Here is a 115,343-nt window from a genome sequence, read left to right on the forward strand (position 1 = left end):
CACCGCAAGCTCGCCGCTTAACATCCATCCCCTGACGAGGCCCGCACTCCGCTAATTTACGCCGCGAGTCGTGCCAAATGTTCTGACGACGGACAGAGATGCAAAGACGGCTTGAAGATCGGCTTGTTCGTTTTCCCGAAGTTGAACTGGTTTTCTCGAAAACCGGTACCGCAGAAGTGGCGAGCGACCCCATGCCCCCGAATATCTCCGATGCCTTCGTCATGCTTCGTCCGCGGGACGAATGGCCAGACCCCTCCAAGAACAAAGAAGAGCTTATCTCAGAGATTGAGGAGGATCTGGAAGGGCTGATCGGCAACCTGTACGAATTTACCCAACCTATCGAAATGCGCTTCAACGAATTGATTGCAGGAAGCCGCAGCGACCTTGCCGTCAAGATTTATGGAAACGATTTGGCGCAATTGACGACCGCAGCCGATGATGTCGCCGATGTTATGCGTGATGTCGAGGGTGCGGCAGACGTTCGCGTTCAACAGGTTAGCGGCTTTCCCACGCTCGACATCGCTTTTGATCGCCCGACCATCGCGCGATACGGACTGACTGTCGAGGAGGTGGCCCAATCGGTGGCGATCGCGCTTGGGGGACGGCCTGCTGGCCTCGTGTTCGAAGGCGATCGCCGGTTCGACGTCGTTGTGCGGCTGCAAGATGCCACCCGAAACGATTTCGACCAGCTCGGGGCTCTCCCGATCGTCCTTGAAAACGGTGTCACCGTTCCGCTGCGCACGCTGGCCGATTTTCAGGTGGTCGACGGCCTCGCGGAGGTCCGCCGCGAACAAGGGCGTCGGCTCGTGATCGTATCAGCCAATGTGCGCGAACGTGACCTCGGGTCGTTTGTTGAGGAAGCACAGGCCGGTGTCGCGGCCCAAGTTGATCTGCCGCCCGCATCTTTCATCGAATGGGGTGGCCAGTATCAAAACCTGCAAGAAGCACAGGCACGGTTAGCTATAGTTGTCCCTGTCTGCTTCGCCCTCGTTCTGCTCCTCCTGTTCATGGCGCTCGGCGGCTGGGTTCCGGCGCTTGCGGTATTCAGCGCCATACCCATGGCCCTCGCTGGCGGCGTCTTCGCACTGGCTTTGAGAGGCATGCCGTTTTCGGTGTCGGCCGCGGTCGGCTTCATCGCCCTGTCGGGCGTGGCGGTGCTCAATGGCCTCGTCATGATGACCGCCATCCGCCAGCGTCTGGAAAAGGGGATGCCGCTGGATGAAGCCATCGCCGATGGCGCGCTTGCGCGTCTGCGACCGGTGCTGATGACCGCACTGGTGGCCTCGCTCGGCTTCGTGCCGATGGCGATCGCCACCGGAACAGGCGCGGAAGTGCAGCGTCCATTGGCTACGGTGGTTATAGGCGGACTGATTACCGCAACTGCGCTGACTCTGTTCGTTCTGCCTGCAATCGCACGTCTCGTCCTGCACCGTTCGGATGACGAGCGCAGCTGGCGCGAGAAATGGTGGGACCGTTTGCGACGCAACGTAACGCGCGAAGAGCGGCGGGAATTAAAAGATGTGACATGACCGGAATGAGTTGGAGATGTCAAATGTTGAAAATTGCAGAAGACAAGCCGTCGTTCAGACTTCGAGCCCACGCAAATTCTCGAAGTTTCGACCACAACAGTCTTATGAGCCGGTCCATGCCGGTCGCTGCCAAAGCTTGGTGTCGCAGTGGAGGAAGTATCACATGAGCGGCGATGCAGAACTTGAGCTCGACACAGACGATAGGCGGCATACGCTTTGGATTGTCCTCTGGCTCAATGTGGCGATCGCTATAGGTTTTTTCGTTGTCGGCTATTTCGCTGATTCCAACGCATTGCTTGCAAATGGCCTGGACAATTCGTCAGACGCGATCGTCTATTTATTAAGCCTGCTGGCGTTAACCCGTTCTCGAACCTGGAAGCGCGGCGCCGCGCGCTTTTCCGGTATCATGCTCCTCATCTTCGCTGGCGGCGTCATCGCCGATGCCATTCGGCGCTTCCTCGAAGGCTCTGATCCCGGCGGTGTGATGATGATGGTGATGGCGGCGGTGGCAGGTGTGGTGAATTTGGTTTGCCTGCGAATGCTCCAGAACATGAAAAAGAAGGACGTCAATTTACGCGCTGCCACGACCTTTAGCTTCAACGATTTCATCTCTAACGGTGGGATCATCATTGCGGGCATCATCGTCATGCTTACCGGCGCGAACTGGCCCGATCTTGTCGTGGGCGTCGCCGTTGCGGGTATCGCGCTTTACGGCGGCATCGACATTTTGCGAGATGCGCATAAGGATCGCCATGACGAAGAGGGTACCGAGCACCGCAAGGGCGACGAATTTGGCAGATAACCGGCCAAGATGGTTATATTTGCGACGCGTTTGACATCCGGCTGCGAACCCTTGGTTATCTACATTGCTGATGCAGTCGGAACCCAAGCCTCCGCTATAAGAGGCGACGCCGGACAGAAATCTCAGAACGGGATAGCTTCTACGCCCCACAGGTGGCCGACATGCGCGGAACTAACACTCGGAATGCCTCGTTTCCTCCATTGAAAGCTCGATTACGAATGAGGAGATAAGCCATGAAAGCCCAAGATGTAATGACAGCTAACCCCGCATGCTGCAGTCCATCGAGCACCGTGCAAGAGGCAGCTTCATTGATGGTCGATAATGATTGCGGCGAAATCCCCGTTGTCGATGATTCCGGTGCGTTGGTGGGCGTGGTGACCGACAGGGACATCGCCTGCCGCTGTGTTGCCAAAGGCAATTCCTCCGACCAACGCGTTGAGGAGGTGATGACATCATCACCTGTTACTGTCACCGCCGATGCAAGCGTCGACGAATGCTGCACCAAGATGGAAGACAATCAGGTTCGGCGGCTTCCGGTGGTCGATGACGAAGGCAAATGCTGCGGCATCGTTGCGCAGGCCGATATCGCCAGAAGCGCAGCTGAGAAGGAAACGGGTGACCTCGTGCGCGAGGTATCCGAAGCTAGTTCGGAGCCAGCTTCGGCGGGATGCTGCTAGTCGCAAAAGACTATTTATTTTACGCGCTTAAAGCGGACGGGGCGATCTGATCGGTCCCCGTCCGCAATCGCTCGTTACTTGCCAATCGCCTCGCCCCCGACTATCTCGGGCCGGTGAAGTTCATTCGTACCTTGACCTTGATCCTTTTTGGCTTCGGACTCTTTGTCCAGGTTGGAGCGAATGCGGCAGCCCTTCCTCAGATCGAGGCGGCGGAGATGAGCGATTGTGCCGAGATGGCCGATAGCGATACATCCACCGATCCGGCAGGACCATGTTCCAGCATGACGCTCGATTGCGTGATTGCCATGAATTGCCTGCCGCCTCTGGCTCTGTCGAATGCGACTGAAATGGAGGGTGCGCCCCTTCGTTTGGTACCGAGCTACCTTGTTTCTGCGGCCCCGTGGTTTGAAACAGATTCACCGCGACCGGAATCGCCTCCTCCAAAACCAATCCTCACCGTCTAGTTTTTCCTGGAGGCGCGCTGCGCCTTTTGCGAGACTGACGAACGATGCAGCCGCACGAACCGGTCTTCGCCGGTGCGGCATGCTATGTCGTCAGCTCGCTCTGCACGAGTGAGATTTATGAACTGGCGAATTGGTTGGGTGCCGTTATCGGCCCTGCTGGTCGCGCAGGCTGCCCAAGCGCAGTCGGTCGGCTATGAAGAAACCCTTGCGGCGGCGCGGGCGGAACAGCCCATGCTTGAAGCGGGCGCTTTGCGCATTCAGGCGAGGCGCGATGCCGCGGACGCAGCGGACGAATTGCCCGATCCTCGCGTTCGTGCAGGCGTGATGAACTTGCCGGTCACCGGACCTGCGGCATTTGATCCGTATGCGCAATTACCGACGCAGCTCGCGGTGGGCATCGAGCAGGAAATTCCCAATCTTGCCAGGCGGCGAGCACGATACGGCCTTGCCGGATCCGAAATCGGTATTGCCGAAGCCCGTCTTGGCTTGTCCGAACGTTCCATCCTCGCCGAGGCGGGGACGGCTTGGATTGGCCTGTATTATGCCCAGCAGCGCCTCGCTCTTGCGCGCGACTCTCTGGACGGCTTGAGGGACTTCGTTCCGGTCGCCGTCAGTGCCGTCGCTTCGGGATCGGCTCGACCTGCCGAAAGTCTCGCGATCCGGCGCGAGCTTCTCGAAATCGAGGATGCCATTACCCGGATCGAGGCCGCGCGCGCAGCCGCGCGTGCCCGGCTGCAGCGCTATATCGCCGGAAGCGAGCCCGTCGCTGCGGGGGGCGCTCCCCTAGTTACCGTGGACCCGGAAGGGCTTCGGTTCGCGTTGGAGGCCAATCCGGAATTGCGTCTGGCGGATGCCGAGCAGCGACGAGCCGAGGCTGCAGCCGATTTGGCACGCGCTGAAAAGCGGCCTGATTTCGGTGTTAGTGTGACTTATGGCCACCGTAATCCCGATTTTGGCAGTGTCGTATCGGTCATGGGATGGGTCACTCTGCCAATCTTTACCGACAGGCGGCAGAATCCGCGCATCGCGGCGGCCGAAGCAGACGCTGCTGCCGCCTCGGCCGTGCGCGCCGACCGTCTGAGGGCGATCAGGGCCCGGTTCGAAGCCGATTTGGCTGCGTGGCGCAGCGCACTGCAGCAATGGGAACGTGCGCGTGACCAGCTTCTCCCGCTGGCGCGGGATCGTGCGCAGCTCGAAACCGCCAGCTTCGCTGCTGGCCGCGCCGGTCTGGTCGATGTGATCGCGGCCAAATCTGCGCTGGCATTGCTTGAACTCGAGATCCTCGAACGCGAACAGATGGCTGTCGAAGCCGCTGCAATTCTACGTCTTACTTATGGGGAGGACAGGCCATGAAAGCCGTGTTCGAACGTCTTTCGCCGCGCCAGCGTTCTTATGCAGCGGCGGCGGGTATAGCCCTGATCAGCCTGGGGGCTGGCTACGGTCTGTCGATGCTCGGCGGCGGCAGCGATGGCGGTGACGCCGCTGCCGATGCCGGCTGCGAAGAAGTGCTCTACTGGTACGATCCGATGGTGCCGGATCAGCGGTTCGACGAACCCGGGAAATCCCCGTTCATGGACATGCAGCTGGTTCCCAAATGCGCTGGTGGCGATGCGCAGGCTGGCGAAGGGGTCAGCATCGATTCCGGAATGGTCCAGAACTTCGGGGTTCGCACTGCCGAGGCCGAATACGGCGTGCTGGAACCGGAAACAACGGTGACCGGCACGCTTGCCTATAATGGCAGCGAGGTAGCGATCGTCCAGCCACGCGCGGGCGGCTATGTTCAGCGAACATACGGCCACGCCCCGCAGGATCTGATCGCAAGAGGCGCGCCGATCGTCGATTTGCTGGTGCCTGAATGGGGCGGCGCCCAACAGGAATTTCTTGCCGTGGCGGCCACCGGCGACGCGGCGCTTACCAGTGCTGCCCGGCAGCGCCTGCGACTGCTCGGGATGCCGGAAGGCGTGATCTCCTCGGTTGCTCGAAGCGGCAGACCGCAATCGACGATCACCGTCACCGCGCCGCAATCGGGCGCGATTACCTCGCTCGGTGTAAGGCCGGGCATGACCGTCATGGCGGGGCAAAGCCTCGCCGAAATCAGCGGCTACAGCCCGATCTGGCTCGAGGCCGCCGTGCCCGAGGCCCTTGCGGGAAGCGCCCGCGTGGGACAGCCGGTAAGCGCGACGCTCACCGCTTTTCCTGGCGAGCGATTTGCAGGGCGGATCATTGCCATCCTGCCGAGTGCGCAGGACGCAAGCCGGACGATTACCGTGCGCGCGGCGATGCCCAACCCCGGCCTTCGCCTGAAACCGGGCATGTTTGCGCAGGTCACGATCGCTCCTGAACGGCGTGAAGCATTGCTCATCCCGTCGGAGGCCGTGATCCGCACCGGCGAACGCACGCTAGTTATGATTACGCAGGAGGCCGGAGGATATCGCCCTGCCGAAGTCCGGGTCGGGCGAGAATCAGGCGGTCGGACCGAAGTTCTCGCGGGGCTCGCGGCAGGCGAGCAGGTCGTTACCTCCGGCCAATTCCTGCTCGATTCCGAAGCCAGCCTTGCGGGTATCGATGTGCGTCCCATCGACGATGCACCGACGGCTGCCGGTGAAGAAGGCGCACAGGCGCAGGCGGATGCGGACGAGCCGCGCACCTATCGGGCCACCGGCACGATCGAACGCATCACTGCCCGCAGCATCACCTTGCGGCACGGGCCGGTCAAAGCTCTGGAATGGCCAGCCATGACGATGGGTTTTGCCACTGAAGGTCCGGCTCAGGTTCGCGGTTTTCAAAGCGGCGACCGGGTAACCTTTACCTTCGTTCAGGCGAGCACCGGTCCGCGCATCGTCTCGATCCGGAAGACCGGCCAATGATTGCGCGGATCATTGACAGTTCGATCGCCAACCGCCTGTTCGTGGTTCTGGCGGCGATCGGCCTGGCTCTCGCCGGCTTCTGGGCAGTGCGGACCACCCCTGTCGATGCGCTTCCCGATTTGTCCGACGTGCAGGTGGTTATCCGCTCCAACTATGCCGGGCAGGCCCCGCGTATCGTGGAGGATCAGGTTACCTATCCACTGGCGACGACCATGCTCTCGGTGCCGGGAGCAAAGACCGTGCGCGGTTATTCGTTTTTCGGCGATAGCTATGTCTACGTAATCTTCGAGGACGGGACCGATCTCTACTGGGCGCGCTCGCGCGTGCTCGAATATCTCAACCAGGTCCAGAACCGCTTGCCTGACGGCGTCGAGAGTACGCTTGGCCCCGACGCAACCGGTGTGGGATGGATTTACGAGTATGCCCTGGTTGACCGCAACGGGGGTCACGACCTTGCAGGGCTGCGAAGCCTGCAGGACTGGTTTCTGCGTTACGAACTGAAGACCATTCCGGGCATCGCCGAAGTCGCCAGCGTGGGGGGCATGGTCAAGCAGTATCAGATCGTCCTCGATCCTTACCGCATGGCCTCGCTCGGCGTGACTCACGCCGAAGTGGTCAAGGCGGTCCAGGCCGGCAATCAGGAGGCGGGCGGATCCATCGTCGAGATGGGCGAAGCGGAATTCATGGTGCGTTCGTCAGGCTATCTAGGCAGCCTCGATGATTTCCGCGCGATCCCTCTGCGGGCCGAAGCGGGGGGTGTCCCGGTGACGCTTGGCGATGTGGCCAATCTACAGATCGGCCCCGAACTGCGCCGCGGTATCGCCGAACTGAACGGCCAGGGCGAAGTCGCGGGCGGCATCGTTATTCTGCGGCAAGGGGCCGACGCGCGCGGTGCGATCGAGGCGGTGGAGGCGAAGCTGGAACAGTTGAAGGCGAGCCTGCCCGACGGGGTCGAGATCGTCACCACCTATGACCGTTCGCAACTGATCGACGCGTCGGTCGATAACCTCACCACCAAACTGATCGAGGAATTCATCGTCGTCGCGCTCGTGTGCCTGTTGTTCCTGTGGCACGCCCGCTCTGCGCTGGTCGCCGTGGTCACCTTGCCGCTGGGCGTTCTGGCAGCCTTTCTCGTGATGCGCTTCCAGGGCGTGAACGCCAACATCATGTCGCTCGGGGGCATTGCCATCGCGATCGGCGCGATGGTCGATGCGGCGGTGGTGATGATCGAGAACGCGCACAAACACATCGAGCGCTGGACCGAGGACAATCCCGATACGGTCATGTCGGCTAACGAGCGCTGGCGGATCGTCGCGGACGCATCGAAGGAGGTCGGCCCGGCGCTGTTTTTCAGTCTGCTGATCATTACCCTGTCCTTCCTGCCTGTCTTCACCTTGCAGGCGCAGGAGGGGCGGCTCTTCGCTCCGCTGGCCTTTACCAAGACATATGCGATGGCGGCGGCGGCGATCCTGTCGGTCACGCTGGTTCCAGTGCTGATGGGATGGCTGATCCGGGGCAAGATCCCGCGGGAAGACAGCAATCCGATCAACAAGGCGCTGACCCGTGCCTATCAGCCGGGGCTCGACTCGGTAATGCGGCGTCCGAAAGCGACGCTGGTCATTGCCGGACTGCTCTTCGCGACGACGTTGGTGCCCTTCACGCGGCTGGGCGGCGAATTCCTGCCTCCGCTCGATGAGGGCGATCTGCTCTACATGCCGAGCGCGCTTCCCGGGCTTTCGCCGGGTGAGGCATCGGCACTGCTTCAGCGGACCGACCGCCTGATCAAGACCGTTCCCGAAGTCGACACCGTTTTCGGCAAGGCCGGCCGCGCTGACACCGCCACCGATCCCGCGCCGCTGACGATGTTTGAGACGACGATCAGCTTCAAGCCGCGCGAGGAATGGCGCGAGGGGATGACGCCCGACAAGCTGGTCGAGGAACTCGACCGGGTGGTCCGGGTCCCGGGCCTCGCCAATGTCTGGGTGCCCCCGATCCGCAACCGCATCGACATGCTCGCGACAGGCATCAAAAGCCCGATCGGGGTCAAGGTCTCAGGCGAGGATCTGGGCGAGATCGAACGCGTGGCGCTTCAGGTCGAACAGATTGCCAAACAGGTACCAGGTGTCAGTTCGGCGCTCGCTGAAAGACTTTCGGGCGGGCGCTACGTCGATGTCGATATCAATCGCCTGGAAGCGGCCCGCTACGGGCTCAACATCGCCGACGTGCAACAGATCGTCTCGGGTGCGATCGGCGGTGCCAATGTCGGGCTCACGGTCGAGGGGCTGGCACGCTATCCGGTCAACGTGCGCTATCCGCGCGAGATTCGCGACAGCGTCGATGAGCTGCGCAACCTTCCGGTTCTGACCCCTGCGGGACAGCAGATCACGCTTGGCACAGTGGCGGATGTCCGCGTGACCAGCGGTCCGCCCATGCTCAAGAGCGAGCAGGGCAGGCCGACCAGCTATGTCTATGTCGACGTGCGCGGGCGCGATCTCACCTCGGTGGTGGGCGATTTGCAGGAAGCAATCGGAGCCGAGGTCGATCTGCCCGCCGGCGTCAGCCTGTCCTATGCTGGGCAGTTCGAATATTTGACCCGCGCCTACGAGCGGTTGCAGATCCTCGTGCCGGCGACGCTGGCGATCATTTTCCTGCTACTTTACCTGATCTTCCGCCGCTTCGACGAGGCGCTGCTGATCATGGGCACGCTGCCATTCGCGCTGACTGGCGGGTTCTGGCTGCTCTACCTTATGGGATACAACCAATCCGTCGCCACCGCCGTCGGGTTCATTGCGCTGGCAGGCGTGTCAGCGGAGTTCGGCGTGGTCATGCTGATCTACCTCAAGGCCGCACTCGAGCGGCGCGGCGCCAATCCGGACGCGACCGACGTGAGCGAAGCCATTCGCGAAGGCGCGTTGCTGCGGGTCCGGCCCAAAGCGATGACGGTTGCGGTCATTCTTGCCGGCCTGTTTCCGATCCTGATCGGAACGGGTGCGGGCTCGGAAGTGATGAGCCGGATCGCCGCACCGATGATCGGCGGGATGATCACCGCTCCGCTGCTGTCAATGTTCCTTCTTCCCGCCGCATACCTCTTGTTGCGGCGCCCCCGGATCGAAAGGCCGACCCAACCCCAAGGAGACGAAGAATGCGTAGTGCAACCCTCATGACGATGCTCGCCGCCACACTGGTGCTTGCCGCATGCGATGCGAGCGAGGAAACCGGCACCATGCCCATGGCAAGCGAGGACATGCCGATGATGCAGTCCGGCGAAGCCGGGCGTACCGCGAGCGCCGAAGGCACGATCACTGCCATCGACGCGGATGCCGGTACCATCACGGTCGATCACGGAGCGGTCCCGGCTGTCGACTGGCCTGCCATGACGATGGCGTTCGAGGCCGGGGAAGCGCTGCGCGGTGAACTCGCAGTGGGCGATGCGGTGACTTTCGAGTTCCGGACAAGCAATGCCGGTAACGAGATCATCTCGGTAACCGAGCGGTGAACGAAGCGACTTTCAGTCCGTTGAGGTATCGAATGGTTGAAAACCAGGCCCGTGCCGCCGCCATTCTTGAAAATCGATTGGCAGGCCGGGCAGAGCCCCCCGCGCCGCAATCGGTGTTCCGCCGAGCCTGACGCCTTGCCGCTCATGTCTCGACGCGAAACGCATGCGTTTGGACCCATAAGGAGTAGAAATGATGCCGAGGAACCTAGACACACCCTCTCGCCGGCTTCGCGCCGGATTTACCGCTCTGTCGCTGAGCATTCTCGCCGCATGCACCAGCGCTGTGCAGGCCGCGCCTTACGTGATGTTCCGCGATCCCCAGTGCGGATGCTGCGAGGAATGGGCCAAGCACGTCCGCGCCGAACTCGGTTACGAGGTCGCCGTGCGTGAAGACCGGCCGATGGCCGAGGTCAAGGCGGAGGCAGGCGTCCCCGGCACTCTTCGATCCTGCCACACGATGGAAATCGAGGGTTATGTCATCGAGGGCCATGTTCCGGCCCGCGAGATCGAGCGGCTGATCAAGGAGCGGCCCGAGGGCGTGCGCGGCCTCGCCGTTGCCGGAATGCCGCTGGGTTCCCCCGGCATGGAAGCGGGAGGCCGGTCGCAGCCCTTCGAAGTCGTCGCCTTCGGACCCGGCGGCGCGAAGGTCTACGCCGCCTATCCATGAATTCTCGAGAGGAGATTGCCATGCCGCAAGCGGACGATGAACATGCAATAGGCGCAGTCGCGACGCCGGGTACCGCGGTCGATCCGGTCTGCGGGATGGAGGTCGAGATCGAAGGTGCGGCACACGTGGCCGAGCACGAGGGCACGCGCCATTACTTCTGTTCGGGGCGCTGCCACGACAAGTTTCTAGCCGATCCCGATCTCTACCTCTCGGGCCGGCACCTGGATGCCGTCGAGGATGTGCGCGAAGGGACGATCTACACCTGTCCGATGCATCCGGAGATCCGCCAGCCAGGACCGGGATCGTGCCCTATCTGTGGCATGGCGCTCGAACCCGAGACGATCAGCCTCGATGAAGGTCCCGATCCCGAACTCGTCGACATGCGCCGCCGGTTCTGGGTCAGCGCGCTCCTGACCCTGCCGCTGTTCATTTATGCGATGGGGGACATGGTGCCCGGAATCGGTTTTGACCGTCTGATCGCGCCGGAATCGGCGCAATGGGCCCAGTTGCTGCTCGCAAGTCCGGTTGTGCTGTGGGGTGCCTGGCCGTTCTTCGTGCGCGCCTGGCAATCGCTCCGGACGCGCAATCTCAACATGTTCACGCTGATCGGCTTCGGCGTCGCCATCGCCTATCTCTTCAGCCTCGTCGCCACTCTCGCTCCCGACATGTTCCCCGAGGCGTTCCGCGATCACTCGGGGCGCGTGGGCGTTTATTACGAGGCGGCGGCCGTGATAACCACGCTGGTCCTGCTCGGCCAGGTGCTCGAACTGAAGGCGCGCGGGTCGACGTCCAGCGCCTTGCGGGCGCTGCTCGAGCTTGCGCCCCCAACCGCGGTCAAGATCTTCGGCGGCGGTGATGAACGCGAGGTGCCGCTCGACCAGCTGGTCACCGGCGACCGGCTTCGGGTGCGGCCCGGCGACAAGGTGCCGGTCGATGGCGAGATCGAGGAAGGGGCGAGCGCAGTCGATGAATCGATGATCAGCGGCGAACCTTTGCCGGTTGCCAAGAAGGCCGGAGATCCCGTGATTGGCGGAACGGTCAATCAGACCGGCGGCTTCGTCATGCGCGCTACCAATGTCGGCAAGGACACGATGCTGTCCAAGATCGTGCAGATGGTGGCGGCGGCTCAGCGCAGCCGAGCGCCGATACAAAGGCTGGCCGATCAGGTCGCGGGCTGGTTTGTGCCGGTTGTCATCGGCATCGCTGCGGTCACGTTCGCGGTCTGGGCTTTCTGGGGGCCGGCACCTGCGCTCGCCTATGCTTTGGTCAACGCGATCGCCGTGCTCATCATCGCCTGCCCCTGCGCCCTGGGGCTTGCCACTCCAATGTCGATCATGACCGGTACGGGCAAGGGCGCGCAGCATGGCATCCTGATCCGCAATGCCGAGGCTCTCGAAACGCTCGAGAAGATCGACACGCTGGTGGTCGACAAGACAGGCACGTTGACGATGGGCAAACCCGACCTGGTTGCCGTGACCCCGATGGCCGGGATCGACGAAGCCGAGTTTCTGTCCGCCGTGGCCGCGGTTGAAATGGGCAGCGAGCATCCGCTGGCGCACGCGATCGTCGAAGGTGCGCGAGGCCGCGGCATATCGCCTGCCAGCGCCACCGCGCTCTCGTCGACGACCGGCGAAGGCGTGGAAGCGACGGTCGGCGAGCGGCGGGTCGCGATCGGCAACGAGAAGCTGATGCAAAGCGTTGGCATCACCGATGAGGACTGGCTAGCCTCCGCCCGGGATGGCCGCGAGCAGGGCCGCACCGTGATGTTCGTGGCGTTTGATGGGCAGCCGGCGGGGCTCCTCGCCGTCGCCGATCCGATCAAGCCTACGAGCGCCAGTGCCATTGCGGCGCTTCACCAGCGCGGAATCCGCGTCGTGATGCTGACCGGTGACAGCCGGGCGACGGCCGAAGCGGTGGCGCGCGAAATGGGCATCGATGAAGTGCACGCCAATGTCTCGCCGGAGGACAAGCACCGGCGGATCGAGGAGCTCAAGGCGGAAGGCCGCCGGGTTGCCATGGCAGGAGACGGCATAAACGACGCGCCCGCGCTGGCGGCCGCCGATGTCGGGATTGCCATGGGAACAGGCACCGATGTAGCAATCGAAAGCGCCGGGGTGACGCTGGTTCGCGGAGACCTCACCGGCGTGGTCCAGGCGATCGTGCTGTCACGTGCGACGATGCGCAATATCCGGCAAAATCTGTTCTTCGCCTTCGCCTACAACACGCTCGGTATTCCGGTTGCTGCAGGTGTGCTGTTTCCCTTTACCGGCTTACTGCTGAACCCGATGATCGCTGCGGCGGCGATGAGCCTCTCCTCGGTATCAGTGATCGGCAACGCGCTGCGTCTGCGTCGTCTGCGATTGTCGGCGTCGCAGACCAGCTCGCCTGAGGAAAGCGTTTGGTGAAGCTCGATAGTCCCGAAAGCTAGCTGGCGATTTCCTGTCACCTAATCGCGTTTCTTTGAAGGATGCTGCAGATGCCGTTCTACTCCATGGACGAGCTCTCTGCATGGCAGATCGTCGTCAGTTGCAACTTCGCTTCTCTCGGGGACGCGGGCCTCATTGTTTTCGCCTATGTTATCGCATCCCTGGCGGCGAACGGTTGCTATTGGCTACGCAGCCCGAAGCAACGTTCGCTGACGGTCTTTCTGGGAACCGGGCAAATTGTCCCGTTTGCTCTAAAATTTGTCGCGTTACGGGTACCGTGGGGTTGGAACTATCCCGAGCGGATGCTCATATTGTTGGGGATCGGAGTGATCCTTCCGATCATGTGGGGGGTCGTCCCGCTGCTCGCGGTTGGCCTCACGGCCTGCTCTTTGCGTGAACCGCCTGTCGATCAATGAATATAGATGAAAGAAGATTGTATGGCAAAACGCAGATCGAAAGGTGAACACTACGGAAATTACATCCGCTTCAGGTAATGATCGGCACGTCTACTGTCTTCATATTCGGACTGATGTACCTCAACGCCGATCACATTTTCCGGAGCGACGCGCGCTTCTGGAAGGCGTTTGTTCTCGGCGCTGCGATGATGGCAGTGATGGATTGGATTCCACTTGGCGAGAATCGCTTCGATGTCCGCTTTCGGGAAATTGGTGTGAGCGGGTGAACGACCAAAATGGGGGCGCAAAGCGGTCATCCTAGGAATGAAAAGGTTGTGTCCTCCCCTGCCCTAAAGTCGGCCACCTCTGTTCGAATCCTCAGGCGGGACTCGAACTCACCTTAAATAAATGGGATCTTTCCGACCAATCCCGTTACGGAAGGGCTGGAGCACGCCGTTGCACTAGCGTGAGAATCCGGCTGTGAGCCACCGATCGCAGCTGGGGGCATCGCCTGATTTCGCACTGCCCGAGGATACCCCCAAAATACCCCCATAAAGGCTCCGGCTTCAAGCGAACACATGCGGACGTATACGGCTCCAAGCGGATTGGCGTGGTAGCACAACTGCTATTGAAAACAGCAATTCGAGTCGGAAATCCGGACCCATGCGAACACAAGCGAACCTATGTGGAAGCTATTTCCTGGTAGCGGAGGAGGGATCCACCAATCTCGCTTAAGCATCTGTTAAAACGTCATTTCTCTTTCAGCTTCGCCAAGAATACCCCCTGTGATACCCCCACCTTGGGACCTTTGCGATGAGCGGAAATTCGATCGCGGCAAACCGTTCGACTTATCCCGAGCGGTGAGCATTCACTGCGCAACTTGGCGTATGTCGCAGGCAGCATAGCTCCCACTCACGACACCTGAGATCCAATCCAGATCACTCTGCCGACGACATTGATCGCCTTTCGCTGAACACCGTTCCAGCTTGGATAGGCGGGATGGTCGGTCAGGACAGAAATACGATTTTTGGTTGGGTCCAGAGCGATCCGCCTGACGAACGTCTCTGACGATCCCCGGACAGCGTAGAGCCCGTCTTGAAGGGCATCGTGAGAGCGCAGCCTTTGGATTATGACTTCGTCGCCATTCTGCAGGGTCGGCTGCATAGCCTCACCAGCAATGGGTAAGATCGCCAAACCTGCAGGCCTGTTGCATAGGCGTCTTAGCCAGGCTTCATCGACGATCCGAGATCGTTCCTGTGCGATTTCCAAGCCCTTGGCCTCAATTACCGGCACAGTGATGACCGAACGTCGCGGAGTTGAAGGGCTCTCTTTTCCCCCGAGCAGTTTGGCAGGAACATCGAAATGCAGAGCCAGCTGAGCGATGTCGCTTTGATCGAGACGCGCGGGCGTGCCGCGCTTGATGTATTGCTGGATATAGGCGGTGTTTCGGCCAAGTAGACGCGAAACCGCAGCGTACGTCTCTTCCCGCTCGCGGATCAAATCATCAAGCGCTTGCCTTGGGGTCATCCTATCCACTCCTAGCATATCCTATTCCACTATCACGCCAGAGCGGACAATTCCTACTCGGCGAGTTGCGCGGGCCAACCTAAGTTGGGCTTTCTGGATAGGTTTCGAAGGAGGCGCTGGTTGGTTTATCAGCACTACTGGGTGGGGCTCGATGCGGGGCATCTCGAAACAGCCGTTTGCCTCATCGACGCAGAGGGCGGGATCCTCTTTGAAGCGATATGCGAAACGAAATCCGGTCCCATCAGAGATATTCTGCGGAGCTTTGGCGTCGAGGCAGCGCAGTGCCTCACGATCGAGGCCGGCAATGGCACCCAGATGGTTCGAGAACTGCGTTCATACGGATTTCCTGTTCAGGTGGTCGATGTACGCAAATCGAGCAAGTTCCTGGCAATCAGGCGACAGAAAACAGATGTCCACGATGCTCGAGGGCTCGCAGAGCTCGGGCGGCTCGCTCGATCGATGGGGTCGCAGGTTTTCGTGAAGCCGATGGAACATCAGAATATCCGAACCCTGATCAATGTTCGGAGAACTATGCTGAAGAACCGCGCCAGGACAGATGCGCTCATCCAATCAATTTTCAGGTTATACGGCGGGAACGTGAAACTCCTGAACGGAAGGGGTGCGCTAGCCGCCGAGGTGAACGACCAGGTGCGGAAAATGCGACAGCACGGGCTTGAGATCGGGGTCAATCTGCAACCGCTCGTCGAGATTGCCGAAGCTCTGAGAGAGCAGATCTCCATTCTTGACCGGCAGATGCGCGACATCGCATCGAACAATCCTACATGTCGCAATTTCCAAACGATCCCCGGCGTCGGAGCTGTGATCGCGCTTTCGTTCTACAGTGCCATCGGCGATCCATATCGATTTGAGCGGAGCCGTGACGTTGGAGCATACTTGGGCCTGACCCCAACCCTATATCAGTCAGGCGCCACTTCACGCCGGGGACGTATCAGTCGGCACGGGAACAAGCTGACACGGATGCACCTGATTACCGCTGCCACCGTGCTACTTTGCAGGATTGAGATCGAAAGCCGTCTCCGCACTTGGGGTCTCGAGCTGGCCCAGCGGGTTGGGTTCCTGAAAGCGCGCGTTGCCGTGGCCAGGAAGCTTGCGGTGATCATGCTCGGAATGTGGAAATCAGGTTCGCCTTTTCGCCCAGACGGCACCTCTTCGCTGTTCCTCCAGCAGGAGGAGGCAGGCTTGGACCCCGTTCTGATTTCTGGGACGCAGATCTCGTTGTAGGTAGTTGGGTCAAGCCTGCCGTCAATCGCAGCGTTAACTTCAGACAACGGCTCATAATGTCGCAAACTTGCAGCATTATCCCCTGAAACAGCGTTACGGTGTCAAAATTGACACATTAAGGGCGGACGGAGTGGCACGAGACTGTAAGGTCACGCTCGGGATCACGGATCTGAAACTCAACCAACTGGCAATTTCCATGCGGCTAATCGAAAGATAGACGCGTTAAATCTAAGATCGATTGGCGGTTTCACCAAGTCTGCTGCGTCGTACGATCCGGAGGGCTCCTTTCAGCAGTACATACGGGATTGCGGACGTTCGCTAGGGAAAAAACGTCGTGTCGGTTTCGCGCGCGATTATCGCCGCTCGCGGCCGTTTTTAGCGTGCCCAAAGGCTGCCGACGATAAAGAAAATTGGACTCGCGGTGACAGACGAGTGGCCGCCGCCGACTAGTTTTGTTCAGCTGTCTTTGATCAGGGTGCTATGTCTGCGCTTGCCGTGTGCGCGTGGGGATGTCAGCATCAAGATCGATTTGAAAAGGCGATAATACTATTTAAGTCATCTCCAAGATCCGTCGACCGTTGAGTGGTCGACGTCTGGTCAGGACTGAGAAATTTGAAGACTTGCAGCGCATCGCCTTCGTTGGATTCGGTGGTGTCAAAAAAAGGGGGAAGTGTGGTGCAGTATCGCACGTCGACGGGACTATGCGGCAAGCCAAATTCGACTCGCACGGTTAGCCCACGGCCCGGTGCCAAGTGATTGCTCGCAGTCGCAATCGCCGGGCTGGGGTAAACAATCATGTCGGCCATGCTACGGGCAACACGCGTGTTGACGTCGAACGCATTAGAGCAGTTCCGATCGCCGCGGTCGCGGCCGAGCTGGGATTTCGGCTGAACCGGCGTGGCGGCGGACTGTGCCGATTGCCCGGCCACGAAGACCGCAGGCCGTCCTTCACGCTACGACAAAGCTCTAACAGCTTTCAATGCTTCGCCTGCGGCGGTGGCGGTTCCGTAATTGACCTCGTCATGACGATGGAGGGCCTGTCCTTTCTGCAGGCCTGTCGTTGGCTATCCGAGCGCTATCTTGGCGAACGCGACACGAGAACACTTTCGCGCAATCGCGCGTCAGCGAGCCACCTTGCGGCTCCCCGTTCGACAAAGGCGGCAACACCGACGACCGCGCCTGACCCCGAACTCTATAGCTGGATTCTCGACCGGTCGCCGCTTTGTTCGGATGGCGTCGCCTATCTAACCGCGCGCGGCTTCAGTGCCGCGACATTGCAGGCCTTTCGAATCGGGCAAATTGGCGATCGCGCGCCGTTGAGACGTGCCGCCGTTGACCATTTTGGCGAACAACGATTGCGCCGCTGCGGGCTGCTGCGCGATGGTCGCTGGGGAGCTGAGCTGGTCTTTCCCACGCGCTACCTGCTGTTTCCGTTTCTGGTCGCCGGAGTAGTTACCTATCTCCAGGCACGCCGACCTGACGCGCAATCCGACTATCGCTGGTTTTGTCCAGCGGGCTTGCTGCCGCCGGCTTACAACGTCGACGCGCTCGACGGCGATCAGGCCAACATTCTCATTTGTGAAGGCGTGACGGACACGCTCTCGGCATTCGAGATGGGGCACACGGCGATCGGTGTTATCGGCGCGAGCGCTCGCCTTGAACAACAGATTATCGCGCGGCTCCGCGGCCGTAATGTCGTGCTGGTGGGCGACCGTGACGCCGCCGGCCGAGCATTCGCGCGCGACACTGTTCGCCTGCTCAGCCAGCGGGGCATTACCGCAATTTCCCGCTCGCTGCCCGCCGACATTGATGATCTCAACGATCTCCTTCGACAGCAGAAGGGGCTCGTCCAATGACTCCGCATGAGCTCCTGCAGCTTCCCGAGACATTGCTCTGGGCGTGGCGCAAGGTGCGCCGCTGCTACCAAATCGCCGATAGTCTCTACGATCAGGCCGAGCTCGCCGCGTTTGATCTGAATCTGGAGGCCGAGTTGGAGTCGATCCGGCAAGACTTCGCAGCAGCGCGCTGGAGAGGGCGGCCGCTACGGCTGATTCCCCAGCCGAAAAAGCCTGATAAGCTTGGCAATCCGCGTCTTCGTCAATATTTCGAGCTGGCTGTCCGTGACCAGGTCGCTTGGGCTGCGGTCGCGACGGTGCTCGGGCCCGAGCTCGATCGAAAGATGCCGGCGTGGAGTTATGGAAATCGGCTTTACCGCGCCGCATGGTATGAGGACGAAGCCGCCGAGCAAGGATCGCCACAACTAAATATCGGGCCATATCGACATGCGAGCGGCCATCTTTACCGTCATTTCAAGCATAGCTGGCCGCTCTACCGTCGTCATTTGTCGCTGACAGCACGCCGCATGGTTGCTGCCCCTATCGACCTAACTGAACTCGACCATGGCGAACGCCGCGCTCTCGATCAGGCGGAAGGGCTGGTATATCTCGATGCGCAACACTGGACGCGTGAAGCTCCGCCCGGTGACACTCTCTATGCCGCGTCACTCGACCTGAAGAAATTCTATCCGTCGGTTCGGGTCGAGGCGATCCTGCGTGGCTTTACGAGCCATGTCCAAGGATTTGCGACCGATCCGGCGTTAACGTCGCTGGTTACGCAGATGTTGCGGTTTGAGGTAGACGACAACGGTTTGAATGCCGAGATGCGCGCGGCGGTCGAACCGCCCGTTTCGGCTGGTCACTATAACGGCATTCCGACCGGACTGTTCGTTGGCGGCTTCTTGGCCAATGTGGCCATGCTATCGCTCGATCTGAAAGTCGACACGCTTCTCCGCGAAAATAGGGGTATCGCGCATTTCCGGTTCGTCGACGATCACGCGGTGCTCGCCTATGACTTTGAAGAGCTGTGCAACTGGATCTCAGACTTCGCCGGGCTGCTCGAAGCCTTTGACATCGGCGCGGCCATCGAGCCCGACAAGTATGTTCCGCCCGAGCTCAAATACATTCTCGATCCCGAGACGCTGAAAGACGAGGAGGATACCGAGCGCCCACTTGAACGGGGCGAAGCGCTGATCAGTCGCGCCGCAAAGGCAGCTGCGATCAACGGGCGCAAGCCGACCGAGCTGATGACGCGCACGCTCGCCCAGGTATCGATGCTCGCGGCGACCGATTTCGATCTATTGACCGACGCGGGGCGCAGTCAACGTCTTGAGCAACTCGAATGGCTGTTGTTGGCGAACATCCCGGAGCAAGAAATCCGAGGCGACACACGGATGGCCTTTGCGGCCGCGCGAATCGCGCTTCTTACGCCCGCGCTTTTCCGGCCAGATGAGCAGCTGCTTGATGCGCATCGTACGATGCAATCCTACAAAGCGAAGAAGCAATTAAGCGAGACCGAGACGGAGATTGTCGCCGGACTCCAACAAACCATTGTCGATCTCGAAAACAGCGAACGCGCGGACTGGGAGGCCCTGCTCAAGCGCCACTTCGGCCTACTCTTCGAAGCCTTTACCGCGCACCCCGACAAGGCGCGCCTTTTCATTCGGCTGATCGACTTCTGCCGGGCAACGGGGCATGAAGGATTCGGACGCCTGTCTGTGTGGATGGGTGAGCACGCCAACGGCCAATACTCCCTGCTGCAAACTTATCTTGGCACCTTAGCGCTCCAGCGGCTTGCCCGGCATATCCTGAGCGCTAGCGCCGATCTCACGCGAAGCCATCTCCTGCACCGTGAGCGGAGCGCAGCATTCAATTTTATCGACAACCTGCTGCGCGCTGACCTAGATCGCTTCCTGCCTGTTGGTCTGGCGGACGCTCCGCTTCAGCGCTTCGAACGCGATGCTAGGAATGCGCTTGTCGCAGCGCTTGTGTTAGGAGCATTTGAAGTTGAGACGCCCCATCCGGGTTTGGCAGCTGCGATGCGCAAGCGGGCGAGCTCGATCCTCTCTTCGACGCCCGACCCTAGCACGCTCGCCTTGGTGACGAACCACTCGATTGGCACGTGGTATCACTGGCTGCTGAGCTCGACACGCGCCCACCGAGACGCGCCACCGCCATATTGGCAGCAAATCGCCGACGCACATCGCGAAAACGATCTTCATGATACGATCAGTCTGCGGCGTTATCCTGCTCTGCTGCCGGACTACGTTTGGACCGCGATGAACTCGGACACAACACGGCTCGCCTTGGACGATGCGGGATGGCTGCTGGAAGCGGCCCGCGCGAACCCGATCTCTTTCCAACGGCTCGACACGACACTTCCGGTCGTTGCTGTCGTGGAGGCGAGACTAGCGGTTCCCGAAACAGGCATGACCTTGTTCGAATGGGTTGAGACGGTCCGCGACCTGCACGCATCCGATCCTCGCCGGTCGGAATGGACGGCGCTCGAAATTGTCCGCCAGGTCGTTGATCACTTCTTGAAGCCCGACAGTGCCGACCTCTTCGCGATTCCCGAACTCGACGCGCTCGACCGACTCCATCCAGAGAGTATCATAATATCGCCAGCATGGCGTGATGTCCCCGACCACGTCAAAATCAACGGAAACATGACTTGGGAAGGCTGGCGCAAAGTCACTAGAGAACATCCAGTGCGGCTCATCGAAACGGGTCTTGAGGATTACCGCTATCGGGAAAATTTGAAGGAAAAGGATCGACAATGGCCGAGACGCCTTCGGCCGATCGGACAGCTATTGTGGGGGCTGCTGCGCTGCAGCTTCCAACTCCCAACCGCCTGGAATATCCGCGGACAAGAACGAGGGCTCATCGAAATCGTCGCAGGGGATCTTGAACGGCTGCCGATCTCATCCTTCACGCTGTCGCTCCTCCGCGCTTGCCTGCTCCCGCGATCGGTCGAGACGAGCTTCCTGATCGATTTCCCTGCCCTATTCGGCAATGAGGCGGGCCTTGCGTCCGACGACACGCAGTTCGATCGCCCGATCAAAAGCCCTGAGGCACTCGCGGCACTGCTAGGCCACGCGCAAGCCGTCCTCGTTAAAAGCCAGATGACGGTACTCGAATACCGACCCCGACAACTCATTCCGGTGCGCCTCGAAGATATCACCAAAATGGACGATGGGATCGACCCTAAGATCGAGGAACTGCTATGAGTGCCTTGCCCGCATCCGTGCTTGAAGCAAAGCTCAAGCTCGGCATAATCCAGACTTCGCTCGACCCTTTCGCCGCTTGGGCCGCGAGTTCGGCAATCCCAAAAATTTCGCAATGCGAGGAGGAGCGCGCGATCACCGAGATCCGAGCGCACTTCGCGGCCTTCCATCAAGAAAAACCGCCCCCGGATATCATCGTTTTGCCCGAGCTCGCGGTTCCGACTGGTTTCGAGGGCAAGCTGAAGACGATGGCGGCCAAGATGGAATCAGTCGTGATTGCCGGGTTCGACTATCGCGCCGACGTGCAACCCGGGCACGTCCATAACGACGCGCTGATGATCGTGCCCAAGCGGTGGCGAGGTAAGACAATCGGCGCAAAGACGATCGCGCGCCGGATCGGCAAGACCTATCCGGCACCGGCCGAGAAGGCTAAGCTCGACGCCATTCCGTGCTCGTTCGTGGAAGACCCCGCAGTCTGGCTAATCGATGGCGGAGCGATCGGGACGTTCGGCGTGATGGTCTGTTACGATTTTCTCGATCTCGAGCGGATAACTATGTACCGCGGCAGGGTCCAACACCTCTTCATCCTTGCGCTCAACCAGGACGCCACTTCGTTCCGCCATGTCGCCGAGGCAGTTGCCAGGATGGTCTTTTGCAACGTGATCATCTGCAATTGCGGATATTTCGGCGGCTCGCTTGCCGTTTCCCCCTATCGTCTCCCTGAGCATCGCACGATCTATAATCATGCCGGTGCTAAATTGGCGACGAGCCAGATCATCGAGCTTCCGGTCGGGGACCTAAGCCTGCACCAGAGCAAGTCACCGACCAATGACGACGGGAAGACCTTCAAGAGCTTGCCGCCCGGCTACACATTCTCAGTAGAGCTGTTCGAACATTCGGCAAAGATTGAAAAATGAAGTCGCTGTGGCAACGCCTCACCGGTCGTCTCGAGCGAGACGACCGGAGACAAGCTTCAAGTGTGAACGCCGAAGATGGCGAGGTGCTCGCTCGACGGCTCGAGCTGCTCGCGGGCTATCGAGTGTTGCGGGCACTTGATCACGATGTCGGTGTCGAGCGCCTACCTTGCGCTGCGGCGGGCGAACGCGTCGCGGCGGTGATCGATTGCGAGACGACCGGTCTCGATGTCGCGGCCGACCGCATGATCGAATTCGCTGCTCAACGTTTCCTGTTTGGGCCGGACGGGCGTGTTCGCGCGGTCGAGCGCGTGCAATCCTGGCGGGAGGATCCCGGTCGACCTTTGCCCGAGCGCCTTGTGCGTTTAACCGGCCTTACCGACGCCGACCTTCATGCTCACCACTTTGATGACGCGGCGATCGTCGCGCTTCTTGAAAGCGTTGATCTTATTATCGCCCATAACGCTGCGTTCGACCGTCCCTTCGTCGAGCATCGCTTTCCGAAGCTTTCAGCGTGCGCTTGGGCATGCAGCCTGTCCCAGCTCGACTGGCTCGAATTAGGCTACGACGGACGAGCGCTCGGCCATCTGCTCCTACAAAGCGGGCATTTCTTTGAAGGCCATCGCGCTGCGCAGGACGTTGTCGCGCTCACCACGCTGTTATCTCTCGAGCGGGACGATGGTCGGACGATTCTCTGGCACATGCTTGAACGCTGCGAACGCGACACATTCCGCGTCGAAGCAGTTGCAGCCCCATATGACGCCAAGGACCTGCTCAAAAGACGAGGATATCGATGGGATGCTAGCGCTCGCTATTGGTGGCGCGAAGTCGATGAGGACATGGTGGGAGCGGAATGTGATTGGCTAGATCGCCATGTCTATCGCGGTCGCGGCAAGCCCTCGCTGCGTCGGATAACAGCGCGCGATCGCTTTCGGCACAGCAAGTGAGCGGGACTTCCCGGCAACGATCGAATGTCAGCTTGAGTTACCAGCCGGCCCAACAACGGTCAGTCGGCACTCAGCTCCATTCTGACCATTCTAAGAACGTGAATGTACTGCTGCTTTCGATCAGTCGATCACGGCCAGCGAATGTCGGCTATGCTTGCGCTCTCTGTCAGCGACGGATTGGTTAGTCTGGCCGTCCTAAGTCAGGCACGCTAACGTGGCGGCCCCACAAAGCAGTCTCTCGACACCTCATTCTTGCGATGCTTCGCAACCATCCGAGCGGCCAGGCCCAAACTTCGCACGGCAATCCAATAATGATCAACTTCCGCCTTTCGCTATTTCACAAATCCATTGATCGATTTCCGCCTCGACCCAAACCGCGCACTTGGGTCCGAGCGAGCGCGACTTGGGGAAGCGCCCTTCGCTCATCCGCTGATAGATAGCCGAACGACGCAGGCCGACCCGGTCGATGACTTCGGGCAGCCGCAAGAGCCGGGGCGGCGAGGGGACTTGCGGAGATGCTTGATCTGCGCTCGCGCTGTCCTCGGACAACTGGGGATGTGCATTCATGATCGCTCCTGTCGGGTCAATTTCTCGGTCCCCTCCGAGGTGAATTGGATCAGCGCGGCAGCGCCATCGAAATGTCGCGGTTGGCAAAATCATCAATGTGCTTGGCAAGCATACGGGCGACGAGCTGCGAAGTGCCGTTCGCCCACCGGGGCCGCAAATCTTCGACGCGTCGCCCAAGCGTGCGTTCAAGCTGACCTGGCAAGGCCGTGAAGAAGTCCTCAAGAAACTCTCCCATTTCGCTGCGCATCCATTCGCAGGCGAGATCCTCCTGACCAGCCAACGCGAGGATCATGCTGGCGCGGGGAAAGGCGCCGCAGACATCGAGAACGCGCGCGGCTTCATCAACTCCTATCGGCCGATCGCCGCGCATCACACGAAGCAACGTCTCGCGGTGGATCCCGACTTCTCGAGCGATCTGGTGCTTGGGCTTGTCAGACGACTCGATTGCATGGGCAAGAATGTGCGCGAGGCTGGTGTTGGGCTCGCCTCGGAATGGCGCGGGTTGGTGCATCGACAAAAACTCCAACGATGAGGAACTGAGTCGTAGCCATATCGCGCGTGATCCATGTAGGAAAATGAAAAGAACATTCGAAGAACATCTCGTTTCTAGGCGAATCATCCCCTAGACCCGAGTCGCCGCCAATCACCGCCACGCATGTCGGGATTCGTCGACGCTAAATACGAGATAAGCCGCTGTTTCTGCGTATTATCGTCGACGCCGACCAATTGATGCGTCCATATCCGTCCGCCGCTTCAGCCCCAGCGTCAATCCGACTTTCCTACATCGATTTCCTAGATGCATGTGGAACACACAGCGAACGAAAGAACGCTGGGTTCACCCCTCCAGATGGAGCTCCATATGCAGTCTCTCACCCTCCCCCGGCGTTCCGGCGCCATCAATCAGAACCCCTCGAAGTTCGGGCGGGTCATGACCTTCGCGGTACCGCTTGCCGTCGCAGCACTGGCCGCCAGCGCCGCCTACGCTGGCGCCGACACGACCTTCACCCCTGCCCTCACGAAATTCACCGATTTCCTCGAAGGCTCGGGCGGCAAGATCATCACCGTCCTCAGCCTTGCAGGTGGCCTCATCGGTCTCGCATCGGGCCGGTTCTCGCTCGGACAGGTCGCTGTTCCGGTCGGTGTCGGCATCGGCGTGGGTACGGGTGTTCCGATCGTCACCTCGGTCGTCACCGCGGTCATCTGACGCATCGGACGGGAAGGCGCGTCGCCATGGCAGACCCATATATCATCCCGCGTCGGCTCGACGATCCGGAGCTTATCGGCTTCTGGACCATCGACGAGTTCGCCGGGATGCTCATCCCCTTCACCTGGGGGATCCTCAGCCAGCATATCTTTATCGGCATCATCGTTGCCTTCGGCGCCTGGTTCGCGCTGCGAAAGGCAAAAGCAGGACGCGCCAGCTCCTGGGTAGCCCATGCCGCCTATTGGTATCTGCCGGCCGGATTGCTGGGCCTGAAATCGACGCCGCCTTCCCACTGCCGCCTGCTTGCCGGTTGAGGGGAGATATCCATGTTTGCCGACATTTCACACGAGCGTCAGCAGTCGCTGCTGCGCCAGCGCAACCTCTTTGCGCTCACCAGCGCCGGACTTGGCATTGCGCTCGTCGTAGCGGTCAGCCTTGCTGCCACCCGCGACCGCGAAGTCGTGCTCCTGCCAACGCTCCCTAAGCAGCTCACCGTCAGCAGCGCGGGAGTCGAGGCCGACTATCTCGAACTCGTGACCCGCGATGCCGCGCTCGTTCTCCTCAATCGCAGCCCCGAGGGTCTCGACTACTGGATGAACGAGATCCTGAAGCTCGCCGATCCGGCAAGCTACGGACAGCTAAAGGCCGATCTCGTCCGGATCGTCGAAGAGCAGCGGGGTTCGGACGTCACCCAAGCCTTCGTCATCCGCTCGATGACCGTCGACCCCAAGGGGCTGACGTCCGACGTGACTGGGACGCTAAAGACCTTTGTCGGTGCCCAGGTCATCGCGAGCGACGAGCGCCGTTTCCGCTTCAACTGGACCTACCGGGGCCTGCGTCTCGCGCTGTCAGGCTTCAGCCAGTTGCCCACCAAAGACCCAACGAAGGAGGCCCAGTGATGGCTTACCGACGCAAGACGCGCGCGCGGAGCCTGGCTCTTTGCGCCAGCACCATGCTCGCATTTTCAGGAAGCGGCGCTCAGGCCGCCGATCAGTTCAAACAGGCTGCAGATGGAGCAAGCATCGAATGCGCCGTGTCGGCCCGCGAGCTGACGCGCTTCGCGCTCGTCGACGACCAGTTTGCCAGCGTCTCGAAGATCTCGACCGGCACGCCCTACAACGACTTTGCGGTCACCAACGAACCGCTGCGCGGCGACATCTACGTGTCGGTGCCCGAGACCTATGCGGCGCGGTCGATCAGCTTCTTCGCCACGACCAAGAAGGGCTTCGTCTACAAGGTTTCCTGCCAGGTCGAGCCTGTCCCGGCAATGCAGGTCTTCATCACCAACCCGGCTATCGCGACAAACAAGGCATCTGGCTGGGAAAGCGAAACGCCGCTGGAGACGAGCGCGGTGCGGCTGATCCAGGCCATGGCCAATGACCGGACGGTCGATGGCTTCGAAGTCAGGCAATCCTCAGCCCTTCCGGCACGGGTCGGCGATCTCGAAATCCAGCTCATCGCCGTTTACCGCGGCAGCGCGCTCGCCGGAAAGGTCATCCGCCTGGCGAACCGTGGCCGCAAGCCGCTGACGCTTGCCGAAGCGGATCTCGCCTCCTCCCAGACACTCGCAATCTCGATCGCCCAGCCCACTCTCAAATCGGGAGAAAGCACGGTCGCCTTCATCGTCGGTTCGAACGGAGGGTTGGGTCATGACTGATGCTCCCTCGACATCAACGCCGATACAGGCCGATCCGGCATCGCCGTCGCCAGTAACCAGCCTCAACGCGAAGACCGCGCGGCGGCAGAAGCTTCTGCTTGGCTCGTTGGGCGCACTCGCGCTTGTCGGCGGCAGCTGGTTCATCCTGGGCGGGGACGATAGCGCGAAGAGCGATGATCCCACCGCCGCGCAGACCATCGACACGGCAGGGCTCATCAATCGCGACCTCTCGCAGCGCGAGTTCGTCGCGACTTACGGCAACCGTCTCGATGCCGTGACCCGCGAGCAGAAGGCCATGAAGGACGCGAGCCTCCCGCGCGAGGAAATCGAATCCCAGCTGGCCGCACTCAAGGCGGAAAACCAGGCCATGCGAGTCGACGGCCAGGCCGCAATCGATGCGATCTCGGCTGAGAACGCGGATCTCAAGTCGCGCCTCGCCAGCCAGGCCGCCCCGGCAGCCGCAAGCCTACCACCACCGGCCTATGGCCCGCAGGCGGGTGGCTACGATGCGCGCGGTCGACCGGTTCAGCCTGCCCCTGCGGGTTCTGCGCTGGGCGCAAGCGAAACCGGCCTGCCCGGTCCCGGTGAAGTCAAACTCATGAGCTTCACCGCCGACAAGGCAGGAGCCAGCGGACTGCGGGCGGCTCGCCCGGAAGCGCCGCCGGTGGTGGTCGAGGACTCGCCGGACTATCTCCCGCCCAATTCCTATGCTCCTGCCAAGGTCATCGTCGGCGTCGATGCGTCGGCGGGTGTCGCAAGCCAGACCGATCCGCTTCCCGTGGTGCTGCGCATTACCGGTCCGGCGCGATCGGTCATGCAGAACGGCAAGGTTCTGACCACGCGGCTTCAGGGCTGCATCGTCAATGGCGCAGCGCGCGGCGATCTCTCGTCCGAGAAGGTTTATGTGAAGCTGGCGCGGATGACCTGCGACCAGCCCGGCGGGCGCGTCGCGGTGAGCGAGGTCAAAGGCTTCATCAGCTTTGCTGGAAAATCGGGCGTGCGTGGCCGTGTCGTCAGCCGCGAGGGCAGCCTTGTCAGCCAGGCTCTGCTTGCCGGGATTGTCGGCGGGTTCGGGCGCGGCTTTTCGGCGAACGCCAACAGCGTCTTCTCCGGCGTCACGACCAATGCCGATGGCACCCGCTCGAAGCTCTCTGCCGGCGACATCCTCGGCGGTGGGCTCGGCCAGGGCGCTGCCGATGCCGCCGATACGGTCAGCAAATATCTGATCGAGCGCGCCGAACAATACCAACCCGTCGTCGAGATGCCGACCGGCATCGATGTCGAGATCGTCTTCCTCGACGGCGTCTACGTGAGGAACTCCCAATGACCCCTGCCGCAAACGATCCAACCCCCACCAAGCCGCGGCGCTGGCTGCGACCGGTGGCGACCGTTGCTGCCGTCGTCGCCCTGTCAGCCGCAACCGGTTGGGGCGTGGCCAGCCTCGCTTCCCCGGCCCAGGCTCCCGACACGGCCAAGGTGCGCGCCGCACTTAAGCTGCGTCTCCCGAAGACGCCGATCGATGCGATTACCTGCGATGGCCTTGGCGGCCTGTGCGAAGTCGCCTCGAAATCGACGCTGTTCTACGTCGATCGCGCGGCCAAATATCTGGTGATCGGGCGCATCTACGACATGGAGGCGCGGCAAGACCTGACGGCAGCCCGTCTCCTCGCACTCAACCCAGACTTGCTGGCTGCTGGTGCTGCACGGCGGAGCAATGCCAACGAAGATAGCCAGCCCGCCCCGCGCGCCACCCCGCAGAAGGTATCGCTCGCCGGCCTGCCCGCGAACGGCGCGATCACCTGGGGACCAGCCAACGGCCCCAAGGTCGTCGTTTTCTCCGATTTCCACTGCGGCTACTGCAAGAAGCTCGAAGCCGAACTGAAGGCGATCGGCGCGCGCGTCGAGGAGCGGCCCATTTCGATCTTCGGGGCCGACAGCCGCCGCGATGCCGAACGGGTGCTGTGCTCGCCGCGCCCCGAGCTGTCCCTGCATATGGCCTATTCGGGTCTCGCCCTCGCCAATCCAAAGCCCTGTGACACCAGCGGGCTCGATGCCAACGAAGCCTTTGCCAAGGCCCATGGCTTCAACGGAACGCCGGTGGTCGTACGCCCGTCGGACGGCGCGATCCTTGAAGGATATCGCCCGGCTTCCGTGCTCCGTGAATTCCTCAAGCCCGCGAAAGCGGTCGCCCTCGCTCCGGCCAAGAAAGGATAATCGTCATGGGATTTTCCCACCGTATTCTCGCCTCTGCCTGCCTTGCCGTGCTGACCAGCGGCTGCGCCACCTTCGGCACCAATATCGAAGGCGATTTCACCTGTCGTGCCCCCAAGGGCGACTGCGCACCCAGCCAGGTGATCGATGCGCGCGCGACCAGGGATTTGTCCGCGACCGGACCGGTCCAGGATAGGCTGCGTCCGCCTGTTTCCGTCGCGTCCGGCGATCAGGGCCGCACCTCCGAACGGACGCTCAGGATCGTCTTTCCGGCGCACATCGATGAGACCGGAACGCTGCACGACGATGCGGTCGCCTGGGCGGTCGTCGAAAATCCGCGCTGGGCCGCAGAACTGCGCCGCAAGGCAGGCGAGGATACCGCCCCGCCGCTGATGCGGCAGCTCAGGCGCCAGCTAAAGGCCGCGCAGGCCAAGAGCGATCTCCTGAACGAAACCACGGCCCTTCCCCCGGCCGAACAGCCTGAAGCCGAGACGTTCGATCTCGGACAACCCTTTCAGCCTTTGTCCTCGCTTGAGGACATCCCCTCTGCCTCGCCGCTGGTCCTCCCCTCCACGGCGCGCGAGGCGGTTGCCGGTGCGAGCGCACCGGCGGTCGAGGGGTTCGACATGGCGCAGCCCCCGCATGATCGAACCCCTCGGCCCTCTGCCGACAAGGCCCCGCTGATCTTCCCGACCATCGAGGCGATCGAGGCCGCCAAGAACGCCGCCAAGGCACAGAAGGAGCCCAAGTGATGGCCGAGAAACTCAAGACGATCGTTGACAGGCTCCTCACCGGTCTTCTGGGCGATGCCGAGCACGCTGAACATGACCGGCCTGCCCTGATGCTCGATCTGCTGTCGGACTGGCTTCCTTACCGGGTCTACGATCCGGCGAGCCGGCTCTATTTCAACGCGCGCTCGAAAGGCTTCGTGCTTTCAGTCACTCCCCTGATCGGGGCGGACGAACGCACCGGCGAGATCCTCGGGTCATTCTTTTCCGAGGGACTTCCGGCAGGCGCCTGTCTCCAGGTCCTGCATCTTGCCTCTCCGCGCATCAGCCGGATCGTCGCACCCTGGTTTGCGCCGCGCTATGTCCAGGGCGGCGTCTACGAGGCGATTGCCCGTCACCGCGCACATCGGCTCTACGGCCTCGTCTGGGAATCGGGTTCGCAGGACGCGCCCTTTCACGCCCGGCACCATCAGGTCATCGTCTCGGTCGGCGTGCCTGCCGCCAAGGCGGTCAGCAACGAAGATCTCAAGCAGACCCGCGACGGCCTCATCGCCATGCTGAAGTCGCTCAATCTGGGCGTTGCCGAAGTCGAACCACAGCAACTGATCGCCATCATCGACGACCTGACTTCGCCGACCACCGCGCCGCAAGACGATGCCGTGCCCTATAATCCGAACGACGCGATCGCGGCCCAGGCGATCCGGCACGATATCGAGCTCGTCATCCACGAAGACCGGATGCGGCTCGTCACCGAGCGGTTTCGTGCGACGGGCAAGATCGAAGACGGCGTTCCCGAGATCGGCACGGTCTACCCCGATGCCTTCGACGTGCGGCATTTTTCCTCGCGCAACATGCCCCAGCGCTGGGCGCCGTGGGAATGCGCGCGGCTCATTGGCGACATGTTCACCGACAAGCTGCGCTTCCCCTGCCCGGCCGCGACGATGCTGTGCCTCGTCTATCCCGACCAGGAAGCCGCTTCGGCCAAGGCCGGCTTCAAGTTCATGCGTACGACGAGCCTTGCTGGAACGCGCAGTGCGCGTTTTCTGCCCCGCATCGGCGAGCAGGCGGCAGAGTGGCAGCATGTGCAATCCGAGCTGCAGGAAGGCCGACGTTTGGTGCGGGTCTTCTATGGCCTGACGACCTACTCCCCGCTCGGCCGCGGGGACCGCGACGAACGCGCGATCAAGTCGATCTACAAGGCGGCGGGCTGGGATCTTGCCGATGAGCGATACCTGCAGATCCAGGGGCTGCTCGCGGCCATGCCGATGACGCTGGCCGATGGGCTTGGTGCGGACATGGAGCGCCTCAAGCGCTTCAAGACCGTGCTCTCGACGACAGCGGCCAATATCGCTCCCATGCAGGGCGAGTATCTCGGCAGCGTCCATCCGCACCTGCTGTTCGTCGGCCGGCGCGGCCAGCCCTTCTTCTGGTCGCCGTTCGAGAACGATGCTGGCAACCACAATGTCGCGATCTGCGGCAAGTCGGGATCGGGGAAGTCTGTGCTGCTGCAGGAAATGTGCGCGGCGCTTCGGGGTGCGGGCGCGCAGGTCGTGGTCATCGACGACGGACGCAGCTTCGAGCATTCGGTGAAGCTGCAAGGCGGCCGGTTCGTCGAGTTCACGATGAAGGCGGGCTTCTGCCTCAATCCGTTCTCGATGATCGATGGCGAGCGCGCGGCCGAAGACGAGGATTACCGGCTCGACTGCTTCGGCATGGTCAAGGCGATCGTCGGCCAGATGGCGCGGCACAGCGCAAAGCTTAACGACACCGAGCGCGGCCTGATCGATCGGGCGGTCAACATGGTCTGGAGCGAACGGGGCGTCGATGCCTCGATCACCGGCGTCGGCGAAGCACTGACCGGTCTCGGCAATGAAGCCGCGAGCGATCTCGCCACCGCGCTTGCGCCATACATGGCCGGCGGCACCTATGGCGCCTTCTTCGAAGGCCAGGCAAGCCTCGATCTCGACACCGATTTCACCGTCTTCGAGATGTCGGACCTTGCCGCCCGCGAGGAACTGCGCAGCGTCGTACTCTCGGCGATCATGTTCATGACCAGCCAGGCCATGACCCGCAGCCCGCGCTCGGTGAGGAAGCTGCTGCTGATCGATGAGGCGTGGTCGATGCTCAAGGGCGGCTCGATGGGCGAGTTCGTCGAAACCTATGCCCGCACCTGCCGCAAATATGGCGGGGCGCTGGCAACTGCGACGCAGTCACTCAACGACTATTACAAGTCCGACGGCGCGACCGCTGCGCTCGAAAACAGCGACTGGATGCTGATCCTCCAGCAGAAGCCCGAGACGATCGCCGATTTCAAGGCGTCGAAGCGCCTCGACATGGACGATCGCACCGAGACCCTGATCCGCAGCCTGAAGCGTTCGGGGAGCGACTATTCGGAAGTCTTCATCAAGGGCCCGGAGACCGAAGCCATCGGCCGGCTCGTCCTCGACGACTATTCGGCGACGCTGTTCTCAAGCTCGCCCCAGACCTTTGCCGCGATCGATGCCGAAATCGCGCGCGGCCACCAGCTTGCCGACGCGATCGAACGGATCGCCTTTGCCAATCGAACCTGACTTCTCCCTCCATCCAAGGACACCCAAAACCGATGCCACTCCATCTCGTCACGCCTATCGACCGGGCCCAGGACGCCCGTGCCGACAGCGACAGCCTCGAATTGCCGGACAAGGGCTGGCGGTCTCATGCCGCCGACCTTTGCTACATCGTGCTTCGCGGCAGCACCTTCCTCGCCTCGAGCTACCTCATGGCGCTCGGGCTCCCGCTGCTCTTCTTCCTTCTGATTTCCGGCGGAGATGCCGGGGTCTTCTTCGCCCATCTCGCCAATATTTCGGACCGCTTTCTCGGCGCCGAGCAAGGCCGCCAGATCGGCTTCCTCGACGAGTTCAAGTTCGTGCTCATCGGTGTCGCAACGCTCGTCGTGGTCTGGCGCCTGCCGCGCTTCATCAACGATCTCGAGCGCGAGCTTTCGGGAGAAAAGCTGTGAAGAACATATTGGCAACAGAGTCCCTGCGCGGCCGCATGGGTGCGGTGAACTGGACCGCCGTCGCGCTCGGGTTGAGCATGGTCGGCTCGGCGCTCTGGGGTGTCTGGGCTACCGACAAGCTTCTCGCGCTCGACAAGCGCGAAGTGGTGACCGTGCAACTGAGCCGCATCATGGGCGACTTCATCGAAGCCGAGGCGCGCGCGGGAAGACCGCCAGAAGAAACCAAGATGCGCGTCCAGGCCTATCTCCAGGCGGTCGAAGCCTCGGTCGAACATCTGGGCCGCGAGGGCCGCACGGTCCTTGTCGCCGAAGCGGTGGTGGCTGGCAGCACGCCCGATCTCACCGAAGCCGTGCGCGCCGATGTCGCGCGCCGCGTGGGAGCCATTCCCGATGCGCGCCGCTGATCTTGTCCTCCACTCGCCAACCGGGCGGCGCCTCGCGCTGTGGGCAGGGCTTGGCGCGGCAACGCTCGCGCTCACCTCGCTCGCCGCCTTCTCGAAGGACCATGCGCTGATGATCAACGCCAGTCCGAGCCTGCCTTACTGGGCGATCTGGCTCGATCGGGGCGCGCTGCCGCAGCGCGGCGAGATCATCCTGTTCGATCCGCCCGCTTCACCGCTGCTCGAAAGGCACTTCGGCAAGAAGCCCAAGCCGTTCGGCAAAAAGGTGAGCGGAATGCCCGGCGACATCGTGACCGAGAAGGAGCGCAGCTTCTTCGTAAATGGCCGCAAGGTTGCGGTAGCCAAGCGCGCAAGCCGTTTCGGCGAGCCGCTGGCTCTCGGTCCGACGGGCGTGGTGCCTCAAGGCTGCTATTTCGTCACCACCGCGCACAAGGACGGTTTCGACAGCCGCTATGCGGCGATCGGGTGGATCTGCGCCAGGCGCATTCTCGGGGTCGGGAGGCCGATCCTGTGACACCGCTGCGCGCCGCCCCATTCCTCGTAGTTGCTCTTCTGATGGCCGCGCCGGCAAGCGCCCGCGACTACGGCCAGCAAGGCACGGTCTGGTCCGTGATCGAGCCTGACCTGCTCGAGCAAATCCATGCGCGTCTCACCCATCTCGAGAAGACCGGCGAGACGGCCAAGCTCAACGAGGAGCTGAAGCGGCGCACGATCGCGCGCGTCAACCGCCCTGAGCCAGTCGCGGGGATCAATGCCGCGGCGGCGGCGCGTAGCTGGCGGTTTGATCCGACGATCAGCGTGGAGCGCGACATTGCCGACGACAAGGGCCGGGTGATCGTCGCCGCCGGAACTCGGGTTAATCCGCTCGACACCGTACCGCTGCGTGTGCCGCTGGTTTTCCTCGACGGCGATGATCCCGAGCAGCTTGCCTGGGCAACCCGGCGCTATGCCAGCACCAAGGCCAAACTCATCCTCATTCGCGGCGCGCCGCTTGAACTGATGAAGGCCCGCCAGCGCCGCTTCTATTTCGACCAGGGCGGCAACCTCGTGAAGCATTTCGGCATCCAAGCCGTGCCCGCAACCGTCGAGCAGCAGGGCCGCGTGCTCATCGTCACCGAGCAGCCGGTTCGCCCCAAGGAGCGCGCATCGTCATGAGCATAAAAAATCGTCTTCTCACACGGATATGCTGCGCGCTCCTTGCATGCAGTCTCAGCCTTGCTGCGGCTTCGCCAGCGCAGGCTTCTGCCGGTCCGGGCCGCTGCACAGGCAAGTTCGTCAATCCGATCACGGACATCTGCTGGTCGTGCCTGTTTCCGATCTCGGTTGGCGGTCTGAAGATCTGGCCGTCGAGCCGTCCCGATACGAGCAACCCGACGCTTCCCGTTTGCCTCTGCGGTTTGCGGCCGGGCATTGCCATGGGCTTCTGGGAGCCCGTGCGGCTTGCCGACGTCAGCATGAAGCCCTGGTGCTTCGTCAATCTCGGCGGGATGAAACTCGATCCCGGCTTCGACATCGGGTTCAAGTCGATGGCGGGACCCTCGGCGGTGGGCGGGGCGACGCAGTACAATTCGCAGTGGCATGTCCATTGGTATGCCTATCCGCTGATCTACTGGATGGAGATCGTCGCCGATTTCCTGTGCCTGGAATCGGGCTCGGTCGACATTCTCTACATCACCGAGATCGATCCGCTCTGGCAGGACAGCGAACTCACCGCGATCATCAATCCCGAAGCGGTTCTCTTCGCCAATCCGCTCGCGCTTGCGGCCTGTGCGGCTGACTGCGTTGCTGCGACGGCCAAGCTCCCGACCGACGAACTTTTCTGGTGTGCGGGATGCCAGGGAAGCATGTATCCTTTGAACGGCAATGTCTCGGCGACGATTGGGCACGTCCAGGCATCGCGGCTCGCCCTCGCCCGCTTCTCCTATAAGCTCCACCGCGAACTCGTGGCCTGGGGCACGATGGGCAGCAAGGGGCTCTGCGGCAAGTATCTGATGCCGGTGCTGAGGAAGCAGCAATACCGCTTCCAGGCCACCAATCCCAATCCGCAGACCAAGGGCCGCTACGCCTGCGCGCCCATTGGCGCATCCACAACCTTCATGTCGGCAGGCCAGGTCTATCCCGCCATCGGCGAGGACATGGGCTATCTGGTCTGGCGCAAACGGAACTGCTGCGCGTTATGAAAATACTCCCTCATCTCCTTGTAATCGCGTCGATCACTGGCGCCGCCGCTATGGCGGGAGCCGCAGCGCAGACGAGCGAGCCGGAGCTCGATCTCGAAGCGATACGCGCCCGCGCCAAGGTCGAGGCGGGCGAAGCCGATGCGCTTGCGGCCAGTGCCCGCGCGCGCGCCGAAGCGGTCCTTAGCCAAGCCAATGCCAGCGCCGCCGAAGCCCAGGCGCACGGCAAGCGCTACACCGAGCAGGCGGCAAGATCCGCGCGGCCAGAAAGCGAGGACGTCTTCGACTTCGACAAGATGGTGGCCGACGCGGGCACCATGGCCAGCGAGGGCTTGGGTGAAGCACCCCGCTTCATTGCCTTCGCTTCGCTCTCGATGCCGCCGGCAGCCTTGCGCGCCATGGCGGACGACGTCGCCCGCGCAGGCGGTGTGGTCGTGCTTCGCGGGCTGCCAGGGGGCAGCGCCAAGACCCTGACTGCGGCGCTCGCGAAAGTCGCAGCGGACGGCGGCAAGCTCGACGCGGTCGGCATCGATCCGCGCCTGTTTCGCGCCTTCGGGGTCGAGGCGGTCCCCACCTATGTGGTGAGCAGCAGCGATTTCGATCTCTGCGATGGCTTCGAGTGCCGGACCCAGGTTCCGCCCCACGACCGGATGAGCGGCAATGTCAGCGTGTCCTATGCGCTCGAAACCTTCGCGCAAGGCGGTGGTCCCGGCGCGCTCCTCGCATCCCAGCATCTCGCCCGCCTGCAACGGAGTGACCCATGAAGCGGCTTCTCCTTCCCCTTCTCTATCTCGCCTGCGCCTGTCTGCCGGCAAGCGTCTCGGCCCAAACCACGACCGATGCCGCCAAGGCAGACGGCAAGGCGTTCGGGCGCGATCAGGCGGCCGCTGCGCAGAGCGCGGCGACGACCGACCCGGATGCAAACCGCATTCCCAATTTCGGGGGAGTGCCGAACCAGTCGGGCTATTTCGACGATCCCGACCGGATGGCGCGTGAAGCCGCGAGCCAGGCAACGGCGAACACCGGCTACCGGACCATGCGCGATTCCATGGATCGCCGTGCGCAGTTCGCGCCCCAGGACCTCGACGCGGTTGTCGCGCGCAGCAATGTCATCAACGACGATCCGCTCTCCTACACCAGCGGCATGAGCATCAGCGGGAGCCAGGGCCGCTGCGTCCCCCTGCCTCCGGGAACCGGCACCGCAGCGCGCTACATGGCGACCTGCAACGTTGGCTATACCGCGACCCAGGAGACCAGAAGCTGCCCGGTGAGGCTGGATGCCACGATCGAGCAGCGGCAGGTCTATGGCTACTACTGCGTCGGCGGGAGCGGCGTCGATCCGGCGTCGATCTACAATTGCAATCGCTACCCGGCGCCGCAGTGCACGGTCACGCAGTCCTATCCGATCAATCTGTGCGATCCCTATCTCGGTATCTACTGGGGCTGCAACTCGGGCGACCTACGCGTCGATCTCGTGAGCTGCACCGCGCCGGTCGATGGCGCGACACCCTACAGCGTGACCGGCGAGAATGTCGTCACGACAAGCCGCGATGAAAGCCAGTGCGCGGGTTTTGCTGCAGACAATTCATGTCAGCAGGACACCGAGACCTGCACCGACAGCGATCCGGTCACCCGGATCGTCGACGGCATCGCGGTCACCCAGCCCTGCTGGGCGTGGTCGCGCAGCTATACCTGCGCCCAATTTACGCAAGCTCAGGACTGCCAGACGCTGGAAAGCACGCCCGGCTGCTCGCTGGTGCGCGAAGACTGCCTTTCGGGTGAGCCCTGTCGGACCTGGGAGCGGGTCTACGACTGCCCGGTCCCGGACCAGCCTGCCGATACCAGCCAGTTTATCTGCGACGGCGACGTCTATTGCATCGATGGCTCCTGCGAGACGATCGAGCGCGAGGCCAACGACGAGTTCAAGGACGCAGTCGTCGCGCTCAACGCGATGGACCAGGCACGGCGCGAGTTCGATCCCGACACGCTCACCCTGTTCAAGGGCACGCGCAATACCTGCTCATCCAAAGTCTTCGGCGTGCTCAATTGCTGCAAGGGTAAAGGCTTCCCGCTCATTCCGGGTATCCAGCTGCTCGTCGCGCTCGGCTGCAGCCGCGAGGAAATGCTGCTTCACCAGCGCGATGCGCAGGGCCTGTGCGCCTATGTCGGGACCTATTGCTCGGACAGCTTCCTGGGCGTCTGCCTCACCAAGAAGAAGGTCTATTGCTGCTTTGAATCCAAGCTTTCGCGGATCCTGCAGGAACAGGGGCGCCAGCAGCTGAACAAGCCCTGGGGCAAGCCCAAGACCGAGCAGTGCCTTGGCTTTACCATCGACGAGTTTTCGCGGCTCGATCTCTCGAAGATGGATTTTAGCGAGGTCTACGCCGAATTCACCGACGCCGCGCGCCTGCCGGACGAACTCCAGGCCGCCACCGAAATCCAGCAGAAAATCGAGGACTATTATGCCCGCGCCAGCCAATAAGGCCGCCCGGCGGCTGCTTGCCGCCTTCCTCTCGCTCACCGCTGTTGCGCCCGCGCTCAGTGCTCCGGCACGCGGGCAGGAACCGCCCCTGGTCACGACCAGCGACAGCCAGGACAGCTTCTACTGCGAGGAGCGACGACTTGGTTACTGGTTCTATTGCACCAGGCCCAAGCCGCCCGAAGGGCAGGAGGAGGCATCCGAGCCTGATCCGAGTGCGACGAGCCGGCTCGATGCCATCACGGCAAATCTACGCGAACTGAAAGCCAAGGCGATTCTCGAGCCGACGCCGGCCAATGTGACGGCCTATATCCGCTTCCAGCGCGCTCAGCTCGACCGGGCATCTCTGTTTAGCGATGTCTGGCAGCGGGCGATCTGGCAGGATCCTGACCTCGACTATACGCTCCAGCGTCCGGTCTCGACGCTCGGCAAGCGCCAGTGGCAGGACTCGCGCAACGCCGAGCGCAATGCGGTGATGGCGCAGCTGTCCGAACGCTACGGGCTGTTCTACTTCTTCGCCCAGAGCTGCGGCGCCTGCGAAGTCATGTCGCCGATCGTCCAGAGCGTCGCTTCGACCTGGCACATCACGGTGCGCGCGATTTCGACCGACGGTGGCCCCTCGCGCCATTTCCCGAACTACACTGTCGAGACCAACCAGCGCAGCCGCATGGGGCTCGAACCCAAGGTCACGCCGGCGGTGGTGCTCTGGGATGCCGCCAAGGGCCAGCCCATCCCGATCGGTTACGGCGTGATGAGCGCCGACGAGCTGCAGGACCGCATTTACCTCCTCACATCGAAGGAAGCCGGACGTGACTACTAGGATGAAACGTGCCGTCGCCGCGATCCTCGCGGCTACTCTCCCCCTTACCAGCGCATCGGCCGATGTCGGCAGTTCGATGGACTCGTTCCTCAACGATGTTGGCGGCGCCGCTAACGTCAATGGGCCGACCGCGTTCGAGGGCCAATCGGCAGGCTATTACAGCCTCGGCAACGTCTGGACGCGCTTCCCGCAGAAGACGACCAACATCGCCAATCTGCAACTGCCGCGCGCCCGTGCGGGCTGCGGCGGCATCGACATCTTTGCCGGATCCTTCAGCTTCATCAACGCGAGCGAGATCGTCGCAATGCTGAAGGCTGTCGCCAACAATGCGGTCGGCTTTGCTTTCAGCCTGGCGATCGACACGGTCTGCCCGGAATGCTCGAAGATCATGCAGGAGTTCAGCCAGAAGGCTCAGCTCATGAACAACCTCAACATCAACTCCTGCGAAATGGCGCAGGGACTGGTGGGCGGCATCTGGCCCAAGGGCGATCTGGCCGACAAGGCGATCTGCGAGGCGATCGGCAATTCGGAAGGCATCTTCACCGACTATGCAGCCGCCAAGCACGGGTGCGGCACCAAAGGCCAGCGGTCGAGCACGACGGCGCAGGGCTCGGGCAAATATGACGACGTCAATCCCGCCGTGGCGAGAAACTACACCTGGACGATCCTCAAAAAGTCCGCATTCTTTTCGCCGAATGGCACTTTCGACGAGGAACTTGCCGAATATGCGATGACGCTCCTGGGCACGATCATCTACGTCCCGCCGAAGGACGACGAGCCGGGCAAGTTCGTGCCGATCGTCGGGGAAGCGTCCTCCACGCTGGTCACCTCACTACTCGATGGGACGAGCAGCGGGAACGTCCTGATCTTCGACTGCGACGAGCCGGACAAGTGCCTCGATCCAGGCTTCAAGTCGCTCAGCCTTCCCGCATCGAAGGCGCTGCGCCCGCGGGTTGCAGCCCTGATTGCCGGTATGGTCCAGGCGATCCATGAGGATACCGCGATCACCGATGCACAGAAAGAGCTGCTCCAGGTCGCTTCGATCCCGCTCTACAAGATCCTGACGGTCCAGGCGGCCTATGGCCGCGGCATGCCAACCGACGATCGCGAGACACTGGCGGAGATCGCGAGCGTCGATCTTCTGTTCGCCGTCCTCGACCGGATCGTCAGCGAAGCGGGCCGCTCAATGTCGAGCTTCATCGGCGCGGACGAGGCCAAGATCGCGATGTGGCAGGGCCAGGTGAATGTCGTTCGGCAGGCACTCGCCGACCGGCAGGCGAACACGCATCTGAAGGTCAACGCCATCATGCAGATCATCGAGAAGACCGCGTTCATCGAGAACGTGCTCGCTGCCTCGATGTCGCCCGGCATGGCCGCCTCGCTCGACTGGTCGCGCGGCGTGCAGTCGCGCGCCCTTACCCACTGATCCCTTTCTGCGCGCCGAAAGAGGCGGGAGCCCAGCATCATGGTCGAGATTTTCACAGTTGGCGGCGGCGACTACCTGGTCAATGTCTTTCAGGCGGTCGCCGCCTGGACGGGCAATGGAGGCTACAAGAGCCTCCTGCAGGTCGTCATGGTCATGGGGCTTGGCCTCTCCGCCATAACGCTGGCGTTCAATCAGGATTGGCGGGCCTGGATCAACTGGTTCCTGGGCGCGACGCTGATCTATTCGTGCCTGATGGTGCCGCGGCTCGACGTCCATGTGACCGACCGGCTCAACCCTAGTCTTGCTCCGGCCAATGTCAGCAATGTGCCGCTGGGGCTTGCGCTGATGGCGAGCTTCACGAGCCAGGTCGGCGACTATCTGACCGGCTCGGCCGAGGTGGTCTTTGGGCTGCCGGGCGATCTCAACTACTCGAAGAATGGCATGATCTACGGCGCGCGGCTCTACGATGCTACGCGGTCCTTGCGCATTTCCGACCCGGAATTTGCCGCCAATCTCGACGAGCATTTCCGGCAATGCGTGTTCTACGACGTGCTGCTTGGCCGATATTCGATGAAGGAGCTCGCCGAGACCAGCGACATCTGGACGACCATTGCGCCCGGTAGCCAGGCGCGGGCCCAGCGCTTTCTGACCCGCGACACCGGGACGGGTCAGGTGACTTCGAATATCATCACCTGCCGCGAAGCCTATGATGCGCTGAACGCGCAGTGGGCCGGACTGATCGACGGCATGGGGACGGTCTTCGGACGCCAGCTTTATCCCAACCAGACCGCCGCCCTCGCCAAGGCCAAGCTCTTTGCTGACCTTCCGGTGGCTTACCAGTACCTCACCGGGGTCTCGGCCAATGCGACCGAGATCTTCAAGCAGACGCTGACGATCAACGCGATGAGCCAGGCCATGCATTCGATGGCGGCAACGAGCGGCGCGGGCAATGTCGATGTCTACGCCCAGACGCGCGCCGATATCCAGACCGAGCGGACCTACGGCTCGATTGCCAGCAACGCGATGAAGTGGGTGCCGCTCCTCAATGTCGTGCTGACTGTGCTTTTCTACGCCCTGTTTCCGGTCCTCTTCCCCCTGTTCCTGTTGCCCAAGACCGGACCGCTGGCACTCAAAGGCTATGTGACAGGTTTTTTCTACCTGGCGGCATGGGGACCGCTGTTCGTGATCCTGCACATGATGCTGATGTACAAAGGCGCCGCAGACATGAGCGCGGTTGCTGGAAGCAGCGGGCTCAGTCTTGCAAGCTTCACCGGCATGGCCGATGTGAACAGCGATATCGGGCTGCTCGCAGGCTATCTCATCGCCTCGGTGCCGTTTCTGGCAGGCGGCGTCGCCAAGGGCGCCATGGCGATTTCGCACCATGCGACAAGCTATCTCAATCCGAGCCAGAACGCTGCCGAGGAAGCGGCGCGCGAGGCAAGCACGGGCAACGTCTCGCTGGGCAATACGAGCTTCGAGAATTCGAGCGTCCTGACGCGCCAGTTCGCACAAGGGACGATCGCGCCAAGCTTCACCTATGGCGCGACGCAGACCCGGACATTCAGCGACACGGGCTCGATGACGACGAGTTTCCCCGAAGCCAGCTATGACCAGCTTCCCAACTCGAGCTATCCCTTCACGCCCAGCCTCGGACAGGAGTTCACCTCGCGCCTGTCGACGATGGCATCGCAAGCCCGCTCGAACAGCGAGAGCTATGCGAACATTGCGACGGAATCGACCACCAGCGCGGTCACGAAGTTCCGGGAGCTGCGCAGCCAATTCAGCCGCGGATCGGCCTTCGAGAGCGCAACCGGCGCATCCAACTCCGACAGCATTCAGACCGCCTTCAACGAGGTCGACCAGGCATCGACAAACCTTCAGCGCCAGTTCGGCCTATCGCGGAGGGCCGCTGACGACATTTCGACCGCTTGGTTCCTTGGGGGCGAAGCCGGCGCCAGCGCTGGTGTCACGAACGGTGTGGCGTCTGCAAATGTCGGATTGAAAGGAGGCGGTACCCGCACCTGGACCGACAGCGATATCGGCATCGCATCCGAAGATCGCTTACGCATCTTCGGCAGCCTCGCGCAGATGTCGGACAGTCGGAACTGGTCGAGCACGCGCGATGGATTTGTTCGCAGCGTCAACACCTCGTCGAGTTCCTCGATTTCGTCGACCGCGAGCGGCATGAACGCTTCGCTGACCGAGGCCCAGAGTTACAGCCGCGAAGCGCGGCGGGCTGAGGAACTGGCAAATCGCCTCGAAAGTCAGGCATCGTTCTTCGAAGGTAACAGCGCCGCAGGCAGCCTCAACCTGTCACAGGCCTACCGCGAATGGGGATTGGTCGAGATCGAGCGCAATCGCGACTTCTACGGCAATGTCCGATTCGACGACCTGACGTTTCAGCTCAGTCCGGAAGGTCAGGCGCTGCAGGGCAAATTCATCGAAAGCTACGCTGAACAGCTGCGCGACGGGATCGAGGACAGGCTCGTACTGACGCCAGGACAGCCAATCTCGCGCCCTTCGGTCACAGGACCCGGATCTGTACGCGGCCGCGCCCAAATCGGTGGAGGGGTCTCTGGAAACGTGCCGCAGGTGGACCCGGGCACTGTTCACGACGAAGTGCAGCGCGCGCAGAATGCCGGTCGCCAACGCATCCGCGGTTCCAGAGGCCGCCTCGATGCGGTTACCCGGGGCGCTCAGGGTGCGAGCGCAGAGTCGGCAGATGAGGTGAAGGAATGGTGACAAAAAGATCACCAGAGCCCAGCTGATGTCCCAGCCAAGTAAGCAAACCCTGCGGCAATCACCAGCAGTACCGTGATCGTGAGCTTCCGCCCCCAAGGATCAGCCCAGGACTTCTTGATCCGATACTCCATCAGGCGATTGTCACGGATCGCCTGATCGATCTCGGAAAAGCCAGCAAACGCTTTTTCAGGCTGCCGGATAGCATCTTCAGTTTGATTGTCAGTCATAGCTGCACCCAATCTCGAACGGAGAGAACATACCAGAAACACGTGTGGAGCCTAGTGGATAATCATCGAAAAGGGCGGCACTAACCAACGGTCGCTTCCAACCTCTCCTTCTTTGGTGCCAAGAGCAGCCGTCTCGCTGTCGGGAAGATCATTGTGAATGAAAAAACCGCCGACAATAGTGGTAGGCTAGCCGATCGCGATAGTTGAGAATGTTGTCCTCGACGGTCGATATCAGGCAGCTTTCCGTGCCGCCGTTAGCCGGCCCACGAAGCCCTCGCCCCACCATCTGCATATACCTGACAGGACTGAACACAGGTCTAGAGATAAGGATCATGTCCGCCTTTGGCGCGTCGAACCCTGTCGTTAAGACGCTGTGATTGCATAGGACCTTCAACTCTCCGCTCTTGAAACGTTTGATGAAGTGCTGACGCGCCAATCTGTCCGTTTCCCCGCTCACTGCCGCGGCCGAACAACCAGCCAGGTGGAGACGTGCAGCAAGATACTGGGCGTGCTTTACCGAGTTCGCAAAGAGTAGGATCGACGACGCATCGCTGTTGATGACACATTCCAGGATGCGCTCGTTCCGGTCGGGATCGTTGCCGATTTCCTCGATCAAGCTGTCTGGTAGCTCCCCATACTGATCGAAATATTTGACTTGCTCGGGGGTCAGGCTGATCTGCCGATTATACCGGATCGGTGAGTAATGCAGGGCGGAGAGGACGCCTCTGCGGCGTAGACGCTCGTACAACGCTTCCTGGTCATGAGGCATCCAGCGCCGATCGAATCTCGCAGCCAAACGTTGCGATTCATCGTCATCGCGGCCGCGCCACGGAGTGGCGCTGAGCCCAATCACCGGGGGCTCGGTCTCACGCTCGCTTTCACTGCCAGTCTGGACATCGAGCCATCGCAGCAACGAGCTATAGCTAGGTGCAATTGCATGGTGGCATTCATCGATCACGACGACGCCCGGCTTTGCCAGCCACGAAAGGTGAGCAACCTCCAGACGCGCATTCAACGTCTGGATGCTGGCCACGACTACAACAGCTTCATTGCCTTCGGGCGGAGTGGGATTGTTTTGTCCTCCCCATAGCCTCACAATTCGGAGGTCTTCGCCGGGGGTACCGACATTCACCCATAGCTGACGGAAGCATTGCACTGCTTGCTCGCAAAGCTCGTCGGTCTGCGCCACCCATAACGCAGTTCGCTTCTCGGAATTGTTCAGAACCAGTTTGACGACTGCTTCTGCAGCCACACGAGTCTTGCCACCACCAGTTGGCAAGCTGACGACTGCACGGCGACGTCCTGATCTGGAATCTAGCAGCTCCCTCAAGCCCTCCAGGATTTCGTCCTGGTAATCATGCAGGTCTGGAAGATCGATTGGGCCACTGATTGTGAGCTCGGGTTCGCGTTTGACACTGGCGCTGGCTGCAAACTCTGCAGGAAACCCTAACTCTAGCACAAACAGACGAGCAGGCTCTCCCCCCCACCTCTGCGGTGGCGCCAAACCCTGAGCAGCCAAGCGATCGGTAAGTTTGGCAAGGATACTTGGCCCAACCACAGCAAGTGACAGCCGCGCCCATTCAAGGTTCGATATCCGGCTTCCTGCGGCCTGACGTGCCGGCGCAGGCAGGACCGCCATCAGAGCCTCAGCCGAATCCCCGACCGCACAGAGTAGCCGCTCTTCGATGGTAGGCTGACTGCGGACGTGAGCCCGAGAATCGTCAACTCGTGTGGTCGCCAGCCGATCCATGAGGCTTGGCACATCGGTGAGAAGCATCCCGTGGCGGTCGAGCATGGTCAGCACGGCCAAGATCCGGTCGTTCCAGTGCAAGCCTTCGAAACGCTCACGATCGAGCAGAAACAGGCCTGTCGCGTCACGGGCAATCGTCGGGCGCCCTTCGATCGGCCCCGTGGTTTCAGAAAGATCAGAAACCCAAACCGCATCCGCTTTGCGCGCATGCGCGTTCGCCAGTTCCTTGTTGCCAATGATCTTTCCAAGCTCCGGAAAAATATCGCGGAGCTTCAGAGGATCACTCAACCGGTCGGAGAATCTGATCTCAGATTTTTTCTCCAATGTGCGCGCACCGGCATTGACCCATGCCTGAAGCGCTGCAGGTTCGAGACACACGACGCGGCCATCTGCTGAAACAGCGTCAACAGCAACGGGATCATCTGTGACATAGATTTGACTGAGTGGCATCGCGCCTTGCGAAGTCGGCACCATCTTGGGGACCTGGCCAAAGGTCGCGCCGAGCTCCCAAGCTGGCACTAGTTCCCGAAAATCGCCTTCGTAAGAGGCAAGGGTTGCGAATAGGTTCGGCCAAAGGTTCGAAGCTGTCGCATTATCCACTTCGGTTTTGTTGAAACCGATTTTCAGATCAACCGGGACGTCCAGCCACTCGTAGAACGCAGCAGTTGTCTCTGCCGCAGGGCCGCCGGCCAAGGCTAAGACCGCAGTAAGGTCGCGGGATACCAGCTTCAATGGATAGACGTCTTGTCCGATCTGAATCCGACCAAATTCGTTCAGCCAATACAGGAACGGATGCCGCGAAGAGAATTTGGGATAGCTGTCCGAGCGCGTCGTATGGGCATAGGTGATCGTGCTCGAAAAAAGGCGCTCGTCCCTTGCGCATTCGATTAATTGGAGCGTCAACTCGGCCGCCAAGCTCCCGCCAAGGGATGGGAGCAGTCTCCATCCCGATGGCATTTCAATTCCTCGCCAAGATTCCAGCTCCAGGATATCCAGCAAATGATGCCTGGGATTGCCGGTCATCTTGCGCCACCCGGCGGTCTTCACCGCGGAGAAAAACGGCGCCATTCGTTTGGCGAGGCGCTCAGCCCAGTCTGTGACGGTCACTGTTTGAGCAGACGGAAACCTCTCGCGAAAGTGCTCCGGAATCCGCGGCCAATGCCCTGCATGCCAATTCTGGTCTAACTGCAAATGCGCTGGAGCGTCGTCACGCTCATGCTCGCCAAGAAGGACCAACTCGCTGCGCGGTGTAAAGGACCCGCTCAGGTTGCGTAGGCAGAGTTCTTCATCGCCATAAACTTCAAAGAACTCCTCGACCGCTTCGGGTGGGGCAACCTCTATGTTGAGCCAGAAGTTTTTCCAGCCGGTATCGTCCTCGGCCCTGGAGAACGCGCTGCTGAGCAACTCATCCCAGTCTGCTTCGGCCATAGAGCTGACGCCAAGGTGACGCGTCAGGACATCTCTAGATCTGGGATCGGATGCAACAGCTGGCAGCACCGTAGCCCGACCCGCTGGCGTTTCGGATGGTGTCGCGATGATCGCCCTGCTCGGACTTACCAAGCCGTCACGAAGGCTCGGAACTACGACGGGATCATGAAGTTGCCAATTGTTGAGCTGCCTAGCTTCAAAAAGATCACCTACGAACGCAAGGAAGCCGGTCGCGCCATCGGCATCTTCTCGAGCGATTAGCTCCAGCCAGCCTTTCCTGTTTAGCTGCTGCAGCGCGGCCAAGCCTCTGTTCAGCTTCAGACGCTCCATACCCGTCAGGCGCTCGGCTAGTTCTCGCTGAAGCGCCTCCAGCCGCGAAGCACGAGGTTTGCTCGAGTAACAACTGGAATGGACCAGACTGGCATGGCAATTTGGGCCTGCGAGCTCGACCCAACGCTCAACCACTTCGACTTCCTCAATCGGATGCCGATAAAGCTCCCGCGCAGTTTTCAGCTGCCCAGATGTGTCCGGAACGATTTCCAGGTCAACCAACTTTCCCCAAAGTGCTTCGACTAAGGGAACCGCTGGATCGTTTTGGCGATCTGGTTTGCGTGGAAGCGCCGAGATGGGTGCCCCAGGGTCATCTTCGGTGGCCAAGTAGCCGATATTCGCCGCAATGAGATCGGCGGCTGCCAGCATCAGGCTCTCATTCCATGGGCCGGGTATGATGTTGGTCCGGTCGCTGTTGAGCTTCCAGGGAGCATTCAGTATCCCACTCGCCAAGGTAGGCGTGTTTGTCGGGAAAAATGCCCAAAACCGGCCCTGGCTTTCCCGCGCTCCAAGAGGAACAGCCCATGCCAATGGTACTTCGTCGCGAGCCTGAAGATGCTGTGCATCGGACAGCGCATCGGCATCGCTGATTGCTACAGTCTCGCTGAACACCCGCCAGCGCTCGTCCTTCGTACCGTCGGAAGTGACGATCTCGTCATTTTCGCGCCGCTTGCTGATGGTTCGGACTTTACCGATCCCGAATTCGAGGGTCAGTTCGACATCTGCTCCAAGGAAGAGCACGAACTCCTGCGGGAAGTCTTCCATTTCCTTGGTCAGGCGCTCGAACGCCTTTTCATCGGCAATGGCCGCCGACACCACAGTCGTCGCCCAAGCGAAATCGCCGTACTTCCAGAGAGGGTTGTCTTGAGCGTTTGGATCGAGAACCTGCGCCAGTCGCATGCCTGGAGCGCGAGCATCAGCTGCCAATCCCAGGTGGTCTCGAATCTTTGCTCGACACCATTCCGGATCAAACCGAAGCCCGATCGATCGGCTGACAATATCGACGATGCCGCCAAGTTTCAGAAGCGATTTGAAGCCGATACCGAACCGGCCAATCTGCCCCGCCCGCTTGGCCGAGCTTCGCGCATTTAATAGTGCGACGATGCCGTCTTGGTCCAACGGCGCCCCGGTGTTCGCCGCCAATAGTCGTGTGGGTTCCAAACGAACATGAATGCGTCCGGATGCCTCCCCTGACTCTTGAATGGCATCGGCTGCGTTCTGAACGAGCTCGAACAGTTGGCGATAGGCATAGCCGCCGGAAAGTACCTCGATTTCCGTTTCGAAATGCTCGTTCGCATCGCGAGGCTGCGCTTCATAGGCTCGCAGCCGTCGACTGCATTCATCATCTACAAAATCGGCAAGCTTCGATCCATTGTAATCCAACACAGGCCCGCCCCTCAGTCACCATCCCTGATGGTGCAAATTCATCTCAATTCTGCATTTTTCCTGCTCTCATAGCGCAGCGATCCAGTTCTTTTGGAATTCACTTCACGTATCAAGCCGAGTTATTCATGAGGTAAATCACCTCGAAAGCCTTCACAGAACGGAACTGCTGCAACCGGTTAGCAAAGCTGAAGGCATCATTGAGCTCGTATTGCTGAAAGATGTCCAAGCCTCGGTCGAGGGCAATTTTCCAACCAGTGTCGGTCACGATGTGGCGCGCGTGGATTGTGTTGGTGTCGTCAAACTCCCAGGTGAACGAGATGCCGACGCCTTCGCAGGAAGCGGCGATCGCACCAAGGTTCTCGGCTTGCTTCTCGGGACGTATCCCGTCGACGCACGTGACGAGATGTACCTCGACCTCGTCAGCCGGTGACTTGGCTTTCGCAATCGTTTCGATGAGCTCCATCACATTGCGAACCTGGTGAAAGGCCCGGATGTATGGGTCGGTGATGGTGATCTTCTGAGCCCCGACGAGATATGGGCCGAACAGTTTGTCGAAAGTCACGCCTTTCTGGTTTTCGTTGAAGGTGAAATGGCCAGCCTTGGGTCTCTCTGTAACCGAAACGGCCGCTGTTGCGCCTGCACTCGGCTCGGGCGCAGGTGCAGCTCTAGGTTCGTCAGTGCCTATAAGCTCAACTGCTGAGGGAGCAGCCGCACCTGCGCGCCGATGGTAGAAGTTCGGAAACTCGCTTTCCTCGAGCGTTGCCACGCAGACCTTTTCGCCATTCTTGCGGGAAAATGAGAAATCCACTTCCGGGTAGGTCGTGTCGAGCCGCATGAGCTGGTCTTTGACCCGCTTGCGGCCTTCCAAGGCAAGTTTCAGGATCTCCTCCATTTCATCCGGCGTCGCCTCGCCAGATGGGAAAAGGATCTTCATCAGCCCGGAAAATGTCTTGTGAACCCCATCCCGGTCACGGGTCGAGATATCCGACGACAGATCAAAATTGGACCGGTAGCGATCCGAATAGTCGTCGTTGCGCAGATGGCGCAGGATTTCGGCAAGGTAATCGACGACAAAGCCGTAACCGTTCGAGAACATCTCACCGCGGATCACGCCAACCTCCCAGCCAGGGATGTAGGTATGCAGACGGTCAATGAAGGCAGAATCGTAGTACTTGTCCGGCAGTTCATCGAACAGGTCAGTGTTTTTGAGCATGTAGGGAACTGTGTGCTTTGTGTTCCCGACGAAAACCATCGACGCCTCGGCTCCGAGCGGTTCGACACCACGGGAGAAAGTCTTGTTTGCCATGTAGTTCTTGAGGATATCGACGAGCGCCTTGTCGACCTTCTTCTGCTTGCCCGCGAATTCGTCCAACGCGACAACGTCCCAGTAACCCACGAGACCCAGCTTGCCCGAACTGTTGCTGACAAAAAGCTTCGGCACGGTCACTTCACCGCCCGAGATCAGTATCCCGTGCGGCGAAAACTCCGAGAAGATATGCGACTTGCCGGTACCTTTGGGTCCCAGCTCGATGAGATTGTAGTTTCGCTCGACGAACGGGATCAGCCGCATCAGCTGGATCAGCTTGGATCGGCGGCCGAACATCTCTGGGTCGAAGCCGACGGTCTGGAAGAGCAGGTCAATCCATTCGTCGGTTGTGAAGCCATTGCGGGCTTCCAGATAGGCATCATAGTCGAAATGCGACAGCTGGATCGGCTTCATCGAGCCAAGGATCCACGGCGTGACGTTCTTGTCCTCAGTATAGTCGTACTCGATATCGGCAATGCACCAGACCCCTCCGACCAGAAGCTTGGGATGGGTCTTTACGGTTCCGGAATCGATCAGGACCTTGGATATGCCAAGATTGGCAAAGCTTGCTTCGTAGGTATCGCTCTTTTCATTGAGGGCGACGCTGATCCGATCAATGATTTTCCAGCGACCTTTTTCGCGGATATTGGACTTGATGAGTCCAGCCTCATTGCGATGGACGTAGTGCTTTCGCAGGATCTCCCGAACTGTCTCGATGCCTGATTGGATCGACGCCTCATCGTTGGTCGCACAATATTGGCCGAGCAGATATTCCAACACGTAGGTCGGAACGATCGCGTTGCCCTTGACCGCCTTCACCAGGTCCTTGCGGACCACAAGACCTGGAAAGCGTTCGTTAATCTTGTCGTCCAGTGCAGTCATGCTGGCCCCTCAGAAATCAAAGTCGTTGGTGAAGCTACGGCGCAGGATGTAGCGCGCGCTCCGAAATTCGCTGTAATGCGACGTCTCCCCATGCTGCTCTTCGAGCCGCAGGACCACCTCCTGGCCGTTGCAGTCGTCGGCCTTACGGGACAGCAGGAAGCGGACCGGGTGCTCGCGTTCCCGGGGATTCTCCGATCGGAAATCGAAGACGAGTTCATGGCTATCTGAAATCAGTTCACCCGACTGCGAGAATATTCCGGCGCGGAGACGGCGTGCCTGCGTTTTCTCCGTGGCAGGAACGGACTGGTAGAACCTGACCGAGATCTGGCTAGCGGTAATGACCTGATTTGTGCTGCCAATGATTTCGACGTCAACAGTGGACGTGTCACTCTGACGCTTCTTGTTTACCCGGACAACAGGAACCACAGCCTCCTGCAGCGTGGCGCCACCGTGCACGAAGCGACTTCCCGAGCCCTTCAGCCTCAGCCGGTTTATCGACTTCGGAATCAGGATTTCGACATCACCCTGCAACCTCGCCTCTTCCGGCTGATAGTGCTTGAGCCCCTGTTGGGGTTTTAGTCCATGGCCAAGGACAAACCGGCGGTTTCGGAACAAGATGGTCTCACCCACCACTTCCGAGACCGAAAAGTCACTCTCGTCGATAGGCCGGTGCTGGTAGATGAAGCCATGATCTGCAGTGATCAGCAGGTTGTTGGCATTGGCGGCCGCCAGTTTTTTGACGAGCTGGACCAGCTCGTCGAGCGTCTTTTCGGCAGCCTCGAATACGCGATCCTCCGTGGCCGGTTTGTCGCCGGTCGCATCGATCAGGTTGTGATACACGTAGATGACGTCGTGATCGCGAAACAGCGCGCGGTAGTCGTCTCGCTGCATCTTTAGGAGGTCGTCGGCTAGTAGCGCGGTCGTCCGGTCCCCCTCGCGCCCCTGAGCGAGGATCTTCTTCCGGTTTTCGGTCCCCTGCGAGCTCTGCCCATCAACGATCACCGCGCTGGTGTCGTTGTCAGCGATCTGCAGATCCCGGTTGGGAAGCAGCGACGCCATCCCGAGCTGAGTATAAGTCGGCAGCGATCCCAGCATCGGTTCGATCTCTGCGTCATAACGATCGAGCCCACGGACCCGCGCCAAGAGCTCCTCGGCCACCTCATACCGCATGGCGTCCGAGACAATGACGCAGATTTTCTGGTCCTTCTGCCGATAAGGGGCGACGTGGGTGGCATAGAATGTCCGTTGGGCCGGCACAGGCGACGCATCCCACTTAGGTGCTGCATCGACATGGACCTGCCAGCTGTCATTGAGGCGCAGCAGGTAGATGTTCACATAATGGTTCTCCACCTGCTCATAAAGCTCGGCCATCAGGCTAGCCTGACCCGATTTTTGCATGTGATAGATGAACTTGCGGTAGAGCTGGTCGATGCGGAACCAAGCCCCAGCATAGCGGCTGACCCCTTCAGCAAGGCTGGTCATGCCAAGGTTCACTTGCGCCATTGCCGCGTGGAATTCAGCCGCGTAGCCGACCGCCTCATAGAGATCGCGGAAACGGTCGTACCAGTAGCTCTGGCGGCGCTGGCGGATCCAGCTTGCGACATCTCCTGCGGCAAGCGTTCGCGCCGCGACCCCGCGCACGAGTGCGACGATGATCGCCCGATCGATGTCCTCGAAATAGTCGAGCTCGATGAGGTGCCGGAAATCGCGCGTTTCAAGATCGGTCTGCACGCCCAGCACACTGGCATAGGAGGAGGACAGCGCCTCGAAGGCCTGAGCCGCGTGACGGTTGTTCTTCCAGCGGCGGAAGAAGACCAGCGCCTCGGGAGAGAGGCCTCCCGCCTCTCCCAGCCCCATGGCATAGCAGGCCTTGAACAGAGAGACCGCGAAATCCTCAACGCTGGGCTGAACGGCCGTATAGCCATAGTGCCGCCCCATCTGGTCCCACAGGAAGGCGCCAAGCCCGGCCCGCTCGATCAGGCGGATGGCTTCGTCGGTTTCCACCGCGAGGTCGGCCAGCAGTCTCTCGACAACGGAATCGAACCCGCCTTCGCCACCGGCGCAGACAATTAGCATCTTCAGGCGCAACGCGCTGGCCGTGTCGTCGTTGCGGGCAAATCGCTTTAGCTGTTCGAGCCTGCGGGCCGAGCGGAAGAACTCCGCATGGGCGCGCACCACATCTTCAAGCCCCAGCCCGAGGCCCAGTTCGGACAGCCAGAGGGCCGCCTGGTCAGCCTTGAACATGCCGTGGGCCAACTGCACATCCAGCAGCCAGTTGTCGATCAACGCCGGTTCCGGCCCTTCGCGGTAGATCAGGAACCGACCCTGTGGCGCTTCGCGGAGGATCCGGTGCTTCACCGCGAATTCGTTGTTGGCGAGCGCGATCTTCTCGACGCCCGGCAACTCCAGCGTCTCGAACGTCTCGCGCAGTTCCCGGGCCGTGTCGGTCCAGAATACGATGCGGTGACGGTCGAAAGCCGCTCCCAGGCCTTTGGCGATGCGATCATTCATGCTCAGGCACCCGCATCCGACAAGCCCTTGATCGGTTTGAGCGCAGCGCCGAACTTCGGGTAGTTGGACTTCACCCCATCATCGAGATCGATTTCGATCTTCTGCGTGGCCAGCGGGTAGAGCACGTCGCGTTCGTAGCCATCGAGCTCCTCGATCACCTTGGTTGCCTCGCCTACCTCTTTCAGCGCCTTGGTCCGCTGGGCGGGCGTGACTTCGGAATTGATGCTCTGCGCCTCCTGGGCCTTGCGGTGGGCCTCCAGCTTGTTGCGGTATTCGCGCAGATAATCGTTCAGCACCACGCTGACCGTGTCCGGCCGGTAGCGGTGCATGTAGATCAATGCCTGGAAGCTGCCTTTGGGGCTGGCGAACATCCAGTAGATCGGACGCTTCTTGTAGCGACGCACATGGTAGTCATAGAAATCGCGGGTGAACCACTTGCGGATGTCCTTGCCCAGCGCGCCTTCGATGAAGGCCAGGTTTTCCTGAAATTTCGCTTCGCCGAAGGTCACCCGTAGAAATTTACGGAAACGTTCGGCGATATCGTCAGCGAACCAGTCCCCGTCCAGCACCGGGATCACATTGTCGGCATCCGGTTTGAATGTGGGCTGTGGTACGCGAGCGAAATATTCAGCAAGCGTTTCGCCCTGATTGGCGAGGATCAAGCCAGGTATATCGAGGCTGTAGCGACCGAACATACAGCCAACGGCATAATGCAGGAACTCGGCGATGGTATCTGATAGCAGCCGTACCTCTAACTCCTCCGAAGTGGACTTGCCGCCATACCGATAGGTCGGGTTACAGGTGAGAGTTACTTCCTCCAGCGGCACCTCAGAAGTGAGTTCGTCAGCCATGCCATAGGCCTCAATGAAGATGCGGTTGCTCTCCTCCTCCCGTCGCTTCATCCCGACAGTCAAGTCTTGCCAATAGGTGCGGAGGCGCGAATATGTGTCGCGCAGCGTCTCTCCGCGCAGATCGGGTGCAAGAAGCGGTAGCGTCTTGAAATCCCAGGAGGTTTCGTAGGCATCCCAATCGGATTTCGTCATATTGACGAGTATCTCAGCGATAGCGCCAAAGCTTTTTTGAAAGTGATCCTTAAAAACCGGCAACTGGGCTAATTGTCCGGCCTCGAAGTTTAGCGTCGGGGAAGTGCTCTCCAGCATTGAAACCGCTACTGGAGAATTCGTAAATCCAAGCAGGGTATTTAGATTATCCTCTTTTTCAGCGAATATAGAGCAGCCCGCTACATCAAATAGATAGCCGGCAGGAAAGTGGCGCATTGAGAAGCCACCACTTGTCACCTTTGACCAACTTATAGATGGCTTAAAATACTCTGACATACTTTTTATCGTCCGCGTCGGACTGCCATATAGAGACGCCGCATAATCCAGAACTTCAAATCCACCATTTTCCCAATTTATAAAGTGTTCAGAGTTCCCATACCACTTCCGAAAAGCTCCGCCCTTATTGTACGGAAACCACTTTTTCTTTGAAGATTTAGCCTCTTCATGATTTCGAGCATCCAGGCATGAACGGTCAATTGATACCTCGAACCACTCCCGTAGAAAGCGACCATTGTCGCTCGTTGCCATGCCTTGGCGGGTATCGCCCACCGACTTAAGTGGCACGCCGGTCTCGAAAGCGGCACGAACCGCATCAGATGCCCAGTATGATATTGGTGTCCCAGGGAGTTTCGTGAGTTCTCTCGGAGAAACTTTAGTAAAGCGTTCGTTTATTGTCGGGAATTCATGAGGAACGCCTGATTCGTTCGTTTCGTAATATCTGATGCAGCAATAGGTGCCCTCGAGGCTGGGGTTAGCAGACTTCTCGAGGACAAAGGCTGAAGTGCCGAAGTTAATTCCCATACTTGTTCCGCCCTTGCCAGAGTAGGGCATATGCACAAGCGATTGGATGTTGAACTCGGACAGAATACCTGACCTGAACCTTTCAAATGATGATAGAAACATCCAGCTTTCCATCGTCACCATGGCGTTGAAGCCGCTATTTGTTACCAGCGTCCCCCCCCGCTCGATGAAAGCCGAAAAAAGATCGTATTTCGCCTCGGCGTATAGTTCTTTGAGGAAGGCTTGTGCGGCAGGATTTAATCCCTTCGCGCCAGCATAGGGCGGGTTCGCCACCACCACATGGTATTTGGGCGAGAGGGCCTCGGCCATCTCCAGCACCTTCAGGACACGCTCCTGCACCTCGCGCAGCAGCAGATCGCCTCCAAAATCCTTGAGCCGTACAACCCGGGCCACCTCGGCAGGATCACGCAGTTTCGGCACGATGAGCGAACCGAAATTCTTGGCCTGCTCGAACTGTCCCATCGTCTCGCGAAAATCGGCGGTGAACAGATCGCTGCCCACCACGGCGGCAACGTCCTGCATCTCGGATGGCGTGAAACGCACATCCTGCAGCACGCAGATGTTGGGCTGAACGGCTTGCCGTAGGAACTTACGCCTTCCGAGCTTGGTCGCCGCCTTCATCGCCAGCGCAAACGCCGCCAGCGCGCCCGCACGGTCGTCAATCTCGATCCCGTACAAGTTATGAATCAGGATCAGCCCGGGGATTTCGGTCGCCTCATACCCCTCTTCCTCATAGATCGCGTAAAGAAGATCAAAGGCATAGGTCAGCATATGGCCCGATCCGCAGGCCGGATCGCAGATGCGAATATCCTCTGGACGGGAAATGCGCAGGAAATCGGTCTCTATCTCTTCCGGCGCGATGTAATAATCCATCTTCGCCGCCAGCGTTGAGTTCGGGCGATTCAGCAACCACAGTCGTCCCAGCGAGTTTTCGACCAGATAGCGCACGATCCAGTGCGGGGTGAAAAGCTGTGTCGCCGCCGGAATGTTTTCCGCCGTGATCTTCTTGTTCTTCTTCAGCCCGGCAAAAACCTCGTCCTTCTTCTCCGAGATGTAGAACTGGTAGAGCCAGCCGATAACCTCAACGTCCTCGCAAACGTCCGGCGTCATCGCCTCGCGCACATAGGCGAGGATCGAGGCGTTCGACAGAAGGTCGTCGGGCAGAAGCAGCTCTGTGTAGTCGTCGATCCGTTCGAACAGGAACGGCATCGTCTTGTGCAGATCATTACAGATGGCGACGATGAGTAGCCGATATGCCTCGGTCTGGGCATCCGCACTGGGCGTGCGGCCATCCAGCAGGCTGCGGACCTGTTCGCGGACCCTGTCAGGCACGCGGCCCTCGTCCATATGCCCAGCCTTGGCTTCGGCCAGGATCTCTGGCTGGAACTGACCGGCGACAGGCGATACAACGCGAACCGGGCTCAGCTCATTCACGTCCATGAAACGCAGAGCCGAGAAGCGATTGAACCAGGTGTACGCGACCCGCTCAACCACCTGATCTTTACCGTCCTTGGCGATAGCCGCTTCAAGCTTCCTCATGGCATCAGGATGCTCGCGCCGGGCTGCCGAGTTTTCTGCGAGGACGGATTCAAGCTTGGCGCTGACCTGCGTGATCAGGGCGCGGCGGGCAAACTGCGCGAATTTCTTGAGCTTCGAGGTATCCATCAGGCAGCTGCCTCTCCATTTGCGGCCGCTGCGGAAACCCGGGTCACGGGCCAGTCGGCGAAAGTCTTGTTCCAGATGTCCACGGAAAGCACGACGCAGTCCGCAATGTGTTGGCGCCGCCACGGCGTGTCCGTCTCGCAGCGGATGTCAGCCAGGAGCCGATCCTTAAAGCCGGTGAGAAGCGCCCGCTGATCCGCTGGATTGAAGGCATCCAGCCCGAGCAGAACCACATACTTGAACAGCTTGGCGTCGCGCTCCATCAGGTGGAGAAACGTGTAGGAGCCGCGGGCCTTGGGAGTCAGCTCCTGCGTAAGAATCGAATTGTCCGACAACCGCTTGAAATAGCTCGCCCGCTCTGCATCCGGCACCTGCTTGTTTGACGGATCCTTGATCTCGACCAGCAGGATGTCCTCATCTCTTTCGATGACGAGATCCACAAACTTCATCTGGACCGGCAGCTTCACGCCCTGGCGGTCCAGTTCGTCACAAACGAGTTCCTTGGGGAACGAGAATTCCAGATCGGCATCCGGCTCTGCTCTATACAACCTCAATGCTTCGCTCCCCCAAGTGCCCGCGCCACGTCTTCGTCGAATAGCTCGGCGAAGGTGTCTGAAATTGCCGTCTTGGAAATCAGAGAGTAGTTCTCGGAGGTCTCGACAGTGAGGCTGTCAGTTCCATCGTCACGGCGAAGGGCGTGGAACCGGATATGATCCTCTTTGCCGCTGTCCATGAGCAAATCGAACCATTTCAACAGGACATAATCGTGCGTAGCCAGAATGATCTGCTGGCCGTTGCGCGATAGTTCGAGGAGTACCTGAACCACCTCTTTTATGAGCGCGGGATTCAGGTTTGCCTCCGGCTCATCCCATAAGACGATGCCGGTGCTTCCCGGGTTGATCGCTCCATTGCAGAGCAGGCGGTGCAGGACGCCAATTTTCCGATAGCCTTCCGCCGTCATGCCGCTGGACAGAGGATCCCCGCCTTTGGAGACAAACCGGAGGACTGTGGAGTCCTGATACATTTGCGCAGCTTTGGCGCGCGACCGCTCCGGATCGGCCCTCTCTTGGTACCCCCCGGGTTCAAACTGAAACCCGCCGTCATTCGTCCAGCGGTATCGTCCCCCGACGAGGGCGACCAATTCGCGGACGATGTTCGAGAGCCTGGGGTCCTCTGCCAGGCTAGCGGCCTCATCCTCGAAGCCAGGGTTGGCGAGGAGTGCGGCGAGGTCGAGATACGTGTCGTCGAAAATCATCTCGACGGTCGCCCGATCATGATTTGGGTCCTGCATGGCGCGAACGAGAGACAGTACCTCCTTCGTCGGGATGAACACGGGGCGGGACTGCGCTTCGGAGCGAGCGTCCCTCTCTAATTGGACGCCCTTGGACCTACTGTTGAATGAAACGGTGACCTGGGTGTCATCGCTTCCCTTCAGGCACAGCCTGGCTCCTCCAGATGCCCCCCGAGCTCGTAAAGCACCAATTCTGCTCTCGCCCGGAGAAAACACGCGCAGAAGCTTGTTCGTCAACTGCGTGTCGATGTCCTTCTCTGAGCCCTCCACCGCCGATGCCGGCTGGCTTGCGATCGCCAACGCGTAGATTGCCTTCAGCAGATGAGTTTTCCCGGTTCCGTTCGAACCGATGATCACGTTGATGCGCGGCGAGAGCGGGATATCCAGGCCCCCGAACACCGTGAAATTCTCGATTTCAATGCCTGCAATCATCAGACCGTGATCCTCTTGCCGCTGCGAATTTCAGCGAGCAGGGTTTCGCGGTAGGATTGCAGGTACGTTTCAACGTCCGCCTCGCTGGCGAGATACGGGCTCGCGAAGCTGACCTTGAGATTGGCGGTCGAGACATATTCCACGGGCGAGGGAGCAGGAGCTGGCTGCGGCGTAATCCCTCCGACTGGTGCCTCACGCACCTTGCTTTCTTCCGACTCGGGCGGCTCGGTGGCAGGAGGTGCGGGTGGCGCCGGCGGCGTTGCCAGCCGGGCAACCTTCCCAAGCAATGCTGGATAGGCTTCGGATCGGAAATTGGCGGTACGCTCACGGATCATTGCCACCAGTTTGGTATTGCGAACGCTGGTCTCGGCGACCTCGCACTCGGTGAGGATCCCAGCCTTGGCTGCGGCATCCAGCTGCGCGAATTCTGGTACGGCCTCAATCTTGGCCTTGAGCTCGGCCAGACCCTTAAGAGCACTGTCCCGCTCCTGCACCAGCAAGGCATCGACATTGGCACGCAGCTTGTCGAGCTCCGCTTTCACCTGCTGGATGGCATTGCCCTTGTAGCAGAGCGGATCGGCCAGAACCGCCCGGATCGCTTCGGCCTGAGTGCTGCCGGTATAGGACAGGTTCGTTACCTGCTCGGCGAGGAAGTTGCGGGCCTCATCATAGATCTTGCGCTGGGCCCCGCCCATAAAGCGTCGGAGAGGGTCAATCACCTGCTCCTTCGCATCGAGCAATGCGTCTTCATGCCGGGGGAGGTCGGTGAAATACCAGCCATAGGCCTTGTTCTCCACCTCGCGCAGCTTCGCGGTGACCGGCGTGATCGCCGCGAGGAAGGGGTAATCCTGGAGTTGGGCCTCTAGCGCTACCAGTTCAGCCAGCAGCTTCGTGATAGCCTCTCCCGTTTCCTTGCCCAGGGCCTTTGCCTCGGAAGCGACAGGCTGGCTGTCGAACATCTCGGCATGGAATTCCCGCAGGGTGCGCACCTGGTTAGCGGTGAACTCCACCTGCAATTCGAGAACTATGTTCGCCAGCGCATGTGCGTTCTTCAGCGCCTTTTCCAGTGCATCTCCTTCCAGCGGCGCGCCATCCGAGCGGGCTTCCAGCTTGCCGTGGGCAAAGAGGCTGGCGACAGTGCAGAGGATCGCGGCATTGGGCCAGCCATAGGGCTTGACTTCGAACTTCTCGACGATCGCCTTCACCGACGTGCGAACACCGGTACGGACGTTGCCTTGCGCAAAATTCAGGATTTCCTGCTCGGCTTCGGTCAGGTTGCTGGCACCCGAGACCAGCGCCCCGTCATTGGTCTGCCTCAGGAAGCGGCCGATATCAGTTTCGGCATAGGTCGCCCCGCGCAGCATCGGCAGATTGGTATAAACCTTGTCGACCAGCATCTGGAATGCACGCCGGACTCGCGCCTGCGGATCCTCACCACGCAAATCCAGTTCCTCGCCGCGCACGAATAGTTGCGCCTCCGCGACCAGCGTTCTCGCCCGAGTTGAAAGATCTCTGTAGCGGTTCGCGTTCTGTTGCCCCTTCTCGCTGATGATCCGTTCGATCGAGGCTTGGGGAGCGGTCGCCCGGGTCTGGCGGACATACTTCTCTGTCTGCTTGTACATCACCAGGTCACGGGCGAAGCGGTCGTCTGCCTTGAGCAGGATCACCAGTTCGTCGTTTGACATGCTGCCCATACGCAGCGCCTCGGCATTGCCACTGTGCTCGTGGAAAGGCGTGACTACATTGATCGAGAGCTCGTAATCCCGTCCCTGAAGGCGGTCGTCGAGCTTGCGGGCAAACGAGTAGTCATGGGCTGCTCCGTCATGGCGGATCTTGCGGTCCTTGATGACTCCGTCAAAGATCAGCGCCTCCAACTCCCGAGCAACCTCGGTGGCGTCGACATCGACGTTTTTGATCTCCTGTTCGACATCCTTTTCCTCGTCGGTCAGGAATTCGAAGAGGTCGCCATTGCGCTGGATGTAGGTGTTTTGCTCAAGCAGGCTCAGTGCCGTCTCGACCCGGCGTTTGAGCGCGGTTTCATCCTCGTCAAATTTCTCGCGCATGAGGATGGCGATGTTGCGGGCCGTTGGTTTGAACGGCTTCACATATTTGACGAGAAACAGGGCCTTCAAAATGCGCGTGGCAAACTCGTCCCCAAGGTTTCGTTCGGCAATCTGGATGGATTGCTGAACGCTGGATTTGAGTGCCGTGCGTATCCCCTCAAACATGAGATCGAAGGTCGCGATCTGGCCAAGCTCCAGTTCAGCTAGATGAATGGCAACCTCCTGGAACACGCCCAGCATCGAACGCTCGCCGACCGAACTGTGCCGGCCTTCAAATGCGTTGTGCTGCGACAGCCCCTGGATGGCCATCTGGAACAATGGGTACTGGTACGGGATGAACGGGTAGCTGTGGATGAAGTGGTCACGGTCATCGAAGTTCTTCAGATGGATCGAACCATCCGCAAAATCGAACAACGTACGCATGTTGTTGCTCTCGCGGCGGTACAGATCGGAGAGGCTCTCAACCCCCAGCTCTGTCTTTTTCAGCAGACGCTTCTGGATCACCTCTGCGACGTCCGCGCTGTTGAGCGGCATCCGGTTGGCAAAACGCGCCTGAATTTTGGAAAAGTCATTCTCCTGACGCTCGTTCATGTCGCCAATGACGGCATTCATGTCCTGCTGCGCGGTTACGATAATCCAGGCCCGCCCACGGCACTTGGTGTTCAGACTCTCAGCGATCGTCTGGAGGTTGGTCATGAGCTTGACGTTGTCGGCGATGTATTGGCCGACCTCATCGACGAAGAAGTTGAGGCGGAAATCCTTGCCTTGAACGTCGATGTAAGCCTTCACCTTGTCGGCGAAATCCTCGATCGAAACCTTGTAATCTGAGCGATACTTGTTGAGAATCCCGGCGGCCTCGGACGCGTCGGCACCGGTTGCCTGCGCATAAGCTTTGGCGATGTTTGTGCCCTCAAGCAGAGCCTGCTCCCGCCCACGCTCCCAAGGTTTGCCTGCAATCGCCTGATAGGCCTGCTGGAAAGCGCTGTAGACATTGCGGCTATCGAGATCGCGTTCGAACTGTGCAATGTGGGCTTGCTTGCCATAGTAGCCGCAGGCCTCATCAAAGACCTTCTGGAAGACCGACAACAGCGCATCGATCTGGTCCTTGGAAATGACATCGGCCTTCTGGTCGATGTTGAAAAGGATGCTCCTCGAAGGGATTGCTACGGCACGCTTGAGGTCGGCTGAGAGGATTTCGTTGTCCGCGCACTTGTCCTTGAATAGGTCATAGGCCGTGGCTCCGTCGACCTTGCGGTCCTCGAGCACCATCGCGAGCATCTTGAGAAGGTGCGATTTACCCGAGCCGAAAAAACCGGAGATCCAGACGCCATTGGCAGTCGTGTAATTTTTGTAGGCGTCGAGAAACTTCTCGATCTGCTTCTCGATCTCGTTGGTAAGAACATACTCTTCGAGCTCAATCCGCAGGCTCGCGTCATCGTCTGCCTTGATCACGCCTTCAATCGGACGGTCGACGGGTTTCTCGAATATGTCGCGCAAAATGGTCATACCGGCCCCCTCAGACCTCGTAATTGAAGATGTTGAATGCACGATAATATTTGTCGTCGTGCAGAATTCCGAAAAGATCCAGCGAGGCCCCGCTGGCTAAGGCGTGCGTGTAGTTTCCAGGGAAAAACATCAGCGTCGGCTTTTCCTTGGCCGTGCTCTGCAGATTGTTCAGCACGTTATGCGAACGGATATAGGGGAAGACCTCACCCACGCCGGAAAGGAACAGGACGTCAAACGATTGGCTTGCCAGCCTTTTGCCAATTTCAGGTATGAGGTGCGTCTCGGGATCCAAGACGTTTTGTAGAAGCTCTTTGAGCTCGTCTTTCGTGACACCTTGCTCGGCAGCGATCAGCTCATCCCAGATTCCGCGCTCGCGCAGCATTTCGATCGCCAGATCATAGAGGTTGATATCCAGCACCGTGACGCCGCGATTGGCCAGCTGCCTGACCAGCTGGGCCCGCACCTGTTCCATGTCCACAGCGTCGCCAGCCGGGAAAGGGCAGATGAAGAATGGAACCTCGTTCCCCAGGCCCAGCTTCCTGAGAAAGCGCTGGCTTGATACGACTTCCAGTAAATGGTCCTGACGCTCCCGGGGCGTCATCGTGTTTGTATCTCTTGTCATCAGGCACCCCTTTGCCCGCCGAGCTCCGCGCCCGGGAAATATCGCAGTTCATGCGGGTCGCACTGCGCCATCAGGGCCATGAAGCTCGGCGAGAGTAGCGCCCGACAAATATGATCCTCCTGGTTGAGGATCCCCGCCTCCCTCATGAGCCTAAACAGGATCTGACGCAGTTTTTCGCGGGTCGAGGCGCTGATGGCTTCAAGCTCGGGCTCCCATTCAGCCTTGCCCGCATAGAACGCATCGAAGTCGTCGTAGGTGATGTGGGTGCGGAAGCTCAGGAAGCGCTCGGACAGTAGTTCGACGGCGAATTCGCCGATGAACCGATAGCCCCTGCACAGAGCCAGCCAGAGAACCGACAGCTGATCTGCGTGATCGCCATGGCAAAGCAGATCGATTTCATGCGCCTTGAGGACCTCAAGGCGGTTGGCGATCTCCCGGACAGAGCGAGTTACCGACGATTGCTTGCGGAATGGTATGACGCCCTGCTCGCCCGCAGCTTTCTTGACCGCAGTCCAGTCGCCGAGTTCCTGATAGAGACGCGCGATGGCAACACTCTCGTTCAGGAAGAGACCTCCCGTACCAAAAGACATCCGATATTTTGAGCTGCTCGTCTTTCGGATCATCGGTTGGCTCCCCCCGCGTTCTGAGCCAGCACCTGGTCCGCGTTCAAAAGAACAATTTGCTGATCTTGAGGTCGCCGAGCCGACGGGTCCGTGTCGAGCCCAAGGCGCTTTAGTGCGTAGTAGAGGAGCGCGCGCTTGACCGGGATCGTCGCCCTGCCCCGATCCATGGCATAATCGAGTTCGATTGCCTTTCGTTGACCAACGCTAAGATCGGGGTGGGGTGCGATGATAAGGTCAACGTCACAATGCCAATCGGCATCTCGCGAAGCTGCGACATCGGAAGCCTTGCTCGCTCGCGTTTCACCGATGCGGGACAGGACGAAGTCCTTGAATTCACCGCTACGGACGCAGTGGGCACGGGCGTGCCATCTGAACCCGTCAAAGACCAAGGCATGCGGCGCGATCCAGCGCCAGGACGGATCCGGCGAGGACATCGACTGATAGAGGACCTCGAGTGCTTCCTTGCGCTTGATCGCGGTCACGACCGCTCTGAGGACGGGTGCAGACACACCGCGGGCAGGTGTTGGCGCGCAAGCAAACCCCGGAACCCTGCCGATCCAGGCATCGTCAGGCGTAATGATCCCGTCAGCTATCGACCGGATCTGGGTAAGATACCTCTCGGCGTCAGGCTTATGGAAGATTGGCTTGAAGGAAGAGCTTCGCACATAGGTCCGGGCGCTTTTATCGTAGACCATGTTGGTCTCGGCCAGACCCAGATATCTGTTGAGATCGGCTGACGCCTGATTGATCGAAACCCCGAATGTCTCGACGATGTCGCTTCGGTTTACGTGGCCTTCCCAGAACAACCGGAATTCGATGAATTCCAGCCTGCTCTCGACCCCTCTTCGTAATCCTGATTCGCCGTCCATACCCCGTAGCCCCCACAAAAGCTGGACTGACCAGTTTCTGTATGGGCACACCTACTGTACGGATGTGATTAAGGCAATGCGAATCTAATCCGCTAACATGTCGACACGATCCGATAGTGTGGACGCAACGCCCTCTGTAGACACGAGAAAATTAAGAACACGTTGCGTTGTCTTGCGCCTGGGTCGACGCCCTTCGCGCAGATCCTGCACGAAACGGGGGTCCCCGACGGCCTGCCTACCAAACATGCTGGCCTTCGTACCGCTTCGCGCCAAATAGCCCTCAATCTGGTCCAGGAGTTCCATCGCCTTCGACTCGCTTTCCGCTTGTGTTCTTGGTATGTTCTTATTAGGAAGGCTTCCTAGAGTCTAGGATCGAATTTCCTAGACGGATGCGATAGGACCCGCAGCGATGGAAGATGCACGCAAAGCCCTGGATGATCTGATCCAGCAACGAGGCTGTAATTACTCCTCAATCTCCCGCCTTCTTGGACGCAACGCGGCCTACATCCAGCAATACATCCGCCGCGGCAGTCCCCGGCAGTTGGACGAGCAGGACCGCTCCGTGCTCGCCCGCTTCTTCGGAGTAGACGAGAAGATCCTCGGCGCTCCCGAACGGCGATCCGGCCCGGTCGTCGAACTGGTCCATGTCTCGGTCCTTGATGTCGAAGCCTCGGCAGGGCACGGCGCTTTGGCAGAGATGGAATCCAAATGCGCCCAGTTCGGGTTCGACGAGAAGTGGCTGCGCCGCCTGACCGCAAGCAAAGCGACGAGCCTGTCGATCATCGCCGTGCACGGGGATTCGATGGAGCCGACCTTACATGACGGCGATGAAGTCATGGTCGATCTCAATGATGGACAGTCGCGGCTGCGCGACGGGATCTATGTGCTGCGCATGGACGACATGCTCAGCGTCAAGCGGGTCGCTATCGAGCCGCAAGGCAAGCGCGTCTCGGTGCTCAGCGACAATCCGGCCTATCCCAGTTGGCGCGGACTGGAGAAGCGGACGATCAATATCGTCGGCCGTGTGCTTTGGTTCGGCCGCGCGCTTCGCTAGGTAGCTCGCCAATGCTTGCATTCCTCGCTGCCTCGATCGTCGCTGCCGGCCAGACCTTTACCTGCACACCCACGCATGTCTGGGATGGCGATGGGCCCATATGGTGCGCCGAAGGTCCCCATGTCCGCATCGCCGGGATTGCAGCGCGCGAAATAAACGGAACATGCCGGACCAACCAGCCCTGCCCCGACGCGTCGGCTATCGAAGCGCGCGACGCGCTCGTCGATCTTCTTGGCGGCCCTCGAGGGACCGTCTCGACAGGGCACGTCGTGGTTCGTGGACCGAGATTGACATGCCGGTCGGAAGGTTCGGCAGGCGGCAACCGGACGGCTGCCGCCTGCCGACTGCCGAACGGAGCCGATCTCTCCTGCTCGATGATCCAGACACGCACTGTGCTGCGTTGGGATCGCTACTGGAAAGGGCCTGCATGCCGCTAGGCCCGGAACTCTGTCTGACAGGCCGTCTTGCCGAAGGCCCCTTCGGACTTGAACTCCATTCGGGCGGCGGCGTGTGGGAGCTCGACACCAGGCGTGGAGCCCGCCAGTTGCTCGGACGCGAAGTGGAAGTCTGCGGACGCCGCGCCGGGTTCAACGAGCTCATCTGCGATCAGATCTGGCCAGCAGGACAACCTCGCCCTCCTCGCTCCAAATTCAATATTGAACTTCTCTTGGCGTGCAGTGTCGTGGGCTACGGTTTGATCGCGTTCTTCCTCGGCCTTGTTGGACGTCTCGGCTGATGTTGAGCGATTGGGAACTCTGGGCCTGTGCCAACCAGGTCCTGAAAACCCATGGTGAGAATGCACCGCTTCATGTCGCCGAGCAGATCGGCGCGCTCGCGCTGGCGCAGGACGAGGCGGGCATCGCCACTTGGAAAGCCATCGCCAAACGCGTTGCAGAGCTGATGGGAAAGGATCGCCCGACGCGCCTGCAATAAGCCAGTATTACCTCAGCCACATCTCAATGCTGGTCAGCCCATCGGCGAGAGATCGCCTGGAAAGAGAGTGGACTGAGAGCTCCTGCTGGCATTCCCCTCTCCTTCGATCTCCAAACCCTGCATGCGTTCGACCAGGTGGCGCGCGAGATCGACACGAGCATTGCGCTGGGTTCGCGGGTCGTCAGCACCGAGCCCGACAAGCGTTGCTTCGGACGCAACCGCAAGCGCGACCTCGATATGCGTAAACAGGATCTCATCGGCGATTCGGGACATGGTCGATATGAGAACAAAAAAAGAACTAACAGTCAACCGGTGCCATATGGACCCATGCGGATATCCGCTGTGTCAGATCCCGATTTCGAAGGGCTTGGTGATCGAGCGATCGAGTTCGGGCGGCTCGCGAGCCGGTTCTTGCGAACGATCAGACGCCTTGCCCTTCGCCTGGCCCATTGCTGCCGCATCGCGCAGCTGATTGACCGTTTCGAGCGCCGAGCGTTTCATTCCCGGATTGCGCTCAACAGCTGCTTCGAGCTTGCCCACATTGTCGACAAACAGGGTCAGACCATCGCGCAGGCGGGTTATCGTGACGAGGAATGTCTGCTGGTTGGCGAGATTGCGTTCGCGGCTGTCCATGACGGCAATCCCGCGGTCGGAGGTCAGGCCCTGCGCCATGTGCGCGTTGAGCGCGTAAGCGAGATCAAGACGCTCGAGCATGGGGTCGCTCAGCCCCAGCCGGTGTTCGGCGCCAAGGGAGGTTTTCACCGTAACACCCTTCCCATCAATCGCCACGATGCGCGCCTGATCGGCGTTGAGCAGGCCGCGCTTGTGATCGGTCGCCGTCCAGCGAATGCGGTCGCCATCGTGGATTTCGAGTGGGCGAACCTCAAACAGGCGCAGTGGATCCTGCTCACCCTGCGGTCGCATTTGGCCCGGCCGGAATTCAAAGCGCTTGCCCCGCTCGTTCTGCAGCATCACGCGTTCGCGGGTCGGATCGGTTTCGACCACTTCATAGCGGCCCTTCTGCAGCCCCTGCCCCCTTTGCCGGCGGTCGACTTCGAGCACCATGCCGGTAGCATAGCTGCGCGCATAGCGCATTTCCTCACGCGTCAGGTTGACGCGCGACAGCACTGTGAGAGCCAAGGAACCCGGTCCCAATTCGCCATTGGCCTCGAGCCCGATTTGGACGGCTTCATTCACCTGTCCGCGCAAGTTGCGACCCGAAGCATAAATCGCGGTCACCTCCCGCTCTGCAGGCGAAAGCGATAGCCAAGCCGCCGCGGCGTCGACGGCAGCTGTATTTCCCGACGCGACGACATGCGGGCCAAGATGTCGCAAGGCCTCGTCGATATTTCCGCCCTGCGCTGCATATTGAGCGTCACACAGCGCTCTCTCTCGCGCGCGCAGATTGGAGTTCATGATGGCGGTTTCGACGCCTGCCTGCTGCATGACGTCGAAAGGTTTGCCCGCATCGACAGCGCCCAATTGCTTCCTGTCCCCAATGCTGGCGAAGCGGTCGAGCTGGAGCAGATTGGCGAGGCGCACCAGCTTTTCCTTGTCGGCATTGCCGACCATCGAGGCTTCGTCGAGCAGCACCGTGGTGCCGCGCAGAGACGCGCGAGCCTCGGCAAGCCTCGCTTGGTCTGCTCCTTCCAGAAGGTCCCGATGTTGGCGCAAGAAGCGCGCGACCGTCATCGACGGAATGCCGGTGTCACGTTCAAGCATCTGCACGAGCGTGTTCTGGACTGCGAGCCCCAGCACGGACCTGCCTTCCTCGCGCAAGATGTCGGCCACAGGTTTGAGGACGGTACTCTTGCCGGCGCCAGCTACGCCTTGAATAGCGACAATTCGGTTATGCGAAGCGAGAAGCAGGCGCCCTGCCCCCTCCTGCCCAGGGTTCAAGGTCAGGCCATATTTGAGCTGAGAGAGCGCCTGTAGCCGCCCTCCGGCCACATCAGCTTCGACCACCGCCGTCCCATGTCCCCGGCCACCTTCGACGGCGGCGATGATGCGCTGTTCGAGGCCGATCGCATCGCGGGTCGTGACAAGATTGCGATCTGCACCCTTGCCTTTTTGCAGGTGGCCCTGGCGCAGCAACTGGTCGATGCGGTGTTCGATGTCGGGGAGCATGGTGGGCAAGGCGAAGCCTAGCGCTGAGCGATATATCTCGGTCCGCGAGAACGCTGCCTCGCGCTCGCCCAAGTGCCGGATCGCCGATGCGACCGCATGAACGGCGGCGATCTGCTCGGGCGTCCGGCGCCCCATGTCGCGCGGCACAAGCGGGTCGCCCTGACGTAGCCCCAGACGCTCCGCAAACGTCGCAGCCAGCATCCGCGCCCGCTGGCCGATCGATCGCACCGAGTTTCCAATTCCGGAGACAGAGCCAATGTCGGTGGCGGCCCGTGCATTGGCCTGTGAAATGACAAGCCTCGGATCAAAGCCCAACTGTGCTGCTGCCTCGCGCCATTGGTTCACGAGAGCATGGCGGTCTGCCACCGGCCCTTTGTCCGCCCGGGTCATCAGATTGGCCGCATTGCGCGCCGCGAGGCCTTTGCCTTCCATCGTCGAAAGCTTGTCGAGGATCTCGGCACGGCGCGAACTGAAGGCATCACGAACGGGTTTGGGAACGCCCACCGCTTCGAAATTGCCATGCTTGCCGTATTCCCCAACCTGGTAGCCGAGCTTTTCTACGGCTAAGCGGAAGCGCGCCATGGTCATGGCATTGAGCAGCGTGTTGTGCTCCCAGATCTTGTCATTTCTCAGCGCTCGCCATTTGCCATCGGGCCCCTGGGTTACATTGGCAACCACGGCGTGAAAGTGCGCGTTGGGCTCCTGATTGCGGTTCGTATCGTGCTGGAAAAGCCCGATCACGAGATTGCGCGTCGCGACCACCCGTTCCTTGCCTCGGACCTCCATGCGGGTTTCGGCGAGATTCTTCTCAGCCCAGGCCAGAGTCTCGCGAACGGCAGCGCCATAGGCATCGAGGATACGCCTGTCGCCGCCGACGAGGGCAAGGATGGACCAGCTCTTGGGCATCGAGAATGTGAGGTCGGTGCCGGCGCGACGGGCCCTGTTGTCGCTCCCGACACGGCTTCCATCGGGCAGCATGCCCTTGAGCACGGCCTCAAACTGCGAGGCTTCGATAACGCCTCGCAGTCCAAGCGCCTCCGCGCCTTTGCCAAGCCATTGACCAGATCTCTCGGCATCGGCGCGGGTATAGTAATTGTCGGCGGCAAAGTAGTTGGCAGCGCCGCCGGCGGTACGGACATTGGCTACAGAAAGCATCAGGTCTCACTCCGCCAGACGGCGTCTGCCTCGTGTGTCACAGTTCGAAATCGCCGAGATCGGGCCCCTCTTGCGAAGGCTGATCCTGCTCGGGAACGCCGTCTTCGAGCATGAGCTTGCGGGCTTCTGCCTCTCGCTGGCGCTGGGCTGTCCGGTCGACGGCTTGCGGCTTATCCGAGGGCGGATTGGCCCGCGGCAAGTCGCTTCGGCGTCCCTCCTTCACGCTATTCGATGGCTGCTTCTCATCGGGATGATCGCCTTTGCGGAGCGCCGCATTCGTGGGCACCAATGGACGGGAATTGCGCGGCGTTGCCTCGTGCGCTTTGGGCGACGATTTTCGCGACTGACCGGACTTGCCTGACGGCTTCCTGGGGCCGTCGGGAATGTCCTTTTCTGCCCGTTTCGCCGCCTGCTGGCGTGATTGCTTGGCATCCGCCTCGACTACCGGCTCTAGCGGAAGAGTACCTTGCTTTGGGACGACAGGCTTGCCTGCCCCGTCATCATTCGACGAAGGATGTTCGCTCTGGTTTGCTGGGGGATTGGCAGCTGTCTCGCCGCCTTCACTCTTCCCTTCGACCTGCCGGATTGGCTCTCGATCCTTGGCCCGACCGACGAAGACATGCGCGATTCTTTCCCGGTCTATCGGCTTCAGACGGACCGGCGCCGCAGGAAAGCCGTCCGGGAATTTGATGAAGCCTGACAGGCGCGGCAGGTTCATTAACTGGTCAGGCAGCAGTAAGGGCTCGATATGCTTGCGCGGCGTCAGGCTGACAGCGTCGCGGGCATTGTTGTAGCCATAGGTGTAGCCTTCTTCCATGTCGCGAACCTGGCGATGACCGATGAAGTCGGAACACCAGGTAGCTGTCTCGCGGTCTGCCGTACCGAGGATCAATTTGGTCCGGGCAAGCGATGCAAGCGTCATCGCCATGTTCTCACCGTAGACCTCCTTGAGCTTGGCGTAGGCATGGATGCCGGTGACGATTGCGCCGCCGAAATTGCGCGCTGTCTGCAGGCCTTTCTCGAGAGCGGGGAGCCGGTGAAGCGCGCCCAGCTCGTCGATGAAGAACCAGCATTTGAGGTCCTTGGTGCGCGGCATCGTCATCAGCGTGTTCATCGCCGTATCGAGCCACAGCGTGAGCAGCTGCGCGCACACGCTCATGTCGACGTAGCGCGCGGAGATGAAGACCATCGAGCCACTTCTTTTGGCGTTAGTGCCTTCGTCGTCATGGGCGCCCTCCTCGATCCAGTCGCGGACCGAAAAGCGGCGCCCGGAAGTGGGCAGGAGCTTCAGCGCCTTGGCGTTCACGTTGAACACTGCCCGGATCGATTCCGCCATGCGCGCGGCTTCAGGAGCAGTCAGGGGATCGGCGATCGTGCCTCGCATCATGGCGTGGACCCGCGAGAGATCAGCGGTCATCAGTTCGCGGGCAAGCGCAGCATTGGTGCCCCGTCCTTCAGCCAACAGCTTGAGGCAGAACTCGACGAACAAGGCACGCGCCGCGATGACCCAGAACAGCGCCTCCCCGCCCCCGTCATGGGGCACGAGGGCTTCCGCTGCCGCCCAGAATTCACCTTCGGTGCGGCATTCGTCGAAGAGGCTCCATTGGGGACAGCGCGCGTCGAGCGGGTTCAGAATGATGTCCCGGTCGGCCTGGTAGAAGTGTTCGATGAAAGCGCCGGTTAGGTCGAATACGACGCAGCGCTGTCCCTTGGCGCGGGCTTCGGCAATCATGTCCGACATGGCGACTGTCTTGCCCATGCCGGTGGTCCCGATGAGCATGGCGTGGCTCTGTTCAAGCCGCCAGGGATAGACAACCGTCGCAAGATGCGAGGGCCGGTATGGAAATGCCGCAGACAGTTCCTTGGGCGAACACAGATGCCATTTCCAACCCATGGCGCTCGAGAGCTCACGGGCGCGCTCGCGCTGGTTGTGCCCGCGCAGTTCATCGACCAGTTCCGGTAGTGTAACGAGCATGGCCCCGCGCTCATGTTTGCGCTCTTTTGAACGGCTGCCGAAGCGCGCTGCGAACCAGTAGAACAGCACGAACGCCGGCACGAGAAGCAAGGCCGAACGCACCAAAGCATCGCCCAGCAAGTCGAGCAAATGATCCCAGGCATTGATCACCGGCGGATAGGCATCGAGCATGATGATGGGGAGCTGGACGGTTCCTCCAAACCCCGTTTCGAGTGCGACCTGTTTGGCCGGATCGAACTCCATGAAGCCGTAGATGGCAGCATAAATTCGCATCCAGACGAGGTAGGCTTCGTGATCGCTCAGCCCTGCCGAAATGGTCCACCAGCTAGTCCAGGAAATGCCGATGGCGGCGATGATCAGCGGCCCCTTGAGACCTGCTGCAAACATGAAGCTGAAGTGTCCGAGCAGCTGACTTCCGCGCGTGAAGTTGACGAGGTTACGCTTCATCGGAACCTCCCTCGCCGGCGTTTGCGGAGAGCCCCAGTTCCTTGCATTTGCGCGCGTAGGCCTGATGGGCTCGCTCACGCAGACCGTGATCGGCATGCCCTGCGAGAAGGGCATCGACGCCGACCATTGTGAACACCGATTGGCGGCTGACGCGGTCCACCGATGTTTCGAGCTTGGATGCAAGATCATCATTTTCGCATGCCTGCGAAAGCAGCGACCGGATCCATTCGCTGACGCTGATTTCGCGCCGCTTTGCTGCAGCACGAACCCGCTCAGCGAGCTCGACGGTGACATGTACCTGGAGAGATTTTGGCCGTGTCATGCACGGACTCCTTGTGGTCAGGAGCCCGGAACGCACTGCGAAAGGCGGTTATTGTCTAAATCAGAAATGAGAACATGTCAAGAACATGTGAGATGCGCAGGAATGCGCCCTTTCTGGCTGCCTTCAATCAAATTCGATTGGCGAATTGGCGACTATTCATTTCTGATTGAGAAGCAGCCATTTTTGCAAGAATCCATCAACGCCCTGTATTTAATATCATTTTTACTGACTACCGCCTGCGATTTGTCGCGTACGGTGTGCTCTTCCGTCCCCAGCTTAGAGGGTAGATCCCAGTGTCATGACCAGCACGGGATCGGCGGTTTTGAAGTCCCAAAACCAAGGGATGAAGACGATGCCGCTCGCTTGCCGATTGTGTTAAAGATCGGACGAGTCCGCTGGCAGGAAGAATGATGTCGCGGGCACCCCACCAGGAGAATGGCTATGGCGGATGTAACACTGAGCGCGACGCCCAAAGGCAACGGATTCCAGGCAACCGTGACCTATTCGAGCGGCGTGTCGATCAGTTCAGCGGAAGCCTTTCCGACGAAGGCCGAGGCCATTTCAGCAGCGGCCATGAAGGTGCTCGACATGCCCGATCGGCTGGAGGAATTCGATGTGTCGGACGCCGAGGACTGATGCTGCAGGGAATGCTCGCGCGAAACCCAGGGGAGGGACGATACGGGACCCGAGCAAAAAGAAAGGAGGAAGCCCTGACGGACTTCCTCCTTGTGTGTAGCCTCAGAATTCATCGCTCAGCTTTCCGGGCACAGTGTCGATGACCCGGTCCAGCATGGCCTTGGGCAGTGCGCCGTAATCGCCCTCATCGACCGCGATGTAACCTGCCTCACCATCGGTCAGGACATATTGGGTGAAGTAGCTGTGAAGGGACCGGGCATGAGCCTTGTCGAGTGCGGCAACGAAAGCTGCCTGATCTGCCTGGAATGAACCCTGCGCGATGTTCAGTGAAGCGTACATGATCTTTCCTCCTGATGTTCGATGCGTCGCATCAGGAGCTGCGAGGATGTGGGTGACGGGCCGGGTCAGGGACCGCGCATAGCGCGGCCGCGAAGCGGCGATGGGGGAAACGATTTTTGCCGGGCTTGCCCGGTAAAAATGGTGGGGCCCCGTCGTCCTTGACGCGGCCCCAAAGCCCGCATCACACTTGGACTTTCTGCGAGAGAGACCTCTCCAACGTCAGCGTGAAAAGCACTGGCATCGCGGCAAAAACCGTTTTCCTACATGGCCCCATGCTGGCACTGTCGCGCGTGGAGGGGACCAACGGCCAGCGAAAGGACAATCTGATGGCCAGGTCCAAACCGAGCGCGCGTAATGCGCTCAAAAAACTGCGGGAGCAGCGCGAAGAACTCGATGCACAGGAGGCCAGGCTCCGTGATGAAGCAGCCGGCGAGCTGGGCAAGGTTCTTCTCGAATGCGGAGCCGAGACGATCGAACCTGCGCAACTGAAGCAGCTCATCCGCGCATCGCTTACCATCGGAATCGACGATGCTCTCAAGCGGCTCTCCCCAGCCTGACACTTCAACCGCGGCGGGGTGTGGGCTCGATGCCCCGCCCCGCCGTTCACGCCAGCGAGCACAAAAAAAAGGCCCCGATGGCGCGAACCATCGGAGCCTTGTTGTTTGCGGGAAGAACTCAGTCCTCGTCGATGTCGGGCGCACCCTCATTGTTCGACGCCCGGCCTTTGGTGAGGAAGTCCACCTTGTCGGCGATGATCTCGCAGCCGTAGCGCTTGGTGCCGTCCTGGTCTTCCCACTGCGTATAGTGGATGCGCCCCTCGACCGTCACGAGCTGGCCCTTGGTGCAATACTTGGCGACGTTCTGGCCGAGCCCGTTGAAGCAGGTCACGCGGTGGAATTCGCTGTCCTTGGCGGTGTAGCCGTTTTCGTCCTTGTAAGTCTTGCCGTCCTTGCGGGCGGGACGGTCGGTGACGACCGAGATCGAGGTGATGTTGGTGCCGCCTTGGGTCGTACGGGTTTCGGGGTCGCGAGCGATGCGGCCAACGAGGATAACGAGATTGGTCATGGTCTTTCTCCTGATCGAGCATTCCGGGTCCATCCCGGCTGCAAACCCGACTAGGAAGCGGCCACGGCGAAGCGCACCGGAGGGAAACCTCGATCTGGTTCGGGTGGTGCGGGCAGCCGGGCGCAGCCCGGCAACTCGGCCGGACCTGATCGGGGTTGCGCGTCTCGACGGGGATGCTTCAGGAAAGGTTTGCTTACAGGCCGGATTGGTCCCGAGTGCCTTGCACAGGCCAAGCCATGACTTTTCGTACTATCGGGATGCGAGGTGCTCCCCTGACATCACCTGCCTCGAAGGCACATCATATCTCGACTACGAAAGCTCGTCCCGAAGACGACGAATGACCTCCTGAAAACGCACCGCCAGCACCAGTCTCCACAGTGCCAAGCGGCATAGGCTCGTCCAGACGGTGCCCCCGCAACATCCAGTCTTGGGGCGTGATTAGGCGCCCCCAATCCGCAAAGGAAGGAATCGTACCCAAGTCCTCGCGGACGTGCTGCTCGCCTACAAGGCGAACGGGCACGACACGGCTGTCGGCGTTGACGATAGTAGGCCCGAACAGCGTCTCGAGCATGAAGATGCCTTCGGCATGGTGCCGGAGGGCCCGGTGCCGCGGATCAGCAAAGATCGCCTTCGACTGGTCAAACCATTGGTGGAGCGGCAGGTAATCTTCTACCACCCCTCCCCATTTCCGGACCGACGACAGGGCGTGATAATAGCAATGAGCCATCGCACTTCTCTTAGAGATCAGTCGAATGGTCGTCGGTCGCCGTGTAACGTAGCTGGCAGTCCAGAACGAAACTCGGCGTAGCCACGTCGATGAACAGTTCGCCGCAGGCACCATCATTGATTTCCCATCCGGGATGATGGCGTTCGAGAGCAAGGTAGGTCAGTTGCTCGAGGGCGGAATTGAGGCTCTGGTCGTCGCCTTCTCCAGCACAGTCGATCGTAACTTCGGGACACGGAACACTCGCCCCGACGGCGTCAGAGAAGACGCATTCTTCGACCGCACCGCTGTCGCCGCACCCAGCGAAACGGATTTCTACGCGGGCAATTTCGGCATTCCGCAACGGGGCAATGATAGCTGCCTTGAGCCGTTGGATTTCACTTTGTGCCTGCGCCGCGCGCTCGGCCTGGCGGACAGCAAAATCCGCCATGATCGCCTGAAAATCAGTCATCAGATTTCTCCTGCAATGTGGGGGCAACGACAGATCGTCTTGCCCACGAGAACAGGCGAATTCTTTCCTCTAAAGGGCTGCGCCAGCGCCGATGGCGCTGGCGCGATGCCGGACGCATCAGTCGGTATCCTGAGCCGCGCGCTTGGGAGAAGTTCCAAGCGGACCGCGGCGATCGACGACGGTAATCCGACGGGATTTGGCTTCGATGACGAGGCGCTCCAGGACCCCGTTTCCGGGAAAGGCGACGACATAACGGGGGTCGAGCGAGAGCATACGCTCGTTGCGCTTGAAGCCTGCGCGCGCGCCCAGGCGCATGTCGAGGGAGAAGCTGATTTGCGGGATGTTGCGTCGTTCCGCCCAAGAAGATGCCAGACGGTCAACGCCCTTGGTATCACCGCCGTGGACAAGCACCATGTCAGGAACCCGGTCGTGAACCTTGTCCAGAGTAGCCCAGACGTTGTTGGCGAAAGTGAGAGCGTCCTGCTCGTTTGGATGGCGTGTGCGGCCACCGGCAAAGATCACCGGCGTACCTTCTGGCATGGCGGCGCGGCGCTTGGCTTCGGACCGGGCTCGGACGAACTCGCGGCCCTCCACAAGCGCGGAAGTCAGCATGGCGCTGTGATTGAAGCGCGAACTCGACACGGGCTTCCACGAGGAGCCAAACTCGTTGAGATAGAGGCCAGCGGCCACTTCGCGCATCTCTTCGAGAGCGAGCATAGCCCCTTCGGCACACTGCGCACGCTCAACCTGGGTCTCGAGTTCATGGGTGTGAATTTCGGATCCATCTGCAGTGGCGACGAGCGCTCGGACTTCGTCGGTTGCGCGGTCGACGGCGGTCGATTTGCGGGTCGCGGAACGGTGGAAGATGTTGACGAACGCCCAGCCGAGGTCCTCGGCATCGGCCTCCAGCGCAGTCCCCGTGACCATTGCAAAGAGATCGGACCAGACCGCTTCGAGAGTCTGGACGACCGCCTCGTGGACCGGAAAGTCATTGGTGGAAACAGGGGCAGGACCAATCGAAAAACCGGAAAGATCGAGGCCGGCAAGTTGGTCAGAAAATGATGAGTGCATGGGTATTGTCCTCCTGACTGGCGTAAGGCTGACGCACCCGCTCATGGCTGCGCCAGCGAGAGCCCGTCAGGGCCAGCTTGAGGCAGTCTCCGCACCCGACAGGGGAAACCCGCTTGGGCAGGCTGGCGCGGGCAGGCCAACGGCCCACAGGGCCGGGCCAACTCGGGCCTGCGCAAGCCGGGTTGCGGCAGACTGGCGGCTGGCCCAGGGCCTTTCTCGCATGGCTTCAGGCCATGAGTGCAAAAGCAAGTTTCGTCAGGGAGGACAGGCACCTCGCCACGATCAAAGTGACTGGCGCATTCAGGCCACCCGTTTTGCGTAGACGCCCTCACCGTTCGACATGTGACCGAGGCAGACGAAGTCGCCGAACAACGCTTCAAAGCGCGAGGCGATCTGGGACAGCCAGCGCTGTGCTCTGGGCGATCTGGCCGTGCGCCAATCGGCATCCCAATAGGCGCCATCGTCACGCTCGACAATCCACACCGCAACCAGGCCGGCGTAAACCGACACGCCGAAATCTGCATAGGCATTGCGCATGAGGATGCGGTCTTCGCGGCCCCGCCAACCGTCGTGGGCGATCAGGGAAGGGAATACCTGCCCTGCGCGCTCGCGCAGATCTTCGCGGAGCCACTCATATTCGAAGTCCCAGTCGTCGTCGTCTTCAACTTCGAGCACGGTGAAGGCCATAACGGCCCCGCTGGGGCAACTGACTGATCGGCCCATGACACCCTCCTTCAGGCAGCCAATGCAGCGTCGGCAGACGCTTCGTCGGCATCATCGGCAGAGGCACGTCCTCCGAGTTTGAGCAGAAGCCTTGATGCTTCCTCCGCCTTTGCGGCAGCGGTGAGAATGGCACGGTCATCCTGCTTCAGGAGCTTGAGCCAGTGCTCGATATAGCTCGCATGGCTATCCAAGTGTGTGACTGGCAGACCGAGTTCAGCGCCAAGCATAGCGCTCGAAAGTTCGGCAATGAGTTCCTCGGCAGCGTAAGCTGCAGAACCAAAGCGATTCTTGAGATTACGGTCGAGGCGGCTGGCATGGCCGGTCCAATGCGACAGCTCGTGCGCGAGCGTCGCGTAATAGTGGTCGAAGCCCGAGAAGAGATGCGCGGGCGGCATTGTCACCCGGTCAGCTACCGGCTCATAATAGGCTTCGTCGCCCTGATGACGCAGGACGGCCGGAATATTGGCAAAGAATGAGTCGAGTTCAGCCTGACGGCCCTCGGGTTCCACCACCTCAAGCGTCGCGGCGGGATGGAAACGTTCCGGAAGACCTTCGACCTGATCGGCATTGAAAACCGGATAGGCCTTTAACACGCGACGACTTTCGTCAGTTTTTTCGCCGGTGTCGGGGGCTTCGACTTCCTTGGTGTAGCTCTTGTAGAATATGGCGATGGTGGATTTTTCGCCCTTGCGCACCTGTGCGCCCAGTTCTTTGGCCTGATTGTAGGTCATCCAGAACGGCGAGGCGTAACCGCACATATCGGCAACCATCCAGAGCCAGAATACATTCATGCCGCGATAAGGGACGCCGCACGCCCGCAATGGACGCGAGACTGGCACACCGCGCCATGGCTTGATCCACGGCTTCGTGCCGGACTCGAGGCGGGCGATGATTTCTTGGGTGATACGGGTAGCAGGCGACACTCCGCCGCTTTGTCCCTTGCGATAGGCCATGTTGGATCTCCTGAAATGGCCTGACGACAGTTCCGTCGGTCAGTGCCGGAGATCCCGGAGCCCCCTCCGCTATCTTTCCATGAAGGAAGCGGCCCCCCGGCATGGGCCGGAGGACCGCTTCACGGTGGCGAGCAGCCGTTCCTGTCAGGAGGAGGTCAGGCAGCCAGCTCGCTCGGGGGCTGATTGTCGTCGTTGGCGACGAAATCCGCGTCGGGACTTTGCGCTTCGTTATCGGCAGGAATCTCCGGCTGGTCGGCAAAGCGCATGACGTCGGGCACCCAGGCGAGCGCCCTTTCCCGAACTTCGACCTCGGTGATGTAGGTCCCCGCGAAGACGCGCTCGGCGCTCATCGCAAGATCGCCCTTTTTCACCGATGCAAAGCGTGAGGACAGTTCCAAACCGCCAACATCGGTGAGCGCATCAAGGATGACCTGCTTCGAGACGCGGTCGAAGTAGTTTGCCGCGGTCGGACGCCACCATTGCGCCATGTCAATGCCGATCGTGCTGCCCAGATGATCCTGGAACGTGATCTGACGTTCGCCTGCCATGTTGAGGCTCGCCTCGAGCGTGCGAGCGACGACGAAGCCGAGCCATGCTGCGCGGCTTTCATCAGCGAGTGCCCGAAACATCTTGAAGCGCGACGAAGCGTCTTCGCCAGATCGCCAGCTCTCATCGAGACCAGAGCGCAGGTCCGCAAGGGATGCGCTTGCCGGCGCATCCTTCGCTTCGAACCCGACAATCGGACCCGCAGGGACGCCGCCACGCAGGGTCGTGGCCGCGCGTGACCGCCAGTCGTGGGTGTCGGCATCCGCGAGGGTGAAGACCATGATGTCGAGCGAAAGGCCGGGATCCGATGCCACGTGGAGCGCGAGCACGTCACGACGTTGCATCGCAAGTTCGTCGACCAGACGCTTGGAAAGCGCTGCACGGCGTTTGCCATCACTGTCGACACTGGCCACGACTTCGACGACATCGTCGTCACCAACGACTTCGATATCGCGCTCGCCGTAGAACACCGGCTGGAGGACCGGTGTCCCGTCGCGCGAGAGAACGAGGATCATTCCGGCATCGGCCTTCAGTTCGGGCGCCAGCTCCGGGGGCTTTGCCCGAATGTCCTGGCATTCGCGCTCAATCGCTTCGATCGTCGCCTCGGCCGCAGCAATTGCTTCTTCTGCGCTGTCTTCATCCTCGAGAATGGCCGCATGCTCGTCGTAGGAAGCATCGAGTTCGTCAAGGCGGGCCAGTTCGGCGTCAGTCAACGGAGCCGGCTCGGCCGGAAGGCGAATGAGGCCTTCCACAAGATCGTGACTGGCATAGGCGTCAAGCGTCGGCTTAACCCAGGCAAGGCCCTGCTCTGCTGCGAGCGACTTGGCGCGTTTCTCCATCTCCTCCGAGGCGAGGGTTTCGAGAAGCGCGACATCAACCCAGGACTCGCTGTCATCGTCGTCGAATAGTTCGCGTTCGATCCGGCCACCTGCAGCGGTATATGCGTCGCGACCGACAAGACGGGCCCGAGCATCGCTGCCGCGAACCGTGCCGGAGAGCACCATGCGCCGGATGCTGTCGGCGCTGGGCGCATAATAGCCCGAGGACGCCTGTTCATAGACGCGAGCCTGAATCTCCTGGTCGGAGGTCGCGCCGAAAGCTTTGGCGAGATCGAGAGTGATTTCGCCAGATGCCAGAGCATCGAAGACGACAGGCGCAAGGGTCGCGAGACGCAGCCGGCCTTCGACGAAGCGGACCGTCAGTCCGAACCTGCGCGCGACATCTTCCGTCGAGGCGCCTGCCTCGATCAGGGCAGCGAACGCCTGCGCTTCGTCGGCGGGGTTCATCGCGAGGCGATGGAAGTTCTCGGCCAGGCTCGTTTCGACTGCGATTTCCGCATCGTCCTCAAGCACGAGGCAGGTAACCTCGTAGCCCTTCGGCAGGACTTTCTCTTCGGCAAGCGCCAGCAAGGCGCAGCGGCGGCGCTCTCCGGCTTCGACCTCGAATTTGCCACGAGCCGCAGGCCGAACGATGAGGTTCTGCAACAGCCCATGGGCTGCAATGCTCGCTTTCAGTTCGGAATCTGCAGCTGGGTCACCGTGGCGGCGCACATTGCGAGGAGACTGGACCAACTTGGTCAACGGGATCGACTTGATCATGGGACATACTCCTGATTGCGAGCACAGGCATCGACCATCGACGCTCCTTCGGCTCAGTCAGAAGCAAGCCCCCTTCCCTCTCTCTTTACCGTGGCCCGTCAGACAGGTGACGTTCTGCGGCCAAACGAAATTATGGAAGAAGGGAACACGGCCCAAGGATCGAACCGATGCTGTTGCATCACGGAAACTACCTTCCCCATGGCAAGCCAAACGAATTGTATTGGTTCGCATTTTGTTCTACTGGATGGATGATCAATCGACAGGCGGCGAAAAAGCATGGCAAACCAGAAGTTCTTCGAAGAAAGGACTGATCAATCCGAGGTCAAAGCCCGCATCGTGAACAAGTACTTCTCTACTTGGGCACAGGTCGTCATGCCCACGGTTGCGAAGCGCGGCGGAAAGATCGCTTACATGGACCTTTATGCCGGCCCAGGCCGCTACAAGGATGGTGCGGCGTCGACGCCCCTTCTCGTATTGCAAACGGCCATCAATCATCCGCTAATGTCACAAATGCTCACCGCCTATTTCAACGACGCAGATGGTGACAAAACTTCGACGCTCCAAACAGAAATCGATAGCCTCCCGGGTCTAGGAAAACTCAAATATAAACCCGTCGTGACTTGTGGTGAGGTAGATGATGATGCCGCGACGTATTTTAACGAAACGCGCCTCGTCCCTTCGTTCTCGTTTGTCGATCCTTTCGGTTACAAAGGCCTCTCTCTTAGGATTGTCCAGGGCGTCATCAAAGATTGGGGTTGCGATTGTGTATTCTTCTTCAATTACAATCGGATCAATGCAGGGATCAACAATCCCGGCGTAAAAAAGCATATGGATGCGCTGTTCGGAGAAGAGCGCGCGGACACGCTTCGCGCGAGGCTCCCCGGGTTAACGCCCGAATTGCGAGAGGCTGCCATTCTCGAAGAGCTGGCCAATGAGATTCAGTCGCTCGGTGGCAAGTATGTGCTGCCCTTCACATTCCGTAACAGCGAAGGCACGCGCACATCTCATAAGCTGATTTTCGTCTCAAAGCACTTCAAGGGCTATGAGATTATGAAGGACATCATGGCGGCTGAGAGCTCAACTCTCGACGAAGGTGTCCCGTCGCTCACATATTCACCTGCTGATGCGTCGATGCCGCTTTTGTTTTCGCTGGTCCAACCCATGTCTAAGCTGAAAGAGATGCTGCTGGAAGATTTCGCGGGACAAACCCTGTCACTCACGGAAATCTATGAGCGACACAGCGTAGGCAAGCCATACATCAAAAGGAATTACCGCGAGGCGCTTAGTGCGCTTGAAGCCGCAGAGAGGGTCTCGGCGTATTCGACTAAAGGGAAGCGTCGCAAGGATACCTACCCCGACCATGTGAAGGTCCAGTTCAAGGAAGGGTACTGAGCATGGCGACGAATTCATCAATCGAATGGACAGAGGCGACATGGAACCCCGTCGCAGGCTGCAATGTGGTCTCGCCTGGCTGCACTAATTGCTATGCCATGCGGATGGCGCGACGGCTCGAAGCCATGGGCCAGCCCAAGTACGCAGGCACCACCAGAATGTCTGGTGGACGACCGAAGTGGAACGGCGTTGTGCGGGTTGACGAGGAAAGCTTGAGGCTGCCCGCCACATGGCGCACGGGCCGCATGATTTTCGTGAACTCAATGTCCGACTTGTTTCATGAGGCCGTGCCCGTGAAATTTGTGCAGCGCGTGTTCAAAACCATGAGGGCGACTCCACAGCACACCTATCAAATCCTTACCAAGCGCGCGGAACGGCTCGAAGAGCTCGCTCGTAAGCTGGACTGGCCAGCAAATGTATGGATGGGTGTAAGCGTTGAAAATGCAGACTACCTTTATCGCATCGACCACCTGCGCCGCACAAAAGCGGCCATCAAATTTTTGAGCTTAGAGCCCCTGCTTGGGCCGCTTGAGAACATGAACCTCCAGGGAATCGATTGGGTTATTGCAGGCGGCGAAAGCGGGCCAGGTGCAAGACCGATGAACCCTAGCTGGGTGCGATCGATTCGCGACCAGTGCCAGAGCGCTGGTGTGGCCTTCCATTTCAAGCAATGGGGCGGCGTCAACAAGAAGAAGGCTGGTCGAATGCTTGACGGCCAAACTTGGGATGAATTTCCCAAAGAGCCGCTGCGTAGCGAGGCGGCATTGGCGGCGGCTTTCGTCTAGGATCGATCAAAAATCCATGTTGGCGTAGCGATCGTTCAAGTGCACTTGATAATCGGCATAGCTCTCCATGGCGTCGACTGAAGCCATGGCGCGTGCATAGTCGCCGTTAACGACCTTGGTCAGGTTGAGAGGCAGACCAAAGTCCTGAATGTGTATCTTTGCGGGCTCGAGTGAGCCTGACCAAAGATGATCGATAAAATTCCGGATAAGTGCGATAGCCTCAGCGGCCACGAAATCGACACCCTGTCCAAACTTCAAAGCGGCACGGTCACGCCGATGAGGCAGAAGCATCGGTACAGCCCCAGCCGTCGAGTGGAAGTGGAACGCCTCGCCGTCTTTCCCGAACGCCCCGTGGGCAACGAAGTTTCGAAGCTGACGCCGGACTATGGCCAGCTGATCGTAAAATTGTTTCGTGGTGGGGTCGGTGATATCCAGCGCTGCTTTGAACTTTTCGGCCCATTCCGCCTTTGCGAGCTTGGTGACATCCTCCCCTGTCGCGCAGTTACCGCGAAGGATGGCGATGTGGATGAAGACATGCTCAGTCCAGCTAAAGAAGCATTCGATGGCAGAGAGCCCCAGCCATTTGGCCTCCCGATTGAGCTCGACTGCCGGAAAGGCTACCGTATAGCTCATATCGCTAAGATGGTTGACAATCCGCTCGTCCTTCCGGCCCTCCGCTTCCTGTTGCCTGTCGTCATAAAGATCGAGGTAGAAATTTAGCCGTTCGAACAGATCGGGCGAGCGGTTGACGACATTGAGTTGGGAGGCCTTTGCTGCCTGCTCAGCCCTCCAATCGAAATAAGGCTGCGCCGCTTTGGTGGCCTTGTGGATCAATCTGACAATTTCGGCAGCCGCTTCTTCGTCTTCTGGAACATTGGCAGCGAAGACGCCCAATCCAAATTTGCGGTGTTCCACAAGGAAGGGCCGCCCATCATATTCCACCGGGACTGACCAGGCTACCTTTTCGAACTGACCTAGATTCGTGAAACCCAGCAAGTCGACAAGAAGAAAGTAGACCAGATAATATGGTGGCAGCGTCCGCCCGGCATCGGTGCGCTTTGCGTTGAAGAGAAATCCCTTCGGCGCTCGCATGCTGAAATCTGCTGGTTCTAGTGGAGAAATCGCCTTCTGGGCGCGGGTTCGGACAGTTTCGATTTGCTCGCTGTTCAATGTTGCCCACCTTTCAGGTAGATACCACTCGAAACACGGCACCTGTTCCCGCATTTCGAACTAGGTCGACCCCCGTACCATCCCAGTGATAGTCTAGGTGACGCCCTTGAATAGGGTCTGACGCGCGGTCGGGGTAAAACAGCCCAACACATTCGCCGTTCTGATGCCGGATGCTCGGATAGACCAGACCTTCCGCGCCATTCGCCCTGAGCGTTGCAGCGAGGCTTTGCGATGCGACATAGCTGTCGGGATCAAGCGCAGGATCCTCTGGCTCAATGCCCCTGAGATCACGAAGGTCGGCGTTTACTGACAATACGATTTCACGGAACTGCGAGATCCAACCTGGCGCTTCGGCAGTGCGAGCCATGAAGCGGGCATGATGATGGATTGTTTCGAACAGCGCTGTTTCGAATGTATCCCCCGCGTATAGCACGCCGTAGGTCCCATCGGTGAAGCGACTTGGCCGGTCCGTGCTAACATGCGTGAACGGCGCCATCAGATAGGATGCGCCATTTCCGCCTACCCGGCGATCAGCCGGCACCAGATCGAGATTGCCGATCGTCGCCATAATGCGAGGATTGGTTTTTTGCTCGGCGGAGATCAGCAGCGGCCAATCTGCAGGGTCTGCGATGTCTTCGAACAGGTCAATCGGTGGAAAGGCACTGCGGATAATTCGTACAGCACCTTTCCACTCGACCTGGGCAACCGGAATCGCCTTGGGATCAATCACCAGGCACCACGTTCGGCATCAAGATAGCGACGCACCCGCATGATATCAGTCAGCTCGCCGCCAAGCATGACGTCGAGCGCACTCACTCCGGCAAAGGCGGCGTTACCTGCCTTGATCCAGGCGTAGCCACGTTGGGCTTCGGAAAAAATGATCCTCAGCGCCTTGTGGATACCCATCAGGTTGGAGAGCCGCGCCGCACCATCACGCGAGACACGGCCCGGCCCCTCAGCCTTCCATCGCCGGTAGGAGCGAACCGGCATGTCGAGCAAAGTCGCTGCCTGCTCGTCGGTGAGTTCCCATTTCCCAAACAGGTTCAGCACGGCGCGGAACATCGCCGCTGCTTCCTCCTGAGTTATAGGATCGGGCCGGAAGGCATGGGGGACGGTATCAACGGGTTGCAGTGCCAACATGAGCATTCTCCATATGGCAGTATATATCACATTGAATGCCATTTGGCAAGATAACAATCTCATCCCACAAGTCGCGCCAAGACCGATACTGCGCTCGTCGTCGGGACGAAAAGTCGCGTTTGATAGCGTATGATCTCGGTGAAACACCCATGTGCCTTGTACCAGTCTAGGCGAGACGCCGACCAACCAGTCAGTTCGAGCCGCTGCGCGCCGTTGACGAGGCTGCGCTTGAGCGTGAGCGCTTCGCGGCTTTTGATTTGCATCGGCCGCCCGGTCCCGTTCACCGCATCGACGATTTGCTCTGCCGAAAAGGAATGTTCGTCTTCAAGCCCAAGCGCCTGGCATAGTTCGGGCACGCAATGGAGCGGAACCTCCCGGCCTAACAGCGAGCGTCCGTCTCGCGCCGAAATCCGGCTGACGCGAACATAGTCGGAAGGGAGTTTGTCCCACACCGGGAGCAACAGGCCGATTGCAAGATGCAGTCGCTCACGCTTGTGATTTGAGGCGGCGTCATCGACCTCCGCCTGCCAGAGGCGCTGAAATTCGGTTGGATCCACTGTTTCCCAGTTGCTCTCCTCGAGTTGATCGGCAGTGATGTGTCCGTGCTTCAAGGGACGAACTAGCTCGAAGCGGGCCACACGCATACCTTCGTCGGTGAGCAGACTGCGAGCCGGGACAAGCAACCCGATCCGGCCTGAGCGCGCATTACGCAGAAGTTGCTGACGCGCACCTGACAAGCCGTAGAGCTCGTCGAGGCGTTCGAGACGCAAAGGCTTAAGCGCGCGGGCGATCTCGAGTTCGAGGAGATGCGTAGTCGCACCCGACAGCGCATCGGTGCGCAGTAGCGTGTCGGTCAGCACCTCGTAATGCTCTACCGCAATAGTCTCGACCCCAATGTCGAGCGTGCCGGCCTGGCGTGCTGCATCGATCCGCGCTTCGACGAGGCCGAGAAACTCGTCAAATATGCCGTTTTGCAAAGCAATCGGCAACGCGAGGATGCGATTGAGCCAGCGCTGAATTGTTGGCAGGTCATCGACCATCCCGCCGTCGGGCCCTTCGACCCTGAGCCCGCTCAATTCCTCAAACCGAGAAAGCGTAACGGCTTCCAGCTTGCCTGCGAACAACAGGCCGAACCAGCGATGAAGCGCCTCCTTGGCGTAGGTGCTCTCAAGATTATCGGCAGGATCGAAGAGGTTCTGCCCACCTGTCTGGCGCTGCCCTCGGGTCAGTGCCCCCAGACTGTCGAGCCGACGTGCAATGGTCGATATAAACCGACGTTCGCCACGCACGTCGGTGGTCACCGGGCGGAACAGTGGGGCCGACGCCTGATTGGTGCGGTTGGTACGGCCAAGGCCCTGAATTGCGGCATCGGCCCGCCAACCCGGCTCAAGCAGGAAGTGGACCCGGCGCATCTGGTTCTTTGCCGCAAGGTCGGCATGATAACTGCGGCCGGTGCCACCGGCATCGGAGAAAACCAGAATCCGCTTTGTCCCGTCCATAAAATCTCGCGTTTGGGCGACATTGGCGCGCGGAGAGCGCGACTGGAGCACCTGGCGTCCATCGCGTCCGACGATCAGGCGGCGGGTACGTCCGGTGACTTCGGCGACCTGATCGACACCGAACCGTTCGATGATCGCATCGAGCGCCGTCGCGATCGGCGGCAAGGCACAGAGCTGCTCGATCATGCGGTCGCGCGCGGCAAGCGCCGAACGACAGAGAACAGGAGCACCATTCTCATCACTCATCGGTTCGGACCGGGCATTGCCATTCTCGTCCGTGAACACCGCCATCAGCCGAACCGGGAAGCTTTTGGTGAGGTAATCGACCACGTATTCGCGAGGGGAGAGATCGATTTCGAGTGCTTCGCGTTCCGCATCGGAGAGATCAGCGAGGCGGCGGTTGAGCATGGCTTCGGCGGTCGAGACGAGTTGCACGACAACCGCGTTGCCGTCCGCAAGTGCCGCGTCGATTGCGGGCAGTAGGCTCGGCAACTTCATCGATAGAAGGAGCTGCGCGAAGAAGCGCTGCTTGGTGCCTTCAAAAACCGAAAGCGCCGCTGATTTGGCACCTGAATTGAGGGTTTCGCCACTATCAGTGTCGACGATCCGGGTTGCCTCGAGTGCCTCGCGCAGGTTGCCATGTATGATTGCCCAAGCGTCTGCATACGCGTCATAAACCGCTACCTGGTCGGGGGTCAGGCAATGCTCGAGAATCTCGTACTCAACTCCGGCGAATGAAAGTGCCCTCGCCGCGTACAGTCCAAGTGACTTCAGATCACGGGCGACCAGTTCCATTGCAGCGATACCGCCATCGCGAATGTCTGCGACGAAGGCTTCGCGATTGGCAAAAGCCGTCTCGGGACCCCACAGGCCAAGACGGGTGGCATAGGCGAGATTATTGACGTCGGATGCCCCGGTCGCCGATGCGTAGAGCACGCGGGCGCGCGGCAGCAGATTCTGGATGCGAACACCGGCAATGCCCTGTTCCGATCCTTTGACCTTACCACGTGAGCCTTCCCCGCCAGCGGCGTTGGCCATCGCATGGGCTTCGTCAAAGACAATGAGCCCGTCGAAGTCCTCCCCTGCCCATTCGAGAATCTGCTCGAGCCGTGTCGCGTCGCTGCGGCCCGAGCGTAGTGTCGGATAAGTCACGAAGAGTATGCCTTCGCGCATCCCGATCGGGATACCGAGCTTCCATTGGCCAAGGGACTGGACGTCGATGGGAAGGCCTCCGAGCGCGGTCCAGTCGCGGCGGGCATCTTCGAGCAAAGCTTCGTTCTTGGAAATCCAGATGTGGCGCCGTTCGCCCCTCACCCACCGGTCGAGGATGACGGAAGCGACCTGCCGTCCTTTCCCTGCACCAGTTCCGTCACCAAGAAAGTAGCCCATGCGGTAGGCGTGCCCGTCGGGGCTCGCCTTCAAGGCACAGCCCTTGTCGTCGGGCTCAAACCGTCCCGGCAGATCGCGGGCATGCGCGCTTGCGGCATAGATCAGGGTCTCGGCCTGCGCAGCGGATAGGACGCCCCCAGCAATGAGGCTCGACGGAAGCTGAGGCACCACTTCGGGCACGGGTGCGGTTATCGAACCCATCGCAACGGATTCGACCAGGGGGGTCGGATGCGGGACAGCATCTGCAATTGAGATCCGGCTCGGCCGGTAGGGCAAATAATGCCCAACCTGGCTTTCGATCGGCGCAGGTGCTTCGAGCGGAGTAAAATCAAGCGGCAGGATCGACGGCGCCGCAGCGGTTGGATGGACCTTAAGTGGAACTGGTTTCGTCCTGTTCGCAACCAGCCGAAGCGGCAATGCTGGCTTGATGCCGATGCTGGGCTCGGCGGGCAGGCTTACCCGGTCAGGCAGCATATCGATCAGCAGATGAAGCTCGGCAAAGTTTGCCGGCTGGGCGATGATCGGGCTGGTACCATCGTCAGCCTTGTCGAGAACCAAGAGCCGGGTTGCGATAGAGGTGCCCTGCTTGACGAAACCGCGCTCGATCGTCGCGTTGAGGCGCAACGAGACGGGACCGGCGATCCCGACAAGAAACTTCGGAAGCTCGAACCATTCGGGCATCACTGCGACCAGGCGGCCACCGGGCAGAAGGCGCTTCCAGGCAGAACGCAAGTGCCGATCGCCAGTGCGACTATCGTGGCCCCTTTCGATTCCGTGTGAATAGGGCGGGTTCATCAGCACCACGCTCGGACCCACGTCGGGCTTGAGAAGTTCGTCGATCAGTTCCCCGTCAAATCCCGTGACTGTCGCCTCTGGGAAAACGGCGCCCAGGCATTCGCGGCGCAGCGGCGATATCTCGTTGAGAGCGAGACGCGCAGCTGCCTTTGCTGCCCATACGCCCAGCATCCCGGTCCCGGCCGACGGTTCGAGAACCAGTTCAGCGGCAGAAATCGCGCATGCCTTTGCAGCCATCCAGGCCAGACGGGGCGGCGTCGCGAATTGTTGCCACTCGATCTGCTCGTCGCTCCGGTTGGACTGGGTCGGGACCAGACCTTCAAGGCGCGTGAAAGCCTCATCGGCAAAGCTGGGTGACATTGCAGGTGAGAATTCGGTCGCCTGCGCCAGAAACAACACCTGCGCCAATTCAAGTGCCGCATGGGCATCGCGTACGGACCAGCGTCCTTCGGCGTCGCTACCGCCGAAGTGATCGGCCATTGTTGCATTCACAGTGAGCCGTGAAATTGCTTGATCTGCAACGAGCCGCGCGGCCAGCGCCCTCGCCGCTGCCAGCACTGGCGGCTCGGCGGGATCGGAGAATGCGAAAGCGGTATTTGCGTGTGACATGAGAGACCTCCTGAAGAGGCCCTGGGTTTGTCCGGGTGTCCGTTCGGATGGATCCGCCCGGGGGCCTCACAAGGCCCCAAGCCCGCTTTCCTCTCACCGACATTCAGACCGCAGCTCGGACTGAGCGCATGAGCACATCATTCCAGTCGTCGCCGGTTAGCTCCGGACGCCTGGTGACAATCAGACGCCCTTCGCAAGCGTAGGCCTCTCGCGCACGCTCTTCAGCAAGGTGCCCGCCCGCATCATTGTCGACAAAGAGATACAGCTGGTGCACCGATTCCGGGATTGTGGCCAAACCGAAGCGTTCGTTTCCTAGCGTCGCCCAGCACGGAACCTTGAACATTTGCATCGCTGAGAGGGCCGTTTCGTTTCCCTCTGCGAGGCCAAGGCGTCCGCCATTCGGGTACGCGAAACGCACCGCCCCAGAACCGGGGCTGCCTAACGCACGCCTGGGCTGATCGAAAGAAGCCAAGCTGGTTTTGTCGAGGTCAAGGAAGGAGCGGTGCAGCGCCAGAATTCCGGCATCATTGCGCACGGCTGCCACCATCGCGGGTAGAAACCGGACAGCACCCTTTGGCCCCAGCGGCATATGCGGGTGGAAACGCAGCTCCGGCGAAGAAATCGTGATGCCTCTGGACACGAGGTACTTCTCGGCGGGGCTGCCAGCGATGGTCGACGCCTCACGCCAGAGCCTCAGCGCATTGCGATTGGCGACTTCCTCGCGCGGTTCGGCCACGATCGGACCACTCGTGCCATCGAACAGATCCGCAATTCTTATTCCGAGCCCGGCCATGGCTTCTATCACCGCCTCGTTCGTGCAGCCGGCAAAGCAATGAACAAGAATTGCGCGCTTTCCGAGTGTGATACTTAGCGAAGGAGTGCGGTCGTCGTGGGCCGGACAGCAGCACATTCCGCGCGAACGCGACCAGGCACCGCCCAGCTGCTCGACTATCTTGCGCGCGCGGGTTTCCAGTTGCAGACCTTGGAATTGGGATGATCGGTGTTGGTGCATGGGGGCATCTCCATCGTAACGTGCCTCCACCCGCGCAGCCTCCGCTCTGCGTCGCTGACGTTTCATTTTCCTACATCATATGTTCTATATATGTTCTTTCCCGATTCGAGACCAAAGGATTTGGGAATGAGACTGAAATGGGCAGTAGTTGCAGGGGCAACGACAGGATTTGGGTCCGTCCTCCCCGCTCACGCGCAGGAGATGGAGCCCCCTCAGATGACCGTTGCCTCGGAGTTGACGACCGATGGCTTCCGCGTTGCAGAAGGGACTGATGGCTTCCTTCTCGTCGAACATGGCATTTGGAGAAAGCCTCCAACGGCCTCGTCCGAGCCGCTGGCTACCGATGCGGGTCGAACCTATCTGCCCTATCGATATCCAAAGCCCCAAGGCAGCGCGCCATCGGGCTTCCGTCGGGCAAGCTACCTTCCTCATGTTTACGCTGCTGAGGCTCAATACTCGCTACCAAGCGGCCTTCTCGACGCTCTTGTATGGACGGAATCACGATATAATCCGATGGCCATCAGCAAGGCCGGGGCCGCAGGCTTGGGGCAATTGATGCCAAGAACAGCGCGGGACCTTGGCGTTTCAAATCGCTTCGATCCCAAGGCGAACATCTTGGGTGCGGCCCGATACCTACGCCAGATGCTGGACAAGTTCGGGGTGGTTCATCTGGCCCTCGCCGCATACAACGCAGGTCCAGGTGCCGTCGAGCGCGCAGGCGGTATTCCTCGCAATGGCGAGACACCGGCCTATGTGCGTGAAGTGCTGCGCCATTGGCGTTTTTGAACGGGGGGTGTTGTGAGCGCGGATCGAAGACGCGTCTCGGGAGCTTTGAGCCGTGGTAGACGCGGGTTGTTCCTGACCACGACAGACGACGTCGTCTGGATCATCGAGAGCGAAGAACCCGAATGCGAATTCGTCGGATCAGCGGTGATTGTCGAGGGGGTTGTCGCAGGTCGAGATCGTTTGCGCGCAGACTGGATTGGACCGGTCTGATCGACGCCATAGTTATCAGGCTGCGCGCTTCCCTGCCTTCTTGATGTCGATGACCTTCCCGCCGCTCAGATAGTCAGCCCAGTCCTGCATCATCCGGCGCCGAGGAGCCAGGTATTCAGCGGCATTGTAAGCTCCACGCACGTCGTTTTTCTCCGAATGCGCGAGCTGTAGTTCGACCCAATCCTCATGGTATTTCCTGATCCACATGGGCGGCTTGCCGAACTCGACCAACTGCTCATTGGCCCAGGTGCTCGCCAAGCCCCGGAAGCCGTGTACGGTTTGGCGACTGTGGTATCCGAGGCGATAGAGCGCGTAGATCATTGTGTTCTCTGAAAGCGGCTTGTTTGGGCCATTACCCGGGAAGAGAAACTCGCCAGGCGCTGCTGCTATCATAGATTTCGCGATGTGCGTTGCCTGCTGCGAGAGGGGCACCAAATGCTCTCGTCCCATCTTCATTCGCTCGGCCGGTATGCGCCAGACAGGTGATTTGCCGCCGAGGTCTTCGAACTCGGATTTGGCGGCGAAGCGGAGCTCCTTCGTTCGAACCCAAGTCAGGAGCGCAAAGAGAACTGCGTCACGGGTGATTGAGGACCGCCGTTCGCCCTCTTCCTGGTAGGCATGCAGCTTCTCGATGAATGCGGGCAATTCGCTGAGCGGCAGACGGCTCATATGCTTCACTCGTGGTCGCGGCTTTAGCGCCCCACGCAGATGTGTCGTCGGATCATTCGAGGCCAGGCCACACGCGATTGCGAACTGGAAGACTTGCCCCACCCCTTGCTTCGCACGCCGGCTGATATCGAGCGCGCCTCTTGCTTCGATTTTGCGTATCATTGCCAGGACGTCGGGCGCCGTGATTTCATGAACGAGTTTCTCGCCGATGGCTGGAAACACGTCCCTTTCCATGCGCGACCAGACGCGTTCGGCGTGCGCGGCATTCAACGCGCTCTTTCGATTTTCATGCCAGCGCTTTGCGACATCAAAGAAAGTGGCACCCTCCTGCGAGATCACTTCCCCCTTGGATTTCATTGGATCCTTGCCCTCGGCTAGCAACGCCTTTGCGGCTGTGCGCTTGGCACGCGCTGCAGCTATCCCGAGGTCTGGGTAAGCGCCGAACGAGAGCAACTTCTCCTTGCCTGCGAAGCGGTACTTCATCCGCCACAACTTTGATCCGTTCGGCTGGACGAACAGGAATAGGCCCTCCCCGTCGGCCAGCTTGTAGGCGCGATCACTTGGCTTGGAATTTCGGGCCTGAGTCTCCGTGAGAGGCATTGGGGGTATCGCTCCTTTCCGATACTCCGCGAAAATACCCCCAAAATACCCCCACACCAAATCTGGCTGCATGTGGAAGACCATGGGCGCATGCGGACGCGAATCACCCGCAAACCTCTGCTTTTTTTTCGATTTTTGGAAAAATGCGGAAGCTAGTGGAAGCTTCCGGATCAAGGAATGGTAGCGGAGGAGGGACTTGAACCCCCGACACCCGGATTATGATTCCGGTGCTCTAACCAGCTGAGCTACTCCGCCCCGTTCGGGCTTCGCATCGTCGCGAAGAGCGGGCCACATAGATCGCCCTTCGCGATCGGTCAAGCGAACATGTGACGCGAAATCGCTTCCCATGGCCCGCCGCGATAATAAAAGCTCGCAAGCCCCGCGATCGGCACAGTGCAAGAGTGAAATTCCGCCTCCAGACGCTGTTTCAACGCGACGGCGTCCTTGCGCGCTACCTTGTTCTGCACCGTCACATGCGGCCGCCAGCCGCCCGCATCCTGCGGGGTCAGCATCGGCGCGAACGCCTCGCCAAGCGATTCGCGGATCGCCTCCAGCTCGCCCGATTCGATGCGATAGGCGGTCCCGCCGCCCAGATCGATCAGTCCGGCGATTCGGGCCTGTGGTGGGGGGATGCCGCGCGTCGCCGCCGCCAGACGCTGCTTGAGTTCCGGAAGCAGCGTCGGCGGCAAATGGTGAAACATCGTCAGATGCGCGTCGAGATGGTTGCGCTCGGGCGGGAAGAACGCCTTTCGCTGCTTGTCGAACCAGGCATGATCCTCGTCGGCAAACAATGCCGTTACGATGATCGGCGCCGGCTCGCTCAAATCTCTACCTGGCTGCCCAGTTCGACCACGCGGTTGGTGGGCAGGCGGAAAAACTCCATCGCGCTTTCCGCATTGCGCAACATCCATGCGAAAATCTTCTCGCGCCAGATCATCATCCCCGGCCGTTCGGCGGGCAGCAGCGTCTGACGGGCGAGGAAGAAGCTGGTGTCCATCATCTTGAACTCGGCACCGCAGCTATGCACCTGTTTCAGCGCGGCGGGAACATCGGCATCCTGCATAAAGCCGTAGCGGATCACCATGCGGTGAAACCCCTGCCCCAGATCTTCGCTATGCACGCGCTCGGCATCGACCACAAAGGGCTGGTCCATGATCTTGACGGTCAGCAGCACGACGCGCTCATGCAGCACCTTATTGTGCTTGAGGTTATGGAGCAGCGCATGCGGAACGCCTTCGGGGGTTGAGGTCATGAAGACCGCCGTCCCGGGCACCCGTGTGGCCGAATTCGCCGCCGACTGGATGAACACTTTGATCGGCATCGCTGCTTCACGCATCCGCTCGATCATCAGCTTGCGCCCCTTGGCCCAGGTGGTCAGCAGCGTGAAGACGATGAAGCCGACCAGCAGCGGGAACCAGCCGCCATCCGGGATCTTCGTCGTATTCGCCGCAAAATACGCGATGTCGACAATGAAGAACACGGTGAGCAGCGGCAGCGCATAGCGCTTCTTCCAGTTCCACAGCCAGAAGAGCAGCACGGTGAGCAGACAGGTGTCGATCAGCATCGCGCCGGTCACCGCAATGCCATAGGCGCTGGTGAGGTTGGACGAGGTCTGGAAGAACAGCACCAGCAGGATGACCATGACCATCAGCAGCCAGTTGATGATCGGAATATAGATCTGCCCCGCCGTCGCCGCGCTGGTGTGATCGATCCGCAGCCGCGGGATGAAGCCGAGCTGGATCGCCTGTTGCGTCACCGAAAAGGCGCCCGAAATGACGGCCTGACTGGCGATGATCGCCGCAGCGGTCGCCACCAGCACCAGCGGCAGGCGAAGCGATTCGGGCGCGAGCAGATAGAAGGGGCTTTCCAGCGCCAGCACACCATCACGGATCAGCAAGCCGCCCTGCCCCATATAATTGCACATCAGTGCAGGGAGCACGAACCACAGCCACGAAACGCGGATCGGGTTACGGCCGAAATGGCCCATATCGGCATAAAGCGCCTCAGCGCCGGTCACCGCGAGCACGACCGAACCGAGCGCGAAAAACGCCTGCATCGGGCTGATCATGAAAAACTCGATCGCATGGTGCGGGAGCAGCGCCCAGAGCACCTGCGGCGTCTGCACGATCGAAATGATGCCGAGGATCGCGATGATGAAGAAATAGCACATCATGATCGGGCCGAAAAAGGCGCCGACCCGCGACGTACCGCCGCGCTGGATCGAAAAGAGGAAGACGAGAATCACCACTGCGAGCGGCACGACCAGATTGCCGAACGCGGGCGCGGCGACCGCAAGGCCTTCGATCGCGCCCAGCACCGACACGGCGGGCGTAATCATGCTGTCGCCATAGAAAAGCGCGGTGGCGAACACGCCGAGCAGCACGATTCCGCGCGACCATCGCTTTTCCTTGGTCCGTCCCGACACCAAAGCGAGCAGCGCCAGACTGCCGCCCTCGCCCTTATTGTCGGCACGCATGATGATGGTGACGTATTTCAGCGTCACCACGATCATCATCGACCAGAACATCAGGCTGATAACGCCCATGATATGGGCGGTGTCGAGCGTCAGATCGTGATGGCCGGCAAAGGTTTCGCGGAACGCATAAAGCGGCGACGTGCCGATATCGCCGAACACGACCCCGATCGCCGCCACGGCGAGCTTCCACGTCTTTTGCGTGTGCTCATGCTCCCCCGAATGGCCGGCGGGTCGATCCGCAGGCTCCAGGGGCGTGTCTTCGGTGGAAGTCACGAGCGCTTTGTTCGCGCCGAAAGGTTAAGACAACGGGCCATGTCGACCAGCATAAACGCCTTTTCTATCTCGAAACCGCGGCGCGTTAGCACGCACCACATGCCCTCGCAATGGCACGACTCAACGTATCGCGGGCGCAAGCATCGCATCCGCCTCGCTTCGCGTCTTCACGCTGCGCAGCACAAAGCTTGACGAAATGGTCAGGACATTGGGCAATCGCCCGAGATGTTCGCGGTGCAGCCGCTCATAATCGTCAAGATCGCGACATAATATTTTCAGCCGATAATCCTGCGCGCCCGATACCAGCATACATTCGACAATGCCGTCGATCTCAGCAATCGCCCGCTCGAATGCGGCAAGATCCTCATCCACCTGCGTGCCGAGCGTGATATCGACCAGCGCGGTGACATGGAACCCCAGCCGCCGCCGTCCCAGCCGGGCCGCATAGCCGCGAATGCGCCCCGACGCCTCCAGCGCCTGAATGCGGCGGGTACAGGCGCTTTGCGAAAGCCCCGCCCCGGCCGCGACATCGCTGACGCTCATCCGCGCATTTTCGGCAAGCGCCATCATGATCTTTCGGTCGATCACGTCGATCTGCATATATTCCCCACCTTTGACCCCCGTTACAGGCAATACATGCGCCAGCCCTGCTTTCCGGGGCAAGCTTTGCAGAGATTCGCAACCGGCGCCGATGCTAGGGGTTGGAAGACAGAATATGCTTATAGAGGAGCCTTCATCATGCGCGTCGGTGTGCCCAAGGAAATCAAGAGCCAGGAATATCGGGTCGGCCTGACCCCGCCCTCCGTCGCTGAACTGGTCGCGGCGGGACATGAGGTCATCATCGAAACCAATGCAGGCGGCGGTATCGATTTCGACGACAGCGATTATACTGCGGTCGGCGCGCGGATCGTGCCCGACGCGAAATCGGTCTTTGAACAGGCGGACATGATCGTGAAGGTGAAGGAGCCGCAGCCCAGCGAAATCGCGATGCTGGAACCGCGCCACACGCTGTTCACCTATCTCCACCTCGCCGCCAGCCGCGATCTTACCGAAGGGCTGCTGAAATCGGGCGCGACCTGCATCGCCTATGAAACGGTCACCGGACCGAAGGGCGGATTGCCGCTGCTCAAACCGATGAGCGAAGTTGCAGGCCGCATGTCGGTTCAGGTCGGCGCGCATTTCCTTGAAAAGGAACAGGGTGGTCGCGGCATCCTGCTGGGCGGCGTGCCCGGCGTCGCCCCTGCACGCGTCGCCATTCTGGGCGGCGGCACGTCGGGCGTGAACGCGGCGCAGATGGCGGTCGGCATGCGCGCCGATGTCACCATCTATGACATTTCGAACGAGCGGCTCGCCGAACTCGACATGTTCTTTTCCAGCCAGATCAAAACCGCCTATGCGTCCAAATCGGCGATTGAAGCGGCCGTGGCGAAGGCGCATCTCGTGATCGGCGCGGTGCTCGTTCCCGGCGCGGCGGCGCCCAAGCTCGTCACGCGCGAGATGCTGAAAACGATGAAACGCGGTAGCGTGCTCGTCGATATCGCGATCGATCAGGGCGGCTGTTTCGAAACGTCGAAGCCGACGACGCATGACGACCCGGTCTATGAGATTGACGGGGTGACCCATTATTGCGTCGCCAATATGCCCGGTGCCGTCGCGCGTACCAGTGCCTTTGCGCTCAACAATGCGACGCTGCCCTTCGTACTGCGCATTGCGAATATGGGCGCGGAAAAGGCGATGCAGGCCGATCCGCACCTCGCGGCGGGGCTGAACACCTCGGGCGGCAAAATCCGTTATGAAGCGGTGGCTCAGGCGTTCGGCATGGAATACACGCCCTGGAACGGAACGAATTAAGAACAGACTGCGTTGGGCATCGCGAAAGGAAACCAGCGATGCCCAACCATGAACATCCCAAAGCCGAACCCTTTTCGAACGCCGAAAAGGACCCGGAAAACTGGACCACCGGCGATGAGCCGATGACCGGGGCGCAAGCCTCCTATCTCAAGACCCTGTGCGAGGAAGCTGGCGACCCGTTCGACGACGGGTTGAGCAAGGCGGATGCGTCGAAGCGGATCGATGCGCTTCAGGAAAAGACCGGGCGCGGCGCTTAACGCCCGTCCGGCTGCGCCTCTGCCGTCGCCGCCAGATAGCGGTCGAGCAGGTTGAGGCGCAGTTTCAGCCCCGCGCAATAATCGGCGCTTTCGGGGCACAACGCGGCAGCGCGCGCCCACTGCCCTCGCGCTGCTGCGAATTGCCCTGAACGGATCAACGCCAGCCCGTAGAAAAATCGCGGGCCCGGATGGTTCGGGGCAAGCGCGATGGCGTGTTCGAATGCAAGCTGCGCCGCCGGCGATACCGTGCCCTTGTCATGATCGACATAGGCCATGCCGAGCCAGGTCCATAGCGAGGCCAGGCGCGGCTGATGGTCGACCGCCGACAACATCAGCCGGACCGCAGAATCGGTCGCGCCCTTGCGCATCAGCGCGTCCGCCGCGATGAAAATGGGGCGTTCATAGGTGATCTTGCCGAACATCGCCTCGCGCATATCGACCATTTGCTGGTCGATCTCGGCAACCTCGCTGCTCTTTTGTGCGGGCGCGCCCGGCATGAAGGGATAGCCTTGCAGCGCATAGCCCGCTCCGCCCAGCGAGAGCGCCGACAGCACGAAGGTCCACAGGCTGCGCGATACGCCCAGCACGAAAAGCAGTGCGACCACCAGTGCCGCCACGCCGCCAAGGATCAGCCAGCCGCTCATCGCCGCCTCCGCCGAATGCTGCGCGTCGCGAGCCAAATCCCCGCCCCCAGCAGCAGGAACGGCGCGAGCCATAAGGGCGCGGTCGCCCAGCCGAGCGGCGGATCATAGGTCACATAGTCGCCATAGCGTTCGATCAGCCAGCGGCGAATATCGTCCGGCTTCTCACCCGCGGCGATTCGTTCTCGCACCAGCGCGCGCATATCGGCCGCCATATCGGCATCGCTATCGGCGATCGACTGGCCCTGACAGACAAGGCAGCGAAGCTCCTCCATCAGATCGCGCGCTTTCGCCTCCTGCGCCGGGTCGCGAAGCTGACTATAGGCATAGCGATCGCTGTCACCGGTCTGCGCCGTTGCGGGAAGCGCGGCGAGCAGCGTCAGGGGGAGGGCCAGGCGCTTCATCGCGCATCCTCCAGCGCGGCGAGAATGCCGGGTATGTCATCCTCACGGATCGGGCCGACATGCTGCTTCACGATTTTGCCCTTGCCATCGATGACAAAGGTTTCGGGCACGCCCGACGATCCCAGCGCAAGCTGCACCCGCCCCATCGGGTCGCTGCCGATCCTGGCATAGGGGTCGCCCCAGCGCTTCAGAAAGGCGCCTACGTCTTCCGGTGTGTCGCGCACCGCAACGGCGTCGATCGCGACGCCGCGCTTTGCAAGTTCGGCCAGTTCAGGGGCCTCGGCAGCGCAGGGCACGCACCAGCTGGCGAAAATATTGACGAGGCGCGGCTTGCCCTGATGGTATAGCGCAGGCTCGATCCCCGGCCTGTCCGCCAGCATCGGCTTCAGGTCGAACGCGGGCAAATCCTTACCCACCATGCGCGAAAAAACGGTACGGTCGGCGGGCCGGTGCATCTCCATCGCGACAAGCAGGACAACGCCTGCAAAGACCAGCAGCGGCACCCAGAGCAGCCAGCGCTTCATGGCAGATAGCCCATTTCGATCCGCCGCCGCCGCCTTTTGGTGCGCCATTCGCGTCCCACGCGCCCGATCAGCGCCAGCAGCCCGCCCAGCGCCATCATGCCCCCGCCCAGCCAGATCAGCGTCACCAGCGGCTTCCACCACAGGCGAAGCTGCCAGCGGCCATCGGGATTGCGCTCGCCCAGCACGGTGTAGAGCTGGCCGTCAGCGACGGTCAGGATCGCCGATTCATTCGTCGTGGTCACGGGATCGGAGAAATAACGCTGCTGCGGGATCAGCGTCACGGTCTCGCCGCCTCGGCTGACCGTCAGCACGCCGCCGATGCCTGACCAATTGTCGCCGACCTCCGGCCGCACGCCCGCGAAACCGACGCGATACGGGCCGACCTGCACCCCCTGCCCGATATGCAGCGCGACGAGCCGCTCGCGCGTAAAGGCGCTTTCCGACGCCATCCCTGCGACCGCCACCGCAACGCCGAGATGCGCGATGACCATGCCCCAGGTGAAGAGCGGCGTCCGGCGCAGATTGCGGCCCCACAGCGGCAAAATGCTCGCCACCGCAAGCGCCGCCGCGAGGATCAGCCCGATCAGCGGCAGAACGCTGATGCCGCGCGCAAACGGCACCAGCATCCCCAGCGCAAACAATGCCGCCGCGACCGGCGCACGCATCCGGCGCAGCAGCGCGCGGGGATCGTCGCTGCGCCAGCGCAGCAGCGGGCCGAAGGCAAGCGCTACCATCAGGATCAGCGCGACCGGCCCGATCGTCTTGTCGAAAAACGGCTTGCCCACCGACAGCTGCACGCCCATTCCCTGCGCCACCAGCGGGTAGAGCGTGCCGATCAGCACCACGCCGAGAATGACGCTGAGCAGCAGATTGTTGAGCACCAGCCCCGCCTCGCGGCTGACCGGATCGAACAACGCGCCCTGCCGGACGCTGCCGATCCTCAGCGCGAACAACGCCAGCGCACCGCCGATATACAGTGCCAGCAGCGCGAGCAGAAAGCTTCCCCGTTCCGGATCGACGGCAAAGGCGTGCACGCTCGTCAACACCCCCGACCGAACCAGAAACGTGCCGATCATCGACATCGAAAAGGCGACCACCGCCAGCATCACCGTCCATGCGCGCAGCCCGTCGCGCGTCGCCAGCACCGTCACCGAATGGAGCAGTGCCGTCGCCGCCAGCCATGGCATCAGCGAGGCATTCTCCACCGGGTCCCAGAACCACCAGCCGCCCCAGCCAAGCTCATAATAGGCCCAATAGCTTCCCGCCGTGATGCCCAGCGTCAGGAACAGCCACGCGCCCAGCGCCCAGGGCCGCATCGCGCGGGCAAAGGCGGGGGTGACGTCGCGCATCACCAGCGCGCCGACCGCAAAGGAAAAGGCGACCGACAGGCCGACATAGCCGAAATAGAGCGTCGGCGGGTGGAAGGCGAGACCGGGGTCCTGAAGCAGTGGGTTGAGCCCCCGCCCGTCCGCAGGGGGCGGCCAGATGCGCGCGAACGGGTTCGACGACAGCAGCAAAAAGGCGAAGAACCCGATGCTGATCAGCGCCTGTGCGCCCAGGGTCGCGATCAGCGTGCGTTCGGCCAGCCGCCGTTCGAACAGCGCAATCCCCGCTCCCGACAAGCCGAGGATCGTGACCCAAAGGAGCATCGACCCTTCATGATTGCCCCATGCGCCAGCGATTTTGTAGAGCATCGGCTTGGCGACATTGCTGTTTTCGGCGACCAGCAGCACGGACAGATCGGTGCGCGCGAACAGCAGGATCAGCGCACCCATCGCAAGCGCGGTCAGAAGGCCCTGCACGATCGCCACCGGGCGAACCGCGCTTATGATATCGGCGCGATCGAAACGCAGCCCGATGATCGCCATGGCGAGTTGCAGCAGCGCGAGCGACGCCGCCAGCCATAGCAGGACAAGGCCGGTTTCCGCGATCATTGCGGCCGCGTCATTTCCGGTGCCATCTTCCCCGCCATTTGCGGCGGCATATAGCGCTCATCATGTTTGGCGAGCAGATTGTCGGCGGCGAAGCTGCCGTCGGGGCGGAAATGCCCTTCGGCAACCACGCCCGATCCTTCACGGAACAGGTCGGGCGCGACCCCCGTGAAGCGGACGGGCACGCTGGCTTTTCCATCGGTCACGACGAAATTCATGCTCACCCCGTCGCCCAGCCGGTGCACCGAGCCCTTCTCGACCATCCCGCCCAGCCGGACCGCGCGATCGGGCGACGGCAGGTCACCGGCAACATCGGCGGGGGCATAGAAAAACGCGGCCTCATCCTTCAACGCCGACAGCGCCAGCCCGCCCGCGCCCAGCGTGGCGAACAGCGCAAGGCATGCCAGAACCAGCCGCTGATGCTTTGGCTTCATCCGGGACGTCATCGACGGCGCAGCGCCTCTGCCGCACGTTCGGCGCGGCGCATCGCACGCCAGCTGACCCATGCGATCCCCGCCGCGCCAAGGCCGGTCAAAGCATAGGCCGCGCTCACGAAAGGCCAGGGATTCATACCGCCGCCATCCGGCGCATCCGCGCCTCGACCTTCTGGCGGGCAAGCATTGCGCGCATCCGCATCAATACCAGCCCCGCGAAGAACAGCGAAAAACCGGAGAGCGTGAACCATAGCGGCCAGAGCATCGACGGAGCGATCGTCGAACCGGTCAGCCCGATGCTCTGCCCCTGATGCAGCGTATTCCACCAGATCACCGAATAGCGGATCACCGGCAGCAGGATCGTGCCCGCCACGCCGAACAGCGCGGGGATACGCCCGTCCCCGCCCCGCTCTGCATCGGCACGCGACAGCGCGATATAGGCGATATAGACGAAGAACAGCAGCAGCATCGAGGTCAGGCGCCCGTCCCATTGCCACCAGGTGCCCCAGGTCGGCCGGCCCCAGATCGATCCGGTGACGAGGCACAGGCCCGCGAACAACGCGCCCGGCGCAGCGATCGCACGCGCCGCAACTGCGGCCAGCGGATGGCGCCAGACGAGATAAGCGATGCTGGCCAGCGCCAGCGCGCTCCATCCGCCCATCCCCAGCCAGGCGCACGGGACATGAATATAGAGGATACGGACCGTCTCACCCTGAAGATAATCGGCGGGGGTGCGGGTCAGCCCCGCCCAGCACCCGAACAACGCCAGCGCCACGCCCGCCCAGAAGCAGAGCGGGGTAAGCGGGCGCGCAAGTTTCTGAAAGCGCGCTGGATTGGCAAGGGCGTGAAATATCGGCACTGCGGCCAATCGTTAATGGATTAATCGCTGCCGTTCCACCCGTAACGCTCTCGCTATGGCGCGAGCCGCTACCTTTATGGTAGACAACGAAAAAATAACCAAGCGCAGGAGAGCATATGCACGATCGGAAAGCGCCGTTGCTGCGCCGAAAAACGGGCATCTTCCTCGCCATTCTGGCGGGAATCGCGATGGGCCTTGCCTTTGGGAATATCGCGGTCGGGATCGCCGTCGGCGTTATGTTCATCGCCGGCTTCGCCTTTACGCCGCAAAGCGAAGGCGAAATATCGTCACCGGAAATCGAAGGACTTACCCGCCAGTCCTTAACGGCAGCCCCGCGCGATTAGAGTGATTTCGAGCGGGATGGACTCATCCGGCGACTCGGAAATAACGGAAAACAAAGAGACAGCGAGGGCCCGTCGGTTCGATCAGAACCGGATCGGGTCTGGCGCTGCGGTGCTTACCCGATCAGCTGCGCCCGATCAGTCGCTGTGCGATTCGATCCGCCACTTCGGCGTGCGGATCGCCGGTCGAATCGCTTTCGTCCCATACTTCGATCAGTCGCGCGGGGATGCGGTCGATCCGCGCCTCGACCTCGGCCCGGTCGCCCTGCCCCAGATATTCTAGCCCGACATTGATGATGCCGCCGGCGTTGATGACATAATCGGGCGCATAAAGAATGCCGCGGTCGAACAGCCGCGCACCGTCTGCGCGCATCGCCAGCTGGTTGTTCGCGCCGCCCGCAACCGCCTTGCACTGAAGCTGGTCGATCGTGCGTGCGTCCAGAATCGCGCCCAGCGCGTTCGGGCTGACGATATCGCATTCGAGCGTAAGGATTTCGGCCGGGTCAGCGGTCTTCGCACCGATTTCATCGGCCAGCTTTTGCGCTCGCGCGCCATCGACATCAGCGATGGTCAGCACCGCGCCGTCTTTGGCCAGCTTACGCGCAAGCGATCCGCCGACGCTGCCGACGCCCTGAACGGCGACACGAACGCCCTGCATCGAATCAGCGCCCAGCGCACGCTTCGCCGCAGCCTTCACGCCCAGATAGATGCCATGCGCTGTAAACGGGCCGGGATCGCCGCCAGCAGCGCCCTCGCCCACCGGCAGACCCGATACGTGGCGCGTCTGGGTCGCGATGACCTTCATGCGTTCTTCGGACATGCCGACATCTTCGGCGGTGATATAGCGACCCGCCATGGATTCGACTGCGCGGCCGAATGCTTCAAGCTGTGCGGTGCTGATGACATCGCCCTGCTTCGCGGCCAGCACCACGCCCTTGCCCCCGCCCATCGGCAGATTGGCCATGGCGTTCTTATAGCTCATGCCCCGCGACAGCCGCAGCGCATCGGTGATCGCCGCGCGCGGATCGGCATAATGCCAGAAGCGGACGCCGCCCGCAGCGGGTCCAAGATGCGTCGAATGAACGGCAATTACTGCCCGAAGCCCGGATTCGGGATCGGTGAACAGGTGTACGCCTTCATGATCGTCGAAGTCGGGAAAGCCCCAGTCGGTCTGCACGTTTTCTGCCCGGATCGCTGAAATTTCGCGCATGTGCGCGGGAAATGGGGCGATCGACGGGACTTGAACCCGCGACCCCTGGTACCACAAACCAGTGCTCTAACCAACTGAGCTACGATCGCCGTGAAGCCGCGCGCTTAGCGGCATCCGCTTTGCCGCGTCAAGCCATTCAAGCAGCAACGGGGTTGCCGCGTGAAATTCGTATCGCTTCATCCGGTGCCGTTTCGCCGTCACGGACGAGCTCCCGGGCCGCCGCGCCAAGGTTCGGAGACTTCAGAAATGCGTGCCTCGCAAGGATTGCAGCGTCCCCGCCGCCGCCGATCAGGCGACGAAGCGCCGCATCCGCCTCCACCACTTCGACGGCGCGCACCTCGCCCGAATAACCCTCACCATGGCATTGCGCGCATCCCGCCGCGCGATAGATCATCGTTCCGGCGTCAAAACCCAGCAATGCCGATTCGGACCGGCTCGCCTGAGCGCGCGCCTTGCACGCACCGCACAGCCTGCGCAACGAACGCTGCCCGACCACGGCGCGAATCACGCTGGCGAAATCGAACCGGTCGGTCTTGCGCAGCGCGACGATCGACATGGCGCTCATCGCGTCGTGCGACGACACGCCCGCGACCACTAGCCGATCGACCGCAGCGACCACCGCAGCGCGAATCGCCTCCGCCCCGTCAATCGTTTCGATCAGCAATATGTCAGGGAGAACATGTTCGGCGCGGCCGATCGCGCCTGCCAGCGACAAATGCCGGTCGCGGCGCAGCGTATCGATCGACAGCACCGCCCTGCCCGCGCGGCGATGATAGTCACCGATCGCCGCTATGGTGGCCGCACGCCCCTTCGGGTCCGGATCGGCGACGAGCACAAGCCCGGTGTGCTGCTCGATCGCGCGAATGACACGCGATACAAACTGCGGCGGAATGCCCTCTATCTCCCCAGCCGGAGCGGCCGCATCGGGAGAGGAAAAGAATAGCAGCGCCACGACGTCGCCATCGGCGCTTATCCATTCCATATTCTGCACATCGGCTTTTCGCATCTCTGCAAGCCGCGCGGCCATAGCGCTTCCCAGCGCCCCGTCGGCGGTAAGCAGCCGATGTCGCCGCGCACCGGGCAATATTGCCTCGACCGCCATCCGATCATCGTGCGAGGCGAAGCGCACCCCCTGCGCCCCGGCCGCAGCCACATTTTCGATCACCAGATCGATCATCGCTGCAGCCTGCGTTTCGGGATCAGTCGCTGCCGCGCCGGTAAAGTGACGCGCCGGACCCAATCCGGCAAAGATCGCGATCAGGTCGCTGCCCGCAATGCCGGTCATGGCAGCCCCGCCCTCAGGCGTTTCCCGCGTCGCATCCACTATCCTGAAACCCCATCGGCGTCGCTGTTGCGCGATCCGCCCGGACCGCCCGCAACAGCGACGCTATGGCGGATATTTTTCGGCTATGTGACACCGGCGTGAATTCATGGATTTTGCTGATCCGGGGCTTTGCTTTCCGCTGCGTGTCGCCCACAATGCGCGCATGAATGCGAACCCCAATCCCGCATCGGATTCCGTTGGCGTCGGCTTCGGATCGGGCTATCCGATCGAACCGGTGGTCGCGCATCTGTCAGACCAGCCGCGCGTGCAAAAGGTGCCAAGCCCGAAACTGACGCTGTTCGTACGCAAGCAGTTTCTTGACCCCGCTTTGTGCCAGTCGCTGATGGACCGTATCGACGCGAGCCGGCGTCCGTCGACCGTCGGCGATTCGAACGGAGATCCGTATTTCCGCACCAGCGAGACGTGCGATCTCGACGCTGCTGACCCGGTGGTGGCCGAACTCGATAAACGCATCCTTGCTTTTACCGGGCTCGACCGGCGGCACGGCGAACCCATTCAGGGGCAACGCTATGCGGCGGGTCAGGAGTTCAAGGCGCATACCGATTATTTCGAACCCACTGGCGAAGATTATGACAAATATTGCAGCGTGGCGGGGCAGCGCACCTGGACGGTGATGATCTATCTCAACGATCCCGAAGCAGGCGGCGCGACCCGGTTCAGGGTGATCGACAAGATCGTCCAGCCCGAAACCGGAAAGCTGCTCGCGTGGAGCAATCTGCGCCCCGACGGCACGCCCAATGCCGCGACGCTGCACCATGCGATGAAGGTTCGGGCGGGCACCAAATATGTCGTCACCAAATGGTTTCGCGAGCGGCCCTGGGGCTGATATCGGGCTGCGCCGTCCCCAACCTGCCGCCACGCCGTTGTTTTCCAGCTCTGAAGCGCGCGTCATCCGGCTGCTGCGGGCGCATCGCTGCCTCGTTGCACTTCGCGCGATGACGTTCCGACCCATGTGTCGCGCTTGCCGCCACATATTGAGCCGCCGCTGGTGATCGGCGCGATGCACGGATGCAACGAAAACGGGCCCCGGATCGCTCCGGAGCCCGTTTCGCTCATCCGAAACCGGATCAGAATTTCGCGCTGAGGCCCAGCGAGTAAATCCGGCCGCGATCATAGCGGTTGAAATAGACCCGGCCATTGTCGCCGAAGTCCTGATATTCCTTGTACTTGGTGTGGAGGAGGTTGCGCCCCTCCAGCTTCAGCTCGAACTCGGTACCAGCGACCATGAAGCCCTGACGTGCGACCAGATCGAGCTGGACGCCGGGATATTCATAAGTGTCCGGCAGCGTGTTGAGGCCGTCATATTGCGCACCGCGCGCGGTTACCCGCTTGCTGGCATAGCTCGCCAGCAGCGTGATCTGCGACAGGCTTTCGGTATCCTCGACGCCCAGCTGCAGGTTGACGAGATGGTCCGACTGGCCGGTCAGCGGTGCGCCATCGCGATAGATCGTGTTGGCCGCGACATAGTTTACCGTGCCGCTGGAAAGCGGCGTCGGAACGTCTTCTGTCCCGACCTTCAGCTTTGACTGCGTATAGGTGTAGTTCGCGATGATGAAGGCGCGACGCGTGCCGAACGCGCTTCCGACCCAATCGAGCGGGAAATATTTCGTCGCCTCGACTTCCGCACCGTACAGATCAGCCGCCGGGGCATAGGAAAAGCCGGTCAGGACCGGGTTATCCTGCGAGGTGAAGAACGAAACCGTTTCGATCGGCTTGTTGAGATGCTTGTAAAAGCCTGCGATGCTTACGCTCTGCTGATCCGCAAAATACCATTCAAAGCGCGCCTCGGCATTTTTCAGCTCGGTATCCGTAAGGTACGGGTTACCGATGAAGCGCCGGGTGGATTCGAAATCCTGATAGAATTGCGGCGCAAGTTCACGGAACTGCGGACGGGCGATCGTCTTCGATCCTGCAACGCGAAATTGCATATCCGGCGCGAAGTTCCAGGTAATCGTCGCGGCGGGCAGCCAGTGATCGAGGTTGAGCCGGGTGCCGCTGAACACCGTACTGCCAGTGATTACCTCTTCGAGCGCATCTTCATAGCGGATGCCGACCGTGGCGCGCAGGCCGTCGGCCAGCTCGGATTCGATCTGACCATATCCGGCATGAATGCGCAGCTTGCCCTGATAGCGCGCTGCGCCTTGGTTCGCCGAGGTATTGGTCGCGGTGATACAACCTTCTGCATCATCGCAGGAATCGAACAATACCGTGTCGGAGAAGAGCTGATCGGGCCGCAAATAGCTATAGGGCGCCTGAAGAGACCCGCCCGCCTTGGTCCGATATTCGAAGCTGAAGCGCGTCGAATCGCGGTTCGTATCCGAATAATAATAACCCGCTGAAAGCGTGGTCGGCCGCGCGGTCGGCAGCTTATAGGAAAGATCCGCCTGCCCGCTCCACAGATCTTCGTTCAGATCGCTGAAATTGACATTGGCGAAGCTAAACGCGGTCTGATTCAGCGCATTTTCGTACACGCCGTCATCGCGATCGAACTTATACTGGAACTCGCGCTCATACGGCGCCTTGCGCTTGGTATTGGCATAGGCTCCGCGCAGATCGAGGCCAAGATCGCCGATCTTGAATTCGCCGGTCAGCTGGCTTTCGATCAGCTGCCGCTCATACCAGTTGGTATTTTGCTGCACGATCGGGTCGCCGCTGGAATTGGTATAGTTGGTCGCAGCGGCCAGCCGGCCCTGTTTGAGCGTGTCGTGGATATAGACATTGGTCCAGCGGATGCGCTGCCGCCCGAGTTCTGCACCAAGGCCGAGCAGGCCGTTGGTGACGATGCGGTTGTCGGTGATGACCGCATCGAAATCGTTGCGCTTCTGACCGCTCGGCGCAGTTGTATCCTGCTGGATCGTATCGCGGGTGCGGAAGGTGTTGGAGAAATTTCCTGCCGCGATCACACCCAGCCGGCCCGAGCCGATATCCGTCGAGGTGCCGAAGCTGAGATTAGCGCCGAAATTGGCCGGAAGATGATGGTTGGCCTGAAGAACCGTCGTGCGGCTATTGTCCATCTGCGCGATCTGATTGGTCGTGAGGAACGCAGAGCTGCCCTGCCCGAGCCCAAGATCGCGGATGAACGAAGGCACGTTGCGCGTACCATCGTCATAGCCGTTCCAGTCATGCCCGCCGCCGTCATAGACATAGCCGAGCTCGCTGGTCGTTTCGGTATCCGCCGCGATCGACCCGCCGACCTTCAGGAACGTCTTGTCGGGAATGGCGCGAGTGGTCAGGTTGATCACACCGCCGCCGAATTCGCCGGGATAATTGACCGAATAGCTTTTCTGAACGAGCGCGCTGCCGACGATTTCGGTCGGGAAGATATCGAGCGGGACGGTACGGCGGAGCGGTTCGGGGCTCGGCAGCGGCGAACCGTTGAGCATCGCCAGCGAATAACGATCGCCAAGGCCGCGAACGAAGACGAAGCCCGAATTGACGACCGACAGGCCGGTGACACGGCTCAGCGCCCCGGCAATGTCGCCTTCGCCGGTACGCGCAATATCTTCGGTCGACAGCACCGACAGCACCTGCGGCGTCGCGCGGACCTGATTTGGGATATTGCGGCCAACGACAACGATGTCCTCGGCGCTGCTGGGATCATAACCGGGCGTGGAAACTTCCACTTCCTCGTCCTGGCTCTGATCGTCCTGCGGCGGCGCTGCGGTCGTCGGCGCACTTTGGGCACCGGTCGCGCTGCCGGCCGTCTGGGCGAGCACGGCAGGGGCGGTGAACTGAGTCGTAATCAGCAACAGGGTGCCGAATGCGATTGGCTTTTTCATGGCAGGAGTCCCGCTCGAATAGCTTATAAGGCAAGCGCCGGGATGGCGGGTTTTCCCCGACATCCCGGCGCCAGTTCCATCAGACGCCGGTCAGGCTTAGCGGCCGGAGCAGGCGAAATAGACCGAAGTGAACATCGGCGGGCCGAGGTCCTGCTTCGATGTATCGGCCGCCCGAACCGTGGTCCGGTCTGCCTGGCTGTTCTCACGTGCGATGATGTTCAGGCACGGCTGCGGCGTCTTCAACACCATATTGTAGAAGTGATAGTCGGCGCCGCCGCGAATGCGCAGCGCACCGGGTGTACCAGAGGTGTGGATTACCGTTACGTTTGCCACCTGACCATATTGGCGCGGGAGCAGGTCTTCGCCGTTATTGGAGTCGATTTCGAACGCGAAGGAGTCGTCGGTCGAACCGCCCGGCTTCTGCGCGATTACCACATACTGGATCATACCGCGCCAGCCATGGTCGGTGTCGAGGCTGTCATCGTCTGCGCCGATCAGCGCGAGATGCTTCAGATTGACGGTGCCGCCGAAGAATTCGATGCCGTCATCCGACGAGTTATAGGTCTGGAGATGATCGATGGTGGTGCCCGAACCGACACCGCCCAGCGTCAGGCTCTGCAGTTCGTTACCCTCGGAGATGGCAATGCCCGAATAGTTGATCTGGACATATTCCATCTCACCGCTCGAATCATTCTTTGCCGTACCACCGAACAGATGCGGTTCGGCAAAGCCTTCGATCGTATTCTGGCACGTCGTGCTCGATCCGTCCGCATTGTTGGGACCGGTACCGGTGGCGCAGACTGCGGTGGGCGCGCGGCCCAGCAGCACGACGCCGCCCCACTGGCCCTGCGACGCGGCCGAAACACCGCCGGTCGTCAGGCTCTGTCCAGAGGTGAAGATGATCGGCTTGTCGGCCGTGCCGACAGCGTGAATCTGCGAACCGCGATTAACGAGCAGCGCGTCGTTATTGGCATTATCGTCGTCGGCAGCAAGCACCACACCCGGTTCGATCGTCAGGTCGCCGACCGTGCCGGCGGTGCCCGAAATACCGCGGTCAACGCCGACCTGAACCACGCCGCTGATCTGATAAATAACGCCCGCAACATAGGGCAGCGTGTAGTTGCCGTTGATCTGGTTAGGCAGTGTGCACAGGCGGAAACCGTTCACCACACCGCCATCGGCCGTGCCGCTGATGCACGCGCTGACGTCCGGCGTGGTCGCAGGCTTGGCCATCGGAAGATCGGTGCAGGCACGCGCGCTGCCGAAATTGGCGGCGGTCGAGTTACAGGTCCATCCGCGGAAAGCAGTATCGCCCTGACCGTTCAGCGCGCCGATATATTGGGCAGTGTCAAAAAATCCATCGACCGTCGACATGTCAGTTGCGGTCAGGGTGGCGGCCGCATTAGCAGCGAGCAGGCCGCTGATCGCATTCGAACCGTCAACCACGACATTCTCGCCCGACTCGGCGATTTCGAGCTGTTCTTCCGGCGTGATCGTGATGCCGCTGCTGCCTTCGCCGTCGTTCGATGCGAAATCGGCGGCGGTGAAGCCGGGCGTCGGCGTCGGCGTCGGAGCCGGGGTAGGAGCAGGCGTCGGGTTGACAATAACGGTGCCGGCGCCGGGCGAAGCAACGCTGTTCGCGCCGTCACAGCCCGAAAGCGCGGTCGCGGAGCAACCCGCGAGAAGCATCAAGCCGATACGATGAATCCGAGCCATTAATATTCCCCTTTTGCGAAACTTTTTCCTGCGGGTGGATCACCCGGAACCGACTCGAAAAAAGAAACTTTCCAGCCGGTTGCTCAGCCGCCTGCTAGGGGTGCCGCATGACAGCACGATGCGGTTTTGAAGAAATTTCGGTTACATCAAGGTGACAAATCCATGACGGTCAGCGCGTGTCTGTCGACAAGTCGCGCCCTGACAGATTGCCGCTTGATCCGATTGCCGTGCTGGTAGAAGTTAGCGCAAACATCAAAAAAATCGCTTAATATACGGGGAGAGGATAGTGGTTCGACGCTTTCACGCTTTCACCATCTTTGCGCTTGGCAGCGTCGCGACAATGGCGATCGGGGTCCCAGCCACCGACGCCCGGCCACAAACAGAGCCTGCCGCGCCGCAACAAATATCGGTCCGGTTTGCGAATATCTTTGCCGATCATGCGGTGCTTCAGCGCGATCGTCCGATCCGCATATGGGGCAGCGCGGCACCGGAGGAGATCGTAACGGTGCGCCTTAACAACGCGATCGCGAATGCCCGCACGGATCGCGACGGGCACTGGCAGGTCTCGCTCCCGGCGATGGAGGCCGGCGGTCCCTATATGCTGACTGCGATGGCCGATGGCGTGACAAGCCGCATTTCCGACGTGATGATCGGCGATGTCTATCTGTGCAGCGGTCAGTCGAACATGGAGTTTCCGGCGAAACTGTCGACCGGTGCCTGGGGCGGACTCGAGCAAGCGCCGCGCCCTGACCTGCGCTTCGCCATCATCCCCAATCGCAGCGAAGCCACAGCGCAGAGCGATCTTGCCAAGCGCGCCGACTGGCAGGTCGTCGGACCGGCCAGCGTGGGCGAGGCATCGGCGGTCTGCTATTATATGGCAAGCGCGCTGCAAAAGCGGCTCGGCATTCCGGTGGGATTCGTTTCCGCTGACTGGGGCGGCACGACCATTCAGAGCTGGATCAGTACCACCGCGCTGTCGAACCTCGACAAATATCGTGAAGGCGAACGGATCGTGGCGTTGATGGCCACCGATCCGACTGCGGCTCGCAAGGCCGAACAGGCCCGGCGCGATCGTTGGTGGAACGCGAATATTCCGTCGGCGCGGGCGCATCTCGCATGGGCAGCGCCGGGCTTCGACGACAGCGGGTGGCCGACGGTCGTGCCCAAAAGCGGATGGACCCGATGGGGCCAGCCCGACCTTGCCGGGTTCAACGGCGTGCTCTGGTATCGCACCAGTGTCGACCTGACCGCCGAACAGGCGGCGGCGGGACAGAAAATCGAGCTTGGCCCGATCGACACGGTCGATGACGTCTGGGTGAACGGCCAGTGGGTCGGCGGCGGCGGAGTCGAATGGATGTGGCGTAGCTATGCGCTGCCCGGCGCGCTGCTGCGCGAGGGGCGCAACACTATTGCCGTTCGCGCGCTCAGCCGGGGCAAGGAAGGCGGCATGACCGGCCTGCCAGACAATCGCGGCATCCGGCTGACCGACGATACGCTGGTCCCGCTCGGCCCCGGCTGGCGCTATCAGCGCGGCGCGTCGGTGCCATCCGACCTCAAACCGCTGACGCCGCCGCCCTGGGAGCCGCCACAAAGCCTTTCGACCCTGTATAACGGCATGATCGCGCCGATCGCCGGCTATGGCTTCCGCCTTGCCGCCTGGTATCAGGGCGAATCCAATGCAGGAGAGGCGGGCGAATATGCCACGCTGCTGCCGATGCTGATGGCGGACTGGCGCAAACAGTTCGATTCGCCGGACCTGCCCTTCCTGATCGTGCAGCTTTCGTCGTTCGGGAAGCCGACCGCTACGCCGGAGCAAAGCGGATGGGCCGAGCTTCGCGATGTTCAGGCAAAGGTCGCGCGCGCCGATCCCCATGCCGCGCTTGCCACGTCGATCGACCATGGCGACCCCGGCGATGTTCATCCTCCGCAGAAAAAAGTGGTGGGCGAACGGCTCGCCCGCGCAGCGCGTGCGATTGTTTACGGAGAGAATGTCACGCCCAGCGGTCCCTATGCCGCCGATATCCGGCGCGACGGCGACGATTTGATGGTCCGTTTCGCCGATAGCGACGGCGGCATGCAAAGCTATAGCGGCAATGTCGCGACCGGGTTTCAGGCATGCGATATCGGCAATGATTGCCGCTATGTCGCGGGAACGGTCGAAGGCGATAGCGTGCGCCTGTCCGGCGCGAATCGGCCGGGCGTCGTGAAGCTTCGTTACGGCTGGTCCGACGCGCCGTTTCTGAACCTGTTCGGCAAAAACGGCCTGCCCGCTATCCCGTTCGAACGCGCTATAGACTGAACGAATATGGGGAGGATGCCGAAACACCCTCCCCGCCCGTTCAGATCATTTCGGGTCGCAGGAGAACGGCCCCGGCGCGGGGCTCGCAATGCGAATGCCGGAAATGTCGATCACTGCCGGACCGTCGGCTGCGAAAATCGCGGGCTGCGCGATCTGCGACATATCAAGCCCCTTTTGCGCGAAGCAGCGCAGCGGCACCGCCATCTGACGCCACTCGCCCGTGCCCTGTTTCAGAGCGTCAGTGATCGCGACGGTCGCACTTTTGCCGCCACCGCCCATGCCGAGCGTCACTGCGCCCTGCGGTGCCTTCACGACGCGATATTCGACGATCAGGCCAAGATCGCCGTTCGTTTCGCGGCTAAGATCGAGCGCCTGCACTTTGTTCAGCGCCAGCTGCCCTGCCCCGGCAAAGCTCAGCCGGTAGGAATCCTCCTGCGCGCGGCGATCGACCTTCGACGTGGTCAGCGCCCCCTGCGGCGCGAGAATGATCCCGGCGCCCAGCCGTCCGCGAACGAATACGTCATTCTGATTGCCGCCCAGCCCTTCGGGCTTGCTCTCATCGAGCTGCGGCACCGTGCCGCCCTTCGCATAGGTCAGGCCATAGCCGAAGGGAAACAGCGGATCATATCCGGCATCGCGGCGATTGAGGACATATTGATCGGCGCGTTTGGGCCAGGAGAAGGACAATTTGCCGTGGAAATCAAAACGCGGCTTGCCGTCATTACCCGCGACCAGAACGTCGGCGATCCCGCCGCCTTCGGTGCCCGGCAGCCACGCCGCAACGAAAGCGTCTGAAGCATTTATTTCGCGGTTCACCCAAAGCGGACGCCCCGATAAAAATACCGACACGACCGGAATTCCTGCCTTTTTCAAACGCCGCAGCATATCGAGGCTCGACTGGTCGTCGGGGCTGAATTCCAGCGTGGGCCGGTCGCCGGCGAATTCGGCATAGGGCGTTTCGCCGAACACCACGATCGCTACATCGGGCTTGTCGGTATAGCTGCCGTCGGTCGAAAGCGTCGCGGTGCCGCCCGATTCGGTGATGGCATATTTCAAACCTGACCAGATCGATTCGCCGTTCGGGAATTTGTCGTTGGGAACATCGGTTCCCTGCCAGGTGATTGACCAGCCGCCCGACTGCATCGAGATATTATCGGCACCTTTGCCCGCGACGAGCACGTGCGCGCCCGGCCGGATCGGCAGCACCGAGCCCTGATTTTTGAGGAGGACGAGCGATTCGCGAACCGCCTGCCGCGCGAGGGCGCGATGCGTGGGCGCTCCCAGAAGGCCGAATTTGCCCGCTATCGGGCGGGAGGACGGACGCCCGGCATCCAGCGCACCCGAAATCGCCTTTACCCGCAGGATACGGCGTACCGCATCGTTCAGCCGCGCCATCGGGATCGTGCCATCCTTCGCCTCGCGCAGCGTATTGGCGTACAGTTCTTTCCATTTCGGGCCGGAATACATGAACATGTCGAGGCCGGCGTTGATCGCGGCCGGACAATCCTCATTGGTGCAACCCGGAAGCTGACCATGCGCATTCCAGTCGCCGATCGTGAAGCCGTCAAAGCCCCAGCGGTCCTTCAGCACGCCGGTAAGCAGGCTTTTGTTGCCGGTCATCTTCGTGCCGTTCCAGCTCGAAAAGCTGGGCATCACGGTCAGCGCGCCTGCCGGAAGGCCAGTCATATAGCCCGCTGCATGCACGTCGCGCAGCACCTTTTCGGAAACGCGGGTATCGCCCTGATCGTGCCCGCCGGTGCCGCCATCGCCAAGGAAGTGTTTCACCGTCGAAATGACATGGCCGGGCGCCATGAAGTCGACTCCGATCTGCCCCTGAATGCCGCGCACCATAGCGCCGGCATATTCGGCGACGATCTCCGGCTCTTCCGAATAGCTTTCATAGGTGCGGCCCCAGCGATCGTCCTGCACAACCGCCACCGTCGGCGCAAAGCTCCAGTCGATCCCCGTAGCGGCCGTCTCCGCCGCCGTCGCCGCGCCGATCCGTTCGATCAGCGCCGGGTCGCGCATCGCGCCGAGCCCGATATTGTGAGGGAACAGCGTCGCGCCGACGATATTGTTATCGCCATGCACCGCGTCGGTGCCCCAGATCACTGGAATCGCCGGACGCCCGTCCGAACGTTTCATCGACGCATCGTAAAACCGGTCGAACAGCTTCAGCCATTCTTGCGGCGGCGCGAACTCGTCATTGTTCGGCGCGGAATTACCGCCGTTCAGGATCGAACCGAGCTTATAGGTTTCAAGGTCCTTCGGCTGAATCGAAGCGATATCGACCTGAATCAGCTGGCCGACCTTGTCTTCGATGCTCATCCGGCTGAGCAGTTTTTCGATGCGCGCTTCGACCCTGGGATCGCGCGTGCGCTCCATCTTCAGCAGCGGCCACTGATCGGGATGCGCCACCGCCTGCTGCGCTTTGTTCGGCACAGCCTCCTGTCCGGCGATCGCCGGTGCGCCCGCAAAAGGCGCAACGCCCGCCAACAATAGTGCCGCCCTGAACAACTTACCCCGTATCATGCCCTCTCCTAACCCAACGCCAAATGGCTTCTGCACGCCGAAACCTTCAGCGCGATTCGCCGAATGATAACGTTAAATCAGGAGGGGAAAAGCAACGATCTTCGCAAAAATCAGCGCCTTATCGCTGGGAACGGTTACATCCGGCTCGCGGATGCAGGTCGGGGCGAAGATGTGTCCGACATCACCTCGCTATCGCTCCACAATCGCGCCGCGCCGCGCACGCCGGATGAATCGCCCCATTTTGCCGGAACGATCCGACCGTTCCACTGCCCCCCGAACACGTGCGGTCTGATAAGAGCAGGCAGCTTTTCGTACAATTCCGTAACGTTCGACATGCCGCCGCCCAGAACGAATACATCCGGATCGACGATATCCACCAGCATGGCCAGCGCACGGGCCAGTCGGTCGATATAACCGTTCAGCACCGCCTCCGCCGCTGCTTCGCCGCGCCGGGCCGCAGCGATAATGTCCGCGCCGGCAAGCGCCTTTCCGGTCATTCCTTCATATGCATTCTGAAAGCCGGTGCCCGATACCATGGTTTCGATACAGCCTTTGCGTCCGCACCAGCAGTCCGGCCCCGGATATTCGTCCGCCGGCATCCACGGCAGCGGGATATGACCCCATTCGCCGCTGATGCCGTTGCCGCCCTCGACGATCCGCCCGTCGACGATCAGGCCGCCGCCGACGCCGGTACCGATGATGATCGCGAAAACACATGCCGCGCCCGCTGCGGCGCCGTCCAGCGCCTCGGACAGCGCCAGACAATTGGCGTCATTGGCGGCGCGAACCGGACGGCCGAGCGCTTCCGAAAAATCCTCGCGAAAGGTCCTGCCGTTCAAAAAGGTCGCATTGGCGTTACGCATCGTACGGCTGCGCGGATCGATCGAGCCGGGGATGCCGATCCCGACGCTTGCGCACGGCCCCGCCTCGGCCTCTGCCCGGGCCACCAGATCGCACAGATCGCGTATCGTGGCTTCATAGGTGCCGGGATTGGGAATGCGTATTCGCGTCAGGAAATCCCCCGCGCGATCGAGCACCGCCGCCTCGATCTTGGTTCCGCCCAAATCGATTCCCAATTGTCGCATGTCACCCTTTCCCGTCGCAGCCCCCGCCTGCCTCGCGTG

Annotated in this window: 98 protein-coding genes, 2 tRNA genes and 1 pseudogene; 49 read left to right on the plus strand and 52 right to left on the minus strand. The window is 60.9% G+C overall.

Going from position 1 to position 115,343, the window contains the following annotated elements; all coding sequences use genetic code 11:
* Window positions 1-98: 98 nt before the first annotated feature.
* The 10 genes from EV664_RS05855 (at window position 99) to EV664_RS05905 (ending at window position 13,344) form a co-directional block, all read left to right on the plus strand.
* Complete coding sequence (locus tag EV664_RS05855; RefSeq protein ID WP_308423517.1) at window positions 99-1,529, plus strand: efflux RND transporter permease subunit; 1,431 nt, start codon at window positions 99-101, stop codon at window positions 1,527-1,529.
* Between the two features lie 163 nt (window positions 1,530-1,692).
* Window positions 1,693-2,331, plus strand: a complete 639-nt coding sequence (locus tag EV664_RS05860) for a cation diffusion facilitator family transporter (RefSeq protein WP_120324998.1) — start codon at window positions 1,693-1,695, stop codon at window positions 2,329-2,331.
* Between the two features lie 233 nt (window positions 2,332-2,564).
* Window positions 2,565-3,008 (plus strand): CBS domain-containing protein, encoded by a 444-nt coding sequence (locus EV664_RS05865; protein ID WP_067468590.1) that lies wholly within the window; start codon window positions 2,565-2,567, stop codon window positions 3,006-3,008.
* Window positions 3,009-3,589: 581 nt separating this feature from the next.
* The gene (locus EV664_RS05875; RefSeq protein WP_133495052.1) at window positions 3,590-4,825 is read left to right on the plus strand and encodes a TolC family protein; all 1,236 of its coding nucleotides are present in this window, start codon (window positions 3,590-3,592) and stop codon (window positions 4,823-4,825) included.
* Window positions 4,822-6,339, plus strand: coding sequence for an efflux RND transporter periplasmic adaptor subunit (locus EV664_RS05880; protein ID WP_133494781.1), 1,518 nt, complete (start codon window positions 4,822-4,824; stop codon window positions 6,337-6,339). The genes EV664_RS05875 and EV664_RS05880 overlap by 4 nt, the downstream gene beginning before the upstream one ends.
* On the plus strand, window positions 6,336-9,503 hold the full coding sequence (locus tag EV664_RS05885; RefSeq protein WP_133494782.1) for an efflux RND transporter permease subunit: 3,168 nt from the start codon (window positions 6,336-6,338) through the stop codon (window positions 9,501-9,503). The genes EV664_RS05880 and EV664_RS05885 overlap by 4 nt, the downstream gene beginning before the upstream one ends.
* Window positions 9,482-9,835, plus strand: coding sequence for a copper-binding protein (locus EV664_RS05890; protein ID WP_228167085.1), 354 nt, complete (start codon window positions 9,482-9,484; stop codon window positions 9,833-9,835). Before EV664_RS05885 ends, EV664_RS05890 begins: the two co-directional genes overlap by 22 nt.
* Before the next feature lie 190 nt (window positions 9,836-10,025).
* On the plus strand, window positions 10,026-10,502 hold the full coding sequence (locus tag EV664_RS05895) for a DUF411 domain-containing protein (protein WP_308423515.1): 477 nt from the start codon (window positions 10,026-10,028) through the stop codon (window positions 10,500-10,502).
* A 20-nt stretch (window positions 10,503-10,522) separates the two neighbouring features.
* Window positions 10,523-12,907: a heavy metal translocating P-type ATPase gene (locus tag EV664_RS05900; protein ID WP_133494783.1), complete on the plus strand. Its 2,385-nt coding sequence runs from the start codon at window positions 10,523-10,525 to the stop codon at window positions 12,905-12,907.
* 71 nt (window positions 12,908-12,978) lie between these two features.
* Window positions 12,979-13,344, plus strand: a complete 366-nt coding sequence (locus tag EV664_RS05905; protein ID WP_133494784.1) for a hypothetical protein — start codon at window positions 12,979-12,981, stop codon at window positions 13,342-13,344.
* A 59-nt stretch (window positions 13,345-13,403) separates the two neighbouring features.
* On the opposite strand, the gene EV664_RS05910 is transcribed toward EV664_RS05905, so the two are convergent.
* Both EV664_RS05910 and EV664_RS05915 read right to left on the minus strand, forming a co-directional pair.
* Window positions 13,404-13,640, minus strand: coding sequence for a hypothetical protein (locus tag EV664_RS05910; RefSeq protein ID WP_133494785.1), 237 nt, complete (start codon window positions 13,638-13,640; stop codon window positions 13,404-13,406).
* Between the two features lie 595 nt (window positions 13,641-14,235).
* Complete coding sequence (locus EV664_RS05915) at window positions 14,236-14,850, minus strand: S24 family peptidase (protein ID WP_133494786.1); 615 nt, start codon at window positions 14,848-14,850, stop codon at window positions 14,236-14,238.
* A gap of 120 nt (window positions 14,851-14,970) precedes the next feature.
* On the opposite strand from EV664_RS05915, the gene EV664_RS05920 reads away from it, so the two are divergent.
* Window positions 14,971-16,092, plus strand: a complete 1,122-nt coding sequence (locus tag EV664_RS05920; protein WP_162848778.1) for an IS110 family RNA-guided transposase — start codon at window positions 14,971-14,973, stop codon at window positions 16,090-16,092.
* 518 nt (window positions 16,093-16,610) lie between these two features.
* Here EV664_RS05920 and EV664_RS19155 read toward each other — a convergent pair.
* On the minus strand, window positions 16,611-17,021 hold the full coding sequence (locus EV664_RS19155; RefSeq protein WP_162848779.1) for a hypothetical protein: 411 nt from the start codon (window positions 17,019-17,021) through the stop codon (window positions 16,611-16,613).
* Here EV664_RS19155 and EV664_RS19765 point away from each other — a divergent pair.
* The 5 genes and pseudogenes from EV664_RS19765 to EV664_RS05940 form a co-directional block, all read left to right on the plus strand.
* A pseudogene (locus EV664_RS19765) lies at window positions 17,010-17,111 on the plus strand (CHC2 zinc finger domain-containing protein); the annotation flags it as partial. The gene EV664_RS19155 and the pseudogene EV664_RS19765 overlap by 12 nt on opposite strands.
* 3 nt (window positions 17,112-17,114) lie before the next feature.
* Window positions 17,115-17,948 (plus strand): toprim domain-containing protein, encoded by an 834-nt coding sequence (locus EV664_RS05925; protein WP_229668160.1) that lies wholly within the window; start codon window positions 17,115-17,117, stop codon window positions 17,946-17,948.
* Window positions 17,945-21,154, plus strand: a complete 3,210-nt coding sequence (locus tag EV664_RS05930) for an RNA-directed DNA polymerase (protein ID WP_133494789.1) — start codon at window positions 17,945-17,947, stop codon at window positions 21,152-21,154. Before EV664_RS05925 ends, EV664_RS05930 begins: the two co-directional genes overlap by 4 nt.
* Window positions 21,151-22,068, plus strand: coding sequence for a carbon-nitrogen hydrolase family protein (locus EV664_RS05935; RefSeq protein WP_133494790.1), 918 nt, complete (start codon window positions 21,151-21,153; stop codon window positions 22,066-22,068). Before EV664_RS05930 ends, EV664_RS05935 begins: the two co-directional genes overlap by 4 nt.
* On the plus strand, window positions 22,065-23,012 hold the full coding sequence (locus tag EV664_RS05940) for a 3'-5' exonuclease (protein ID WP_133494791.1): 948 nt from the start codon (window positions 22,065-22,067) through the stop codon (window positions 23,010-23,012). Before EV664_RS05935 ends, EV664_RS05940 begins: the two co-directional genes overlap by 4 nt.
* A 315-nt stretch (window positions 23,013-23,327) precedes the next feature.
* Here EV664_RS05940 and EV664_RS05945 read toward each other — a convergent pair whose 3' ends face one another.
* Together EV664_RS05945 and EV664_RS05950 are read right to left on the minus strand one after the other, a co-directional pair.
* Window positions 23,328-23,672 (minus strand): AlpA family transcriptional regulator, encoded by a 345-nt coding sequence (locus tag EV664_RS05945; RefSeq protein ID WP_425326417.1) that lies wholly within the window; start codon window positions 23,670-23,672, stop codon window positions 23,328-23,330.
* The gene (locus tag EV664_RS05950; RefSeq protein ID WP_133494793.1) at window positions 23,629-24,090 is read right to left on the minus strand and encodes a transcriptional regulator; all 462 of its coding nucleotides are present in this window, start codon (window positions 24,088-24,090) and stop codon (window positions 23,629-23,631) included. Before EV664_RS05950 ends, EV664_RS05945 begins: the two co-directional genes overlap by 44 nt.
* A gap of 348 nt (window positions 24,091-24,438) precedes the next feature.
* Between EV664_RS05950 and EV664_RS05955 the strand changes: the two genes are divergently transcribed.
* From EV664_RS05955 to EV664_RS06040, 18 genes are read left to right on the plus strand one after another with little or no spacing between them, the layout of a single operon-like run.
* Window positions 24,439-24,783, plus strand: a complete 345-nt coding sequence (locus tag EV664_RS05955) for a TrbC/VirB2 family protein (RefSeq protein ID WP_133494794.1) — start codon at window positions 24,439-24,441, stop codon at window positions 24,781-24,783.
* A 26-nt stretch (window positions 24,784-24,809) separates the two neighbouring features.
* Window positions 24,810-25,097 carry a type IV conjugative transfer system protein TraL gene (gene traL / locus EV664_RS05960; protein ID WP_007013892.1) on the plus strand — a complete coding sequence of 96 codons (288 nt, stop codon included), beginning with the start codon at window positions 24,810-24,812 and terminating at the stop codon, window positions 25,095-25,097.
* A 12-nt stretch (window positions 25,098-25,109) separates the two neighbouring features.
* Window positions 25,110-25,682: a type IV conjugative transfer system protein TraE gene (locus EV664_RS05965; protein ID WP_133494795.1), complete on the plus strand. Its 573-nt coding sequence runs from the start codon at window positions 25,110-25,112 to the stop codon at window positions 25,680-25,682.
* Window positions 25,682-26,440, plus strand: a complete 759-nt coding sequence (locus EV664_RS05970; RefSeq protein ID WP_133494796.1) for a type-F conjugative transfer system secretin TraK — start codon at window positions 25,682-25,684, stop codon at window positions 26,438-26,440. Before EV664_RS05965 ends, EV664_RS05970 begins: the two co-directional genes overlap by 1 nt.
* Window positions 26,433-27,767 (plus strand): TraB/TrbI/VirB10 family type IV secretion system protein, encoded by a 1,335-nt coding sequence (locus tag EV664_RS05975; protein ID WP_133494797.1) that lies wholly within the window; start codon window positions 26,433-26,435, stop codon window positions 27,765-27,767. The genes EV664_RS05970 and EV664_RS05975 overlap by 8 nt, the downstream gene beginning before the upstream one ends.
* Complete coding sequence (locus EV664_RS05980) at window positions 27,764-28,654, plus strand: DsbC family protein (protein WP_133494798.1); 891 nt, start codon at window positions 27,764-27,766, stop codon at window positions 28,652-28,654. Before EV664_RS05975 ends, EV664_RS05980 begins: the two co-directional genes overlap by 4 nt.
* A gap of 5 nt (window positions 28,655-28,659) precedes the next feature.
* Window positions 28,660-29,403, plus strand: a complete 744-nt coding sequence (locus tag EV664_RS05985) for a conjugal transfer protein TraV (protein WP_133494799.1) — start codon at window positions 28,660-28,662, stop codon at window positions 29,401-29,403.
* Window positions 29,403-31,949, plus strand: a complete 2,547-nt coding sequence (traC, locus tag EV664_RS05990) for a type IV secretion system protein TraC (RefSeq protein ID WP_133494800.1) — start codon at window positions 29,403-29,405, stop codon at window positions 31,947-31,949. The genes EV664_RS05985 and traC overlap by 1 nt, the downstream gene beginning before the upstream one ends.
* 32 nt (window positions 31,950-31,981) lie before the next feature.
* Window positions 31,982-32,377 carry a hypothetical protein gene (locus tag EV664_RS05995; protein WP_133494801.1) on the plus strand — a complete coding sequence of 132 codons (396 nt, stop codon included), beginning with the start codon at window positions 31,982-31,984 and terminating at the stop codon, window positions 32,375-32,377.
* Complete coding sequence (locus EV664_RS06000; RefSeq protein ID WP_133494802.1) at window positions 32,374-32,781, plus strand: type-F conjugative transfer system protein TrbI; 408 nt, start codon at window positions 32,374-32,376, stop codon at window positions 32,779-32,781. The genes EV664_RS05995 and EV664_RS06000 overlap by 4 nt, the downstream gene beginning before the upstream one ends.
* Window positions 32,768-33,292, plus strand: coding sequence for a S26 family signal peptidase (locus EV664_RS06005; RefSeq protein ID WP_133494803.1), 525 nt, complete (start codon window positions 32,768-32,770; stop codon window positions 33,290-33,292). The genes EV664_RS06000 and EV664_RS06005 overlap by 14 nt, the downstream gene beginning before the upstream one ends.
* The gene (traW, locus tag EV664_RS06010; protein WP_133494804.1) at window positions 33,289-33,933 is read left to right on the plus strand and encodes a type-F conjugative transfer system protein TraW; all 645 of its coding nucleotides are present in this window, start codon (window positions 33,289-33,291) and stop codon (window positions 33,931-33,933) included. The genes EV664_RS06005 and traW overlap by 4 nt, the downstream gene beginning before the upstream one ends.
* A complete protein-coding gene (gene traU / locus EV664_RS06015) occupies window positions 33,930-34,958 on the plus strand; it encodes a conjugal transfer pilus assembly protein TraU (RefSeq protein ID WP_133494805.1) in 1,029 nt (342 codons plus the stop codon). Before traW ends, traU begins: the two co-directional genes overlap by 4 nt.
* Before the next feature lie 50 nt (window positions 34,959-35,008).
* Window positions 35,009-35,719: a type-F conjugative transfer system pilin assembly protein TrbC gene (trbC, locus tag EV664_RS06020; protein ID WP_229668159.1), complete on the plus strand. Its 711-nt coding sequence runs from the start codon at window positions 35,009-35,011 to the stop codon at window positions 35,717-35,719.
* A complete protein-coding gene (locus EV664_RS06025) occupies window positions 35,716-37,437 on the plus strand; it encodes a conjugal transfer protein TraN (RefSeq protein ID WP_133494807.1) in 1,722 nt (573 codons plus the stop codon). Before trbC ends, EV664_RS06025 begins: the two co-directional genes overlap by 4 nt.
* The gene (locus EV664_RS06030) at window positions 37,418-38,254 is read left to right on the plus strand and encodes a conjugal transfer protein TraF (protein ID WP_133494808.1); all 837 of its coding nucleotides are present in this window, start codon (window positions 37,418-37,420) and stop codon (window positions 38,252-38,254) included. Before EV664_RS06025 ends, EV664_RS06030 begins: the two co-directional genes overlap by 20 nt.
* 1 nt (window position 38,255) lies before the next feature.
* Window positions 38,256-39,680, plus strand: coding sequence for a conjugal transfer protein TraH (locus EV664_RS06035; RefSeq protein WP_133495055.1), 1,425 nt, complete (start codon window positions 38,256-38,258; stop codon window positions 39,678-39,680).
* 39 nt (window positions 39,681-39,719) lie between these two features.
* Window positions 39,720-42,422: a conjugal transfer protein TraG N-terminal domain-containing protein gene (locus EV664_RS06040; protein WP_133494809.1), complete on the plus strand. Its 2,703-nt coding sequence runs from the start codon at window positions 39,720-39,722 to the stop codon at window positions 42,420-42,422.
* A gap of 8 nt (window positions 42,423-42,430) precedes the next feature.
* On the opposite strand, the gene EV664_RS06045 is transcribed toward EV664_RS06040, so the two are convergent.
* The 11 genes from EV664_RS06045 to EV664_RS06095 all read right to left on the minus strand — a co-directional run bounded on the left by EV664_RS06045 (window position 42,431) and on the right by EV664_RS06095 (window position 63,172).
* Window positions 42,431-42,649 carry a hypothetical protein gene (locus tag EV664_RS06045; RefSeq protein WP_133494810.1) on the minus strand — a complete coding sequence of 73 codons (219 nt, stop codon included), beginning with the start codon at window positions 42,647-42,649 and terminating at the stop codon, window positions 42,431-42,433.
* Window positions 42,650-42,797: 148 nt separating this feature from the next.
* Window positions 42,798-47,543, minus strand: a complete 4,746-nt coding sequence (locus EV664_RS06050) for a DEAD/DEAH box helicase (protein WP_229668158.1) — start codon at window positions 47,541-47,543, stop codon at window positions 42,798-42,800.
* A gap of 109 nt (window positions 47,544-47,652) precedes the next feature.
* Entirely contained in the window at window positions 47,653-49,731 is a 2,079-nt protein-coding gene (gene brxL / locus EV664_RS06055; RefSeq protein WP_133494811.1) for a BREX system Lon protease-like protein BrxL, read from the minus strand.
* Between the two features lie 9 nt (window positions 49,732-49,740).
* Window positions 49,741-52,242, minus strand: a complete 2,502-nt coding sequence (pglZ, locus tag EV664_RS06060) for a BREX-1 system phosphatase PglZ type A (RefSeq protein ID WP_133494812.1) — start codon at window positions 52,240-52,242, stop codon at window positions 49,741-49,743.
* A gap of 2 nt (window positions 52,243-52,244) precedes the next feature.
* Window positions 52,245-55,769 (minus strand): BREX-1 system adenine-specific DNA-methyltransferase PglX, encoded by a 3,525-nt coding sequence (gene pglX / locus EV664_RS06065; protein ID WP_133494813.1) that lies wholly within the window; start codon window positions 55,767-55,769, stop codon window positions 52,245-52,247.
* Window positions 55,769-56,314, minus strand: coding sequence for a hypothetical protein (locus EV664_RS06070; protein WP_229668157.1), 546 nt, complete (start codon window positions 56,312-56,314; stop codon window positions 55,769-55,771). Before EV664_RS06070 ends, pglX begins: the two co-directional genes overlap by 1 nt.
* 2 nt (window positions 56,315-56,316) lie before the next feature.
* Window positions 56,317-57,489, minus strand: coding sequence for an AAA family ATPase (locus EV664_RS06075; RefSeq protein WP_133494815.1), 1,173 nt, complete (start codon window positions 57,487-57,489; stop codon window positions 56,317-56,319).
* A complete protein-coding gene (gene brxC, locus EV664_RS06080; protein WP_133494816.1) occupies window positions 57,489-61,058 on the minus strand; it encodes a BREX system P-loop protein BrxC in 3,570 nt (1,189 codons plus the stop codon). Before brxC ends, EV664_RS06075 begins: the two co-directional genes overlap by 1 nt.
* Window positions 61,059-61,068: 10 nt before the next feature.
* Window positions 61,069-61,680, minus strand: coding sequence for a DUF1788 domain-containing protein (locus EV664_RS06085; protein ID WP_133494817.1), 612 nt, complete (start codon window positions 61,678-61,680; stop codon window positions 61,069-61,071).
* The gene (locus EV664_RS06090) at window positions 61,680-62,303 is read right to left on the minus strand and encodes a DUF1819 family protein (protein ID WP_229668156.1); all 624 of its coding nucleotides are present in this window, start codon (window positions 62,301-62,303) and stop codon (window positions 61,680-61,682) included. The genes EV664_RS06085 and EV664_RS06090 overlap by 1 nt, the downstream gene beginning before the upstream one ends.
* Window positions 62,300-63,172, minus strand: a complete 873-nt coding sequence (locus tag EV664_RS06095; RefSeq protein WP_133494818.1) for a BrxR family helix-turn-helix transcriptional regulator — start codon at window positions 63,170-63,172, stop codon at window positions 62,300-62,302. Before EV664_RS06095 ends, EV664_RS06090 begins: the two co-directional genes overlap by 4 nt.
* Before the next feature lie 409 nt (window positions 63,173-63,581).
* Here EV664_RS06095 and EV664_RS06105 point away from each other — a divergent pair, with 409 nt between their 5' ends.
* The 4 genes from EV664_RS06105 to EV664_RS06120 are packed head-to-tail and all read left to right on the plus strand — an operon-like array spanning window position 63,582 to window position 65,159.
* Entirely contained in the window at window positions 63,582-64,226 is a 645-nt protein-coding gene (locus EV664_RS06105) for a S24 family peptidase (RefSeq protein WP_133494820.1), read from the plus strand.
* Window positions 64,227-64,237: 11 nt separating this feature from the next.
* Window positions 64,238-64,663, plus strand: a complete 426-nt coding sequence (locus tag EV664_RS19500; RefSeq protein ID WP_133494821.1) for a thermonuclease family protein — start codon at window positions 64,238-64,240, stop codon at window positions 64,661-64,663.
* Window positions 64,654-64,962, plus strand: a complete 309-nt coding sequence (locus tag EV664_RS06115) for a DUF5818 domain-containing protein (protein WP_133494822.1) — start codon at window positions 64,654-64,656, stop codon at window positions 64,960-64,962. The genes EV664_RS19500 and EV664_RS06115 overlap by 10 nt, the downstream gene beginning before the upstream one ends.
* A complete protein-coding gene (locus EV664_RS06120; RefSeq protein ID WP_103729568.1) occupies window positions 64,962-65,159 on the plus strand; it encodes a DUF6961 family protein in 198 nt (65 codons plus the stop codon). Before EV664_RS06115 ends, EV664_RS06120 begins: the two co-directional genes overlap by 1 nt.
* 33 nt (window positions 65,160-65,192) lie before the next feature.
* On the opposite strand, the gene EV664_RS06125 is transcribed toward EV664_RS06120, so the two are convergent.
* From EV664_RS06125 to EV664_RS06140, 4 genes are all read right to left on the minus strand, one after another.
* Window positions 65,193-65,432 carry a hypothetical protein gene (locus EV664_RS06125; protein WP_133494823.1) on the minus strand — a complete coding sequence of 80 codons (240 nt, stop codon included), beginning with the start codon at window positions 65,430-65,432 and terminating at the stop codon, window positions 65,193-65,195.
* Window positions 65,433-65,504: 72 nt separating this feature from the next.
* The gene (gene mobF / locus EV664_RS06130; RefSeq protein WP_133494824.1) at window positions 65,505-68,441 is read right to left on the minus strand and encodes a MobF family relaxase; all 2,937 of its coding nucleotides are present in this window, start codon (window positions 68,439-68,441) and stop codon (window positions 65,505-65,507) included.
* A 37-nt stretch (window positions 68,442-68,478) separates the two neighbouring features.
* Window positions 68,479-70,863, minus strand: a complete 2,385-nt coding sequence (locus tag EV664_RS06135) for a type IV secretion system DNA-binding domain-containing protein (RefSeq protein WP_133494825.1) — start codon at window positions 70,861-70,863, stop codon at window positions 68,479-68,481.
* Window positions 70,853-71,185 (minus strand): ribbon-helix-helix protein, CopG family, encoded by a 333-nt coding sequence (locus tag EV664_RS06140; protein WP_133494826.1) that lies wholly within the window; start codon window positions 71,183-71,185, stop codon window positions 70,853-70,855. The genes EV664_RS06135 and EV664_RS06140 overlap by 11 nt, the downstream gene beginning before the upstream one ends.
* 441 nt (window positions 71,186-71,626) lie before the next feature.
* Here EV664_RS06140 and EV664_RS06145 point away from each other — a divergent pair, with 441 nt between their 5' ends.
* The gene (locus EV664_RS06145) at window positions 71,627-71,821 is read left to right on the plus strand and encodes a hypothetical protein (protein WP_103729563.1); all 195 of its coding nucleotides are present in this window, start codon (window positions 71,627-71,629) and stop codon (window positions 71,819-71,821) included.
* Window positions 71,822-71,923: 102 nt separating this feature from the next.
* Here the strand turns inward: EV664_RS06145 and EV664_RS06150 are convergent, their stop codons facing one another.
* Window positions 71,924-72,160, minus strand: coding sequence for a hypothetical protein (locus EV664_RS06150; RefSeq protein ID WP_013832744.1), 237 nt, complete (start codon window positions 72,158-72,160; stop codon window positions 71,924-71,926).
* A gap of 272 nt (window positions 72,161-72,432) precedes the next feature.
* Here EV664_RS06150 and EV664_RS06155 point away from each other — a divergent pair, with 272 nt between their 5' ends.
* Window positions 72,433-72,717 (plus strand): DUF6437 family protein, encoded by a 285-nt coding sequence (locus EV664_RS06155; protein ID WP_229668155.1) that lies wholly within the window; start codon window positions 72,433-72,435, stop codon window positions 72,715-72,717.
* Between the two features lie 118 nt (window positions 72,718-72,835).
* Here EV664_RS06155 and EV664_RS06160 read toward each other — a convergent pair whose 3' ends face one another.
* From EV664_RS06160 to EV664_RS06190, 7 genes are all read right to left on the minus strand, one after another.
* Window positions 72,836-73,225, minus strand: coding sequence for a single-stranded DNA-binding protein (locus EV664_RS06160; RefSeq protein WP_038575578.1), 390 nt, complete (start codon window positions 73,223-73,225; stop codon window positions 72,836-72,838).
* Between the two features lie 298 nt (window positions 73,226-73,523).
* A complete protein-coding gene (locus EV664_RS06165) occupies window positions 73,524-73,952 on the minus strand; it encodes a DUF6915 family protein (protein ID WP_133494827.1) in 429 nt (142 codons plus the stop codon).
* Between the two features lie 10 nt (window positions 73,953-73,962).
* Complete coding sequence (locus tag EV664_RS06170; protein WP_133494828.1) at window positions 73,963-74,400, minus strand: DUF6878 family protein; 438 nt, start codon at window positions 74,398-74,400, stop codon at window positions 73,963-73,965.
* A gap of 117 nt (window positions 74,401-74,517) precedes the next feature.
* Window positions 74,518-75,471 (minus strand): DUF2493 domain-containing protein, encoded by a 954-nt coding sequence (locus tag EV664_RS06175; RefSeq protein WP_098108455.1) that lies wholly within the window; start codon window positions 75,469-75,471, stop codon window positions 74,518-74,520.
* Window positions 75,472-75,771: 300 nt separating this feature from the next.
* Window positions 75,772-76,194, minus strand: a complete 423-nt coding sequence (locus EV664_RS06180; RefSeq protein ID WP_133494829.1) for a hypothetical protein — start codon at window positions 76,192-76,194, stop codon at window positions 75,772-75,774.
* A gap of 11 nt (window positions 76,195-76,205) precedes the next feature.
* Entirely contained in the window at window positions 76,206-77,147 is a 942-nt protein-coding gene (locus tag EV664_RS06185; RefSeq protein ID WP_098108457.1) for an ArdC family protein, read from the minus strand.
* Between the two features lie 155 nt (window positions 77,148-77,302).
* Window positions 77,303-79,291, minus strand: a complete 1,989-nt coding sequence (locus EV664_RS06190) for a ParB/RepB/Spo0J family partition protein (RefSeq protein ID WP_133494830.1) — start codon at window positions 79,289-79,291, stop codon at window positions 77,303-77,305.
* A gap of 276 nt (window positions 79,292-79,567) precedes the next feature.
* Between EV664_RS06190 and EV664_RS06195 the strand changes: the two genes are divergently transcribed.
* Window positions 79,568-80,683: a three-Cys-motif partner protein TcmP gene (locus EV664_RS06195; protein ID WP_133494831.1), complete on the plus strand. Its 1,116-nt coding sequence runs from the start codon at window positions 79,568-79,570 to the stop codon at window positions 80,681-80,683.
* Window positions 80,684-80,685: 2 nt separating this feature from the next.
* On the plus strand, window positions 80,686-81,468 hold the full coding sequence (locus tag EV664_RS06200) for a DUF5131 family protein (RefSeq protein ID WP_133494832.1): 783 nt from the start codon (window positions 80,686-80,688) through the stop codon (window positions 81,466-81,468).
* A 6-nt stretch (window positions 81,469-81,474) separates the two neighbouring features.
* Here the strand turns inward: EV664_RS06200 and EV664_RS19505 are convergent, their stop codons facing one another.
* From EV664_RS19505 to EV664_RS06225, 5 genes are all read right to left on the minus strand, one after another.
* The gene (locus EV664_RS19505) at window positions 81,475-82,638 is read right to left on the minus strand and encodes a hypothetical protein (protein ID WP_133494833.1); all 1,164 of its coding nucleotides are present in this window, start codon (window positions 82,636-82,638) and stop codon (window positions 81,475-81,477) included.
* Window positions 82,639-82,651: 13 nt separating this feature from the next.
* The gene (locus EV664_RS06210; RefSeq protein WP_133494834.1) at window positions 82,652-83,368 is read right to left on the minus strand and encodes an RES family NAD+ phosphorylase; all 717 of its coding nucleotides are present in this window, start codon (window positions 83,366-83,368) and stop codon (window positions 82,652-82,654) included.
* Window positions 83,365-83,778: an MbcA/ParS/Xre antitoxin family protein gene (locus EV664_RS06215; protein WP_133494835.1), complete on the minus strand. Its 414-nt coding sequence runs from the start codon at window positions 83,776-83,778 to the stop codon at window positions 83,365-83,367. The genes EV664_RS06210 and EV664_RS06215 overlap by 4 nt, the downstream gene beginning before the upstream one ends.
* Before the next feature lie 59 nt (window positions 83,779-83,837).
* A complete protein-coding gene (locus EV664_RS06220) occupies window positions 83,838-88,070 on the minus strand; it encodes a strawberry notch family protein (protein ID WP_133494836.1) in 4,233 nt (1,410 codons plus the stop codon).
* A gap of 103 nt (window positions 88,071-88,173) precedes the next feature.
* A complete protein-coding gene (locus tag EV664_RS06225; protein ID WP_062912871.1) occupies window positions 88,174-89,082 on the minus strand; it encodes a DUF7146 domain-containing protein in 909 nt (302 codons plus the stop codon).
* 126 nt (window positions 89,083-89,208) lie between these two features.
* On the opposite strand from EV664_RS06225, the gene EV664_RS06230 reads away from it, so the two are divergent.
* On the plus strand, window positions 89,209-89,868 hold the full coding sequence (locus EV664_RS06230; RefSeq protein WP_133495058.1) for a lytic transglycosylase domain-containing protein: 660 nt from the start codon (window positions 89,209-89,211) through the stop codon (window positions 89,866-89,868).
* A 12-nt stretch (window positions 89,869-89,880) separates the two neighbouring features.
* On the plus strand, window positions 89,881-90,078 hold the full coding sequence (locus EV664_RS19510) for a DUF5818 domain-containing protein (protein WP_229668153.1): 198 nt from the start codon (window positions 89,881-89,883) through the stop codon (window positions 90,076-90,078).
* 15 nt (window positions 90,079-90,093) lie between these two features.
* On the opposite strand, the gene EV664_RS06235 is transcribed toward EV664_RS19510, so the two are convergent.
* The 5 genes from EV664_RS06235 to EV664_RS06255 form a co-directional block, all read right to left on the minus strand.
* Window positions 90,094-91,347, minus strand: a complete 1,254-nt coding sequence (locus EV664_RS06235) for a tyrosine-type recombinase/integrase (RefSeq protein WP_119084639.1) — start codon at window positions 91,345-91,347, stop codon at window positions 90,094-90,096.
* A 178-nt stretch (window positions 91,348-91,525) separates the two neighbouring features.
* Window positions 91,526-91,602, minus strand: a tRNA-Met gene (locus EV664_RS06240).
* A 59-nt stretch (window positions 91,603-91,661) separates the two neighbouring features.
* The gene (locus EV664_RS06245; RefSeq protein ID WP_229668152.1) at window positions 91,662-92,171 is read right to left on the minus strand and encodes a 2'-5' RNA ligase family protein; all 510 of its coding nucleotides are present in this window, start codon (window positions 92,169-92,171) and stop codon (window positions 91,662-91,664) included.
* Window positions 92,168-94,072 (minus strand): potassium transporter Kup, encoded by a 1,905-nt coding sequence (locus EV664_RS06250; RefSeq protein WP_133495059.1) that lies wholly within the window; start codon window positions 94,070-94,072, stop codon window positions 92,168-92,170. The genes EV664_RS06245 and EV664_RS06250 overlap by 4 nt, the downstream gene beginning before the upstream one ends.
* Before the next feature lie 144 nt (window positions 94,073-94,216).
* Entirely contained in the window at window positions 94,217-94,696 is a 480-nt protein-coding gene (locus EV664_RS06255) for an Lrp/AsnC family transcriptional regulator (protein WP_133494838.1), read from the minus strand.
* A 138-nt stretch (window positions 94,697-94,834) separates the two neighbouring features.
* Between EV664_RS06255 and ald the strand changes: the two genes are divergently transcribed.
* Both ald and EV664_RS06265 read left to right on the plus strand, forming a co-directional pair.
* Window positions 94,835-95,947, plus strand: a complete 1,113-nt coding sequence (ald, locus tag EV664_RS06260) for an alanine dehydrogenase (RefSeq protein WP_133494839.1) — start codon at window positions 94,835-94,837, stop codon at window positions 95,945-95,947.
* Between the two features lie 38 nt (window positions 95,948-95,985).
* Complete coding sequence (locus EV664_RS06265) at window positions 95,986-96,204, plus strand: DUF3072 domain-containing protein (RefSeq protein WP_133494840.1); 219 nt, start codon at window positions 95,986-95,988, stop codon at window positions 96,202-96,204.
* On the opposite strand, the gene EV664_RS06270 is transcribed toward EV664_RS06265, so the two are convergent.
* From EV664_RS06270 to ccmC, 7 genes are read right to left on the minus strand one after another with little or no spacing between them, the layout of a single operon-like run.
* On the minus strand, window positions 96,201-96,884 hold the full coding sequence (locus tag EV664_RS06270; RefSeq protein ID WP_162848781.1) for a tetratricopeptide repeat protein: 684 nt from the start codon (window positions 96,882-96,884) through the stop codon (window positions 96,201-96,203). The two genes, EV664_RS06265 and EV664_RS06270, sit on opposite strands and share 4 nt — an antisense overlap.
* The gene (locus tag EV664_RS06275; protein WP_133494842.1) at window positions 96,845-97,249 is read right to left on the minus strand and encodes a cytochrome c-type biogenesis protein; all 405 of its coding nucleotides are present in this window, start codon (window positions 97,247-97,249) and stop codon (window positions 96,845-96,847) included. Before EV664_RS06275 ends, EV664_RS06270 begins: the two co-directional genes overlap by 40 nt.
* Window positions 97,246-97,773: a DsbE family thiol:disulfide interchange protein gene (locus EV664_RS06280; protein ID WP_133494843.1), complete on the minus strand. Its 528-nt coding sequence runs from the start codon at window positions 97,771-97,773 to the stop codon at window positions 97,246-97,248. The genes EV664_RS06275 and EV664_RS06280 overlap by 4 nt, the downstream gene beginning before the upstream one ends.
* Window positions 97,770-99,707, minus strand: a complete 1,938-nt coding sequence (locus EV664_RS06285; RefSeq protein ID WP_133494844.1) for a heme lyase CcmF/NrfE family subunit — start codon at window positions 99,705-99,707, stop codon at window positions 97,770-97,772. Before EV664_RS06285 ends, EV664_RS06280 begins: the two co-directional genes overlap by 4 nt.
* Window positions 99,704-100,138, minus strand: coding sequence for a cytochrome c maturation protein CcmE (gene ccmE / locus EV664_RS06290; protein WP_133494845.1), 435 nt, complete (start codon window positions 100,136-100,138; stop codon window positions 99,704-99,706). The genes EV664_RS06285 and ccmE overlap by 4 nt, the downstream gene beginning before the upstream one ends.
* Window positions 100,139-100,146: 8 nt before the next feature.
* Window positions 100,147-100,275 (minus strand): hypothetical protein, encoded by a 129-nt coding sequence (locus EV664_RS19635; protein ID WP_268237637.1) that lies wholly within the window; start codon window positions 100,273-100,275, stop codon window positions 100,147-100,149.
* Window positions 100,272-100,997 carry a heme ABC transporter permease CcmC gene (ccmC, locus tag EV664_RS06295; RefSeq protein ID WP_133494846.1) on the minus strand — a complete coding sequence of 242 codons (726 nt, stop codon included), beginning with the start codon at window positions 100,995-100,997 and terminating at the stop codon, window positions 100,272-100,274. The genes EV664_RS19635 and ccmC overlap by 4 nt, the downstream gene beginning before the upstream one ends.
* Before the next feature lie 116 nt (window positions 100,998-101,113).
* Here ccmC and EV664_RS06300 point away from each other — a divergent pair, with 116 nt between their 5' ends.
* Entirely contained in the window at window positions 101,114-101,341 is a 228-nt protein-coding gene (locus tag EV664_RS06300) for a hypothetical protein (RefSeq protein ID WP_133494847.1), read from the plus strand.
* 121 nt (window positions 101,342-101,462) lie between these two features.
* Here EV664_RS06300 and EV664_RS06305 read toward each other — a convergent pair whose 3' ends face one another.
* The 3 genes from EV664_RS06305 to EV664_RS06315 form a co-directional block, all read right to left on the minus strand.
* Window positions 101,463-102,515 (minus strand): Glu/Leu/Phe/Val family dehydrogenase, encoded by a 1,053-nt coding sequence (locus EV664_RS06305; RefSeq protein ID WP_133495060.1) that lies wholly within the window; start codon window positions 102,513-102,515, stop codon window positions 101,463-101,465.
* Between the two features lie 45 nt (window positions 102,516-102,560).
* Window positions 102,561-102,637, minus strand: a tRNA-His gene (locus EV664_RS06310).
* A gap of 47 nt (window positions 102,638-102,684) precedes the next feature.
* Entirely contained in the window at window positions 102,685-103,833 is a 1,149-nt protein-coding gene (locus tag EV664_RS06315) for an ATPase, T2SS/T4P/T4SS family (protein ID WP_188656378.1), read from the minus strand.
* 202 nt (window positions 103,834-104,035) lie between these two features.
* On the opposite strand from EV664_RS06315, the gene EV664_RS06320 reads away from it, so the two are divergent.
* Complete coding sequence (locus tag EV664_RS06320; protein WP_133495061.1) at window positions 104,036-104,719, plus strand: prolyl hydroxylase family protein; 684 nt, start codon at window positions 104,036-104,038, stop codon at window positions 104,717-104,719.
* A gap of 241 nt (window positions 104,720-104,960) precedes the next feature.
* On the opposite strand, the gene EV664_RS06325 is transcribed toward EV664_RS06320, so the two are convergent.
* Both EV664_RS06325 and EV664_RS06330 read right to left on the minus strand, forming a co-directional pair.
* A complete protein-coding gene (locus EV664_RS06325; RefSeq protein ID WP_133494849.1) occupies window positions 104,961-107,672 on the minus strand; it encodes a TonB-dependent receptor domain-containing protein in 2,712 nt (903 codons plus the stop codon).
* Window positions 107,673-107,768: 96 nt separating this feature from the next.
* Window positions 107,769-109,388, minus strand: coding sequence for a hypothetical protein (locus tag EV664_RS06330; protein ID WP_133494850.1), 1,620 nt, complete (start codon window positions 109,386-109,388; stop codon window positions 107,769-107,771).
* A 286-nt stretch (window positions 109,389-109,674) separates the two neighbouring features.
* Between EV664_RS06330 and EV664_RS06335 the strand changes: the two genes are divergently transcribed.
* A complete protein-coding gene (locus EV664_RS06335) occupies window positions 109,675-111,687 on the plus strand; it encodes a sialate O-acetylesterase (RefSeq protein ID WP_133494851.1) in 2,013 nt (670 codons plus the stop codon).
* Between the two features lie 45 nt (window positions 111,688-111,732).
* Here EV664_RS06335 and EV664_RS06340 read toward each other — a convergent pair whose 3' ends face one another.
* Window positions 111,733-114,219: a glycoside hydrolase family 3 protein gene (locus EV664_RS06340; protein ID WP_133494852.1), complete on the minus strand. Its 2,487-nt coding sequence runs from the start codon at window positions 114,217-114,219 to the stop codon at window positions 111,733-111,735.
* Between the two features lie 134 nt (window positions 114,220-114,353).
* On the minus strand, window positions 114,354-115,304 hold the full coding sequence (locus EV664_RS06345; protein WP_133494853.1) for an ROK family protein: 951 nt from the start codon (window positions 115,302-115,304) through the stop codon (window positions 114,354-114,356).
* Window positions 115,305-115,343: the final 39 nt, after the last annotated feature.

Source organism: Stakelama pacifica (assembly GCF_004361835.1).
GTDB classification, from domain to species: domain Bacteria; phylum Pseudomonadota; class Alphaproteobacteria; order Sphingomonadales; family Sphingomonadaceae; genus Sphingomonas; species Sphingomonas pacifica.

Coding starts and splice junctions, on each gene's coding strand:
- EV664_RS05900 (WP_133494783.1), top strand. CDS start 10,523: ATGCCGCAAGCGGACGATGAACATGCAATAGGCGCAGTCGCGACGCCG.
- EV664_RS05885 (WP_133494782.1), top strand. CDS start 6,336: ATGATTGCGCGGATCATTGACAGTTCGATCGCCAACCGCCTGTTCGTG.
- EV664_RS06315 (WP_188656378.1), bottom strand. CDS start 103,833: ATGACCGGCATTGCGGGCAGCGACCTGATCGCGATCTTTGCCGGATTG.
- EV664_RS06225 (WP_062912871.1), bottom strand. CDS start 89,082: ATGCACCAACACCGATCATCCCAATTCCAAGGTCTGCAACTGGAAACC.
- pglX (WP_133494813.1), bottom strand. CDS start 55,769: ATGGATACCTCGAAGCTCAAGAAATTCGCGCAGTTTGCCCGCCGCGCC.
- EV664_RS05985 (WP_133494799.1), top strand. CDS start 28,660: ATGGGATTTTCCCACCGTATTCTCGCCTCTGCCTGCCTTGCCGTGCTG.
- EV664_RS05965 (WP_133494795.1), top strand. CDS start 25,110: ATGTTTGCCGACATTTCACACGAGCGTCAGCAGTCGCTGCTGCGCCAG.
- trbC (WP_229668159.1), top strand. CDS start 35,009: ATGGCGGGAGCCGCAGCGCAGACGAGCGAGCCGGAGCTCGATCTCGAA.
- EV664_RS05945 (WP_425326417.1), bottom strand. CDS start 23,672: ATGATTTTGCCAACCGCGACATTTCGATGGCGCTGCCGCGCTGATCCA.
- brxL (WP_133494811.1), bottom strand. CDS start 49,731: ATGACTGCACTGGACGACAAGATTAACGAACGCTTTCCAGGTCTTGTG.
- EV664_RS06160 (WP_038575578.1), bottom strand. CDS start 73,225: ATGACCAATCTCGTTATCCTCGTTGGCCGCATCGCTCGCGACCCCGAA.
- EV664_RS06200 (WP_133494832.1), top strand. CDS start 80,686: ATGGCGACGAATTCATCAATCGAATGGACAGAGGCGACATGGAACCCC.
- EV664_RS06105 (WP_133494820.1), top strand. CDS start 63,582: ATGGAAGATGCACGCAAAGCCCTGGATGATCTGATCCAGCAACGAGGC.
- EV664_RS06235 (WP_119084639.1), bottom strand. CDS start 91,347: ATGCCTCTCACGGAGACTCAGGCCCGAAATTCCAAGCCAAGTGATCGC.
- EV664_RS06345 (WP_133494853.1), bottom strand. CDS start 115,304: ATGCGACAATTGGGAATCGATTTGGGCGGAACCAAGATCGAGGCGGCG.
- EV664_RS06300 (WP_133494847.1), top strand. CDS start 101,114: ATGCACGATCGGAAAGCGCCGTTGCTGCGCCGAAAAACGGGCATCTTC.
- EV664_RS05930 (WP_133494789.1), top strand. CDS start 17,945: ATGACTCCGCATGAGCTCCTGCAGCTTCCCGAGACATTGCTCTGGGCG.
- EV664_RS06075 (WP_133494815.1), bottom strand. CDS start 57,489: ATGATTGCAGGCATTGAAATCGAGAATTTCACGGTGTTCGGGGGCCTG.
- traU (WP_133494805.1), top strand. CDS start 33,930: ATGAGCATAAAAAATCGTCTTCTCACACGGATATGCTGCGCGCTCCTT.
- brxC (WP_133494816.1), bottom strand. CDS start 61,058: ATGACCATTTTGCGCGACATATTCGAGAAACCCGTCGACCGTCCGATT.
- EV664_RS05875 (WP_133495052.1), top strand. CDS start 3,590: ATGAACTGGCGAATTGGTTGGGTGCCGTTATCGGCCCTGCTGGTCGCG.
- EV664_RS05905 (WP_133494784.1), top strand. CDS start 12,979: ATGCCGTTCTACTCCATGGACGAGCTCTCTGCATGGCAGATCGTCGTC.
- EV664_RS06190 (WP_133494830.1), bottom strand. CDS start 79,291: ATGATCAAGTCGATCCCGTTGACCAAGTTGGTCCAGTCTCCTCGCAAT.
- EV664_RS06280 (WP_133494843.1), bottom strand. CDS start 97,773: ATGAAGCGCTGGCTGCTCTGGGTGCCGCTGCTGGTCTTTGCAGGCGTT.
- EV664_RS06150 (WP_013832744.1), bottom strand. CDS start 72,160: ATGTACGCTTCACTGAACATCGCGCAGGGTTCATTCCAGGCAGATCAG.
- EV664_RS06095 (WP_133494818.1), bottom strand. CDS start 63,172: ATGGACGGCGAATCAGGATTACGAAGAGGGGTCGAGAGCAGGCTGGAA.
- EV664_RS06195 (WP_133494831.1), top strand. CDS start 79,568: ATGGCAAACCAGAAGTTCTTCGAAGAAAGGACTGATCAATCCGAGGTC.
- EV664_RS06135 (WP_133494825.1), bottom strand. CDS start 70,863: ATGAAGCGTAACCTCGTCAACTTCACGCGCGGAAGTCAGCTGCTCGGA.
- EV664_RS06320 (WP_133495061.1), top strand. CDS start 104,036: ATGAATGCGAACCCCAATCCCGCATCGGATTCCGTTGGCGTCGGCTTC.
- EV664_RS06340 (WP_133494852.1), bottom strand. CDS start 114,219: ATGATACGGGGTAAGTTGTTCAGGGCGGCACTATTGTTGGCGGGCGTT.
- pglZ (WP_133494812.1), bottom strand. CDS start 52,242: ATGAATGATCGCATCGCCAAAGGCCTGGGAGCGGCTTTCGACCGTCAC.
- EV664_RS05975 (WP_133494797.1), top strand. CDS start 26,433: ATGACTGATGCTCCCTCGACATCAACGCCGATACAGGCCGATCCGGCA.
- EV664_RS05895 (WP_308423515.1), top strand. CDS start 10,026: ATGATGCCGAGGAACCTAGACACACCCTCTCGCCGGCTTCGCGCCGGA.
- EV664_RS06145 (WP_103729563.1), top strand. CDS start 71,627: ATGGCGGATGTAACACTGAGCGCGACGCCCAAAGGCAACGGATTCCAG.
- EV664_RS06125 (WP_133494823.1), bottom strand. CDS start 65,432: ATGTCCCGAATCGCCGATGAGATCCTGTTTACGCATATCGAGGTCGCG.
- EV664_RS06165 (WP_133494827.1), bottom strand. CDS start 73,952: ATGGCTCATTGCTATTATCACGCCCTGTCGTCGGTCCGGAAATGGGGA.
- ald (WP_133494839.1), top strand. CDS start 94,835: ATGCGCGTCGGTGTGCCCAAGGAAATCAAGAGCCAGGAATATCGGGTC.
- EV664_RS05995 (WP_133494801.1), top strand. CDS start 31,982: ATGCCACTCCATCTCGTCACGCCTATCGACCGGGCCCAGGACGCCCGT.
- traC (WP_133494800.1), top strand. CDS start 29,403: ATGGCCGAGAAACTCAAGACGATCGTTGACAGGCTCCTCACCGGTCTT.
- EV664_RS06005 (WP_133494803.1), top strand. CDS start 32,768: ATGCGCGCCGCTGATCTTGTCCTCCACTCGCCAACCGGGCGGCGCCTC.
- EV664_RS06085 (WP_133494817.1), bottom strand. CDS start 61,680: ATGACAAGAGATACAAACACGATGACGCCCCGGGAGCGTCAGGACCAT.
- EV664_RS05855 (WP_308423517.1), top strand. CDS start 99: ATGCAAAGACGGCTTGAAGATCGGCTTGTTCGTTTTCCCGAAGTTGAA.
- EV664_RS06030 (WP_133494808.1), top strand. CDS start 37,418: ATGCCCGCGCCAGCCAATAAGGCCGCCCGGCGGCTGCTTGCCGCCTTC.
- EV664_RS05865 (WP_067468590.1), top strand. CDS start 2,565: ATGAAAGCCCAAGATGTAATGACAGCTAACCCCGCATGCTGCAGTCCA.
- EV664_RS06115 (WP_133494822.1), top strand. CDS start 64,654: ATGCCGCTAGGCCCGGAACTCTGTCTGACAGGCCGTCTTGCCGAAGGC.
- EV664_RS06330 (WP_133494850.1), bottom strand. CDS start 109,388: ATGGCTCGGATTCATCGTATCGGCTTGATGCTTCTCGCGGGTTGCTCC.
- EV664_RS06170 (WP_133494828.1), bottom strand. CDS start 74,400: ATGACTGATTTTCAGGCGATCATGGCGGATTTTGCTGTCCGCCAGGCC.
- EV664_RS05890 (WP_228167085.1), top strand. CDS start 9,482: ATGCGTAGTGCAACCCTCATGACGATGCTCGCCGCCACACTGGTGCTT.
- EV664_RS06275 (WP_133494842.1), bottom strand. CDS start 97,249: ATGAAGCGCCTGGCCCTCCCCCTGACGCTGCTCGCCGCGCTTCCCGCA.
- EV664_RS06025 (WP_133494807.1), top strand. CDS start 35,716: ATGAAGCGGCTTCTCCTTCCCCTTCTCTATCTCGCCTGCGCCTGTCTG.
- traL (WP_007013892.1), top strand. CDS start 24,810: ATGGCAGACCCATATATCATCCCGCGTCGGCTCGACGATCCGGAGCTT.
- EV664_RS05915 (WP_133494786.1), bottom strand. CDS start 14,850: ATGACCCCAAGGCAAGCGCTTGATGATTTGATCCGCGAGCGGGAAGAG.
- EV664_RS05910 (WP_133494785.1), bottom strand. CDS start 13,640: ATGACCGCTTTGCGCCCCCATTTTGGTCGTTCACCCGCTCACACCAAT.
- EV664_RS05980 (WP_133494798.1), top strand. CDS start 27,764: ATGACCCCTGCCGCAAACGATCCAACCCCCACCAAGCCGCGGCGCTGG.
- EV664_RS19635 (WP_268237637.1), bottom strand. CDS start 100,275: ATGAATCCCTGGCCTTTCGTGAGCGCGGCCTATGCTTTGACCGGCCTT.
- EV664_RS06090 (WP_229668156.1), bottom strand. CDS start 62,303: ATGATCCGAAAGACGAGCAGCTCAAAATATCGGATGTCTTTTGGTACG.
- EV664_RS06035 (WP_133495055.1), top strand. CDS start 38,256: ATGAAACGTGCCGTCGCCGCGATCCTCGCGGCTACTCTCCCCCTTACC.
- EV664_RS06230 (WP_133495058.1), top strand. CDS start 89,209: ATGAGACTGAAATGGGCAGTAGTTGCAGGGGCAACGACAGGATTTGGG.
- EV664_RS06045 (WP_133494810.1), bottom strand. CDS start 42,649: ATGACTGACAATCAAACTGAAGATGCTATCCGGCAGCCTGAAAAAGCG.
- EV664_RS19500 (WP_133494821.1), top strand. CDS start 64,238: ATGCTTGCATTCCTCGCTGCCTCGATCGTCGCTGCCGGCCAGACCTTT.
- EV664_RS06180 (WP_133494829.1), bottom strand. CDS start 76,194: ATGGGCCGATCAGTCAGTTGCCCCAGCGGGGCCGTTATGGCCTTCACC.
- EV664_RS05955 (WP_133494794.1), top strand. CDS start 24,439: ATGCAGTCTCTCACCCTCCCCCGGCGTTCCGGCGCCATCAATCAGAAC.
- EV664_RS06285 (WP_133494844.1), bottom strand. CDS start 99,707: ATGATCGCGGAAACCGGCCTTGTCCTGCTATGGCTGGCGGCGTCGCTC.
- EV664_RS06120 (WP_103729568.1), top strand. CDS start 64,962: ATGTTGAGCGATTGGGAACTCTGGGCCTGTGCCAACCAGGTCCTGAAA.
- EV664_RS05970 (WP_133494796.1), top strand. CDS start 25,682: ATGGCTTACCGACGCAAGACGCGCGCGCGGAGCCTGGCTCTTTGCGCC.
- EV664_RS06175 (WP_098108455.1), bottom strand. CDS start 75,471: ATGCACTCATCATTTTCTGACCAACTTGCCGGCCTCGATCTTTCCGGT.
- EV664_RS05880 (WP_133494781.1), top strand. CDS start 4,822: ATGAAAGCCGTGTTCGAACGTCTTTCGCCGCGCCAGCGTTCTTATGCA.
- EV664_RS06255 (WP_133494838.1), bottom strand. CDS start 94,696: ATGCAGATCGACGTGATCGACCGAAAGATCATGATGGCGCTTGCCGAA.
- EV664_RS05940 (WP_133494791.1), top strand. CDS start 22,065: ATGAAGTCGCTGTGGCAACGCCTCACCGGTCGTCTCGAGCGAGACGAC.
- EV664_RS06185 (WP_098108457.1), bottom strand. CDS start 77,147: ATGGCCTATCGCAAGGGACAAAGCGGCGGAGTGTCGCCTGCTACCCGT.
- EV664_RS06155 (WP_229668155.1), top strand. CDS start 72,433: ATGCTGGCACTGTCGCGCGTGGAGGGGACCAACGGCCAGCGAAAGGAC.
- EV664_RS05935 (WP_133494790.1), top strand. CDS start 21,151: ATGAGTGCCTTGCCCGCATCCGTGCTTGAAGCAAAGCTCAAGCTCGGC.
- EV664_RS06220 (WP_133494836.1), bottom strand. CDS start 88,070: ATGTCACACGCAAATACCGCTTTCGCATTCTCCGATCCCGCCGAGCCG.
- EV664_RS06140 (WP_133494826.1), bottom strand. CDS start 71,185: ATGACACGGCCAAAATCTCTCCAGGTACATGTCACCGTCGAGCTCGCT.
- EV664_RS06265 (WP_133494840.1), top strand. CDS start 95,986: ATGCCCAACCATGAACATCCCAAAGCCGAACCCTTTTCGAACGCCGAA.
- EV664_RS06215 (WP_133494835.1), bottom strand. CDS start 83,778: ATGTTGGCACTGCAACCCGTTGATACCGTCCCCCATGCCTTCCGGCCC.
- EV664_RS06040 (WP_133494809.1), top strand. CDS start 39,720: ATGGTCGAGATTTTCACAGTTGGCGGCGGCGACTACCTGGTCAATGTC.
- EV664_RS05950 (WP_133494793.1), bottom strand. CDS start 24,090: ATGCACCAACCCGCGCCATTCCGAGGCGAGCCCAACACCAGCCTCGCG.
- EV664_RS06325 (WP_133494849.1), bottom strand. CDS start 107,672: ATGAAAAAGCCAATCGCATTCGGCACCCTGTTGCTGATTACGACTCAG.
- EV664_RS05860 (WP_120324998.1), top strand. CDS start 1,693: ATGAGCGGCGATGCAGAACTTGAGCTCGACACAGACGATAGGCGGCAT.
- mobF (WP_133494824.1), bottom strand. CDS start 68,441: ATGCTTTCTGTAGCCAATGTCCGTACCGCCGGCGGCGCTGCCAACTAC.
- EV664_RS05925 (WP_229668160.1), top strand. CDS start 17,115: ATGACGATGGAGGGCCTGTCCTTTCTGCAGGCCTGTCGTTGGCTATCC.
- ccmE (WP_133494845.1), bottom strand. CDS start 100,138: ATGAAGCCAAAGCATCAGCGGCTGGTTCTGGCATGCCTTGCGCTGTTC.